The 115,343-nt window shown below is 52.0% G+C and carries 99 protein-coding genes (2 of these 99 cut by a window edge); 46 read left to right on the forward strand and 53 right to left on the reverse strand.

The features are described 5' to 3' along the window. The 5 genes from PsAD46_RS09460 to PsAD46_RS09480 all read left to right on the forward strand — a co-directional run. Positions 1-1,181: the final stretch of an efflux RND transporter permease subunit gene (locus PsAD46_RS09460; protein ID WP_063306681.1), read on the forward strand. Its footprint begins 1,999 nt before the window's first position; the window shows 1,181 of its 3,180 coding nt (coding positions 2,000-3,180); its start codon lies off the left edge, out of view; the stop codon is at positions 1,179-1,181. 120 nt (positions 1,182-1,301) lie between these two features. After that, positions 1,302-3,761, forward strand: coding sequence for a heavy metal translocating P-type ATPase (locus PsAD46_RS09465; RefSeq protein WP_208981752.1), 2,460 nt, complete (start codon positions 1,302-1,304; stop codon positions 3,759-3,761). A 16-nt stretch (positions 3,762-3,777) separates the two neighbouring features. Further along, a complete protein-coding gene (cueR, locus tag PsAD46_RS09470) occupies positions 3,778-4,179 on the forward strand; it encodes a Cu(I)-responsive transcriptional regulator (protein ID WP_063292212.1) in 402 nt (133 codons plus the stop codon). Positions 4,180-4,287: 108 nt separating this feature from the next. Then, positions 4,288-4,836, forward strand: a complete 549-nt coding sequence (locus PsAD46_RS09475) for a thioredoxin family protein (protein WP_063292211.1) — start codon at positions 4,288-4,290, stop codon at positions 4,834-4,836. Positions 4,837-5,023: 187 nt separating this feature from the next. Beyond that, the gene (locus PsAD46_RS09480) at positions 5,024-7,141 is read left to right on the forward strand and encodes a hypothetical protein (protein ID WP_063306682.1); all 2,118 of its coding nucleotides are present in this window, start codon (positions 5,024-5,026) and stop codon (positions 7,139-7,141) included. 119 nt (positions 7,142-7,260) lie between these two features. On the opposite strand, the gene PsAD46_RS09485 is transcribed toward PsAD46_RS09480, so the two are convergent. From PsAD46_RS09485 to PsAD46_RS09500, 4 genes are all read right to left on the reverse strand, one after another. Further along, positions 7,261-8,589: a TRAP transporter large permease subunit gene (locus tag PsAD46_RS09485; RefSeq protein WP_057462465.1), complete on the reverse strand. Its 1,329-nt coding sequence runs from the start codon at positions 8,587-8,589 to the stop codon at positions 7,261-7,263. After that, on the reverse strand, positions 8,586-9,125 hold the full coding sequence (locus PsAD46_RS09490) for a TRAP transporter small permease (protein WP_063287755.1): 540 nt from the start codon (positions 9,123-9,125) through the stop codon (positions 8,586-8,588). The genes PsAD46_RS09485 and PsAD46_RS09490 overlap by 4 nt, the downstream gene beginning before the upstream one ends. Positions 9,126-9,202: 77 nt before the next feature. Further along, complete coding sequence (locus PsAD46_RS09495) at positions 9,203-10,222, reverse strand: TRAP transporter substrate-binding protein (RefSeq protein ID WP_063287756.1); 1,020 nt, start codon at positions 10,220-10,222, stop codon at positions 9,203-9,205. Between the two features lie 41 nt (positions 10,223-10,263). Next, complete coding sequence (locus tag PsAD46_RS09500) at positions 10,264-10,794, reverse strand: gluconokinase (RefSeq protein ID WP_057462462.1); 531 nt, start codon at positions 10,792-10,794, stop codon at positions 10,264-10,266. Positions 10,795-10,904: 110 nt separating this feature from the next. Between PsAD46_RS09500 and PsAD46_RS09505 the strand changes: the two genes are divergently transcribed. Next, positions 10,905-11,903 (forward strand): LacI family DNA-binding transcriptional regulator, encoded by a 999-nt coding sequence (locus PsAD46_RS09505; RefSeq protein WP_063306683.1) that lies wholly within the window; start codon positions 10,905-10,907, stop codon positions 11,901-11,903. A 27-nt stretch (positions 11,904-11,930) separates the two neighbouring features. On the opposite strand, the gene dld is transcribed toward PsAD46_RS09505, so the two are convergent. The 3 genes from dld to PsAD46_RS09520 form a co-directional block, all read right to left on the reverse strand. Continuing rightward, positions 11,931-13,616 carry a D-lactate dehydrogenase gene (dld, locus tag PsAD46_RS09510; protein ID WP_063306684.1) on the reverse strand — a complete coding sequence of 562 codons (1,686 nt, stop codon included), beginning with the start codon at positions 13,614-13,616 and terminating at the stop codon, positions 11,931-11,933. Between the two features lie 9 nt (positions 13,617-13,625). After that, complete coding sequence (locus PsAD46_RS09515; RefSeq protein ID WP_063306685.1) at positions 13,626-15,692, reverse strand: TRAP transporter large permease subunit; 2,067 nt, start codon at positions 15,690-15,692, stop codon at positions 13,626-13,628. A 102-nt stretch (positions 15,693-15,794) separates the two neighbouring features. Continuing rightward, positions 15,795-16,859, reverse strand: coding sequence for a TRAP transporter substrate-binding protein (locus PsAD46_RS09520; protein WP_063306824.1), 1,065 nt, complete (start codon positions 16,857-16,859; stop codon positions 15,795-15,797). Positions 16,860-17,198: 339 nt separating this feature from the next. Between PsAD46_RS09520 and PsAD46_RS09525 the strand changes: the two genes are divergently transcribed. Next, positions 17,199-17,984 (forward strand): FadR/GntR family transcriptional regulator, encoded by a 786-nt coding sequence (locus PsAD46_RS09525; protein WP_057462458.1) that lies wholly within the window; start codon positions 17,199-17,201, stop codon positions 17,982-17,984. Between the two features lie 74 nt (positions 17,985-18,058). Here the strand turns inward: PsAD46_RS09525 and PsAD46_RS09530 are convergent, their stop codons facing one another. Both PsAD46_RS09530 and PsAD46_RS09535 read right to left on the reverse strand, forming a co-directional pair. Then, on the reverse strand, positions 18,059-18,544 hold the full coding sequence (locus PsAD46_RS09530) for a DUF2478 domain-containing protein (RefSeq protein WP_057462457.1): 486 nt from the start codon (positions 18,542-18,544) through the stop codon (positions 18,059-18,061). Between the two features lie 189 nt (positions 18,545-18,733). After that, positions 18,734-20,002, reverse strand: coding sequence for a hypothetical protein (locus PsAD46_RS09535; protein ID WP_208981753.1), 1,269 nt, complete (start codon positions 20,000-20,002; stop codon positions 18,734-18,736). Positions 20,003-20,268: 266 nt separating this feature from the next. Here PsAD46_RS09535 and PsAD46_RS09540 point away from each other — a divergent pair, with 266 nt between their 5' ends. The 6 genes from PsAD46_RS09540 (at position 20,269) to PsAD46_RS09565 (ending at position 25,530) form a co-directional block, all read left to right on the forward strand. Continuing rightward, entirely contained in the window at positions 20,269-21,174 is a 906-nt protein-coding gene (locus PsAD46_RS09540; RefSeq protein ID WP_063293074.1) for a ThiF family adenylyltransferase, read from the forward strand. Positions 21,175-21,444: 270 nt separating this feature from the next. Further along, positions 21,445-22,434: an ABC transporter substrate-binding protein gene (locus tag PsAD46_RS09545; RefSeq protein ID WP_063306686.1), complete on the forward strand. Its 990-nt coding sequence runs from the start codon at positions 21,445-21,447 to the stop codon at positions 22,432-22,434. 90 nt (positions 22,435-22,524) lie between these two features. Beyond that, the gene (locus PsAD46_RS09550) at positions 22,525-23,295 is read left to right on the forward strand and encodes an ABC transporter permease subunit (RefSeq protein WP_082830601.1); all 771 of its coding nucleotides are present in this window, start codon (positions 22,525-22,527) and stop codon (positions 23,293-23,295) included. After that, a complete protein-coding gene (locus tag PsAD46_RS09555; RefSeq protein ID WP_063306687.1) occupies positions 23,285-24,097 on the forward strand; it encodes an ATP-binding cassette domain-containing protein in 813 nt (270 codons plus the stop codon). Before PsAD46_RS09550 ends, PsAD46_RS09555 begins: the two co-directional genes overlap by 11 nt. After that, the gene (locus tag PsAD46_RS09560; RefSeq protein WP_063306688.1) at positions 24,094-25,284 is read left to right on the forward strand and encodes an NnrS family protein; all 1,191 of its coding nucleotides are present in this window, start codon (positions 24,094-24,096) and stop codon (positions 25,282-25,284) included. The genes PsAD46_RS09555 and PsAD46_RS09560 overlap by 4 nt, the downstream gene beginning before the upstream one ends. Before the next feature lie 12 nt (positions 25,285-25,296). Beyond that, positions 25,297-25,530 (forward strand): hypothetical protein, encoded by a 234-nt coding sequence (locus PsAD46_RS09565; protein WP_193776930.1) that lies wholly within the window; start codon positions 25,297-25,299, stop codon positions 25,528-25,530. A gap of 9 nt (positions 25,531-25,539) precedes the next feature. Here PsAD46_RS09565 and PsAD46_RS09570 read toward each other — a convergent pair whose 3' ends face one another. Beyond that, a complete protein-coding gene (locus PsAD46_RS09570) occupies positions 25,540-28,137 on the reverse strand; it encodes an ATP-binding protein (protein WP_063306690.1) in 2,598 nt (865 codons plus the stop codon). After that, a complete protein-coding gene (locus PsAD46_RS09575; protein WP_063306691.1) occupies positions 28,134-28,907 on the reverse strand; it encodes a response regulator in 774 nt (257 codons plus the stop codon). Before PsAD46_RS09575 ends, PsAD46_RS09570 begins: the two co-directional genes overlap by 4 nt. A 313-nt stretch (positions 28,908-29,220) precedes the next feature. Between PsAD46_RS09575 and PsAD46_RS09580 the strand changes: the two genes are divergently transcribed. The 4 genes from PsAD46_RS09580 (at position 29,221) to PsAD46_RS09595 (ending at position 34,935) form a co-directional block, all read left to right on the forward strand. Continuing rightward, a complete protein-coding gene (locus PsAD46_RS09580) occupies positions 29,221-30,243 on the forward strand; it encodes an ABC transporter substrate-binding protein (RefSeq protein WP_063287769.1) in 1,023 nt (340 codons plus the stop codon). Between the two features lie 106 nt (positions 30,244-30,349). Beyond that, complete coding sequence (locus tag PsAD46_RS09585; RefSeq protein WP_063306825.1) at positions 30,350-32,557, forward strand: iron ABC transporter permease; 2,208 nt, start codon at positions 30,350-30,352, stop codon at positions 32,555-32,557. A 23-nt stretch (positions 32,558-32,580) separates the two neighbouring features. Beyond that, entirely contained in the window at positions 32,581-33,651 is a 1,071-nt protein-coding gene (locus PsAD46_RS09590; protein ID WP_063293066.1) for an ABC transporter ATP-binding protein, read from the forward strand. A gap of 192 nt (positions 33,652-33,843) precedes the next feature. Continuing rightward, a complete protein-coding gene (locus PsAD46_RS09595) occupies positions 33,844-34,935 on the forward strand; it encodes a DUF2235 domain-containing protein (protein WP_063306692.1) in 1,092 nt (363 codons plus the stop codon). Between the two features lie 53 nt (positions 34,936-34,988). Here PsAD46_RS09595 and PsAD46_RS09600 read toward each other — a convergent pair whose 3' ends face one another. From PsAD46_RS09600 to PsAD46_RS09635, 8 genes are all read right to left on the reverse strand, one after another. Next, complete coding sequence (locus PsAD46_RS09600; protein WP_063293064.1) at positions 34,989-35,594, reverse strand: cytochrome b/b6 domain-containing protein; 606 nt, start codon at positions 35,592-35,594, stop codon at positions 34,989-34,991. Positions 35,595-35,596: 2 nt separating this feature from the next. Continuing rightward, positions 35,597-36,058 (reverse strand): cytochrome c, encoded by a 462-nt coding sequence (locus PsAD46_RS09605; RefSeq protein ID WP_063293063.1) that lies wholly within the window; start codon positions 36,056-36,058, stop codon positions 35,597-35,599. Between the two features lie 266 nt (positions 36,059-36,324). Continuing rightward, positions 36,325-37,044 carry an ATP-binding cassette domain-containing protein gene (locus tag PsAD46_RS09610; protein WP_244272098.1) on the reverse strand — a complete coding sequence of 240 codons (720 nt, stop codon included), beginning with the start codon at positions 37,042-37,044 and terminating at the stop codon, positions 36,325-36,327. 9 nt (positions 37,045-37,053) lie between these two features. Beyond that, positions 37,054-38,229 carry an FtsX-like permease family protein gene (locus PsAD46_RS09615; RefSeq protein ID WP_057462445.1) on the reverse strand — a complete coding sequence of 392 codons (1,176 nt, stop codon included), beginning with the start codon at positions 38,227-38,229 and terminating at the stop codon, positions 37,054-37,056. Then, positions 38,226-39,455, reverse strand: coding sequence for an HlyD family efflux transporter periplasmic adaptor subunit (locus tag PsAD46_RS09620; RefSeq protein WP_063293062.1), 1,230 nt, complete (start codon positions 39,453-39,455; stop codon positions 38,226-38,228). The genes PsAD46_RS09615 and PsAD46_RS09620 overlap by 4 nt, the downstream gene beginning before the upstream one ends. Positions 39,456-39,627: 172 nt before the next feature. Further along, on the reverse strand, positions 39,628-40,692 hold the full coding sequence (locus PsAD46_RS09625; RefSeq protein ID WP_063293061.1) for a cell division protein ZipA C-terminal FtsZ-binding domain-containing protein: 1,065 nt from the start codon (positions 40,690-40,692) through the stop codon (positions 39,628-39,630). 287 nt (positions 40,693-40,979) lie between these two features. Next, entirely contained in the window at positions 40,980-42,659 is a 1,680-nt protein-coding gene (locus tag PsAD46_RS09630) for a methyl-accepting chemotaxis protein (RefSeq protein ID WP_063293060.1), read from the reverse strand. 11 nt (positions 42,660-42,670) lie between these two features. Further along, complete coding sequence (locus PsAD46_RS09635) at positions 42,671-43,687, reverse strand: cytochrome c peroxidase (RefSeq protein WP_063293059.1); 1,017 nt, start codon at positions 43,685-43,687, stop codon at positions 42,671-42,673. A gap of 551 nt (positions 43,688-44,238) precedes the next feature. On the opposite strand from PsAD46_RS09635, the gene PsAD46_RS09640 reads away from it, so the two are divergent. Both PsAD46_RS09640 and PsAD46_RS09645 read left to right on the forward strand, forming a co-directional pair. Next, the gene (locus PsAD46_RS09640; protein ID WP_208981754.1) at positions 44,239-46,965 is read left to right on the forward strand and encodes an autotransporter domain-containing protein; all 2,727 of its coding nucleotides are present in this window, start codon (positions 44,239-44,241) and stop codon (positions 46,963-46,965) included. 99 nt (positions 46,966-47,064) lie between these two features. After that, positions 47,065-48,165 (forward strand): TIGR03032 family protein, encoded by a 1,101-nt coding sequence (locus PsAD46_RS09645; protein ID WP_063306693.1) that lies wholly within the window; start codon positions 47,065-47,067, stop codon positions 48,163-48,165. 55 nt (positions 48,166-48,220) lie between these two features. Here the strand turns inward: PsAD46_RS09645 and PsAD46_RS09650 are convergent, their stop codons facing one another. The 5 genes from PsAD46_RS09650 to PsAD46_RS09670 are packed head-to-tail and all read right to left on the reverse strand — an operon-like array spanning position 48,221 to position 55,065. After that, positions 48,221-49,927, reverse strand: coding sequence for a dihydroxy-acid dehydratase (locus tag PsAD46_RS09650; protein ID WP_063306694.1), 1,707 nt, complete (start codon positions 49,925-49,927; stop codon positions 48,221-48,223). Next, positions 49,924-51,375, reverse strand: coding sequence for an NAD-dependent succinate-semialdehyde dehydrogenase (locus PsAD46_RS09655; protein WP_063306695.1), 1,452 nt, complete (start codon positions 51,373-51,375; stop codon positions 49,924-49,926). Before PsAD46_RS09655 ends, PsAD46_RS09650 begins: the two co-directional genes overlap by 4 nt. 2 nt (positions 51,376-51,377) lie before the next feature. After that, positions 51,378-53,252 (reverse strand): thiamine pyrophosphate-dependent enzyme, encoded by a 1,875-nt coding sequence (locus PsAD46_RS09660; protein ID WP_063306696.1) that lies wholly within the window; start codon positions 53,250-53,252, stop codon positions 51,378-51,380. 16 nt (positions 53,253-53,268) lie between these two features. Continuing rightward, positions 53,269-54,336, reverse strand: coding sequence for a Gfo/Idh/MocA family oxidoreductase (locus tag PsAD46_RS09665; protein ID WP_063306697.1), 1,068 nt, complete (start codon positions 54,334-54,336; stop codon positions 53,269-53,271). A gap of 3 nt (positions 54,337-54,339) precedes the next feature. Continuing rightward, on the reverse strand, positions 54,340-55,065 hold the full coding sequence (locus PsAD46_RS09670; protein WP_057462437.1) for an IclR family transcriptional regulator: 726 nt from the start codon (positions 55,063-55,065) through the stop codon (positions 54,340-54,342). A 280-nt stretch (positions 55,066-55,345) separates the two neighbouring features. On the opposite strand from PsAD46_RS09670, the gene PsAD46_RS09675 reads away from it, so the two are divergent. The 4 genes from PsAD46_RS09675 to ugpC all read left to right on the forward strand — a co-directional run bounded on the left by PsAD46_RS09675 (position 55,346) and on the right by ugpC (position 59,578). Beyond that, positions 55,346-56,617, forward strand: a complete 1,272-nt coding sequence (locus tag PsAD46_RS09675) for an extracellular solute-binding protein (protein WP_063306698.1) — start codon at positions 55,346-55,348, stop codon at positions 56,615-56,617. Positions 56,618-56,758: 141 nt separating this feature from the next. Continuing rightward, positions 56,759-57,640: a sugar ABC transporter permease gene (locus tag PsAD46_RS09680; protein WP_063306699.1), complete on the forward strand. Its 882-nt coding sequence runs from the start codon at positions 56,759-56,761 to the stop codon at positions 57,638-57,640. Next, the gene (locus PsAD46_RS09685) at positions 57,633-58,511 is read left to right on the forward strand and encodes a carbohydrate ABC transporter permease (RefSeq protein ID WP_063306700.1); all 879 of its coding nucleotides are present in this window, start codon (positions 57,633-57,635) and stop codon (positions 58,509-58,511) included. The genes PsAD46_RS09680 and PsAD46_RS09685 overlap by 8 nt, the downstream gene beginning before the upstream one ends. Before the next feature lie 11 nt (positions 58,512-58,522). Beyond that, on the forward strand, positions 58,523-59,578 hold the full coding sequence (gene ugpC / locus PsAD46_RS09690) for a sn-glycerol-3-phosphate ABC transporter ATP-binding protein UgpC (protein WP_063306701.1): 1,056 nt from the start codon (positions 58,523-58,525) through the stop codon (positions 59,576-59,578). Positions 59,579-59,584: 6 nt separating this feature from the next. On the opposite strand, the gene mbfA is transcribed toward ugpC, so the two are convergent. Then, on the reverse strand, positions 59,585-60,535 hold the full coding sequence (gene mbfA, locus PsAD46_RS09695; protein ID WP_193758278.1) for an iron exporter MbfA: 951 nt from the start codon (positions 60,533-60,535) through the stop codon (positions 59,585-59,587). 369 nt (positions 60,536-60,904) lie between these two features. Between mbfA and PsAD46_RS09700 the strand changes: the two genes are divergently transcribed. Further along, on the forward strand, positions 60,905-63,208 hold the full coding sequence (locus tag PsAD46_RS09700) for a hypothetical protein (protein WP_063306703.1): 2,304 nt from the start codon (positions 60,905-60,907) through the stop codon (positions 63,206-63,208). An 84-nt stretch (positions 63,209-63,292) separates the two neighbouring features. Here the strand turns inward: PsAD46_RS09700 and PsAD46_RS09705 are convergent, their stop codons facing one another. Continuing rightward, a complete protein-coding gene (locus PsAD46_RS09705; RefSeq protein WP_063306704.1) occupies positions 63,293-64,189 on the reverse strand; it encodes an AEC family transporter in 897 nt (298 codons plus the stop codon). Between the two features lie 105 nt (positions 64,190-64,294). Here PsAD46_RS09705 and PsAD46_RS09710 point away from each other — a divergent pair, with 105 nt between their 5' ends. From PsAD46_RS09710 to PsAD46_RS09720, 3 genes are all read left to right on the forward strand, one after another. Continuing rightward, positions 64,295-65,209, forward strand: a complete 915-nt coding sequence (locus tag PsAD46_RS09710; protein ID WP_063306705.1) for a LysR family transcriptional regulator — start codon at positions 64,295-64,297, stop codon at positions 65,207-65,209. 313 nt (positions 65,210-65,522) lie between these two features. After that, positions 65,523-66,896 carry a sodium:alanine symporter family protein gene (locus PsAD46_RS09715; protein WP_063306706.1) on the forward strand — a complete coding sequence of 458 codons (1,374 nt, stop codon included), beginning with the start codon at positions 65,523-65,525 and terminating at the stop codon, positions 66,894-66,896. A 189-nt stretch (positions 66,897-67,085) separates the two neighbouring features. Next, positions 67,086-67,562 carry a GNAT family N-acetyltransferase gene (locus tag PsAD46_RS09720; protein ID WP_063306707.1) on the forward strand — a complete coding sequence of 159 codons (477 nt, stop codon included), beginning with the start codon at positions 67,086-67,088 and terminating at the stop codon, positions 67,560-67,562. Between the two features lie 45 nt (positions 67,563-67,607). Here PsAD46_RS09720 and PsAD46_RS09725 read toward each other — a convergent pair whose 3' ends face one another. The 3 genes from PsAD46_RS09725 to PsAD46_RS09735 all read right to left on the reverse strand — a co-directional run bounded on the left by PsAD46_RS09725 (position 67,608) and on the right by PsAD46_RS09735 (position 69,578). Continuing rightward, on the reverse strand, positions 67,608-68,363 hold the full coding sequence (locus tag PsAD46_RS09725) for a hypothetical protein (RefSeq protein ID WP_208981755.1): 756 nt from the start codon (positions 68,361-68,363) through the stop codon (positions 67,608-67,610). 151 nt (positions 68,364-68,514) lie between these two features. Continuing rightward, positions 68,515-69,243, reverse strand: a complete 729-nt coding sequence (locus PsAD46_RS09730; protein WP_244273191.1) for an RES family NAD+ phosphorylase — start codon at positions 69,241-69,243, stop codon at positions 68,515-68,517. After that, complete coding sequence (locus tag PsAD46_RS09735) at positions 69,240-69,578, reverse strand: MbcA/ParS/Xre antitoxin family protein (protein ID WP_082596696.1); 339 nt, start codon at positions 69,576-69,578, stop codon at positions 69,240-69,242. Before PsAD46_RS09735 ends, PsAD46_RS09730 begins: the two co-directional genes overlap by 4 nt. A 337-nt stretch (positions 69,579-69,915) precedes the next feature. Between PsAD46_RS09735 and PsAD46_RS09740 the strand changes: the two genes are divergently transcribed. Next, the gene (locus PsAD46_RS09740) at positions 69,916-73,776 is read left to right on the forward strand and encodes an autotransporter outer membrane beta-barrel domain-containing protein (RefSeq protein WP_208981756.1); all 3,861 of its coding nucleotides are present in this window, start codon (positions 69,916-69,918) and stop codon (positions 73,774-73,776) included. 140 nt (positions 73,777-73,916) lie between these two features. Here PsAD46_RS09740 and PsAD46_RS09745 read toward each other — a convergent pair whose 3' ends face one another. Continuing rightward, positions 73,917-75,236 carry a DJ-1/PfpI family protein gene (locus PsAD46_RS09745; protein WP_063306709.1) on the reverse strand — a complete coding sequence of 440 codons (1,320 nt, stop codon included), beginning with the start codon at positions 75,234-75,236 and terminating at the stop codon, positions 73,917-73,919. Positions 75,237-75,330: 94 nt separating this feature from the next. Here PsAD46_RS09745 and PsAD46_RS09750 point away from each other — a divergent pair, with 94 nt between their 5' ends. Continuing rightward, positions 75,331-75,879: a TetR/AcrR family transcriptional regulator gene (locus PsAD46_RS09750; RefSeq protein WP_208981757.1), complete on the forward strand. Its 549-nt coding sequence runs from the start codon at positions 75,331-75,333 to the stop codon at positions 75,877-75,879. Positions 75,880-76,050: 171 nt separating this feature from the next. Here the strand turns inward: PsAD46_RS09750 and PsAD46_RS09755 are convergent, their stop codons facing one another. The 6 genes from PsAD46_RS09755 to PsAD46_RS09780 all read right to left on the reverse strand — a co-directional run bounded on the left by PsAD46_RS09755 (position 76,051) and on the right by PsAD46_RS09780 (position 80,547). Then, positions 76,051-76,728, reverse strand: coding sequence for a type 1 glutamine amidotransferase domain-containing protein (locus PsAD46_RS09755; RefSeq protein WP_063306711.1), 678 nt, complete (start codon positions 76,726-76,728; stop codon positions 76,051-76,053). A 90-nt stretch (positions 76,729-76,818) separates the two neighbouring features. Beyond that, the gene (locus tag PsAD46_RS09760) at positions 76,819-77,850 is read right to left on the reverse strand and encodes an NADP-dependent oxidoreductase (protein WP_063287800.1); all 1,032 of its coding nucleotides are present in this window, start codon (positions 77,848-77,850) and stop codon (positions 76,819-76,821) included. Between the two features lie 47 nt (positions 77,851-77,897). After that, on the reverse strand, positions 77,898-78,311 hold the full coding sequence (locus PsAD46_RS09765; RefSeq protein ID WP_082596691.1) for an Ohr family peroxiredoxin: 414 nt from the start codon (positions 78,309-78,311) through the stop codon (positions 77,898-77,900). A 61-nt stretch (positions 78,312-78,372) separates the two neighbouring features. Further along, positions 78,373-78,966: a TetR/AcrR family transcriptional regulator gene (locus tag PsAD46_RS09770; RefSeq protein WP_057462421.1), complete on the reverse strand. Its 594-nt coding sequence runs from the start codon at positions 78,964-78,966 to the stop codon at positions 78,373-78,375. A 148-nt stretch (positions 78,967-79,114) separates the two neighbouring features. Next, positions 79,115-79,723, reverse strand: coding sequence for a TetR/AcrR family transcriptional regulator (locus PsAD46_RS09775; protein WP_063306712.1), 609 nt, complete (start codon positions 79,721-79,723; stop codon positions 79,115-79,117). A 197-nt stretch (positions 79,724-79,920) separates the two neighbouring features. After that, positions 79,921-80,547 (reverse strand): class I SAM-dependent methyltransferase, encoded by a 627-nt coding sequence (locus tag PsAD46_RS09780; RefSeq protein WP_063306713.1) that lies wholly within the window; start codon positions 80,545-80,547, stop codon positions 79,921-79,923. A gap of 269 nt (positions 80,548-80,816) precedes the next feature. Here PsAD46_RS09780 and PsAD46_RS09785 point away from each other — a divergent pair, with 269 nt between their 5' ends. From PsAD46_RS09785 to PsAD46_RS09795, 3 genes are all read left to right on the forward strand, one after another. Next, a complete protein-coding gene (locus PsAD46_RS09785) occupies positions 80,817-81,740 on the forward strand; it encodes an alpha/beta hydrolase (protein ID WP_063306714.1) in 924 nt (307 codons plus the stop codon). Positions 81,741-81,752: 12 nt separating this feature from the next. Beyond that, positions 81,753-82,682: a nuclear transport factor 2 family protein gene (locus tag PsAD46_RS09790; RefSeq protein ID WP_063306715.1), complete on the forward strand. Its 930-nt coding sequence runs from the start codon at positions 81,753-81,755 to the stop codon at positions 82,680-82,682. 70 nt (positions 82,683-82,752) lie between these two features. Beyond that, positions 82,753-83,412: an SDR family NAD(P)-dependent oxidoreductase gene (locus PsAD46_RS09795; protein ID WP_063306716.1), complete on the forward strand. Its 660-nt coding sequence runs from the start codon at positions 82,753-82,755 to the stop codon at positions 83,410-83,412. A 127-nt stretch (positions 83,413-83,539) separates the two neighbouring features. Here PsAD46_RS09795 and PsAD46_RS09800 read toward each other — a convergent pair whose 3' ends face one another. Then, on the reverse strand, positions 83,540-84,535 hold the full coding sequence (locus tag PsAD46_RS09800) for a UDP-glucuronic acid decarboxylase family protein (RefSeq protein WP_063306717.1): 996 nt from the start codon (positions 84,533-84,535) through the stop codon (positions 83,540-83,542). A gap of 290 nt (positions 84,536-84,825) precedes the next feature. Here PsAD46_RS09800 and PsAD46_RS09805 point away from each other — a divergent pair, with 290 nt between their 5' ends. Continuing rightward, the gene (locus PsAD46_RS09805) at positions 84,826-86,022 is read left to right on the forward strand and encodes a benzoate/H(+) symporter BenE family transporter (protein ID WP_063306718.1); all 1,197 of its coding nucleotides are present in this window, start codon (positions 84,826-84,828) and stop codon (positions 86,020-86,022) included. Positions 86,023-86,024: 2 nt separating this feature from the next. On the opposite strand, the gene PsAD46_RS09810 is transcribed toward PsAD46_RS09805, so the two are convergent. From PsAD46_RS09810 to PsAD46_RS09835, 6 genes are all read right to left on the reverse strand, one after another. After that, positions 86,025-86,432, reverse strand: a complete 408-nt coding sequence (locus PsAD46_RS09810; RefSeq protein WP_057463857.1) for a GFA family protein — start codon at positions 86,430-86,432, stop codon at positions 86,025-86,027. Positions 86,433-86,563: 131 nt separating this feature from the next. Continuing rightward, on the reverse strand, positions 86,564-87,388 hold the full coding sequence (locus tag PsAD46_RS09815; RefSeq protein ID WP_208980942.1) for an ATP-binding cassette domain-containing protein: 825 nt from the start codon (positions 87,386-87,388) through the stop codon (positions 86,564-86,566). Positions 87,389-87,426: 38 nt separating this feature from the next. Beyond that, on the reverse strand, positions 87,427-88,281 hold the full coding sequence (locus tag PsAD46_RS09820; RefSeq protein WP_063293031.1) for an ATP-binding cassette domain-containing protein: 855 nt from the start codon (positions 88,279-88,281) through the stop codon (positions 87,427-87,429). A gap of 11 nt (positions 88,282-88,292) precedes the next feature. Continuing rightward, complete coding sequence (locus tag PsAD46_RS09825) at positions 88,293-89,222, reverse strand: ABC transporter permease subunit (RefSeq protein WP_193757828.1); 930 nt, start codon at positions 89,220-89,222, stop codon at positions 88,293-88,295. Between the two features lie 11 nt (positions 89,223-89,233). Further along, positions 89,234-90,157: an oligopeptide ABC transporter permease OppB gene (oppB, locus tag PsAD46_RS09830; protein WP_057463860.1), complete on the reverse strand. Its 924-nt coding sequence runs from the start codon at positions 90,155-90,157 to the stop codon at positions 89,234-89,236. A 94-nt stretch (positions 90,158-90,251) separates the two neighbouring features. Then, positions 90,252-91,880 carry a peptide ABC transporter substrate-binding protein gene (locus tag PsAD46_RS09835; RefSeq protein WP_063287808.1) on the reverse strand — a complete coding sequence of 543 codons (1,629 nt, stop codon included), beginning with the start codon at positions 91,878-91,880 and terminating at the stop codon, positions 90,252-90,254. Between the two features lie 498 nt (positions 91,881-92,378). Here PsAD46_RS09835 and PsAD46_RS09840 point away from each other — a divergent pair, with 498 nt between their 5' ends. Next, a complete protein-coding gene (locus tag PsAD46_RS09840; protein WP_084404380.1) occupies positions 92,379-93,857 on the forward strand; it encodes a UbiA family prenyltransferase in 1,479 nt (492 codons plus the stop codon). Next, positions 93,857-94,306 carry a GtrA family protein gene (locus PsAD46_RS09845; RefSeq protein WP_063306719.1) on the forward strand — a complete coding sequence of 150 codons (450 nt, stop codon included), beginning with the start codon at positions 93,857-93,859 and terminating at the stop codon, positions 94,304-94,306. The genes PsAD46_RS09840 and PsAD46_RS09845 overlap by 1 nt, the downstream gene beginning before the upstream one ends. Before the next feature lie 8 nt (positions 94,307-94,314). Here PsAD46_RS09845 and PsAD46_RS09850 read toward each other — a convergent pair whose 3' ends face one another. Then, entirely contained in the window at positions 94,315-95,556 is a 1,242-nt protein-coding gene (locus PsAD46_RS09850; protein ID WP_063306720.1) for a glycosyltransferase family 39 protein, read from the reverse strand. Positions 95,557-95,859: 303 nt separating this feature from the next. On the opposite strand from PsAD46_RS09850, the gene PsAD46_RS09855 reads away from it, so the two are divergent. Beyond that, a complete protein-coding gene (locus PsAD46_RS09855; protein WP_063306721.1) occupies positions 95,860-97,122 on the forward strand; it encodes a multidrug effflux MFS transporter in 1,263 nt (420 codons plus the stop codon). A gap of 29 nt (positions 97,123-97,151) precedes the next feature. Here PsAD46_RS09855 and PsAD46_RS09860 read toward each other — a convergent pair whose 3' ends face one another. Both PsAD46_RS09860 and PsAD46_RS09865 read right to left on the reverse strand, forming a co-directional pair. Next, entirely contained in the window at positions 97,152-97,538 is a 387-nt protein-coding gene (locus tag PsAD46_RS09860) for a hypothetical protein (protein ID WP_063306722.1), read from the reverse strand. Positions 97,539-97,650: 112 nt separating this feature from the next. Then, complete coding sequence (locus PsAD46_RS09865) at positions 97,651-98,004, reverse strand: VOC family protein (protein ID WP_063306723.1); 354 nt, start codon at positions 98,002-98,004, stop codon at positions 97,651-97,653. A 130-nt stretch (positions 98,005-98,134) separates the two neighbouring features. On the opposite strand from PsAD46_RS09865, the gene PsAD46_RS09870 reads away from it, so the two are divergent. Beyond that, positions 98,135-98,701 carry an invasion associated locus B family protein gene (locus PsAD46_RS09870; RefSeq protein WP_063306724.1) on the forward strand — a complete coding sequence of 189 codons (567 nt, stop codon included), beginning with the start codon at positions 98,135-98,137 and terminating at the stop codon, positions 98,699-98,701. A gap of 8 nt (positions 98,702-98,709) precedes the next feature. Here PsAD46_RS09870 and PsAD46_RS09875 read toward each other — a convergent pair whose 3' ends face one another. Continuing rightward, entirely contained in the window at positions 98,710-98,943 is a 234-nt protein-coding gene (locus PsAD46_RS09875; RefSeq protein ID WP_063306725.1) for a hypothetical protein, read from the reverse strand. Between the two features lie 288 nt (positions 98,944-99,231). Between PsAD46_RS09875 and PsAD46_RS09880 the strand changes: the two genes are divergently transcribed. Next, positions 99,232-101,013: an ABC-F family ATP-binding cassette domain-containing protein gene (locus PsAD46_RS09880; RefSeq protein WP_063306726.1), complete on the forward strand. Its 1,782-nt coding sequence runs from the start codon at positions 99,232-99,234 to the stop codon at positions 101,011-101,013. Here the strand turns inward: PsAD46_RS09880 and PsAD46_RS09885 are convergent. After that, positions 101,010-101,603: a TetR/AcrR family transcriptional regulator gene (locus tag PsAD46_RS09885; RefSeq protein ID WP_063306830.1), complete on the reverse strand. Its 594-nt coding sequence runs from the start codon at positions 101,601-101,603 to the stop codon at positions 101,010-101,012. The genes PsAD46_RS09880 and PsAD46_RS09885 overlap by 4 nt on opposite strands. 91 nt (positions 101,604-101,694) lie before the next feature. On the opposite strand from PsAD46_RS09885, the gene PsAD46_RS09890 reads away from it, so the two are divergent. Then, positions 101,695-102,855, forward strand: coding sequence for an SRPBCC family protein (locus PsAD46_RS09890; RefSeq protein WP_063306727.1), 1,161 nt, complete (start codon positions 101,695-101,697; stop codon positions 102,853-102,855). Positions 102,856-102,929: 74 nt separating this feature from the next. Here PsAD46_RS09890 and PsAD46_RS09895 read toward each other — a convergent pair whose 3' ends face one another. Next, complete coding sequence (locus PsAD46_RS09895) at positions 102,930-103,766, reverse strand: ferredoxin--NADP reductase (RefSeq protein ID WP_084403631.1); 837 nt, start codon at positions 103,764-103,766, stop codon at positions 102,930-102,932. 369 nt (positions 103,767-104,135) lie between these two features. On the opposite strand from PsAD46_RS09895, the gene PsAD46_RS09900 reads away from it, so the two are divergent. Further along, on the forward strand, positions 104,136-104,987 hold the full coding sequence (locus PsAD46_RS09900) for an AraC family transcriptional regulator (RefSeq protein WP_063306728.1): 852 nt from the start codon (positions 104,136-104,138) through the stop codon (positions 104,985-104,987). 29 nt (positions 104,988-105,016) lie between these two features. On the opposite strand, the gene PsAD46_RS09905 is transcribed toward PsAD46_RS09900, so the two are convergent. Further along, the gene (locus tag PsAD46_RS09905; protein WP_063287821.1) at positions 105,017-105,370 is read right to left on the reverse strand and encodes a hypothetical protein; all 354 of its coding nucleotides are present in this window, start codon (positions 105,368-105,370) and stop codon (positions 105,017-105,019) included. Positions 105,371-105,584: 214 nt separating this feature from the next. Here PsAD46_RS09905 and PsAD46_RS09910 point away from each other — a divergent pair, with 214 nt between their 5' ends. Then, entirely contained in the window at positions 105,585-106,823 is a 1,239-nt protein-coding gene (locus tag PsAD46_RS09910) for a serine hydrolase (RefSeq protein ID WP_063306729.1), read from the forward strand. Positions 106,824-106,911: 88 nt separating this feature from the next. Here the strand turns inward: PsAD46_RS09910 and PsAD46_RS09915 are convergent, their stop codons facing one another. Continuing rightward, a complete protein-coding gene (locus PsAD46_RS09915) occupies positions 106,912-107,634 on the reverse strand; it encodes an SDR family oxidoreductase (protein ID WP_063306730.1) in 723 nt (240 codons plus the stop codon). Between the two features lie 121 nt (positions 107,635-107,755). On the opposite strand from PsAD46_RS09915, the gene PsAD46_RS09920 reads away from it, so the two are divergent. Continuing rightward, on the forward strand, positions 107,756-108,655 hold the full coding sequence (locus PsAD46_RS09920; RefSeq protein ID WP_063306731.1) for a LysR family transcriptional regulator: 900 nt from the start codon (positions 107,756-107,758) through the stop codon (positions 108,653-108,655). Here PsAD46_RS09920 and PsAD46_RS09925 read toward each other — a convergent pair. Further along, positions 108,652-109,128 carry a hypothetical protein gene (locus PsAD46_RS09925; protein WP_153040722.1) on the reverse strand — a complete coding sequence of 159 codons (477 nt, stop codon included), beginning with the start codon at positions 109,126-109,128 and terminating at the stop codon, positions 108,652-108,654. The genes PsAD46_RS09920 and PsAD46_RS09925 overlap by 4 nt on opposite strands. 786 nt (positions 109,129-109,914) lie before the next feature. Between PsAD46_RS09925 and gshA the strand changes: the two genes are divergently transcribed. After that, a complete protein-coding gene (gshA, locus tag PsAD46_RS09930; RefSeq protein ID WP_063306733.1) occupies positions 109,915-111,519 on the forward strand; it encodes a glutamate--cysteine ligase in 1,605 nt (534 codons plus the stop codon). After that, positions 111,501-112,031 (forward strand): GNAT family N-acetyltransferase, encoded by a 531-nt coding sequence (locus PsAD46_RS09935; protein WP_084404381.1) that lies wholly within the window; start codon positions 111,501-111,503, stop codon positions 112,029-112,031. Before gshA ends, PsAD46_RS09935 begins: the two co-directional genes overlap by 19 nt. Before the next feature lie 120 nt (positions 112,032-112,151). Here PsAD46_RS09935 and PsAD46_RS09940 read toward each other — a convergent pair whose 3' ends face one another. After that, positions 112,152-112,859 carry a GntR family transcriptional regulator gene (locus PsAD46_RS09940; RefSeq protein ID WP_208989126.1) on the reverse strand — a complete coding sequence of 236 codons (708 nt, stop codon included), beginning with the start codon at positions 112,857-112,859 and terminating at the stop codon, positions 112,152-112,154. A gap of 844 nt (positions 112,860-113,703) precedes the next feature. On the opposite strand from PsAD46_RS09940, the gene repA reads away from it, so the two are divergent. Both repA and repB read left to right on the forward strand, forming a co-directional pair. Further along, entirely contained in the window at positions 113,704-114,924 is a 1,221-nt protein-coding gene (gene repA / locus PsAD46_RS09945) for a plasmid partitioning protein RepA (protein ID WP_063287827.1), read from the forward strand. Then, positions 114,921-115,343 carry the 5' portion of a plasmid partitioning protein RepB gene (repB, locus tag PsAD46_RS09950; RefSeq protein ID WP_057462164.1) on the forward strand. Its footprint extends 651 nt past the window's final position, so 423 of the gene's 1,074 nt are visible here — the first part of the coding sequence; its start codon is at positions 114,921-114,923; its stop codon lies beyond the right edge, outside the window. The genes repA and repB overlap by 4 nt, the downstream gene beginning before the upstream one ends.

Genomic DNA, 115,343 nt, shown 5'->3' on the forward strand with positions numbered 1-115,343 from the left:
CAACTGGTATGAAAACACCTGTCGGCGTCAAAGTGTCGGGGCCGGACCTGCAGGTCATTCAAGACATTGCAGTGAAGATTGAAGGCCTCGTGAAAGGCGTTGAGGGGACGCTGTCCTCTTACGCAGAGCGACCAAGAGGTGCGCGCTTTATTGAAATCGACATCGATCGGAATGCAGCCGCTCGCTATATGCTGAATATCAAGGATGTTCAGGATGTGGTGCAAACCGCGATTGGCGGAATGGATATTGCTGAAAGCGTTGAGGGTTTGGAGCGATACCCCATCAATCTGCGCTATCCTCAGGATTGGAGAAGCAGCCCGGATCAACTTGAGAAACTCCCTGTTGTGACACCATCAGGTGCGCATATTCCGCTTGGAGCTGTCTCTGATATCAACATTGTTGACGGCCCCGGTATGATCCGCTCAGAGAATGCGCGACCAACAGGTTTTGTTTTCATTGATATCGAGGGACGAGACCTTGGCGGTTATGTCAGCGAAGCACAAGAACTGGTTGCTTCCGAAGTTAAAATCCCTGCTGGCTACTCGATCACATGGTCAGGACAGTATGAGTATATCGAGCGTGTTCAGGAACGCTTACAGTTGGTTGCGCCCGTGACATTGCTGATCATCACTCTGATGCTTTTCCTCGCATTCAACCGCGTGGGTGAAGTGGCAATCATTCTGACGTCTCTGCCAGTCGCGCTGACAGGCGGTGTTTGGTTTGTTTACGCTCTGGGGTTTGACTTGTCGGTTGCCGTACTGGTCGGCTTCATTGCCCTGGCAGGCGTGGCTGTCGAAACAGCCATCGTGATGTTGTTGTACCTGAACCTTTCCTGGGACAAGCGCGTGGCGTTTGCCAGGAAAGAACACAAGGTCCTCACCGCAAAAGATATCCTTGATGCCGTTGTCGAGGGTGCCCTGTTACGATTGCGGCCAAAAGTGATGACCGTGGCAACCATCTTTGCCGGGTTGATACCGATCATGCTGGGCAGTGCAACAGGCTCAGAGATCATGAAACGGATTGCAGCCCCAATGGTTGGCGGCATGATCACCGCAACACTGCTGACACTCTTCGTTATTCCGGCAATTTATGTGCTTTGGAAGAGAGCCCTACTATCTGCCTTGAATAAAATCACCGCAGAAGAAGCCAGTGAAAGTCTGGAGAAAACAAAGACTAAGTGATGTTTCGCTGTCATTTACCTGATGGCCAAAGTCTTTTCATTTTCCTGATGATTTTAGTCTTGACCTTCCAGTCGCTGGAACCCTTAGGGTGCCTTCAATAGACAATGAAATGGTGAAATTATGTCCCACAGTTCAACACTGAAAATGCAAGTCGAAGGCATGAATTGTGCGTCTTGCGTCGGTCGTGTCGAGAAAGCACTCAAGAGTATTTCGGGTGTGGCGAACGCCTCTGTCAATCTTGCAACAGAAAGCGTACAGGTCAATTACGATGAGACCCTCACGCCGCAAGATGTGGCCGATGCGCTTCAGAAAGCTGGCTATCCAGCGCTCACAGAAAGCATCACCTTTGGTGTTGAGAACCTGAGCTGCGCGTCTTGTGTGGGACGAGCTGAAAAGGCTTTGCGAGCCGGAAATGGTGTTCTGGAAGCCAATGTTAATCTGGCAACAGAAAGTGCGACAGTGCATTACGCAGTGGGGGCGATAACACCCTCCGCGATTGCTGAACTGGTCACCTCAGCAGGGTATCCTGCTACATTGGACAAGACCGAGCCTGCTGAAGCAGCTCACCGCAAAACAGATGAGATCCGTCAGCTTAAGAGCAAGGTGTTGCTCGCTGCCGTGCTGGCACTTCCAGTTTTTCTTATCGAAATGGGAAGTCACTTCATTCCCGGCGTCCATATGCTGGTTGAGAACTCACTTGGTTTGCAGAACAGTTATTATCTGCAGTTCATCCTGACGACTGTTGTGCTCTTTGGACCGGGCCGACATTTCTACACCAAGGGCTTCCCGTCGCTCTTAAAAGGCGCACCGGATATGAATTCTCTGGTCGCACTTGGGACCTCCGCCGCTTATGTATTCTCTCTCGTTTCAACTTTTGCGCCGCAATTGCTTCCGGCGGGAACCGTAAACGTCTATTACGAGGCCGCTGCTGTAATTGTCGTCCTCATCTTGCTAGGCCGCTTTCTGGAGGCACGCGCCAAAGGCAGAACTGGCGAGGCGATCCAGAAACTCGTTGGCATGCAGGCTAAAACCGCGCGTGTTGAGCGCGATGGCGTGGCGACAGAAGTCCCGATTGAAGAGATCATTGTGGGTGATGTCATTCAGGTGCGCCCAGGTGAAAAGATCGCTGTGGATGGTGCCGTTGTCTCAGGTTCTTCCTTCGTGGATGAGAGCATGATTACAGGTGAGCCAATTCCGGTTGAAAAGGCCTCTGGTGACGATGTTGTCGGCGCAACAATCAACGGCACAGGTGCCTTAAGCGTGCGTGCAAGCAAAGTTGGCAATGATACCGTTCTCTCCCAAATCATTCAGATGGTGGAACAGGCTCAGGGTGCCAAGCTGCCAATTCAGGGATTGGTCGACAAAATCACATCGTGGTTTGTGCCAGCTGTGATTACTATTGCGATCCTCACCGTTGCTGTGTGGTTCTTGTTTGGTCCTGACCCCGCGCTTAGTCTTGCTTTGGTCGCTGGTGTTGCTGTGCTTATCATCGCTTGCCCATGTGCCATGGGGCTTGCAACGCCAACATCTATTATGGTTGGTACAGGCCGTGCGGCTGAACTCGGTGTTTTATTCCGCAAAGGCGATGCGTTGCAGATGCTCCAGGAAACCAAGGTGGTTGCCTTGGATAAGACCGGCACGCTCACTGCCGGACATCCGGAACTAACAGACATTATCCTGCATGAAGGTTTTGAGGAGGAAGACGTTCTGCGATTGGTCGCAGCTGTTGAGCAAAGCTCCGAACACCCCATTGCAAAGGCGATCGTGCAGGCCGTCGAAGAACGTGGCATTGCGCTTCCAAAACCAGAGAGCTTTAACTCTCTGACTGGATTTGGTGTCAGCGCGGTTGTGCAGGGGCACGATGTTCTGGTTGGTGCAGATCGGTTGATGGACCGTGAAGGCATTGCACTGGAACAGCTTTCTGTTGATGCAACCGTACTTGCAACTAGAGGAAAAACCCCGCTTTACGTTGCTATTGATGGAAAAATTGCAGCGGTAATTGCAGTTGCTGACCCAATCAAGAAAACAACTCCAGATGCGATCAAGTCCCTTCATGAGCTTGGCTTGAAAGTTGTGATGATCACGGGTGATAACCAGAAGACAGCCAACGCCATTGCAGCCGAACTTGGCATCGACAGCGTGGTTGCCGAAGTTCTGCCTGACGGTAAAGTCCGTGCGCTGGAAGACTTGCGTAAGAACGCTTCCGGTAAACTGGCCTTCGTGGGCGATGGCATCAATGATGCGCCTGCTTTGGCAGCAGCAGACGTTGGAATTGCCATTGGAACTGGTACTGATGTGGCAATTGAAGCCGCGGATGTCGTTCTGATGGCAGGAGACCTGAACGGTGTGGTCAATGCGTTCCACATCAGCCAGCAAACCATGCGCAACATCCGCCAGAACCTGTTCTGGGCATTCAGTTACAATACACTGCTGATTCCGGTTGCTGCTGGCGTGTTATATCCATTCGGTGGCCCGCTTCTGTCTCCTGTACTGGCAGCAGGTGCTATGGCACTTTCAAGCGTGTTTGTCTTAACCAACGCTTTGCGGTTACGCTGGATCAAAGCAACAACTGCGCATTAAGAGGGATGGAACGACGATGAATATTGGCGAAGTAGCAGAACGCTCCGGCATCCCGACCAAGACCATCCGTTATTATGAGGATATTGGGTTCCTTCATCCCAAACGGAATGAAAACGGCTACCGAATCTTTGAAGAAACGGAGCTGCACAAGCTGACATTCATCGGCCGTGCCCGTTCCCTCGGGTTCAACATCGAAGAGTGCCGGGCCTTGCTGGCACTCTATGAAGACAAAGAACGCGGCAGTTCTGACGTAAAAAAGATCGCGCAACAACACGTCAAAGAGATCGAAGCCAAAATCGCCGACCTCATCGCCATGCGCGACACACTCACCCACCTCATAACCGCCTGCGCCGGCGACCACCGCCCCGACTGCCCAATCCTTGATAATTTGAGTAACGGGAAGGGGGAGCCGCGGTGATCAGGAAATCGTGACCACAGGCCTGGATATTTTCATCCAGTTCTTATGGACAGTTCAGGCTTTCTTATGACAACCTCTAGGCAGATCAATTAGTTAAAGGGTGACATTGTGCTTCTGAATACTCCTGTTTGTGACTTTGGTTGGAAGGCTCCGGATTTTACGCTTAAGGACCCTGATGGAAACAGTTTCACCATGTCGGAGTGTATTGGTGAAAAGGGGCTCCTGGTTGCGTTTATTTGCAACCATTGTCCTTATGTGCAGGCGATTGGAGATCGGTTGGCGGCAGATACCAGCTTGCTCATCTCCGAAGGCTTTGGAGTTTTAGCAGTGATGTCCAATGACTATCATTCGGTTCCTGCAGATGCTCCGCGCAAGATGAAAGACTTTTCGAAACTGTATGGCTTTGAATTTCCCTATCTGGTTGATGAAAACCAAACAGTAGGAAAGAGATATGGTGCAGTTTGTACGCCAGACTTCTTTGGTCTCAACAGTAAAGGTGAGCTACAATACCGTGGCCGCTTAGATGATGCAGGATTTAACGACCCAGCCGCACGCAAAACCGAGCTTTTGGACGCTATGCAGTTAATTACTGAAACAGGTCGAGGACCTGAAGAACAGATCCCAAGCATGGGATGTTCGATCAAGTGGTCAAATTAGTTCCATAAGGTTGGTTCTGCGAAATTGGGTGTTTGGTTGCATTGAACTGCCTGGAACATCTGCGTTTTAAGGTGTGCGGCAATTATTGAAGCGTTCGTTAGTGTGGGTTGCATGTATCGATTGATACAGCAGAGGTTGTCTCTCTGATTTATGCAAGTGGTGTGTCCATTTTTTGAAAGACAGGCCATTGCCCAGCACCAGTATTGTATCTCAGCCGATTTCTCCGATCCTTCATACACCTGTTGAGGCTGAAGCAGCCGCGCAAAATGAGTCGGTTAAGCTTTATACATCTGATAAAGGCTCCTCCCTTGGTGTTGAAACGCAAGAGCAGTTTCTGAGTTTCAAGGGAAACCGGGAGCAGCAGCTTGAGCAGCTTCGAAAAGAGCTGCCGCAAGAGACGCTGAAATCGCCCTTACTGAATGGCACTGTTGCATTAAAAGCAGTCCCAGAAACTCTCCCTAAATCATATGACTGGGTTGGGGAGCCTGTAGTGGGAGATGCGCCAGATCTTTCGACATTAAAGCCAAATATTACTGAGAAGTTTGCAGAGGGTGAGAGCCATATCTCAACCTATACGACAGCAGATGGTCACAATCTGGTCGGTAAAATTGAGAGAACTGTCGCCGCCGGGCACCTGAAGGCTGAACTGAGTGCTTATAAGACAATTTATGAAAATGCAGGCGAGCACCCAAATCTAGGAAAAGTTTATGGGATGGCCTCGGTACCTTACGGTAGTTTGGTCAAAGAAGCCTTGGTGATGGATGAAGTTGTTGGCGATCGTGGCAGTGTCACCATGCGCAAGCTGAATCAGGCATGGAAGGCCGGGGATATCTCCAGCGCGCAATATTGGGGCAGTGTTCAATACATCGGGCAGAAACTGTTGGATGTTACCGGTCATATCAGTAAGGCTGGTTTAGTTCACAATGACATCAAACCAGACAATTACGTAGTGAGCGCAGAAACTGGTGAGCCTGTAATAATTGACCTTGGTTTACACTCCAAAGCTGGAGAGACAGCTAAAGGGTTTACCGAGGACTATAAAGCCCCTGAGGTACACCCGAGACATCCCCAAACTTCTGAAAAGAGCGATGTGTTCTCGGTTGGTGCAACCTTGCTTTCTGGCGTTGAACAAGGGCTTCGTGATCAGAACCACATGCCAAATGCTGGACTATGGCATTCAACGAAAATTAGCAGGGACGATGAAGGAAACGCAGTTAAGATCCCGGGGCTCGCGGCGGTTGAAACAGATTATTCCCGCTTTATGGACGGACTGCAAAACTCTGTTAATCAGCGTCCTGATGCCGCTGAAGCAGGTTCTCTTTCTTTCATCCAGGATAGTCTGATTGAGGAAGGTGAAGCCCGGTCTGTACTGAAGGATGTGGTTTCAAATCCTAAATATGATGGCCGAGGTGCGCGCTCTGAGCGGCAAGTGACTGAAAAAGACATTCGAAACTCTTTTGGTGATGTGCGTAACGTCTTGGTGCAGCGTGCAAAAAATGAAGCGCAAGGTGATGCTGCATTTGCGATTATCGAGCTGGGTAAGCAATGTAAAACGGTCATCAGAGCTGAAAAACAGGGCAATGCAGACAGTTCTGTCCTTGGGAGGCTGCGTGAACTGGTTTCTAAGACTTATCACACACTCTCTCAGTTCTCTGCTCATCACAATACAAGTGCGCGAAAGTCTGAAGCCTATGAGGTTTCAAGGATTCTATCGCATGAAGTTTCTGAGTTTAAGCAGTTTGGTACTCAGTTGACGACTGAGCCCAAGCTAAAGAATTTGCATGAGTTGGAGCTGCTGGAGACCCGCCTATCCGCCGTTTTGGACTTAACTATTCCTGCTGGTAAGCAGTCTAAAATGCCACCAGACGATGTGTTGGTGAGCCTTTATTATTTGACTGGTAAACAGATTGAAGTGCGAGATGCTATTTCTCAGCTAAAAGAAAGCCAGGAAAAAATAGAAGCTTATCAGCAAGCTCATAGCGAGCAGGATCTCTCTTGGTTACCTGTGGCAGAAGATGCCTTGCAAACTTTTGAAGCGACGCACCCGCGAGTTGTAAGCAGCTGGGGTCATGAAGCTGAATTGCATGCCAAAGTTAATTCAGAAAACGCGCAAAAGGCTTGGGAGAAAGTTGAACATCTGCAGCCTGAGCTGGAACGTTTGTCTGAAGACTTGAAATCTGTGCTCGCTTTGCTTGGCCCGGGTCCCTACCCGACAGATCGCTTGGGCGCTTTGAGAGAGGATTATTCTCAGAAACTGGGCACTGTCGATACGTTGCTTCGTTTAGAACGAGAGTGGGTGATCTAGCATAATACTGCAGATAAAGATTATGCAGCAGTGGGTCACTGCTAGAAGCACATAGGCTTAAACAACAAAAGAGCCTGCGGCGGTCGCAGGCTCTTTCTTCAGCTTGGTTATTGTTTTTGTTAGCTGACTGCGATGCCGGGGAAGATGATCAGCAGGGCGACGGCTACGATCTGAATCATGATGAATGGCAGCAGTGCTCTGAAGATTTCGCCCAGACTTATATCGGGTGGCGCCACACTCTTCAGGTAGAAGGCCGCGGGTCCGAATGGCGGTGACAGGAAGCTCACCTGCATGTTCATGGCAAAAACAACGCCGAACCAGATTGGATCGTAACCAAGCTGTGAGACGATTGGCACGAAGATCGGCATGGTAAGCAGTGCGATGCCAACCCAATCCAGGAACATGCCAAGCACGAACAGGATGAGCATCATGAACAGGATCACGACGGTCGGATCGTCGGAGATACCTGTGATCAGCGCCTGAACAAAGCGGATACCACCCATCAAGTTGAACACGCCGACCAGTGCAGAGGCCCCTACTCCAATCCAAACGATCATACCAACAGTTGATAAGGTCTGCTTAGCTGCCCCCATGATGAGCTTGACTGAAAATTCACGGCGGATGATTGTTGAGATGGTTACGCCGAGCACACCGATGGCAGACGCCTCGGTCACACTCGCGATGCCGCCATAGATAGAGCCGAGAACGAACACCACAACGAGGATCGGGAGAAACAAGCCTTTCAGGAGACGCATTTTTTCAGCGATTGGGATCTCACCAGCTTCCGGAATTGGTGCGACTTCAGGGTTGGAATAGGCGCGGATCAGAATATAGGCGGCGTACATGCCTGCAAGCATCAGGCCTGGGAAGAACGCTGCCGTGAACAGGTCTCCGATAGAGACACTCGCTGTCAAACCGTAGATGATCAGCACGATGGATGGCGGGATCATTGTACCCAGTGCACCACCTGCACAGCAGACGCCAATGGCAAGTTTGCGGTCGTAGCCAAGACGCAGCATCTGCGGCAGGGCGATCACGCCAAGCAGAACAACTTCACCACCGATGATGCCAGACATGGCTGCCAGAACAACAGCTACGAGAAGCGTCTGGATGGCGATGCCACCGCGCAGACGCCCGCCAACGAGGCGCATGGCGTCGAACAGGTCCTTGGCTATGCCCGATCGATCCAGGATCGCGGCCATAAGCACGAACATGGGAACGGAGACGAAAACGAAGGAGTTCACAAAGCTGAAGATGCGGCTGACGATCAGCGGCACAGCGCCCGGGCCGAACCAGCCCAGTGCGAAAATGAGAGCAACAAGCAGTGTGACGAAAGCAAGAGGCATGCCCGTCAGCAGCAGCAGAAGCAATGAGCCGAACATCAGAACCGTAGCCAGCTCGATGCCCAGAGCTTTAAAATCCGGGATCAGGACGAGTAAATCGGTCATTTTTTCTTAGCGTAGTTGACGGCCAGAATTGCAAATTGCAGGCACATGAGAATAAGGATACCAAGCAGGAACAGCTTTAGCAGACCTGGTGTTGGCGGGTTCCATGCAGAGCCGGAGGTCTCCAGACGGAAATCACCGGCGGGTGTCCAGATTGCGCGTTTTACAACGAGCCAGCCTGCCCAGGAGAACAAGGCGCTGGCGAGTGCACAGGCAATGGAGATAGCAACGTTGAAGACACGCCGAAGCTCGGGAGAGAGTGCATCGTAAATCAGAACCACACGGATGTGTTTGTTCGTCGATGCGCAGTAAAGACCACCAAAAAGGAATGTTGTCGCCGTCAGGAAGATGACGGTTTCGTGGGCCCAAATGGTTGGTGAATTAAACAGATACCGCATTGCGACTTCAAAAATCAGAATTGCCGCAGACGATACGATTGCAAGTGAAAAGAGTGCGCTGAGTTTTGCAATTATGCGCCCGAACAGCCCCGCTTCAGGTATAGCTCTTTGGCCAGCGTCTTTTTCTTCGTGATCTGACATTCACCCTGCCTCCCCGCTAGGTACCGAACCGTCGGGGAACTTGACGGTCCGGTATGTTTCACGCGATTTAAATCAGCTTACTGAGCAAGCAGACCTTGCTCTTTCAGGTAAGCGGACAGTACCGCGTAAACGCGTTTTGCGTTATCAGACTTCTCAGCAACTTTCTCCCACTGAGAACGTGCAATTGCACGGAACTTAGCGCGTTCTTCTGCAGACCAGTTGTGAACGGTGATGTTTGGATCTGCAATAGCTTCTGCTACTGCAACAGCATCACGCATGGACAGCTGAGCAGTCATGTCACGTGCGAAGTCACGAACAGACATTTCCATGATAGCCTGAATGTCGGCTGGCATGCTGTCCCATGTTTCTTTGTTCATGGAAACTTCAACCAATGGCATGGAGTGGAAGCCTGGGTACACCGGATGACCTGCTACAGCATGCATGCCCTGCTGGTGGTTGGTTGAGAACACTGTGTAGTCTGCTGCGTCGATCACGCCTTTATCCAGTGCGGTGAACACTTCAGAACCTGGCAGGTTCACAGGTGCTGCGCCTGCAGCAGCGAATACGTTCTGTACCAGACCTTCTGGTGCACGCATTTTCAGCCCCTTCAGGTCATCAACGCCGTCCAGAGGAACCTTGGAGATGAATGCTTCAAGACCTGGAGTGGTCGCACCGATGAACTGAAGACCATATGGGTTCAGCAGTTCGTTCATCAGCTGCTTGCCGCCGCCGTACTCCATGAAGTTGAGCATTTCGGATGGAGAACCGTATGCACCAACCGGGTTTGCGATCAGACCGAAGGCTGCATCTTTACCGGTGAAGTAAGAGGTGTCGGTGATGTGACCGTCAATGATCCCTGCTGCAACAGCGTCCTGAGTTTCAGTGTGCTGAACGATTGTGCCAACTGGCAGCATTTCAACATTAACGCGGTCGTTGGTAAGAACGCCAACACGTGCTGCCCAAGCCTGCTGAAGTTCAAAGTTTGGGTTACCAGCTGGGTCAGAAGACTGGAAACGCAGAGAATAATCTGCTGCAAGTGCCGTTGTGGCGGTGGATGCTGCAATGACTGCTGCAGCTGCAAATTTCAAAAACTTCATACTCACAGTACCTCCCTGAAGAGTATTCGATATTGGCGGCCTTAGGCCACAGTTTCCGGCATGATCTGGCGCAAAATTTGATTGATGATGTCAGTTTTAGCGCCACTCACGTCGACGTTGATGTGCAGCTCGTCCAAAGACGGAGGCTGCAAAATTTCTAACTGGCTGTCCAGCAGCTCAAGTGGCATGAAATGATCTTGCCGATTGAGCATTCTTTCGCGAATGATATCTTTTGATCCTGAAAGGAAGATAAAACAGGCATGAGGCAAATAAGTGCGGATGATGTCACGGTAAGACCGCTTAAGGGCGGAACACGCAACAACAACAGCAGGTGTTGCTTCTTGTTTGTTTAAGTCAACGATCGCTTGCGAAAGATCATTCAGCCAAGGTCGGCGCATGTCATCCGTTAACGGATGTCCCCGACCCATTGCTTCAATATTGCCTTCAGGATGAAAATCATCGGCCTCGACATAGGTCGCCGGTAAACACGTAGCCAAAGCGCGTGCCACTGAAGTTTTGCCGACGCCACAAACACCCATGACGACAAATACTGATTTTTTATAGTCTTCCACGGCCCTAATTTTCCTCCTAAGAGAATTTGATCATAAATGATTGCGCAATCATTTTGCAAGAGGTATCTGAAATATCTACAAAGGCGCTCAGGAATAGGGAGAATTTTTTGATGCCAAAACCAACGCTTGTAGATGTTGGACGAGAAGCTGGCGTTAGCGCAATCACAGTTTCCCGCGCACTTCGCTCACCGGAAAAGGTGTCTGAGGCATTGCGTGCGAAAGTTGAAATTGCTGTGAAAAAACTTGGCTATGTGCCAAACCAGTCTGCTTCTACTCTTGCGTCAAATAAGTCCAGCTCCATCGTGGTTATGGTCCCTTCCATCTCCAACAACGTGTTCACTGATGTGCTTGGCGGAATCAGCGATGCGTTGCACGGATCGCGCTTCAATATGCAGATCGGTTACACCAATTACGACTCGCAGGAAGAAGAACGCATCCTGCGATCATTCCTGAACCCTACTCCCTCCGGCGTGATTATTTCTGGTCTTGAGCAAACTGAAGAAACCAAGCAAATGCTTGAAAATGCAGGTGTTCCTGTTGTGCAGATTATGGACATCAGCCCGAAGCCCATCGATATGATTGTTGGTTTCTCACATGATCAGGCCGCAGAAACGGCGACGCAACATCTGATCGATTCGGGTTACAAAAACATCGGCTTCATTGGTGCGCAAATGGACCCGCGTTCTCTGAAACGTCTGGCTGGCTTCAAAAAAGCAATCAAAGACAATGGCGAGTTACGTGAGCAGTGCATTGCGGTGACGAACGAGCCTTCCAACGTGCGGTTGGGTGCAACCCTGCTGGATAAGCTCACCTCGCAGTTTCCCGAGTGCGATGCAGTTTTTTGCAACAACGATGACTTGTCTGTGGGTGTGCTGTTTGAATGTCAGCGACGTGGCATCAAGGTTCCTGAAGAGCTTGGCATTTGCGGTTTTAATGATCTGGGCATCTCATCAGAGACCGTCCCAAGCATCACCTCAGTTACCACTCCGCTGCGAGAGATCGGTCGTCTTGCTGGCGTGATAGTGATTGGCGAGGAAGGTGCGCCTTCGACTCCGATTGTTGATTTGAGCTACACAATCTCCGCACGCGAGAGCACGAAAAGAACGTAAGCCAGAGTGCTTACTCTGGCTTTTTTATCAGTGGTAGTGTTTGCAGCGGGATGTTTTACCAAGACCCGGATTGAAGCTGTTTGTCGGGTCTATGGACTTATAGAACTCGACCAGATCCGGTTTCGCTTTATAGATGTGTCCGACATTGTGTTCCGCCGGATATTCAGCGCCGCGTGTGTCTAAGATCTCAAGCATCTCTTGCTTGAGGGCAGCTACATCCACGCCCTTTTTGACAATGTAATCCTGATGCAGCACATGGCACATGAAGTGGCCGTAATAGAGCCGGTGGATCAGCTTGTCTTCGATATGAGCGGGTAATTGCTCAAACCAGCTGCGATCATCCCGACGTAATGCGATGTCCAGCGCAAGAATGTCTTCCGCCGCATCTTCATGCACCGCTTTGTAACGTATTGCAGCACCTGCCGCAGCAAAGCGGTGAAGCGCAGCCATCTTGCCCTCCTTCGCATCACAGGCGAAAAAGTCACCTGAGCATGATGTAAAGAAGTCCTTCAGGAAAGTTCCCGCTTCATCGATGCCTTCATCGCTCATCTTTAGGATGAGATGGTGTTCATAATCTCTGCGGTACCGGCTCATGCGTTTTGGCAGAACATCCGGCCAGACCTTCGCAAGCACTTGCATAAAGCGGTCCGTCAAGTTCTTTGGGAGAAAGTTGACCTTGTTCAGGTAAGCATCCACCGCCCCCTTCAGAGCAAAGAAAGTCGGCAGGCGATCTGTACCGAGGTGGTTGATCATCACCACGGTGTCTTTGCCGTACTTCTCTGAGATGTCATAGGCCTCGCGGTGCATGTATTCTGCTGAAACCGGAAGACTCTCAAAGTGCGACAGGATATGGCGGCGCAGTTCAGTCAGTTCTGCCGGATCATTGGTGCCGATGTAGAAAGTCTTTTCAGCACCCGCTTTGGGGAACGTATCCAGACGAACAGCAAACACGCCAAGCTTACCTGCACAGCCGCTGGCCTCATAAAGACGGCGTTTATCCGCATTAAAACGGGCTGGTGTGGCAGCATCCACATCGCGAACACGGCTGTGGTATTCGCTGTCTGACGCTTTCTGGTTGGTGTCCTTCACATCAGCAGGGACGTAATTGCCACTTTCCAGATTGCTCAGAATCTCCTCAGCTGAGTTGCCAAGTTCAATACCAAGATGGTTGACGAGAACCAGTTCGCCATCCGCATTGAGTTGAGCGAATAAAGAAAGCTCGGTGTAGGACGGGCCGCGCTCAATGAGCGATCCGCCAGAGTTATTGCATACACCGCCAATGATGGAGGCACCAATGCAGGACGAGCCGATCACCGAGTGTGGCTGGCGGCCCAGTGGAGCCAGCATTTTCTCCAGATCAAACAAAGTAGAGCCGGGAAAGCTGATGATTTGCTTGCCGTCATTCAAAGCCTGAATCTGAGTCATCCGGTTAGTGTTGATGAGCACCACATCGCGCTCATACGTCCCCTTGGGCGTCGAGCCTTCCGTCAGTCCTGTGTTCGCGGCTTGCATGATGACGATCTTGTCTGCCGCAACACAGGCTTCCAGTATCTTCCATTGCTCCAACAGTGTGCCGGGACGTACGACTGCAATCGCCTCCCCTTCTCCAGAGCGGAACCCTTTACGGAACCGCTCTGTCTTTTTTGGGTCGCTGAGAACGTAGCGAATGCCAACGATACTCTCAAATTGCTTGATCAGGTCTGCGTTGTTCATCTCGGCATCCTAATAGGCGACGGATGGCAGCCATGTGGCCAATGGAGGCAGGAAGTACACCAGCATCAGGCCCAGCAACTGCAGCAGCACGAACGGAATGATACCGCGGTAGATGTCTGTCAGCTTGATCTCCGGTGGGCACACACCTTTGAGGTAGAACAAGGCGAAACCAACGGGCGGTGTCAGGAATGAGGTTTGCAAGGTCACTGCCACAAGGATCACGAACCAGATCAGCGCAGGCTCATCAATCACGCCGTAGCCACCAATGTCGAGACCAAGGCCATTGATGATCGGACGCATCAGAGGCAGTACAATCAGGGTGATCTCAATCCAGTCCAGCACGAAGCCGAGCAGGAACACGATGAACAGGATGAACAGAACTGTTCCGTTGGCACCAAAGCCGGTGGAAGCCACCATTTCTTCAATCAGTGCATCACCACCCATCTCACGCAGGACATAGGAGAAGATGGTTGCGCCGAGGAAGATGGCAAAGATGTAAGCGGTGGTGTTGAAGGTGGACTTCAGCACGTTGACCAACTTGCGGAATGTAAGCTTGCGGTAGCCGAGTGCCAGCAGAGTTGCGCCGAGTGCTCCGATGCCGGAAGCTTCTGTTGGCGTGGTCAGGCCTGCGAAGATAGAGCCCAGCACGGCGAGGATCAGCAACAGGGTTGGCAGTGCCGCGATCAAAACATCCTTGATCGCATGCCAGTCTGGTGCCTTCGCGCCTTCCGGTACTGGTGCTGCATCGCGTTTAACCAGAGCAACGACGAAGATATACACCAGATACAACATCCCAATGATGATGCCCGGGAAAACGGCTGCCATGAACAGGTCACCAACGGACAGAGCCATCTGGTCTGCCATGATCACCAGCATGATGGAAGGTGGAATGAGGATGCCCAATGTACCGGAGGCAGACACCACGCCAGCCGCAAGGGACTTGGAGTATTTCTGCTGCATCATGGATGGCAGAGACAGCACACCGAGCAGCACAACAGATGCCCCGATGATGCCGGTGGAAGCTGCAAGGATGATACCGATGAGCGTTACTGTGATGGCAAGACCACCGCGCACTGTGCCGAACAGCTTCTGCATGGAGGTCATCAAACGCTCAGCCACACCGCTTTCGTCCAGCATCAGTCCCATGAAGATGAACATAGGCAGAGCGACAAGAACCGCGTTGGACATGGTCGCGTAAACACGGTTCACAGTAGCGCCCAGTGTCAGATAGTCGAGACCGGTGAACGTGCTCTCAAGGCCGGTCCATGCCATGTGGTCGTTATCAAACAGATAAGCCAGACCGCAATACGCAATGCCGACACCTGCCAGAACCCATGCAACAGGGTAACCGGAAAAAAGAAGCGCGATGAAGCTCAGGAACATCGCGATGACGAGTTTCTCTTCAGTGGTCTCGACGAGGAAAGACAAGCCATACGCAACAATAGCAAAGCCAAGGAATGCGAGGAGGATCAGGCGGATGCCCTTCCCTTTCCGCTCGCTCTCACTGTCGACCCAGATTGCGTGAACATCGTGGATGAGGCGGGCGAGTGCTGCAACTCCCAGCAGAACAAAGCTTAGCGGGATGACTGCTTTGAGTGCCCAACGCGCAGGCAGGCCAGTTGGGCTGGAGGAGCGTTCGCTCACGCGGAAACTGTCGTAGAAATAGTCGTAACCCTGATCCACCATGAGGTAGATGAAAGGAACCAAAAGCGCAGAAATGCCGATGATTTCAATGAAACGCTGTGTCCGCGGGCTTAACTGCATGTGCAGCAGATCCACCCTTACGTGGCTATCTGTGACCAGCGCGTAAGAGATGCCCACCATGGTCACCAGACCGTAGATGTGCCACTGAAGTTCATCAAGCTTAGGGAAGTTGTAGTTAAACAGATAACGCATTGTTACCTGAGTGACGATTGCAAGGATCAGCAGCAGGTTGGCCCACATTACAATGTGGCCAACGCCTTTTACAAAGTGATCCAGTGCAACGGCTATGGGTTGTTTGTCAGTGTCTTCGTGCTCGAGAATTTCTTCAAAGAGCTCAATTGGATCTGAAGTGTCCTGAGGATTTTTTATCATAGCATTCACTCTTGCAGGTCAACGCCGCAACTATCTGGTCTGGAAGGCTGAGGCCAATAGTAGAAATGGGAGCGGCAAGGAAAAGCCGCTCCCAAGTTTTTATTACTTACGCGGCAGGAACGCGTTTTCTTTCCAGATTTTGTAGCTATCGCGGAACTGGTTGAGGTCAGTCAGAACCTTTGCGAAGAATGCATCGTTTGCAGCTTCTTCCTGAGCAACGTCGTTCCATGTTGAACGGAACACGTCGAGCATTTCAGGAGACCACTGCTTGATCTGAACGCCGTTGTTGTTGACGTTATCGAGCAGAGCTTCGTGCTGGATTGCTTCACCTTCAGCAAAACTGTCGGTGACAGATGCCTTACATGCGTTCTCGATGATCGCTTTGTGGGTGTCGCTTGCTTTGTTCCAAACGTCTTTGTTGATCAGCAATTCGAAGACGGTGGCCTGCTGATGCCAACCTGGGAAGTAATTATACTTTACCAGTTTGTGGAAGCCGAGGCGTGCGTCAATGGCAGGCATAGAGAATTCGGTCGCGTCAATCGCGCCTTTCTCAAGCGCCGGGAAGATTTCACCGCCTGGCAGCAGAGAAGTTGCAACGCCGAGCTTCTGCATGACTTTACCGCCAAGGCCGAAGAAGCGCATTTTTAGGCCCTTCAGGTCTTCAGGAGAGTTGATCTCCTTAGCGAACCAGCCGGATGTCTCTGGAGCGATGATCGCACATGGCATAACTTTTACGTTGTAGCCAGCCTGATCGTACATTTCCTGGTACAGGGACAGGCCGTTGCCGTAGTAAAGCCAAGCCGCATATTCACCAGCTTCCGGGCCAAAAGGAACAGCAGAGAACAGTGGAGCTGCAGGAATTTTACCAGCCCAATAGCCCGCTGTTGTGTAGCCGGAATTGATTTTGCCTGAAGAAACAGCGTCGAGAATTTCAAATGGTGGAACCAGCTTGCCCGGCTCATACACCTTCATTTTGATGGTGCCGCCAGACATCAGCTTCAGCTGGTCAGCGACACGAGGAATTGGGCTTCCCAAACCTGGCAGAGAGGTAGAGAAGGCAATTGGTGTCTTCAGCAGCAGCTTGTCGGCTGCGTTTGCGATAGGAGCTGCAAGCACAGATGCAGCTACAGAGGCGGCGAGAGCAAGGCTTAAGACAGATTTTTTCATGGTTCCTCCAATTGGCATTCGGCTGCTAAACGCGCTTTTGCGCTGTCCTCCCAAGCAGCTGACTAATGGTAAATAATATTGACCTCTAAAATAAATCAAGAAATATATTTTACAGTTTTAGCCGTTTTTCGGGCTTGACACGCGGGTAAATACTAATGGTGTGGATGCGTAGGATTATTGGGTTTGTATACCTAAGGGATAGAAAATTCGCTGTAAAACAACGTATTAGTGCGTAATACATGCTTTGATATATCAATATTGTGGCTCTCGGCGCTCTTCCCCTTGAATTGGAAAATAAAATCGACCAATATTGGAATTGTGACCGGCAGGAAGTGTAAAATGGTGTCTGTAGATTATCTTTTTGAGCCTATCGACCACGATACAGTGGTGGATTCTGTAACTGAGCAGATTGAGGGACTCATTTTGGCCGGCGTGCTGAAAGAGGGGACGAAGCTGCCCTCTGAAAGAGATATTTCTGAGCGTATGGGTGTCTCTCGTCCGAAGGTTCGTGAAGCGCTGAAGCGACTGGAGGATTCCAACCTTATTGCTATCCGTCACGGTGAAGGATCGTTCATAGCGCCTCTTATCAGTGCAGCTATGAGCCCTGCCTTGATCAATCTGATCAGCCGCAATCAGACGGCTTTTTATGACTACCTTGAATATCGACGCGTTCAGGAGGGGTTTGCAGCTCGTCTGGCCGCTGAGCGTGCAACCAAACTGGATCTTGAGCGACTTGAGGCTATTCTCGTAAACCTGCGGGAAGCGCAGGCCAATGGCGACGATATTGCTTCAAAGAAGAATGATATCGCGTTCCATTTGGCAATTGTGGATGCAGGTCACAATGCCATGCTTATTCATATGATGTCTTCCATCTATGAGCTGACGCAGAAGGGTGTCTTCTATAATCGCGAGTTCTTGCGCTCTATTGATGGGACTGGGGAGCAGCTGTTAGAGCAGCATGAGGAGATCGGCAGGGCCATCTTCACGCGAAATGGCGCAAAGGCTGAAGAGGCCGCGCACCGGCACATTGATTTCGTGGAGACATCTTTCCGCCTCGGACAAGATCAACAGCGCCGTGAGCTTATCTCCTCAAAACTCTTTGCATTGCAAAGAGGTGAAGAATAATTACCACTTTTACGTACTGGGAATAGAGAGGAGCATTCGCAAACGCCGTAGCGAATGATCCATGTTATCAGTGCCTAGCGATTTTCAACCCAAGCGGTGAGATCAGCAACGTTTGGCTCTACGAACTCTGCCATTCCGCCGGAGAATTCTTTAAAAGCATCGATGTTGATGTGGTTGGTACCAACAAGGACAGATGCTCCGCTTTCCAGGGCTTTCACGATCAAATCACGAAAACCGCTGCCATTGGCCTCCTGCTCACCAAACTTGTTCAGGATAAACACGTCAAACGGCTCGTCGATCCGCTGAGTAACTTCACCTGCAGCTTGCGCGAGGGCTGACGTGTCTAATCGGCAGCCGGAAGACTCCTTGCCAAGGGATTGTGTGATGGAGATCTGCGGTCCGTCTGGGAGGACCAAAACGTCCATGTCGCAGCGATGGCGATCTTCGTTGACCGTATCTGCCTGCACGATACCGCAAGTCCGTATGCCGTTTTCCCGAAGTTTCTCGGAAAGCTCTGTCAGCACCAGTTTCCCTTTTGGTAGGGTGTAAGCAATTCTCATCTGGGGTCTTCCTTGCGCGTCTGTTTTTCAGCTATGTGAAAACTCTCATATCAAACTGTAATAATACTGGTTTGATCTACGCAAGGTTACCCCTGCGGCGAATGCGCACAATTATTATGAGGGATGTGTTTTGCGCATTTACCGCAAGAGAGGTTAAGTTGGTTTCGTGCAGTTTGGGTATCTTCCGGCCTACCCTACATGAGCAAGCTCATCCTCTTGATAATTTTGTGCTTTTGAGGTTGTCTCTTCTTCTAGAGGCGAAATTCTTTGTTTGTTTGTCAGCAAAGCCATAATGCCAGGTGATGATGTTGGGTCATATCGTGCTGTGGCATCTAACCCTCCCGTGAGCGTGATGGATTGAACCCGAATTGGCTCTACCTGTTGGTTCTGGTGGAGAAGCTGGAGTTCTTTCCCTTCAAGTAATTCATATGGCCGCTCCGAAGTCAGGTGAATTCTATCCTCCTCTATGCGGCGGAGGATGATAGGTGTCTTATTGCCAGTGCTGGATTGGATGACACCTGTTGCGTTCGTATCAATGAGAGCTGCCGCGTTTGAAAGGCTATGACGAGCGAAAATTTTGTCGTAGTCATGGGAAGGATAGTGACGGCGAAGTAGGTCAAGATCTTCTCGTGTGAGCGAGTTAGCGCCTTGAATTGGTCCGTGCAAAAAGTGGTCAAGGTGTTCTGGGCGCCAACGATTACCGTTGTAAGCGGAGGTGACTTTGCTAAGGCTTTGGAAGTTGCTGAACTCGTATTCCATGTAATATTTGAACACGTTTTGCTCGTCCGGAGCGTCTTTGTACATCGCCGCATAGTCTTGGTGCATTTCTGTGAAATTTAGATAGGCCCCCGTCGCGGTTGTGCCGTTTACATAATCAAACGCATCGATCACCTCCTCACTCAATCTGCGAAAGAGCAGGAGGGCCTCATAGAAAACCATGTGTTTTGGAGTGGAGGCCATCACAAGATCGTGGATGCCCAGATCTTCACGGGCAACTTGAAACATGTACTTCAATAGAGCGTGGATGAGTGCGCCATCCTGTGAGCGATAATCAGGATGAATAGTTAGTGAGGACGCTTCGGCGATCCGACGGTTCCAGCGTTGAATGTGTTTGAGTGAAAAAATCTGCTCCACGGGCAGCTCTTCAAGAGACTTTATGATGATGGTGGTGGTGCCAATGACGGTATCACCCTGCTTTGCAATGAGCGTGTAGCAGGATGGGAGGACATAAAACGGGGTGAACCGATAGCCACTCCCGTCCTCCTTCATATAGCCGACTTGAGTGTAGGACTCGTAGAGTAATCTGCAAGCCTGAGAGAGTTCATCAGGTGTGTCCGCGAGCTTGAAAATAACATTCTTGGGCGGTGTGTTTTGCAGCTTCACCCTTCTTCTGTGAATGGAAAAACGACGTGCTTTTTGGGCTTCGTGGGCTGTTTCTGATTTAATTGTATTGCTCATGCTCAATAACCTTTACTTGAACAACGTTGTGCAAGTGAGAATAAAAATCGATATTACCTAAAGTTATAAATCTGATATGACTTTATTGATTTGAATAGAGCAAAAATATTATTAACGTTAATATTATAAATAATATTGACATATACTTAGTTTGTAAAAGATAAGCTTGTTTAGGTTGTGCAATAAGTTTGTGTGCAATCGATAAATATTTGTTTGTGTGCGGTTTTATTACTCGCACTGATTGGAAATTTTATTAGTGGAGGAAGATGTTGACTGTTTTAGCTGCATCTCAAGCACAAGGGTCTAAATCAGGCACATGTGCAGGCTTTTCATATGACGCTGCTTTTTCCCGCAACATTGGTTGGGTGACACCGGAAGAGCAGCAAACTCTGCGTGGTAAGCGTGTTGCGATCGCTGGTATGGGCGGTGTAGGCGGCATTCATGCTGTCACATTGGCTCGATTGGGAATCGGTGCGTTCAGCGTGGCTGATTTCGATCACTTCGACATCGTCAATTTTAATCGCCAGATTGGGGCCACTGTCAGCACCCTGCAAGAGCCTAAGGTTTCAGTGATGGCTGAACAGGTGCGTAATATTAATCCAGAGGTGGATCTGCGGGCTTTTCCGGATGGTGTAACCGATGAGAACATAGATGCCTTTTTGGAAGGCGTTGATATGTTTGTCGATGGCTTCGACTTCTTTGTGCTGGGTATGCGCAGAAAGGTTTTTGCAAAGTGTCGCGAACTCGGGATTCCAGCGGTTACGGCTGCTCCGCTTGGTATGGGCACTGCTTATCTGTGTTTTACTCCGGATGGCATGAGCTTTGAGGACTATTTCCAGTTTGAAGGGGAAGACGAGTTACATCAGTACTTCAAGTTTTTGTTGGGTTTGGCACCAAGCGCGTTGCATCGCCATTCACTGGTGGACACCTCTCAACTGAACCTGAAGGAGGAGCGTGGCCCATCGACTGCTGCGGGTTGCCAGTTGGCTGCTGGGGTGGTTGGAGCGCAAGCCATTAAGCTGCTGCTGGGTCGCGGGCCATTGAAGCCAGCGCCGTGGTATCATCACTTTGACGCCTATGAGGGTAAGTTCGTGACCAAGCGCCTCCCCTCCGGAAATGGCAACTTCTTCCAAAAGCTGAGACTCAAAAAGACCATGCAACAGTTTACCTAGTTTCTGCATAATTGCAGGAACATAGGTGCGTGGGAGGCTTTCCCCTACAAAGAGAGATTGTGCGATTTCGGGCAAGTCGCACAACGCTCCCGCGCATCTTGGAGCCTTTAGGCAGGGTTTCACATCTTAAATTGCTTTAATATGAGTTTAATCTTCAGGTTATTGACTTTTGTCAAATAAGCGAAGGAGTGATCGTGATCTACAGTAATTGCAATTCATTCGCATTTGCGAGCTGTTCGCTTTCTATCCCGTTTCGATGGAAACTCAAAAATGATCACACGTCGTTCTTTTCTTTCGCACACTGCAGGGTTTACCGCTGCAGCATCTCTGGGTAGTACGCTGCCATTTGTGGCTCAAGCGGCCAATCCGGCGCTGGCTCTGCATGGCCCGCCAGTGGGACCATCGGTGGTGTTGTCTTACATTGCTAACAAAGGTTTGCTTTCTGACTTTACAGAGAAAGTAGATTTCTCCGTTTACAAGTCACCAGATGTCCTGCGCGCTGGTTTCGTTTCCGGTGACTGGAAATTGGCGGGCACCCCGTCTTATGTTGCAGCGAACCTTGCCAACAAAGGCCTTCCCGTGAAGATGCTGAACATCATGACCTGGGGCATGCTTTATGTGCTCAGCTATGATGGTTCTGTGAAGTCCCCTGCGGATCTGGCCGGTGAGAAAATCGGCATGTTCTTCCGAAATGATATGCCGGACCTGGTGTTTGGCCGTGTCATGGAGCAAAACGGGCTGACTGAGGGCAAAGACTACTCCTTGCACTATGTCAGCACCCCGTTTGAAGCATTACAGCTTCTGCTCTCAGGTCGCATCAAGCATTGCGTTCTGCCAGAGCCGGCTGCGACAGCGGGTATGGTCAAAGGCAAAAAGATGGGCAAGTCGATCCATCGTTCCATCGATTTGGCCAGTGAATGGTCGTCTGTGACGGGTGGCGAAGGTCGCTTCCCGATGGCAGGCATGATGGTGCATGATGACTTGCTCAATGCGCAGCCAGAGCTGATTGAAGGCTTCCACAAAGCCTGTGTCACCGGCACTGAGTGGGTGAAGGCAAACCCCAAGGAAGCGGCGGCTGTTGCATCTGAAAGCATCACATTGCCAGCACCCGTGATCGCTAAGTCCATTCCGCATACGCACCTGACAGCAGAACGTGCCAAAGACATTCAGGCCGAGTTGGAGCAGTTCTACTCCATTCTGGCGGAAAAGAACCCATCCATCATTGGCGGAAAATTGCCGAACGCAGACTTTTATCTGTAGCGAAGCAGGCTTGGCAGGCCGCGCAAAGGTTACGGTCACCTGGTCTGCTGAGCCCAACACACAACGAGAACATACTTGATGATCCATCACATGCTATCGACGTTAATGAGTAAACTTTGGAGTGGGTGGGGCACACTGGCCGGGGTATTTCTCATTTTTGCGCTCTGGCAAGTCGGTTTTGAGACCTTCGGGTCTCTGGTGTTGCCTGCCCCATTGGAAGCATTGAGCCGGTTGGTGGATCTTGTCGCTTTGCCATCCGGGCTCGAATACATTCTGATCACTGCCAAGCGGGCCTTCGCTGGCTTTTTGCTTGCCAGCGCTTTTGGTATTTTCTTTGGCCTGATAGCCGGTTGGTCCAATACACTGTCGCTACTCTGTAAGCCGTTTATTACCGTGGCCCTTGGGGTGCCGCCGATTGCATGGATCGTGCTTGCGCTGCTGTGGTTTGGCGGCGATGACGGCACGCCGATCTTTACAGTGTTCATCTCAACGATCCCGCTCATTTTCGCAGGTGCTCTGCAAGGCGTGCGGATGCGGGAGAAGGAGCTGGATGAGATGGCGCAGAGTTTTCATGTGCCGCTGGTTCAGCGGTTCTGGCAGGTGCAGGCACCGCAGATCGTCTCCTACCTCTTTCCGGCATGGGCAACAGCGTTGGGGTTGAGCTGGAAAGTTGTGGTGATGGCAGAATTACTCTCCAGCACGCGTGGCATTGGCGCTGGCCTTGCTGAAGCACGCGTCAACATCGATACCGCGTCCACCATGGCGTGGATCGTTGTGGTTGTTGGTCTGCTGCTGGTCATCGAAGGTATGTTGCTCAACCCTGTCAAAGACTATGTGGAGGGTTGGAAGCATGCTGAATGATATAGCTCCTCTGCTCTCCGTCGTGCCAAGTGGCTCAGCAGAAACAAGGCCATCCGTTTTATCTGTCTCAGTGGAAGACCACCGCTACCATCCTTTGCAGCAAACATTGGCACCGAGTGCGCTGGAGCTGAAAAAAGGGGAAGTTGTTAGCATCATCGGCCCATCCGGTTGCGGGAAGTCGACCTTTCTGCGCATCGCAGCGGGATTGATTGAGGCAAGCACCGGGAAAATATCAAGCACTGCGGATCGAACGGCGATCCTGTTTCAGGAACACCGGTTGCTGCCATGGAAGAGCCTTCTGAACAACATCAGCTTTGGTCTTCAGGGTCAAAAACTCTCCAGGTTCCAGCGTATGAAAAAAGCGCGGACCGTTGCTTATGCCATGGGCTTCACTGAGGATGATCTGATCAAATATCCTTCAGAGCTCTCCGGTGGCATGCGCCAGCGCGGCGCGTTGGCCCGTGCGCTGGCGGTGGAGCCTGACCTGTTGTTTTTAGACGAACCTTTCAGCGCTCTCGATATTGGTCGCCGCCGCGACCTTTACCGGCTTGTGCTGCATGAAGTTGATGAAAAACAGTGTTCTGTTCTGATGGTCACTCATGATGTGACCGAAGCATTGGCATTGAGTGACCGTGTTTTGATTATGGCGCCAGATCCAGGGCATTTTGCCAAGGAGTACGAGGTGCCATTGACCCGCTCCGAGCGTACGCGCCGAAACCTTTTGGAACTTGAGGCAAGCTTGCTAGCGGATGACCGGATTGCGCAGCTGTTTAACATGAGCAACTGGGAGCAGCTGGTATGACGGAACTTGCACATACACCTCGCCAACAGGCCTCGTTCTGTGATGCTCCGGTGTTCTCTGAAGGGTTCCGGGTCTTCTTTCCGCTGTCAGCACTCTATGCGGTGTTCTCCATCGTCGTGTGGGGACTTGTGCTTGCAGATGTCCTGCCAGTGCCGCTGGACGCAGACCCTCTTCTCTTTCATCAATACGAGATGTTCTTTGGCTTCTTCACGGGCGCAATGGCGGGCTTTTTGACGACTGCTGTGCCCTCTTGGTCAAACACACCAAAGATTGCGGGTGCGCAATTGGCGGGTTTGGGGGCACTTTGGCTGGCAGGACGTATCGCGTTCTGGATGCTTGGTGTGCTTTCGCCGACTGTCGTGTTTGTGGTTCAGGCTTTCTTTCCCGCGGCGCTGCTGATTGTTATCTTGCCCCGACTATGGCGTGCCAAGATGCGGCATCTCATGTGGCCGGTGCTTATGCTTTGCACAGCCCAGCTTGTGTGCTTTTGGGAATACTCTGAGATTGGCGTTCTCAATCAGGGACTTGCGATTGCGGAAGGTGCGTTCGTCCTGATGGTCCTCACGGCTCTTGCTCCGGTTTCCATGGTGATTGTGAATGATGCGTTGGCCACGCGAGAGGATGGCGCCGTTTTTGTTCCTCGTCCACCAATGAGGCGTGCGGCGTTGTTCTGCATCTCCGCGTTTACCCTTGCCAAGGTGTTGGGTGTCTCTGATGCTCTGCAAGGATGGTTGGCGCTGGCCTCTGCCTGCGCAGTGCTCAATATCTTGCAGGACTGGCATGTGGCGGGCTCTTTGCGAACCACCTTCGCGAAAGCGCTCTACCTGGTCTACTGGTTCTTTGGAGTTGGCTTTGCCCTGGAGGCCGGCGGGTTGCTTGGGCTGCTTTCTGCGAGCTCATATGTTTCCGGTCAGCACATGATCTTCATCGGCGGCTTGTCTCTGGCAACCTTCATGGTTTTGACCATCGCGGGTCTGCGACATGCGGGCTATTCTTTGAAACTTCCAAAGTTACTAGGCGCCGCGATCCTATCTCTCATAAGTGCTTGTCTGGCCCGTTCTCTCGGTCCACTGCTCTTCCCTGATCTGGATGTAATGCCACTGGCCTGGCTCCTGTTTGCACTCGCTTTCACCCTATATCTGATCCACTTCGTGCCCGTGGTTCTCCGCGAAAACTTCGTAGAATAAAGGCAACTGACTATGCTTTCTTTATCGAGATTGTTTGAACCGAAGAAAACCGACCTTTCTGAAGATCTTGTTTCAAATGCCTTTGCGCTTGAGTGCGGCGACGCAGTATCAGCTGGCAAGGGCTGCAGTATGGAAGACAGAGAGTTTTGCCACGATGCGCGGTGTTATGCTCTCTCGCAAGCTTGTCATGCTGGCTGTGATCAACACCAGTTTATTGATGCGCTCTGGGCGGAAGACAGACACTGAAGCAGTGTCTTAGTCAGCAGCCTCAAACTGCTTTATCTGGCTGAGCAAAGCTTCGGCCAGTTGTTCCTTGCTGTAAGGTTTGGCCAGTCGTGTGATCCGCTCTAGGTTTTGTGTTTGTGGTTCCAGTGCTTTGGGGAAGCGACCTGAGGTGACAACCACCTTTTGGTCTGCGCAGGCTTTGATGCTGGCTTCGGCCAGATCCCAGCCGATTTTGCCATCTTCGAGCTGAACATCTGTGAAGAGAATGTCGAACTTGGTTCCGTTCTCAATGAGCACTTTAGCGGAGCCGTAGCTGTTGGCTTCGATACAAATAAGCCCCATCTCTTTCAGCATGGTTTTGGCGCGCAACAGGGTTTGTAGATCATCCTCAACCACCAGAATGCGGCGAGGCTGGTCAAACGTAATCGCGGTGTTGGGTGCCAAATCTTCCAGCGGTGCCTGCGGAATGACAAGGGTCACTGTTGTCCCCTCCTCCTTCTCGCTGGTGATGCCCATTTCCCCGCCGGATTGTTTGATAAAACCGAACACCATGCTCAACCCAAGTCCAGACCCTGCAGACGTGCGGCGGGTGGTGAAGAAAGGCTCGTAAACGCGTTCCAGCGTTTCCTGATCCATGCCGCACCCATCATCAGTAACACTTATGGAAACACTCTCGGACCCGTTGGCCACAACCCGAACAGAAATCGTACCCGCATCCGAAATGGCGTGGGAGCTGTTGATGCAAAGGTTCAGCAGTGCGCTTTCCAGCTGGCCGGGGTCGATGCGCACATAGGTTGCTTGCTCCGGCAAATCTGTCGTCAAGATGATCCGCTCATCGATGCTCAATGAAATGATCTCGGCCACACTCTCAATGAGATAGTTGATTTCAACGACTTCTGGCTCAAGGTGCTGTTTGCGGGCAAAGGCAAGCAGGCGCTGGGTCAGATTTGTGGCCATTTCTACTGCGCTATGAATGCGTTGGATGTTGCCTTTCAGATCAATGAGTTTTGAGCTTTTGCGCTCAATTATTCCGACACTGCCAGAGATGCTGGTCAAGATGTTGTTGAAGTCATGGGCCACTTCACCGGTTAGTTGCCCAAGGCTTTCGAGCTTTTGTTTTTGCTGTGCCTGTTCCTGAACAAAGCGACGGTCCGTGGCATCAGAGAATGACCAGACTGCACCGCCTTCTGGTAAAGGACTTTTGCGCACTTCGATCAGGATGCCGTCATCATCAATCAATTCTGCAAAGCGGAAGCGTGTGCCATGTGGACGGACGTTCTCATCCTTCCATCTGAACCCGGAGTTTTGGATCAGGACACGGATGTCTCTGGCCTTTTTAATCTCAGCTTCATTGATGCGAAGCGTTTCTGCCAGACGCGGGTTCCAGGCTGTCATGTCGTGGGCATCGTTGGTCAGAACCAGCCCTTCAGCGATGCAGTTAAAGGTGGTCTCAAACAGCTCTGTCTTGCGTTGCAACTGGCCATAAATGCGGCGCAACCGAATGGAATTGGCGCGAAAAATGCGGAAGGAATGCAACAGTCGGGTGATCTCATCATCCTGCCGCGCAGGTCGTGGGAGCACGGTGGTGTGATCTCCTTTGGCCAGACTGGACATGGCGTGAGAGATGCGATTGATGTTCTTGGTCACGTAACCAGCAATGTAATGCGCTGACATCAAAGCCAGAAGAATACTTGCGATGCCAGTGAGTAGCACAACGAGCTGTGCGCTGGAGATGTAGGAGGATGTTTCCTGCCGTTGCTTGGAGATTTCTTCACCTGACAGACGAACAAACTCAGCAACCAGCTGGTTGATCATCTGTGCGCTGGATTTGATTTTGAAAAGCGCGTTGCGGGCTTCCAGTTGTCCCGCCATTGCCAGATGACGGATGGCGTACAGACCTGCGTTGTCCTCTGCGATTGTCTTCAGCGCTGCAACGGCTTCCTGAACCTCAAGGGCAGATATGCCCTCCAGATCAGCCATTTGCAGATGATAGCGGCGACGCAGCTCGCCCAGACTGAGGAAATCGGTTACATGCGCGGCGGAAATCAAAAGGTTGGCAGCCTGACCAATCCCTTGCCAGGCTTCACGCTCCTCTGCATTCTGGTAAAACGTGGAGGAGTTCTTGACTGCAAGGCGCTCCATCTTGGAGAGGTCAACAAGCAGGGTACGAACCTGATCCTCAGACTCGCTGATTTGCTGGGCTGCGTTGACGAGCACGGCTACCTGAGAGCGCATGAGCGAGAGATTTTGTTGCACTTGCGGCAAAAACCGTCCGAGACTTCCTTGTTGCCGTGCAAGCGGAAAGTTGTCTCGATATTGCTGTTCTGCATTGCTCAGCTCAACCAACAAACGAGAGCCTTCATTTTCGATCTGATAGACCGAAGAAAGGTTGAGGATAAAGGGAGCTGAACTCACCAAGCCGGCGGATTTGTTGGCCAGTTGGAGGGAGCTTGCGATTGCTTCGATAGTCTTTTGATAATGCCCAACGAGCTTCACGTTGGCTTGGTCCAGCCAGTACCACGCGATCGACCCTGCAAACAAAGTTGCAAAAGTCAGCAGTGTGATGGCTGCCAGCAAACGTGTTTTGATGGAAAGCAGAGCTTTTAAGCGTTGAGGCAGAAGGGTCATAGCAGATCTACTGCGGCTTCATCCAGTGCGAAGACATAGCCTTTGCCGCGGCGGGTCTGCAAAAAGACCGGCTTGGATGGATTAGCCTCAATCTTCCGGCGCAAACGCAGGATCAAAACATCGACGGTGCGGTCCATATAGCGGGAAAGATCCCCGCCCAGATACTCCAGCAGTTCCACGCGATCAATCGGACGGTTCGGGTTCTCGATGAGAAACTCCAGCAGACGCAGCTCTGAGTTCGTCAGGCTGATTTCCCGTAGGTTCCTGTCCAGCAATCGACGCTCGTCGCAAATGAAGGAGAGCTCGCCAAGTGGAATAATCCCAGCGCTCGGTGTTTGCGGTGCAAGAGTGGTAGCAGTAGGCTCTCGTTCTGCCGGAACATTGCGCTTGTAACGACGCAGAACCGCACGAATGCGGGCGATCAGTTCTCGCGGATTGAACGGCTTCATCAAAAAGTCATCAGCACCGGTTTCCAGTCCAACGATCTTGTCTACCTCATCTCCCGTGCCCGTAAGCAGAATGATTGGAAAGTCATAGGATGTGCGCAGGCGCTGTGCGAGCATCATGCCGCTTTCACCATCCAGCTTCAGATCGATGATTGCCAGATCAAGGCTTTCCAGCTCTTTGAGCGCGATGAGTTCTTTGCTGCCATGGCACGGCAGTGCCTGGAACCCATATTCATGCAGCAGTTCCTGCAGCACCTCGCGAATAGCCGGGTCGTCATCAACGACAGCTACCTTTGAGGGTGACCTATCCCAACTCTCGGTCATTTATGTAACCTTCCTCGCAACCCGTACCATGCTCCCAGACGCATACTTGGAGGTCGTTTTTGATTTTCTTCAGATTGCGGCGACAATGCACGGGAAAGTGCCTTCCCATCAATAATTCTATTATTTCATATGTAACTCAATTCTGTAATAAATGTAACATTTAAAATATATATCTGCTAAATAAGAACATACTTAACGGTAAAGCATAAGCACTCCTGTGGTGTTTCATGTAATTTTCAAATCAAGTTACGGGAATATGTGGGTGTACTTGTAAGTTGTTACACCTACATGCGTTTAGACTTGGGAGAAGATAATGAAAAACGCTCTTTTAGGTGGTCTTGCTGCTGTTGGCCTCCTTGCTGCACTTCCAGCAACAGCTTCTGCTGAAGAACTCAACATGGTCTGTGGTGCTGAGCAGGACTGGTGTGAACTGATGGCACGCGGTTTTGAGGATGAAACCGGCAATGAAGTTCTGATGGTTCGCAAAAGCACTGGCGAAACACTCGCTCAGGTGCGTGCAGAAGCAAGCAACCCTAAGATTGACGTATGGTGGGGCGGTACTGGCGATCCACACCTGATCGCAGCCTTTGAAGGCCTGACACAGGATCCGGGTGTTGACACCAGCGACCTGTTGGGCTGGGCATCCAACATGCACAAGATCTCAAATGGCGGCACTGTTGGCATCTACGCTGGCGCACTCGGCATTGCGTATAACGCTGAAGTTCTGGAAGAACGCGGCCTGCCAGCTCCAGCTTGCTGGAAAGATCTCACAAACCCTGCGTACACCGGCGAAATTCAGGTTGCGAACCCAAACAGCTCCGGCACGGCTTACACTGAGCTGGCAACCTTCGTTCAGCTGTTTGGTGAAGATGAAGCCTACCGTCTGCTGACTGAAATCGGCAAGAACGTGAACCAGTACACAAAATCCGGTTCGGCACCAAGTAAAGCTGCTGCTCGCGGTGAAACCACCATCTCTATCGGCTTCATGCATGACATGGTTAAGCTGGCAGGTTCCGGTTTCCCGCTGAAGATCGTGGCGCCATGTGAAGGTACTGGTTACGAAGTTGGCGCTGTGAGCGTGATCAAAGGTGCAAAGCACCCTGAGCTGGCGAAGCAGTTTGTAGAATACGCTCTGCGTCCAGACGTTCAATCCCGTTCTGTTGAAGTGAAGTCCTTCCAGGTTCCTTCCAACTCCAAAGCATCCGTTGCTCCTGAGTCTCCAGATCTGGCAAGCATCAAGCTGATCGACTACGACTTTGCGACATATGGTGAGCGTTCCACTCGTGAGCGTCTGCTGAAGCGCTGGAATGAAGAAGTTAAAAACGCTTCTCATTAAGTAAATCGAGCGTTGAAGGGCGGACTTATTCTCTGTCCGCCCTTCACTCTATATGCGTTGCATCGTATTCGCGCTTGCGCCAATACAAAACTCTCGGATCAACATCATGCGAAAGACAATTGCGCTCTGGCTCGCCGCCGGAATAGTGGGATTTTGCATATTTCCCTGGTACTCAGTAGAAAGCGGCTTTTGGTCTTTTCGCTGGTTGTTCAGCGAATTCCTTAGCGAAGACGCCGCACCTGCCCTCTTCCAAGCTCTGCTTTATGGCCGCTGGTGGTTTGTTCCATTAGCATTGGCATTCGTTGGCATCGGCCTGTCGTTTGCTTTGCTGAAAGATGAACGCACCCGGGCAAAGGCCCTTGTTATTCTGTCTATGACAGGCCTTGCTCTGTTGTTTGCGCAGGGCTTTGCAATTGGCAGAGTCGGACCAGAGCTGTTCATTGATACTCTCAACTTCGGCTCAGCTGCAACAGGTCAGGTTGGCTTTGGCTCTGGGGCGATGATAACCGCCGGTGCTCTCCTCTTTATCCTCACCACCAGCATTTCAGGTCTTGGTCAGGGCCGCGGTGATGCGTTCATCGTTGGTAGCATCGGCCTCATTATTGCTCTGGTGATCACCTTTGTTTTCTATCCAGTCTCCCAGATCTTGATCCGCGCTTTTGAAGCAAGTGATGGAGGCATTGACATTGCCTTGTTCTTCACCCGCTTCTTCTCCAGTGATATCTGGAGCCTTGCCTGCCTTGCTGGCGGCAAAACCTGCGGTCCGGCCTGGAACTCTGTTTTCCTCGCAGTGCTCACCGGTGCTGGTACAACCCTCCTCGGCCTTGCCTTTGCGCTGGTCGCGACCAAAACAGCGTTTCCTGCGAAAAAGCTGCTGCGCATTCTCACCATTATTCCAATCATCACTCCTCCCTTTGTGATTGGTTTGGCGCTGATCCTCATGTTCGGCCGTGCTGGTGTAGTGACAGATATGCTGCATGATGTTTTTGACATCTCGAAAAGCCGTTGGCTCTACGGTTTCTCTGGCATTTATCTCGCGCAGCTGCTTTCCTTTACGCCGATTGCCTTCCTTGTACTCATCGGTGTGGTTGAGGGCGTCAGCCCTTCCATGGAAGAAGCCTCTCAAACCCTCAATGCTACTCAGTGGCAGACCTTCAAGAACGTCACATGGCCGTTGATGCGTCCGGGTTTGGCGAACGCCTTCCTGCTTGGCTTCATTGAAAGTATCGCCGACTTCGGCAACCCGCTGGTGCTGGGGGGCAACTTCAACGTCCTGTCTACTGAGATCTACTTCGCCATTGTTGGTGCTGTGGCTGACCCATCCAGAGCGGCTGTTCTGGCTGTCGTCTTGCTCATGCTCACCCTGTCTGCCTTCGTGGCACAGCGCTTGTGGCTTGGCAAAAAATCCTATGCGACTGTGACAGGCAAGGCTGACTCCGGCCAGCATTCGCCGCTGAACTCTGCGCTTAAATGGACATGCTACGGCTTTGCATTGCCATGGGCAGCGTTCACAGCCGTCGTCTATTCCATGATCGTATTCGGCAGCTTCGTGAAGCTTTGGGGTTACGATAACACCTTCACGCTGGATCACTACATTCGGGCATTCTCTGTCAGCTTCAATAATGGCATCCGCTGGACGGGTGTGGCGTGGGACAGCTACTTCACCACGCTGACCATCTCCACCATCGCGGCTCCACTCACCGCTGTCGTTGGTTTGCTGACTGCCTACCTGCTGGTGCGTCAGAAGTTTGCTGGCAAGAACTTGTTTGAGTTCAGCACGATGCTCAGCTTTGCTATTCCGGGCACTGTGATTGGTGTGGCTTACATCATGGCCTTCAACACACCACCAATTGAATTGACTGGTACCAGTATCATCCTGATCATCGTGTTTGTGTTCCGCAACATGCCAGTGGGTGTGCGCGGTGGTATCGCGGCGATGTCCCAGCTGGATAAGAGTCTTGATGAAGCTTCCATCACCCTTGGTGCCAACAGCTTCACCACTGTTCGCAAAGTGATTCTGCCTTTGATGGGGCCTGCAATCCTCGCAGCTCTGGCGTACAGCTTCGTTCGTGCCATCACGTCTGTGAGTGCGGTGATCTTCCTGGTGAGTGCGCGCCACAACATGGCAACCTCGTTTATCGTGGGCCGTGTTGAACATGGCGAGTACGGCATCGCGATTGCGTACTCCTCTGTGCTGATCATTACCATGCTCGTGGCAATCTTGCTGCTGCAGGTCGTCATCGGGCAGCGCAAGTTGCGTCGTCAGAACCGTCTGCAAACCTCAAACAAAAACAAAGAGCTGGCTTCAGCTTAATCCTAGAGTTTCTGGAGTAAATCATGTCTATTATGCAAAAAGCAGGCTCTGTACAGTTCCGGGATGTCGTCAAAAAATACGGTTCTGTCACCGCACTGAAGCCTCTCAACCTGGAAATCCAGCAGGGCGAGCTTGTCACTCTTTTGGGCCCAAGTGGTTGCGGCAAAACCACCACTCTGCGTCTCATCGCCGGGCTGGAAGCTGCAACTGAAGGCACTATTTACATCGGTGGCAAGGACGTCACGCATCTAACGGCGACGTACCGCAACGTGTCCATGGTGTTCCAGTCCTACGCACTCTTCCCGCATATGAGCGTGGTCGACAACGTGTCCTACGGCCTGCGTGTCAATAAGGTGCCTGCCAAGGAAGCCAAAGCCAAAGCAGAAGAAGGCTTGGCTATGGTTGGTCTGGCTGGGTATGGTGAGCGCCTGCCAAGTGAGCTTTCCGGTGGCCAGCAGCAGCGTGTGGCAGTTGCTCGTGCTGTTGTGCTGGAGCCTGAGGTTCTGCTGCTTGATGAGCCGCTCTCAAACCTTGATGCAAAGCTACGCCGTCATGTACGTGAAGAGATCCGCGAAATCCAGCAAAAGCTTGGCCTGACCGCTGTCTATGTGACGCACGATCAGGAAGAAGCGATGGCTGTTTCTGACCGCATCATCGTGATGAATAAAGCGGAGATTGCACAGTCTGGTACTCCGCGAGAGCTCTACAACCAGCCGAATTCCGCGTTTATTGCTGACTTTATTGGTGATGCAAACGTGGTGGATTGTGAGATTGCAGGTTTCAGTGAAGGCACAGTTTCACTGAAAGTTGGTGGGGCCTCTGTTGTTCTGCCTTACTCTGGTCCGGCGTGTCAGCACGGTAAGCTGGCGATCCGTCCAGAAGGCATCACCGTTACACAAGATGGGACCAATGGCATCGCTGCGGGCATTGCTTACGCAGCTTATCTCGGCAACCAGATCCAGTACTCCCTCAACACTGGATTTGGCAAGTTGTTCGCCATTGATCACAACCTGAGTGCAACGGTCATTCCAACAGGTGCAGAAGCCTTCATCCACCTCAAAGAAGAGGGGCTGGCCTTTTTGCCAGAAGCATAAGGGCTAGGACGGCCACCTCCATCCGAACCCTCTCTTCTAAAACAGAAGCCCGGAGATCCCCCTCTCCGGGTTTCTTTTTGTCTGGCTCATGAGAATGTGTGGGGTGCATGAGGTGTAGATACTCGCATAAGCTGTACTTACCTGCGTTTGCTGATTAAGTTTAAGTGACACTGCAGTTTTGAGAGGTAGGCCATGGTGAAGAACATAGTGGTGTTTTCAGACGGAACCGGTCAGGAGGGCGGCGAAGGCCCGGACACGAACGTCTATAAGCTCTTCAGGATTTGCGAAAACAGAACCAAACGGCAAGTGCTGTTTTATGATCGCGGATTGGGCACGAAAGCGCACCGCTCTCGTGTTACGCGTTTACTGGGCAATGCCACTGGGCTTGGTGTCAGCAAGAACCTGATGGAATGCTATCAGTTCATCTTCGAGAATTATCAGGCCAAGGATAAGATCTATCTGTTCGGCTTCAGCCGCGGCGCCACCACCGTGCGCAGCCTTGCAGGTTTCATCGAGATGTTCGGCATCCTACCCAAATCCCGACCAGAACTGATCGCCAAAGCCTACAAGATTTACCAGATCAGTGATTGTCATGCGCGAAAAGCCAAAGCACAGGAATTTCGCGAAAGGCACCACAATATGTGGGCAGACATTGAGTTTATCGGCGTGTGGGATACGGTCGCAGCGCTTGGGCTGCCTTGGAAACCCCTTTCCGCTGCCGTCAACAAGCTCCCCGGCTTCAAACATGAGTTCCATGACCTGACATTGCCTGCAGCCGTGAAGAATGCTTACCATGCCTTATCCATTGATGATGAGCGTGAGGTGTTCCATCCTGTCCTGTGGAATGAGAGTACCGCGCCAAACCAGATCATGCAGCAAACCTGGTTTGCAGGTGTGCACACCGATGTTGGCGGTGGTTATGAGGATTCCCGACTTTCAGACATCACATTTAATTGGATGCTGGAGCACGTAGAACGAAACGGCTTGCGCATTCATGAAAGCAGTCGCAAAGCGCTGGTTGCCAAGTTGAATCCGGATGAGACAGGCACGATCCATAATCCGCGTGAAGGCATCTTTGAGTACATCTACAAAGTGAAGCAAAGAATGTGGCCGCGGTTGGATCTGAACGCACGAGAACGCGGGCAGCCGCACGTTCATCCGAGTGTTCTTAAGCGGGCGAACAATCCGGAGATCAGCTACAAACCCTGGATGATAGAAAATAACCCGATTGAGGAGCCGCCGATCAAACGGACGGCTAAAGCGCGGGAAACTGAAACCTCTTAGGCAAAGAAAAGCCGGAGCAGATGTTGCTGGCCCGGCCTGATTTATTGCGAAGATCACTTGGCTTTTTGATAGCCTGTGATCATTGGGGTGACAAGATCTTCCCGCTTCCACAAACGGTAGAAGAAGATCGCTGCCACGTGCAGAACCACTAGGATAAGCGTTGCACGGGCTAATATGCCATGCCACGCCAATGCCGTACGGGCGCTGTCGATGCCTGCCCACGAGGCCAATGGCCCAACATTGATGTAGTCCTCCGGATCTGCGAACAGTCCCAGTGCCGCCTGCGCTCCAAACACTCCAAGCAAAAGGAAGACAAACAGGCTGCCAAGCGGGTTATGTCCCTTCCAGTTGCTTGCCTGCCGTTTTGGCAGTTTTACGATGTAGGAGAACAACGTTTTGGGGCTGTAAACAAAGCTTGAGAAACGAGCTGTCTCTGAGCCAATGAACCCCCAGACCAGACGGAACGCAATGAGGGCGAGCACTGCATAGCCAAACCAGAAGTGCAGCGTCATCACGTCTGGTCCAAACTTGCCCAAACCCCACGCGGCGGCAACACTGCCCGCGAAAAGCCAATGGAACAGGCGCAGTGGCAGGTCCCAAACAGAGGCTCCTGTTTTCTTCTGCGTTTCCAAGGAATGATCAGTGCTCGCAACCGTCATTTTTAGAAGTCCTTCGCGCGGAATTCTTTGTGGCAGCCTTTGCAGGTGCCGCCAAGTTTGCCGAGTGCTTTACCCAATGCAGGACGACCTTCGCCAGCGACATCATTCAATGCAACAAGTGCCTGATAGAATTCTTTTCCCTTGGCCTGATAGCCAGCCATGTCTTCCCAGATCACCGGAAGGGCGCGGGTTTTGCCTGGTAGGTCGGCGTTGGATGTGCCTGGAACATAAAGGCCTGCTGCGTTGTAGCTGGCAACTGTCATCATGTTGCCTGCAGCTGCTTTGGCTTTTTCTGGGCTGTATTCAATTTCGCCTTTTGCCATGGTTGCCAGAGCGCCCATATCATGCCCAAGTAGGGTGAAGTAAGCGCGGCGGGCTTCTACGACGTCGTCTTTGGTTGTGTCTGCCGCAAAAGCTGAAGTTGCAGTCATAGCGACCAGCGCAGTGATCAATAGTTTACGCATGGATTTCTCCGTGTTTGGTGGTTGCCTAGTATTTGATGGGGGTGTTTTTGTTTTGATTGTTCTATTTGAAATAAATCTTCTGGCATCGCATTGGCTGCCATTGTCTATTTCTTGTCTTTGCTTGTTCTAGTTATGTATATACCCGTATAAGAATGATTTGAGCTTGCTTGAGGTTAGAATAGTTGAGCCAACTATCGCTTCAACGGGAATGTTGTAATAGTTTGTCGCAAGGTGTAACGGGCGCTTGCATGTATTCGTTTGAGAGATCATGCAGTCACAGCTTCCTCAACCAGATGCCCCTCATCCATGGTCAGAATACGATCTGCCAATTGCAGGATACGGTTGTCATGAGTGACCATCACCGTGGTGATGCCACGCTTCTCTCCCAGCTCTTTGAGCAGCTTGACCACTGTTAGCCCGGTGTCCTTGTCCAGAGCAGCCGTCGGCTCATCTGCAAAGATGATATCTGGTGAGGAAACCAGTGCGCGCGCGATAGCAACGCGTTGTTTTTGTCCGCCGGAAAGGTGGGCGGGCAGATAATCACTGCGATCTTCCAGGCCCAGAATGCTGAGCATATGCCGTGCAGCCTTCTCCTGCTGTGCCGCATCAACGGTTGCCTTCACGCCGTTTTGGTGAACCTGCAACCCCATCAGTACGTTCTGGGTCGCCGTCAGGCTTTCGTGCAAATTATGCGCCTGAAAGATAAAGCCAAGGCGTCGCCGCAACATGATCTTCATCGTCTCGTCTGCACTGTGCAGTTCATGTCCCAGTAAGGCGAGTTGGCCTTTCTGTACATCACGTAGGCAACCCATGAGCGTCAATAGCGTGGTTTTGCCGGACCCGGACGGACCCATCAGCACGGTCAGGCTACCTTTTTCGATCTCGAAGTTAACGTCGAATATGGCTTGTTTGCGGGCTTCTCCTTCGCCAAACCAATGGTTGAGACCGGAGACGCTGATTGGAGCATGTGGTGTGTATGTCATCATCAGAACCTCCTAGAACAGGTCAGCTGGATCAGCATGAGCCAATCGACGCGTTGCAATGGTTCCAGAAAGCGCACAGGCGGCCAACGTGCCGAGGAAGACAATGAGCGCCCGCGCCAGGGTGAGCCCCACTGGCAGACCGGATTTCAATGCCAGCATCTTGTAAATGCCCATGGCAGCAAACACCCCGGGGAAGAACCCAAGCACTGCAAGGACCATGGCTTCCTCAAAGATGATGCTGAGGAAGAACCCTTCACTAAACCCCATCGCTTTGAAGGTTGCATACTCCTTCAGGTGATCGGCCACATCCGTGCTGAGAACCTGATATACGATGACGATGCCCACCAGCACGCCGATGATGGTGCCAAACCCGAAGATGATGCCCACTGGCTTTTCTGAGGTTTGGTAGGCTTGTTCGTCGGATGCTGCTTTGGCGAAACTGCGGATTTTCAAGGTGTCTGTAGGCAATACCTGCTTCAGCAGTTCAACCGCACGCTCAACAGAAGCACCTTCTTGCACCTTCAGCAATATGTGGTCTGGTGCTCCGGAACTGCGGGAGGGTGAGAGCCGCAAGACGCTCTGGTCAGACATCACCAAATTGCCATCTGCACTAAAACCAGCGCCAATCTGCAAGGTGCCGATCAGCTTGATCTGACGGTTGTTCATTTCAAAGACAGCGGGTGTTTCAGGTGAAAGTGAGTTGAAGAATTCCTCTGTTCCACCACGTGTTTTGCGGTCCACCAGTGCAGTATCGGGCAAAGCCAACTGCAAAAACTGAGGGCGAAGGACCGGAGCCATGAAATCAATGGCTTCGATGGGTAACCCAACCAGTTGCAAACCAGCGATCTGGTCTTTCTGCACGCGCCAGTCCACCTTGGCAATGTAAACAGGAGCTGCTGCTGCGACCTCCGGCAGAGTTAGCGCTTGCAGCATGTGCACACGAGCAACATTGCCGCCTTCGGTAAGAGACTTGGCATCAGATGCGGAAATGAGAATATCTGCCTCAAACAGCTCATAAGGCTGCAAAGTGGAGCCAGTCAGAGCTCCCATCATACCGAGCTGCACGAACACCAGCACGTTGGCAAAAGCCACCCCAGCCAGCGCGGCGGCAAAGCGGCCTTTGTTGTGCGTCAGCTGCAACCAACCAATGGGCAATCGGCCCAGCACCCATGTGAGAAAACGGGTCACTTGGTTACCTCATCATTTGCTGGCTGAAAATATCCGAGGATTTCCAGGTTGGTGAGATTCGCCGCCAGTTCAGATGATGTCTCGTCCAACGTCACAACAACTGTGACCACTCGGGCGTCCGTGTTTGCGGCGGGGTCAACACTAATGATGTTCTGTCGTCCGACGATCAGCCCAATCTCTGTCAGCGTTCCGCGCAGTTCCTGCGTCAAAGCTTCTGCGCGTAAGATGACGGCATCGCCGATGTTCAGACGGCCAATCTGGTTCTGGTAAATCTCCATTTCAGCTGTCATTTCGCGGGTATTACCAAACTCAATGAGGCCTGCAGAAGATGGACGCTCGCCGGGTTGCACCAGCAGATCCAGCACGGTGCCATCAAACGGTGCGCGGACAACAGATTTCTCGAGGTTTACTTCAGCGGTGCGCAAAGCGATTGCAGCAGATTGTAACTTGCGTTTGGCGAGTTCTACATCCGCCTGAGAGAGATCGGCTGAACCACTGTAACGCTGCAGGGTTGCCACCTTGCGAGCTACATCCAGTAAAGCGCTTTCGGCTTCAGCTTCTGCGCGGTCCAGTTGAGCTTGTGTAACCACCTTGCGGGCAAACAGAGACTTGGTGCGCTCCAGTTCCGCCTGTGACAGATCCGCGTTGGTTTTGGAACGGTTAAGATCGGCTTCGTTCTCCACCTGACTGGCTGTGATAGAGAGCTGCACCTGCCGGAGGGAAGCTTCAGAAACCGCGATTTCCGCCTTGGCTGCCTCAACACTGGCTTCCAGTGAAGGGCGATTGTCCAACAAGGCGAGCACAGTGCCTGTCTCAACCCAATCACCGACTGAGATTGGCAACTCCACAATGCGGGCATCCCCTGCTCCGAATGGCAAGGCTATGGTAGAAACGCCGTCCCGCGGGATCAGCTTACCAAGCGCCACCACAGCGCCTGCTTCCAGCGCTTTGATGTCTTCCTTGGTCACTGTCGTGTTGATTGGAACGGCAATTTTCTGATTGCTTCCACCGCCCGGCTCTAGCCCTGTCATCTCATAAAACAGGCGTAGGCCAGCGGGTTGGAAGTACATGCCCATGACACCACCGGTGAACATGATAGCAATGAAGACAGGGACAAGCAGAATAATCCGCTTGAATGGCAAGCCCTTGCGAGCATTACCCGAAATAGACGAAATGCCCGTATCTTCCAAAGGCAAATCTTCGTTTGGCGCATTGTGATGGGTCACAGGACCACCTCTGCTGTGACTTGTTAATTATTACCTTCTAATATTCTAATATGAAAATCACGCAACCCAAAAATTGTACGGATTTGTAACTCAGGTGGAATTTGAGTTTTGGGTGTGTTTGGTGATGCTCGAGTAACACCGGAGCTATCTGATTATTCCAACGAAAGCGAGTTTATCGAACGGTGCTAATTTCGTCGCATCCCGTCTTCAAGTTCAATTCTTCCAGTTCCGCGCAAAGTTCAACGACTGCTTCTCTTAGTTCGTCAGGGCTATCAGCGAACTCATCATCAATTTGTGCAGATAAGTTACAGCCCGTTTTCTCTTGGAACATTGTGACCGCTCGCATCAGTTGATCAAAAACATGTACAGCTGATGGGGTCAGAGGAGGCGTGATGCTAAAGGTTACTTCAATAAAGTTTTGCTCACCTGATGCGACCAACTCCGGTAGGACATATCCTATCTTACCGTCATTCGGTTCGATCCAGATTAGATAGTCAGTTTGTCCTGTCGGGTCTTCCCACTGGAAGCAATCCATATCTCCCCATTTGAACCCCATTGTGTGCAATAGGTTCCATACCTCTTTGCCATCAAAAGTCTGGTTTGCATCAAGGTAGGCGGTAATGCTTACACAATCTGGTGCCAGATTGTTGATCGTCTCAACGCGTTCGAATTTTTCAAGGATATAATCTTCGCTGAGACTTGAGGACGAAAAGCCAAAGGGTAACGATGTAAGAAATGAGCTCAGTGCCTCTTGCGCTTTTAGAACGATCTCAGGGCTTGTCTCGGAGAACTCATGTGGGGACCAGCTGGCAATCAACTCTTGCCCCTCAGTTGGTGCATCTGAAGAACTTAAGTATGTTGTTATGCCCTTCGGTGTCACGACATAAAACTCCGGTGTCAGCTCTAAGCTGGGAGGGATTTCTTCGAGAGCACTTCGTAGAGCTTTACAGAGAAAAACTTCGCGGGCCTTGAAGCGAGAGATAATGTCGATATTCCAGTTTGGTTCGACATTTTGGTCTTCGAGAGGTTGACCGCTTAACTCCTGAGGCAGAGTAATTGGTGGTGGGATCAGATCTATTATACGTGGAAGTTTGGCGGTTCCAGGTATAGCTTTTTCGACTCTCTCACCAGATAAACTGGAGGGAACCTCTTCTAAATCACCTATGTTCAAATCTGAGGGTGTTTGCTGGATGTTCTTGTTCTTTGATGAAAAAAGTTTCCTTAGCAACTTCATCATTTTGGTCCAGCTTCCTTCAAAGACTGCCCAACACAAGATCAAGAAAATCTCGTTGAAAGATAGTTGGGGAGAGACTTCACAAAGTAGCTTTCTTTAGTTCAAGCTACTCTAGGCAGTATTTGCGGCATCTAATTGCGCAGTCAATATAAGATTGTAGCCAGTCAGATATCTCGGTGGCACTCAATAATCGAAACTTCGTATTGATTTTTCTGTCTTCGCTTTCTCTGAGAAGAGCGCGACTTCACCTGAACTGCCTGTTACTGCAGTTCAGGTTTTATTCGTTTCACTTAAGCTATTTCTGCCTGCGGGGTGTCCTCTTCTGCGATGCGGGTGAGGAAGGTGTCTACTTCGGCGGAGAGGTCGTTGGTGACTTGTTCCAGCAGGGCTGAGGACTGGTTGGCGGCTCCGGCTTCTGTGGTTGTCTCGTTGATTGCACCGCTGACGGAGACAACGTTGCTGGCGGCTAATGCTGTTCCGTCGGAGGCTGCCTGAACAGCTTCAGCAATTTCTGCGGTTGCCATTTGTTGTTGTTCAACGGCGTCAGAGATGGAGGATGTCAGCTCGCTGATCTCTTTTACCGCCGCCGTGATGGAGCCAATGGCTTCCACAGTGCTGCGGGTTGAACTCTGAATGTCGTTGATCTGCGCTGAGATCTCCTCGGTGGCGTGCGCTGTCTGGCTTGCCAGGGTTTTCACCTCTGTTGCCACCACAGCAAAGCCTTTGCCCGCGTCCCCTGCCCGTGCAGCCTCAATGGTTGCGTTGAGCGCCAGCAAGTTGGTTTGCTCGGCGATGTCGCGGATTAGGTTGAGAACGGTGCCAATTTGCTCAGCGGACTTGGCAAGGGCAATGACTTCATTGTCCGTGGTCTGGGCGATTTCAGAGGTAGACGTCACCAGTGTATTGGCGCGTGTGGATTGGCTGGAGATCTTTTGGATAGAAACAGACAGCTCCTCCGCTGCCGCTGCAACGGTCTCCACGTTTTGTGACGCGCTGGCAGAGGCTTCGCCTGCGCTGTTGGCCTGCTGGGTTGCCTGATTGGCCACATCGAACAAGCGCTCAGAGGAACTGCGCATTTCCATAGACTGGTTAGAAAGCATGGATACATTGCGTTCCAAAACCACGCGGAACTGCTCGACAACCTCTTCTTTTTGCTGTTGGCGAGATTGCTCACGGGAGCGTTCGGTCTTTGCACGTTCTTCCAACTCGCGGCGGGCGATGGCGTTTTCGCGGAACACCATGACCGCATCCTGCATCTTGCCGATTTCGTCTTTGCGGGCAGCCAGATTGAGGTTCACATCAACAGCACCAGAGGCAAGCTCATCCATTTTAGAAGTGAGCGAAACGATTGGTTTGCTGAGGCTGTTAGCCAGCCAGAGAGCAAAACCAAGTCCGCCAAGACCTGCGATCAATGCAAGGCTGAAAGAAATGATGTTCAGCCGCCGTGCATCCGCATTGGCCTGTGCAAGTGCTGACTGACTGGCGGTAACGGTGGATGATACAATCGCGTTGATGGAAGCCCGAAGAGCCTGATTGTGGCGCTCGATCTTCTCTTTGGTTGGGATCATGCGGGATGGTGTAATACCCAGCAGGATAGCCGCATCTTTACTCCAGTTTTTAAAGCTGGTCTGTGCTGAGAGAACGGCCTGCCGCATTTCGTCATTGAGCGCGACCTCTAGCGTCTCCTCAATATCCATGCCCAGAGATGCGTTGATGTCTTTAAACTCACGGCGAAACTCTTCGGGCTCAATGAACGTGGTCATGGCGAGTGCTGTATCGACGACCTCTTTGGCGTGCTCAAAATCGTTGACAATGGTGAAGGAAAGGCGCTGTGCTTCCAGCGCTTTTAGCGTCACACGGCCAAGGTTTTCACGGCCTTCAGCTGCCTGCCAGACAAGGAATGCCATCAGTGCCATAGCGACGACAATGAGGCTAAGGATCGGAATGAAGATTTTACTGCGAATAGTCATGGATCCGGCCCTTAGTTTGGCAGTGTTGGCATTGGCGTTTCAGTACGCTCGGCGGTCAGCGAAACAAGGAATGCCTTGAGGTCCTGAACTTCCCGTTCAGACAGATCAAGCGGGCGCACATGCTCGGACCTGGATGGACGCTCGATGCCGCCAGCATTGTAATGGGCGATCATGGTTTCCAGATCAGGAATACTGCCATTGTGGGTGAATGGGGCGCGGTACGTCAGGTTGCGTAGGCCTGGGGTTTTGAAAGCGAATTGGGCTTTGGGGTTGTCTTCCTCATAAAGCCCGCGGCCAATGTCTTCTGTCGGCGTGCCAATGTCGTGGAACTTGTTGTCCGTAAAGTTCCAACCCGTATGGCAGACCGCACAGTCGCCTTTGCCGTTAAACAGCTCAAACCCGCGTTTGGCGGAGGAAGAAATAGCATTTTCCTCACCTTCAACCCAACGGTCAAACGGAGACCAGCCGGAAACAACCGTGCGTTCATAGGTGGCGATTGCGGTCAGCACAGTGTCACGTGTGATGCCGTCCTGTGGGAAGACGAGACCAAACCACTTGTTGTAACCGGGAATCTCGTCAAGAATCTCAACGATGGTGTCAAACTTGCCGTCCATCTCTTCCGGATTGGTGATTGGTCCGGCAGCTTGCTCTTCCAACGTTTCGGCGCGGCCATCCCAAAACATCGGAGCAACCCAGGCGGCGTTGAGGACTGTTGGAGCCTGACGGCCAAGATGAGTGTTGGCGGAACCAACGGCGGTCGGAACAGGCACTTCGTAACCGAAGGACGGGTTGTGGCAGCTGACGCAGTTGATGTTTTTATTACCAGACAAGCGAGGATCGAAGAACAGCATCTTCCCAAGCGTTGCCATCTGCGGAGAATACGGGGCGTTCTCTGGAAATGGAATTTCCAACGGTCGGCGATATTGCTCTTTCAGCGAATTGATGTCTGCAGCACTCAAGGGAGATGAGGTCAGCCCCAACACAACGGCAGCAGACACATAGCCTGCAACTCTTCCTAGAAATGACATGATGCTCTCCCCTAAGCAAATACAAGGGAGATCCCCTAGCTGAGCAAGAGTTAATGAATGCCTTATCGATTGTTTTGATTAGGCACCTTCACTGATATGTGATGTGAGTTTAGATAGCTTTCCACTGATGACTCTAAAAACTGCGGTTCTACAGTGAGTTACGAAGCATTGATTGCCTGCAAAACATGTATTGAACTGACGCGATAGTGTCTCAGGAGCGTTCTCAATATGCTCAGCGCATGCATGAAGGGGTAAGTTCTACAGCTTGACTCCGCTAAGAATCTCTTATGTCCCTCGTCAGTTGAATCCAGCTGAACCAGTGCCCCCACTTTTCAAAGCTTGTGACAAGAGTGTGCCTCGCTACTGTCCCCTCTTAACTCTTTGTTAACGAAATCGCTTGTCTGCGCTTATAAGGCATCCACTCGCAGTTCAGGTGAACCTGTTGACGTGTATCTGTTTGGCATAGTTGCACACTGCCAGACGAAAGAGACCAGTACTCGGCGTATCTCGAGAGATTTAAGTGCCTTAGTTTTTGTAGTCTGAGGGTTTAAATGAGCGGCGTCGTCACATCTTTCAGACCTGCACGGATGTTGAACACCGGCGGTCTCTATCAGTCTCTTCTTCTATCTACGGCCATCATTGTGCTGCCGAGCGTGGCAATCATGCCAGTGCGCGCGCAATCTGTGTCACCCCAACCCCAATGTTCCATCAGCGGATCAACAGTAACCTGTTCGGGCGACTTGTCGGTTGGGGTTGATATCGATGGGGGAGCGGGCGGAACTTACACTAATCTGATCATCGAAAACGTAACGACAAACATCACACCCTCCTTTTTTCTTCCAGGTATTCTGTTTGAATCCAACGGCGATATCACGATCAACAGTGATACAGGTGATTTTGTCATCTCGACAGATGGCCGGAACGCGATTGAGGTAGAGCCTGTGGCTGGTGATGTCTCCATCACGCACAATGGTGGTATTCAGACAATAAGCCAATACGCCTCTGGTGTTGATGTGAGGAACGCTGATGTAGTAACAATCACACATACCGGTGATATTACGACGGATGGCTATTACAGCCGAGGCATTGAAGTCGTTTTGTCTGAAGAGATCACGATCACCCATACCGGTGATATCACCAATACTGGCAATTACTATGCTCAAGGGATCTATGCGACCACGCAAGGTGGCAGTACAGGTGCCATAACCATCACGCAAACCGGTAATGTCGACACAACGGACGGATCAAGTACAGCCTTGTTTGCACGATCTGATGGGACGGGAGATGTTGGCATCACGCATGTTGGAACGTTGACCACATCCGGTATCGGCTCGCATGGTATTTTTGCTCGTGCTCGTGGCGTTGGAGCTGTTGCGATCGACCAAAATGGTACCATCACCACAGGTGGTAACGCCGCGCATGGTATCATAGTGTACTCCGAGAACACCGCGACTGTAACACACAGCGGAACGATCAATGCCAATGGTACAAACTCGGATGGGATATTGGTTGCCGACGGAAATAATCCAGCGAATAGTTTTCAGGTCAATCTGACAGATAGCACCATCAATGCACAATCGTTTGGCATTAACATTCAAACAGTCGGTGACACGACGTTTACCCTGACTGGTACCAACGCAATTTCAGGTGTTGTTGACGACATTAAAGGCGGGACTGGGGATGACACGATCAACAACTCAGGCACGCTCACGTCAACCAATGGCATCGACTTAGATGCGGGCACCAACGCGTTCAACAACCTGAGTGGAGCAAGGTTTAACTCAGGGGATGAGGTCATTCTGGGTGCAGGTAATTTACTCACCAACGCCGGTATTCTCTCTCCAGGGGGAGATGATGTTGTTCAGGAAACAGATATCACAGGTGACTTCCAAAATGATGCCAATGGGACCTATATCGTCACGTTCAATGCGGGAATGACTGCAAGCGATACATTGGATGTTTCCGGTGATGGCACGTTGAATGGCGGTGTAGTGCGAACCAGCGGAGCAACGTTTGCACCTGTTGGTACCTTTACCATTGTTGATGCGGCTGGCGGTATCACCGGAACGTTTGACAGTGTGGAAGATACCTTGTTCATTGACTGGACGTTGAACTACGGTGCAACCACGGTCACACTCAGCGCGGCAGAACTTGCCAGCAACTTCTGCGGTTTGGCAGATACGGAAAACCAACGCTCGGCAGCGTGTGTTGGCTTGGACAGCTTGCCACTTTCTGCGCCCTTGCCTCAAGCAGTGCTTGCTCTTTCCAATGGAGCTGAAGCGCGGGCGGCTTATGATGATCTTTCCGGTGAAATCTATGCCTCCATTCAGGGAGCATTGGTTGAGAACAATTATCGCCGGATGGCCTTGATCAACAACCGTATCCGCAATGCAGACGCCTCACTTGGTTCCGTGACAGCGGCGCTTGCTCCGGAAGATCCCACAGAGCCGGAAAAAGATCGCCGAAACGACTTCTGGGGCATTGGTTACGGGGCATGGTCCAACACGTTTGGAACCAGTGATACCGCGTCATTGGATAACAGTCTGGGCGGTTTGCTCTTTGGGTATGACCGGGAATTTGCCGAGGAAACGCTTGCGGGTGTTCTGGGTGGTTATGGCCGCACCAATGTGAAACAGGATGCTCGCTCCTCCAGCGGCTCCGCGACAACATGGTCCATCGGCATCTATGGAGAGACGGTGGCCAAAGATATCGGCTTTGTTCTGGCGGGTATTTACAACTGGCACTTCCTTGAAGGGTCGCGAACGGTGGACTTCTCGACCATCAACGAGCGTGAGCACAGCAGTTATAAAGGCCGCGGCTGGCAGTTTTATGCCGAAGCCAACTATGAGTTTCCTGTTATGGAGGCGTTCGCGTTTGAGCCTTTCCTTGGTGTTTCCTATATCGACGTACACACAGATGGCTTTGCGGAGAATGGCGGAACAGCGGCCTTGACGAAACAAGGTGGCAGTTTTGATAGCACCTTCACCAATCTGGGTGTGCGGGGTGCTTATAACGTCTATGACTTGTTCAACGTCAATGCAGCCCTTAGCTGGCGTCACGCCTATGGAGATGTTGATCCTTCGGCCTTGCTGGCCTTTGCGGGCAGCACTGCCTTTGGGGTGGATGGGGCGCCGATTTCTCAAGATGCATTTGAGCTGGAAGTTGGGCTTGATGCCCGCGCTGCAGACAACCTTTTTGTAAACGCAGAATACAATGGCCAATTTGGTGACAACGCGACCATTCATGTCATCGAGTTAGATTTTACGATCAAATTCTAAGCCTCGTAGATATCGAGCCCTCATAACTCGCTGAGGCCCCTCCTGCGGGATGGGCCTATAGTCCCAGATTGTTACAAGCGTAATCTAAAAGGGGACGAGATGGCTGGTTCAACACACAACCCCGCGCAAAATGCGGAGCCAGTGGCACGGTTGGAGCCTAACGATATCTCGTGCTCTCGTAGCATGGCGATCTGGCTCAGCACCAATCAGGTCTCGCTTGCCATTTCCTCCTATCAAACAGGGCAGTTATTTCTGGTGGGTGTCAAACCCAGTGGTGGTATTCATTTTCATGCCATCGGCACGGGGCGTGCGATGGGCCTTTGGGCAGAACCGCAACGGTTGATCCTCGGTACAGCCAACCAGGTGATCCGGTTTGAGAATATTCTGGAACAAGACCAGCGTGTGGGAGACGCGGATAAGTATTATGTGCCTCGTGTAGCGCACACGACGGGTGATCTGGACATTCATGACATCGTGACCCTGGACGATGGCAGTATCGTCTTTGCAAACACCATGTACTCCTGTCTCTCAACCTTACATCCCATCCACTCGTTTGCCCCTTGGTGGACCCCTGATTTCATCTCCAAACACGCTGCTGAGGATCGATGCCATCTGAATGGTATTGCACTCAGGGATGGCAAACCAGCTTATGTGACCATGGTCAGTAGGGCGGACGTGATCAACGGGTGGCGGGATCGTCGGGAGGAAGGCGGCTGCCTGATCGATATTGACAGCAATGAGGTCATTACCGAAAAACTCTCCATGCCGCACTCACCGCGTTGGCATAAGGGTGAGCTGTGGGTGGTTAACTCAGGCACGGGCTATCTTGGTACTATTGATCTTGCCAGCGGCACGTTTCAGCCGCGCTGTTTCCTGCCGGGGTTTGCACGTGGACTGGCGTTTCACAACAATCACGCCATCCTTGGCCTCTCCCTGCCGCGTGACGGTTCATTCAAAGGCCTGCCGTTGGATGAGGAATTGAAGAAGCGCGATGCAGACCCATGGTGCGGAGTGCAGGTCATCAATCTTGCCACAGGGGATGTGGTGGAGTGGATCCGGTTCAGAGGTGTGGTGAAAGAGATGCTGGACGTGTGCACTTTGCCGGGAGTTCGCCTGCCTTCTGGTGCGTCTCCAACCTCCTCAGAAATGAGTAATCTGCGCACAATCGCCAGCGCTTCAAAACAAGCTGAAATTGCGTGACTCAACGCTGAGGAGTGAGCAGAGAAACCCTGCCCACTCGCGTGTATAAATGTGCTCAGACCTTCTGTAAAAAGTCGAAATCGCATCCCTTGGTCGCTGGCAAAACCGTGTTGTGGTAAAGCTGCTTATAGCCGCGGGCTGGTTCCGGGTTTGGTGAGGTGAAAGCCGCACGGCGACGATCTAACTCTTCCTCTGAAACCAGCAGGTCGATGCTTTTGGCCTTGGCAGAGAGGCGAATGCGGTCGCCGTTTTGTACCAGTGCCAGCGGTCCGCCCAGATCAGCTTCCGGTGTTACATGCAGCACGATGGTGCCGAAGGCTGTGCCGCTCATGCGGGCATCGGAAATACGCACCATATCCTTCACACCAGCACGGGCCAGTTTCTTCGGGATTGGCAAATAGCCTGCTTCTGGCATGCCAGATGGACTGCGCGGGCCTGCGTTTTGCAACACCATGACGTCATCTGCGTAGATGTCCAGATCAGAGTCATCGATGCGATTGGCAAGATCTTCCAGAGACGTAAACACAACTGCCCTGCCCTCATGCTCAAGAAGCTCAGGCGTTGCGGCAGCACGTTTCAGGATTGCGCCTTCTGGTGCCAGTGAACCACTCAGTGCGATCAGGCCTCCTTGCGGGTCAACGGGATTGTCAGCTTTGCGGATCACGTTGTGGTCGAATGGATCAGCCTTTGGTGCATCCAGACGATCCCCTAGGCTTACGCCCTCAATGTTGATCGGGCTGCGATGCACTTTGTCTTTGATCGCGTCCAGAACACCATCCAGACCGCCAGCGGAATGGAAATCTTCCATATACCCCTGACCAACCGGCTTCAGGTCCACTACCACGGGTGTCTCATCAGAAAGCTGGTTCATGCGGTCCAGTGAAATGTCGATGCCAAGACGTCCGGCAACTGCCGTCAGGTGGATGATTGCGTTGGTGGAACCAGAAACGGCGAGTAATACGCGCAGAGCGTTCTCGACCGCTTCACGCGTCATGATTTTGTCTGGTGTCAGAGCGTTTTCTGAAAGAGCCATTTTGGCGGCGACAACACCAGTTTCCTCTGAATTACGCAGACGGTCAGCGTGCACTGCCGGGATGCCAGCTGAACCCGGCAGGATCATGCCAAGAGTTTCGGCAATCACGGCCATGGAGCTGGCGGTACCCATCACAGCGCAGGTGCCGGCGGTGGTCGCCAATCGGCCTTCAATCTGGTTGATCTCGGGCTCATCCACCGTGCCTGCGCGGTATTGCGCCCAAAAACGGCGGCAGTCGGTGCAAGCGCCGAGGCGCTCGCCTTTGTGGCGCCCTGTCATCATCGGGCCAGCCACAACCATGGTGGCTGGTTTGCCAGCGGAAGCTGCCCCCATCAACAGTGCCGGAACGGTTTTGTCACAGCCCCCCATCAACACAACGGAGTCCATCGGCTGTGCGGTAATCATCTCTTCCACGGCCATGGCCATCAGGTTGCGATAGACCATGGAGGTTGGACTCAGGAACACCTCACCCAGAGACATGATCGGGAACGGCACCGGCAGTGCACCAGAGGCGAGTACACCGCGTTTGATGGCTTCCAGCATCTCGGGGAAATGTCTATGGCAGTTGTTGAACCCGCTCTCGGTGTAACAGATGCCGACGATTGGCTTGTCCAGACTTGCATCCGTGTAGCCCATGGATTTGGCGAAGGAACGGCGTAAGTAGCGGGCAAAGCCCTTGTCGCCATAGTTTGTCAGGCCGTTTTCCAGCCCCTGTACTTTTTTGCTCATCGGATCTCTCGGGAGATTAACAGGTGGCGGGTATATTTCGGAACGAGGTAATCCATGATGCCGAGCGAGCCACCCTCACGACCAAAGCCACTTTCCTTGTTGCCGCCAAACGGTGCTTCTGCGGTTGCAAGGAGCGTCTCGTTGATGCCAACCATGCCTGCTTCCAGTCGTTCAGCGGTTTTGAGTGCCAATGCGCTGTCGTAAGAAAACACGTAGGCTGCCAGACCAAACGGCGTGTTGTTGGCTCGTTCAATCACGTCTTCCACATCATCAAAGGTGGAGATCGGGGCGACCGGAGCGAAAGGCTCCTCAATCATGATCGCGGCATCGTCCGGCACGTTCATCAGAACCGTCGGCTCAAGAAAGCTACCATCGGGCAGGTTTTCCGGCTGCTTCCCACCTGCCAGCAGGTCCGCACCTTTCGCGATGGCATTCTCTGTCAGGCGCAATGCATGGTCTACCGCGCGCTGGCGGATAAGTGGACCGGTGTTGACACCGTCTTCCAATCCGTCACCAACCACGAGAGACTTTGCATAGCGGGCGAACTCTTCGGCGAACTCCTTCGCGATGGAAGAGTGCACGTAAAAGCGGCTTGGAGATATGCAAACCTGACCGCAATTGCGGAACTTGGTGGCTGCCAGTTTCTGGGCTGCTGCAATCGGGTCAAAATCCTTATGGATGACCACAGGGGCATGACCACCCAGCTCCATGGTGACTTTCTTCATGCCATCCGCGCACTGCCGCATGACGTCTTTGCCTACGGGTACTGAGCCGGTCAGCGACACCTTGCGGATTTCAGGCGCATTGATCAGCGCTGGAGCCAGCGTCCGACTGTCGCCAGTCAGAATAGCCAGAGCCCCCGGCATCAGGCCAGCGTCCATCAGGGCCTGCCCAATGGCAAAGCATGGTCCAGCCGCTTCAGAAGCAGGACGAGCAATGACAGAACATCCAGCTGCCAATGCTGCCGCGATTTTGCGAGCGGGCAGCAAGGCTGGGAAGTTCCAGGCGGACAGTGCCAGAGATGGGCCGACTGGCTGGTAATTTACAGTCAGGCGTTCATCAGCATTGCGGCCCGGAATAGTCTGACCGTAGATGCGCTTGGCTTCTTCTGCCTGCCATTCAAACTGGTCAGCTGCTGCTCCGGTCTCTCCAATGGCCTCGGCCAGTGGTTTGCCGGTTTCAAGGGACATTACATGGGCAATGTCCTGCGTCCGTTCGCGGATCAGATCAGCGGCCTTGCGCAGCACCTTGGCGCGCTCCCATGCCGGAACCGCAGCCCATTTCGGGAAGGTGTCCTTTGCCAGTTTCAAAGCGCTGGCAATGTCGTCTGCACTTGCAGCGGCAATGGTGCCGATCACTTTGCCAGTGACCGGGCTATGTACATCGCGGGTTTCGCCGTTGCTGGCTGGCGCCCACTCTCCGCCGATAAGAAGTTTCGCATCTGTCATGATTAAATGCTCATTTCCAAATATTTGTCCTGAACGTCATCGCACCAGTTGCCAACGTTCCAATTGCCATAAGCGCCCATGCCACCCGCCGGATCTTCTCCGTAATAAACCGGCACATGCACCACGCTGAGACCTGTGTGTGCTCTGGCTTTTTCCAGTGCGTCACTCAAATCTTCCGCGCTGTTTCCGCCAGAAAGCGCAAGCACGCCATCCACCGCATTCGCCATGGCAATGTAATCGACAGCCACACCGTCATTGGTGCGGTAATCCTTGCCGTACTGAGCAAGTTGAAGGTGGCTAATGGCAGCCATGCGGCGGTTGTCGAAGATTAAAACCGTGCCGTGAACACCATGCTCCACACCGTCGATCAGCACTTGAGGGTTCATCATGAAGGAGCCGTCTCCGGTAAATGCGACAGAGTATTTTCCCTCGTCCGCCACGCCGCCTGCGATGAGAGCGGAGACTGCAAAGCCCATGTAGGAAGCGCCGGTCTCGGTGATGGTTTCGCCGACACGGTCATCTTCCACCACCTGAAAGCCATTGGCCTGCACGTCGCCCGCGTCAAAAAGCTTGAGGGCGCCGTGTTTTTTGCAAAAATCAGAAGCGGCTTTGATGGCTTGAGGCTGGGTGAGGACCCCTTGCCCCCACATGAGGTCACTCACCCGCCCTGCTGCATAGCGATCTGCCTTGAAGGCAGTCCATTCGCTTTTCTTTGCAGCACAGTCTTTCAGCCAGTCAGCTTTATTGGCGACACCACCTTTTGCGAGCTCAGCAAGCAGCAGTTTCACCACCTCACCAATGTCTCCGTTCAATGCCGTGGTTTGGGCGTAGTGCTGCACATCCATCGGATCGGCGTTGATGTTGATGACGTGTTTCGCCTTTGGCCAGCCCATACCGGAGCAGTCACTCTGGCACACAGCGCGCGAGCCTATGGCAACAAGAAGCTCTGCTTCCTGCATGGCGTGATTGCCGCTGATGGACCCTTTCGAGCCACCCACATGCATGTTCTGCGGATGTGCATCCGGCAGGATGCCCAGAGAGCCCGGAGATTCCACCACCACTGCACCAGAGGCTTCGGCAAGGGCGCGAAGTTCCTCAGCGAACGGACGGGAGCCGCCGCCCGCTTTGATGGCGATCTTGCTCGTGGACTTTAGAAGCTCCACCGTTTCCAGCAAGTTGTGGTCTACGGCTGGAATGGTTGGCTCGTAGGTTGGAACAGTCGGCAGACTGTCCAACCGGATATCCAGTTTCTGTGGTTGGGTGTTGAGTGGCAGGTTCAGGTAGAACGGGGCTGCCTTGAACGGATGATAGACGCAGCTGGCACCCATGCGCAGAGCATTGCGCAGCGCTTCTGGCGTGTGCAGTGTGTAGGCCTGAGACATGGCCGAGGTGATTTGCTGGAAGAGGCCCTGCTGCGGTTTTGGCACCTGCTGCATGTTGTAGCCTTCGCCATAGGTCGTCTCATCACCATAGATGTGATAGAGGCCAATGCCGTTGGAGGCTGCTGCTAAAGAGCCTGCCATGGCTTGCAATGCACCAGGACCGATGGAGGTCACCACAGCACACACTTCGCCATACACCCAGCGCAGGGCTGTGCCTGCATGGGCCATTTCCACCTCATTGCGGAACTGCCAGGTGCGCACAAGGCCAGCATCTTCATAGACGCGCAGCACTTCGCCCAGTTCGGTAGAACCGTGGCCGAAGATTGCCAGATACTTGGTGACGCCCTGACGCATCAGGCCCAGAACCAGAGCCTCAGACAGTGTCATGGTCACTTGCTCAGCGAAATGGCCCTCAGCGATGGCAGCTTCAAGTCCGCCCTGGGCTTGAAGCCAGTGGGCGCGCTCTTGCATGCTGCCTGGAACAGATAAAGACATCTCTGTACCTCGCCGCTTAGAAGCTGATCGTCTGGCCAGTACGTGCAGAGTCTTCTGCCGCCAGCGCAAACTTGAGAACATCACGGCCTTGCCGTGCTGTCAGGATCGGGTCACCACCTTCTGTGATTGCATCAAGGTAGTGGCGTGTGGAGTTGACGAAGCTTTGCTCCCAGCCCGCATAGATATCGCGGTACTCGGTGACTTTGCCTTCGCGGTAATGAATCAGTGGTGCAGGGTTGCCAATGGAGCCGTGGCCGCAGTTGATCCAGAGGACGCCTTGCGTTCCGGTAATTTCGACCCGATCATCCTGCGCGTAGTGTTTGGTCGCGATTTCCAGCTCCGGAGAGTAAACCACCTCCAGATTGCCGATCTTGTTGCCGGGGAAACGGAAGGACACCATGGACGGGGCATCCAGATAGATGCCTTTGAACACTTCGGTCTGACCGATAAAGGCGTGCACGTCAGACGGCATACCCATAAAGTGCCAGGCGAGCGCGAATTTGTGGTGCCCGTCGTCAAACACCAGCGGGCCACCGCCTGCCATGTCTTTCATTTGCCGCCATGCGTTGGCCGCGGCAGGCACTTTCCAGGCGGTTTTACTCTTGCCCGGGTTGGATTTGATGCGGATGGAAATCGGGTCTCCAATCGCGCCTGCATCCACCAGCTCTTTGGCTTTCAGCACAGGGGAATGGAAGATGAAGTTTTCGAAGATCTTGAAAGGGCGGTCATAGCTTTCTGCAGCTTCAACAAGGATGTCAGCCTCTTCCATGTTCATACACATGGGCTTTTGAAGCGAAACCATCTTGCCAGCTGTGATGGCATCCAGTGCGGCTTGCAGGTGCAAGTGGTGCGGCAGCAGAATTTCTACCAGATCGATATCCGGACGGGCCAGAATCTCTCTGTAATCATCGCTGATGATCGGGTCATCAACGCCCCATGCCTCTGCCTGAGACTGGGCCTGCTTTACGTTTTGATCACACAAGGCAACAATCTTGCCCTTCGGGTTCTGCTTATACTCAATGGCATGCAAATCCGAAATACGACCTGTGCCCAGAATGGCAACGCGAACCGGCTGGTTCCCCATCCTTTACTCCCTCATAAAACACATTTTCTGAACAAGCGCGCCAAGCTCCTCAAAGCGCTTGTCATCAATTCGAACTGTCGGTCCTGAAACGCCGATTGCGGCGATCATCACCCCATGCTCATCAAAAACCGGTCCCGCCACGCAGCGGATGCCGGAGGTAAATTCTTCGTCGTCAATCGCGTAGCCGCGATCTCTGCTTTTGGAGATTTCTGCTGCAAGGGCGGTGTGGTCCGTCAGGGTCACAGGGGTGAATTGCTTCAGCTCCTGCTCTGCCTGTGCATCACCAAACGCCAGAAAGGCCTTGCCAAGAGCGGTGCAGTGCAACGGCCCTAGCGACCCGATGGGATGATCGACCTTGAGCGGAAGCTCAGAATCGATTTTATCCACATACCAGACCTGTGAACTCGCCAGCACAGCCATGTGAGAGCATTCGCCCGTCTCGCGGGTGAGCTGCTTCAGGATAGGCTGCCACTGCTGGCGAACGGCAACAATGGCTTCAGCCGTCGGCCCAGATCCTTGAGAACCTGTCATTTTCTCGCTTGCCGCGTAACGCCTGTCAGTCCCTTGCGTGGCGTAACCGCATGCAACCAAAGTACGCAGAATATGCGTCGCATTGGACTTGTCGACACCAAGGTAACTCGCGATATCCGTAAGCCGCAGCGGTTTGGCCTGCTGGGCAAGATAATCGAGCGTCTGAAGTCCACGGGATAGCGATTGTAAAAGGCGCAACGTCAATCTCCATTCACACACTGGAAAAAGTTGAAATATGGACAACTAATTACACGAAGTTAAACATAGGGCAACAAAAATCCAGCGTCTGGACTCAGAATTGACACAGGTTTTACAGGAGTGCAAGAGGCGGTATACGTATTTTTGTACAAAATAGGCTTGACATTTACCGAAATGCACGGCGAAATGGGGCGTATATTCAGTTTTGTTGCACATAAGGCAACTTATTGACGAAATGAATTTGTAAAACATATGCAAACTCTTGGGAGGGGATTGAAATATGAATAAGCGCAGAAGGCAACTTTTGCTTGCTGCGGTGCTTGCGCCCGTCATGGCGACAGCATCCATGGTTCCATCATTTGCAGCGGACGAAGTCACCATTTCTCACTACTTTACCGGTGAGCTGGGCCAGAAAGGCCTGAAGGACATTCTGAAAGGCTTTAAAGCCAAATCCGGTATCACTGTTAAAGACAGCCCAATCGGTCATGAAGATTTCAAGACCGGTATTTTAGTGCGTGCAGCGGGCAACGCCCTGCCAGACGTGTTCTCTTACTGGGCCGGTGCACGGACACAGTTCGTCATTGATGCAGGCGACCTGCGTCCAATCGACGGCATGTGGGACAAGGCTGGTCTGGACAACGTTGTCGCCAAATCGGTTGCGGACGGTGCAACCAAGTATGACGGCGAGCGTTATCTGGTGCCATTCGGTTACCACTACTCCGGCCTGTTCTTTAACAAAGCTGTTATGGAAAAGGCTGGCATCACGGAAGCCCCAAAGACATGGGACGAGTTCCTCGCAGCCTGTGAAAAGCTGAAGGCAAACGGCGTGACCCCTATCGCGCTTGGTTCCAAGAACCGCTGGCCTGCCCAGTTCTGGTTTGACTATCTGATCCTTCGCACCGCGGGCCCTGACTACCGCGCAAAACTGATGAACGGCACAGCCTCTTATGCCGATCCTGAAGTGAAAAAGGCGATGGGTCTCTGGAAGAGCATGGTCGACAAAGGCTACTTTGTTGAAAATGCAAATGCAGACAGCTGGACTGATGCTTCTGACAAGGTTGCCCGTGGTGATGCGGCCATGACCCTGATGGGCACATGGATCACCGGATACTGGAACTCCATCGGCCTGAAACCGGGTGAAGACTATGACTTCTACCCATTCCCGGAAGTGACAGCTGGTGTTCCAAACGCGGTTGTTGGTCCGGTTGATGGTCTGGTAATCTCTGCAAATGCGAAGAACCCGGAAGGGGCTGAGCAGCTGCTTGAGTATCTGGTGTCAGATCCGGAAGCACAGGCCAAGTGGGCCAACATTCAGGGCGCTCTGTCTGCCAACGTGAATGTTGCAAAGTCCAACTACAACGCCGTGATGCTCAAAGCGCTCGACACCATCGACGCTGCGCAGACCTTCGCGTTCAACTACGACCTGTCCACGCCTCCGCCAGTGGCGGAAGTTGGCCTGTCCATGTTCGCTCGCTTCATGGATGATCCATCCAAAGTGGATGTCATTCTGGATGAAACACAGGCCAGCGCAGCAAGCGCGTTTGCCGAATAATCATCACACTTAAAACAGAGCCGGTCGCAACATGTTTGCGGTCGGCTTGCCTCTATAGCTTCACGTATTTCCCGCCAAGTCATGCAGGTTTGGGGGAGATAGATATGCACCACTGCGAGGCAGGCTTTTTCTGAGACGGGTATGAATCAAAGCAACACATTCTGGCGCGTTGCCCTTTTGGCGCTCCCCCTCAGCGTATTCGCGCTGATCATCATCTGGCCGCTCCTAAGCTCGTTTTATTACGGCTTTACCAACTGGAACGGTTTCAGTGACAATTATGACTTCGTTGGCTTTGAGAATTTCGGAAAGCTGTTTTCCGATCGGCTCTTCATGTCTGCGGCAATAAACACGATTATCTGGATGGCCATTGCGGTGGTACTTCCAACAATTCTTGGTCTCTCGCTGGCGCTTCTGATCGACAGCCATGTGCCCGGCGGCCCGATCTTCAAAACCATCTTTTATCTGCCAATCTGTCTTTCTGCTGTTGTGGTTGGGCAGGTCTGGGTGTGGATCTACCAACCCGACTGGGGCTTGCTGAATTCCATAATTGAGTACGTCACCAACGACCGCTTCAACTACGCATGGCTGGCAAAACCGGACAGCGCGCTTTACTCCGTGATTGTTGCATGGTCCTGGCAGGCAACCGGTCTGTCCATGGTGATCTATCTTGCAGGCCTGACGGCTATTCCCGGTGATCTGCTGGAAGTGTGCGAGCTGGAAGGTGCCACCGCGTGGCAACGCATCCGCCACGTCATCCTGCCACTGCTGACACCGGCGACCGTGGTTGTTGTGGCACTGAGCGTGATCAACTCGCTGAAGGGCTTTGATATCCTGTACATCATGACCGGCGGCGGGCCGTTCAACAGCTCCGATACGCTGGCCATGCACATGTACAACGAGAGTTTCAAAAAGTACCTGATGGGTTATGGCAGCGCCATCTCTGTGGTGCTGTTCCTCGTCGCGTTGACCATCATTCGCCTCTATTTCAAACAGCTTAAAAAGGTGGACGAAATCTATGGCTGATACGGCTAGCCTGGGCAGTGCCAGCGGTGAATATGTTGCGCCGAAGCGGTTCAATCCGTGGCCTGTTGTCATCTTCATCTGCCTGTTTACGTTGGCAATCCTGTTTCTTGCGCCAACCTTTGGCGTGCTGCTGTCCTCCGTTAAAACCACGCGGGATATTGCGCTTGGTGACCTTTGGGCCATTCCAAGCAGCATGTACTGGGGCAACTATGTTGAGGTGCTGAGCAATCCGGCGGTGCATGGCTACATGCTCAACACGTTCCTCGTGGCCGCACCTGCCACGGCGTTTTCCATCGGGCTTGGCACGCTGGCGGGTTATGTGTTCTCCAAGCTGCCGTTCAAAGGCAGTGATCTGGTGTTTCTGCTGGTGGTGTCCGGCATGTTCTTCCCGCCGCAGGTCATCCTGATCCCGTTGTTCCGTCTGTTCAACCTGATGGGGCTGATTGATACGCTGTGGCCGATGATCATCGTGCACACTGCGCTGGGTATTCCGATCTGTACTCTGCTGATGCGCAATTTCTTCGCCACCGTGCCAAACCCACTGCGTGAGGCGGCGATTTTGGAAGGGGCCAATGAATGGCAGGTGCTGACCAGGATCGCGCTGCCCATCAGCCTGCCAGCCATTGCAGTGTTGGCGACGCTTCAATTCACCTGGATCTGGAACGATTTCCTCTGGCCGCTGATCTTCACCCAGTCAGACGAGAAACGCACCATCATGCTGGGGCTCGTGTTCATGAAGGGCCAATACTCCGTTGCCTGGGGCATTCAGGGCGCCATGTCGCTGATCGCCAGCCTGCCAACGCTGATCGTATTCCTGTTCTTCCAGCGCTACTTCATCAAAGGCATGACCATGGGTGCCGTGAAAGGATAATCGGGGACATTATGAGTAGTTTGTCACTGAAAAACATAAGGAAGTCATTCGGAGATCTGGAGATCATCCATGGGGTGGATCTTGAGGTCGAAAAGGGTGAGTTCATTGTCTTTGTCGGGCCATCCGGGTGCGGCAAGTCCACCATGCTGCGGATGATTTCAGGTCTCGAGGATGTGACCTCCGGCCAGATCAACATCGCTGATAAAGACGTCACCCGCGCCCATCCGTCTAAGCGTGAAATTGCGATGGTGTTCCAATCCTACGCGCTGTTCCCGCACATGACGGTGTCTGAGAACATCAGCTTTGGCTTGCGTCTTGGCAAAATGGCGAAGGATGAGGTGGCTCGCCGTGTGAGCACTGTGGCGGAGACTTTACAGATCAGTCATCTGCTGGAGCGCTATCCGCGTCAGCTTTCCGGTGGTCAGCGTCAGCGTGTGGCGATTGGCCGTGCGATCATCCGCAATCCGCAGGTGTTCCTGTTTGATGAGCCGCTGTCCAATCTGGATGCTGCCCTGCGCGTACAGATGCGTCTGGAGATCGCTCGTTTGCACAAGCGTTTGGGTGCGACGATCATCTACGTGACCCACGACCAGACCGAGGCGATGACCCTTGCGGACCGGATTGTGGTGTTCAACCATGGTGTGATTGAGCAGGTCGGGCGTCCGATTGATCTATATGAGCGTCCGGCGAATAAGTTCGTGGCCGGGTTCCTCGGAGCTCCTTCCATGAACTTCATCGGGGCGACTGCGCAACAAGGTGCAATTCAGCTGGATGGCTTCAACATCAATGATGCACAAAGGGCTGAAGCAAATGGAGCGATCATGCTTGGCATCCGTCCGGAGCACATGAGCATCACCAACACAGAGGCCTGTGATTTCTCTGCGAAGGTAGAACTGGTTGAGGAACTTGGGTCAGAGTCTCTCGCCTACCTGCAAACCAGCTTCTCCTCCGACCCACTCACCATGCGGGTGGATCATTCCATCACTGTGCGAGAAGGAGATATGTTGCCGGTTTCCGTCAATCGTGAATTCCTGCATGTGTTCGCAGAAGGTGGCGCGTCCCTGTAGGGGCGTCTAACCACCGCCGATAATGACACCGGCGGCAAACACCAGTGAGCCGCCGAGAACAACCTGAAACGTCGCCCGCAAGAGCGGCGTTTCCATGTATTTGCTCTGGATCCACGCAATCGCACAGAGCTCAACCGCCACAACGAAAAACGCGATGAACGTGGCCACCCAGAAATCACTGAGTAGATACGGGATGGTATGACCCAGCCCACCAAGAGCTGTCATCACGCCAGAGGCTACACCGCGCAAGGCAGGTGAACCTCGTCCGGAAATCTGCCCGTCATCCGAGACCGCCTCCGTAAAGCCCATGGAAATACCCGCGCCGATGGAGGCTGCAAGGCCAACAAGAAACGTGGTCCATGTGTTGCCTGTTGCAAAGGCTGTGGCGAAAACAGGGGCCAGAGTGGAGACGGAGCCATCCATTAACCCGGCAAGACCGGGCTGGATCAGGGTCAGGATCAGTTTGCGGTGTGCGGTTTCTTCCTCCTGCTCTCCCGTTGAGGCCAGATGGGTTTGTGACAAGTTGCGGGCTTTGTTCTGGTGATCCGCTTCCACCGCTGCCAGGTCGCCCAGCAAGCGGCGGGTATCTGCATCTGTGCTCTTCTTCTCTGCATTCTCGTAGAATGTGCGCGAGGCCGTCTCCATGTTCTCGGAGATATGGCGGATCTGATCGAGCGTCAGCTGGGTGGAGAGCCAGAGTGGGCTTCGGGCATAAAACCCGGAAACATGTTCGCGGCGGATCAGAGGAATGGTGTCGCCGAAGCGTTTTTGATGCAGTTCGATCAACGCAATCCGGTGCTGGTCTTCTTCATTGGCCATATCGGCAAAGACGGCGGCGGTTCCCGGATAGTCATCCTGCAGTCGTTTTGCAAAGCCCCGATAGATGCGGGCGTCATCTTCTTCTGACGAGATGGCAAGCGCCAGCACCTGCTGCTCGCTCAGGTCAGAAAATCGCATGCGTGACGCCAGATACAACATCCATGAACTTTCTATTTTGCAATTTCGCGCAGATCCTAAGCAGATTTCATTGCAAACAGGCGGTTTCAGTCTCTCAAATAAACCGCAAATTTGAACAGGCTGGCGTGGCAAACCGGGAGAATTGAGCACCCGCTCACTGATTGCGCTATCAGCAGATGTGATTGATGTTTTTGAGAAAACGTGATCGGTATTGTCGGTTTAAATGCTTAGACCGCTTGCATTTGAGCAGACCGGTTTAATCAGTCTTAACTTATTATACTAAAGTCTATTCCGTGCCTTAAAATAAACGGATAGGAGGAGCACAACTTTATTAGCCAATAACAAAACTTAGTTAGCAGGAGACGTGTCATGCCTGTAAATAAGTTGAATGCTGAACAGCACGATTGGGCCAAGGCAGTCTACCAGAACATGCATTGGAACTTCCCCGAGGAAGATGGGGACGAAACCAACCGTACAGCAAGAACCTCAAACGAGCAGGTCAATGGCGTTCATGGTAATCATGACCAACGCAATGGAACTGCCGACCCGGATTTGAGCGACTATGTCGTCGTCGACACCCCACCTCCAGAACGGCCCGCTGGCGCAAAGCCAATGCCGGTCCATGCTGTCTTTGAGGAAATTGGCCTGCCGGAATCCGAAACGCTTCGTGAGCGGTTAGACCGCTTGCGCACCTTCCAGCAGAAGAAAGAGGATTTCTTAAAAGACCCTCTCGCAACAGCTTATGCTGACCCTTCAGCCGCCAAATGGGAACATCATGTGAAAGATGTTCTTGGCATGCCTCAGGAAAAAGCTGATGAGATGGTCAAGCAGCAGTTCACCCGTGATCTGAAGAAGGAACTGAGGGAAGAGTCCCGGAGTGTCACCAAGGAAATTTTTGACAGCCAGGCAGATGATCCCCGCTTCAATGAATTCCTGCAGAATGCTGCCAACTCCAACCCTAAGCAGCTGACCCCGGCCCACCGCGAAATGCTGGTGTTTATGAGCCAGAATATGGTCAAGCTTGGGAATGCACTCGTCAAAGATGTCAATGAGCTGTACCGCCAGCATGCCTTCGGCAAAGCTATGAGCGACACCATCGACAATGCGAAGGAAAACGCGGTTTCTGACAGTGAACGACAAAAGCTGGAAGAAATTGAACAGGAAGTTGTTGAATACCGCATGGCTGTTGCCCGGCAGCTGGGTATGGCGCTGAACACCACAAACGACGTTCAGTCTGCCATCAGTTTTGGCCAGACCGTGGATTCTGCCGTTGATGAGTTGGCAGAGCAGAACGACCGCGCCCTGAATGCAGCCTCCGGCCTTGCGAAGATGGCCAAGAACATGGTCAACGACCATCTTGCCCAAACCAACAGCCCTCGTAAGACCATGAACTGGGTTGCCACCCAGCCATGGGCAAAGCTCGTTGATATCGACATCACCACCAAGGGTGAGTTCTTCAACATTGAAGCGCAGCTGCGTGACAGCGCTGCGGGAAATGAAGACACTGACGGTCTGGGTATCGACAGCAGCACTGATCTGGCACAGCGAAATCTGTCCAAAGAAAAGCTCATGGCCAATCCTGAGCTGATCTTCAACGGCTTGCGCTCACCAAAAATGATGGAGGCCCTGACCACCAAGGTTACGGGTGAAGCCAGCAATGATGATGTGCCATTTGTCGAAAAGCCAAGTGATCTGGCAATGAACTGGGGTGAAACCCTCGCCCGCGCACAGGCAAGTGGCCGGGATATCAGTGATCAGCTGCCTGATTACATGACTTTGAAGCAAATCCGCTATCACGACATCAAGAAGGGTTTCTTCTCCAACACGGACACCGTGAAGACGGCCTGGGTTGTGGAACAAAAACCAACCTCTGACACTGTTGCCGAGGTTAACCTAATCAACAATCTGCCACGAGCTATTGCAGGTGATCTGGGCGATCTGGCTCTCAATATGTCTGATCTGCGAGAAGATCAGTCACAAAAGAGCAGCGACATTCAGGACAAGAGAGGGCATCTGGACGAGTTCCTTACCTCCAAGGGTGACGGTCTGTTGCAAAGCTATGGGAATGCACATGATGCGATCAGCAGCTTGCAGGACCATGCCATGAAGGAAGTCATGGCCAAGATGAGCAACGGCACAATTATCCGCAAGATCCTGAAATGGGCGAAGGAACAACCTTGGTCAGCCATGTTCCAGGTTGAAATCACACCGATGGAAGGTGGCAAGAAGGATCAGTACAATGTCGTGATCAAGGAAGTTGAACACGGCACCACAGAAGCCAGCAGTGTTGTGCTGAATGAGCCAACAGATCAAGACAAGGAAAATGCCGGTAACATCGCTGACGAAGATGATCAGGCCTTTGGTGAAGATCTGCATGGTTTGAGTGGTGCCTTGAAGGCTCTGTTGAACCCATCCGTTTACAAGCAGCTGATCTCCAAAACCACCGGAGAAAAGAGCGACGGAATGCAAATCGTCGAAGAACCAACCAAGCTGGCACGGGATTGGGCAGATCTAATTCAGAAATCTGCTGGCCCCGGTGCAAGCTTGCCGGACTATCTGGAACTTCGTCAGGTGAAGTACCGCATCCGCTCCTTCCTGCCATGGAAGAGAAACAAGCTGGAAGCCTGTTGGGTTCTGGAATTTAAGCCTACGGCTTTCAAACAAGCCGCATAAATGAGCATCATGTGCTCATAGATGACGAATGACCTTCCTTATCTAATGGCTTGGGCTCTGCGGTTCACCGCAGGGCCCGTTTTCTTATCCGGTTTGCAAGGCAATCCAAAGCGGCAGGCTGATGCACGAGAGCAACGTGGATTGGGCGATCAGCGTGGCCGGTTGCCGGCAGTCCGCACCAAAGGCAGCGGCCAGTACATGGGCGGCTGATGCGGTGGGCAAAGCTGCGAACAGCACCAACACGGATGCCTGTTCTTTTGGAATGGCAAAGCTGTGCACCATAAACCAGGCGATGCAGGGCAAGGCCAACAGTTTTATGGAGTTCAACCCACCCGTATAGATATCCAGCTTCATCAGTCCCTGCCAATCAAGTGTCGCTCCAATCGCCAACAATGCCAGGGGGATGGCGGCCAGAGCCAGTTGATTGAGACCTTCCGAAAGGACTGAGGGAAGCGGATATCCGCTCAAACCCACCGCAACACCGCTAAGGGCTGCCAGAAAGAATGGATTGAGCACCACCTTTCCCGCAGCCTTGCGAAAGCCAAGACCTTTGCCCATGGAAAGAGCTGTCACCGCCATCAGGTTTGCCATTGGCACCGCAAAGCCAATGGCAATGGCCATAAGCGAGGCACTGTCCGCATCCAGCGCACTGATCGCCACAAACCCGATGGCCGTGTTAAACCGCCAGGCGGTTTGCCAGCCAGCGGCAAAGTCCAGAAAACGCGCTGGCCCAAACGGGCGCAGCATCCACCCCAACAGCAGCCCAACCCCTAAAATACCCCAGGTGCCCAATCCGATGATGGCTGCATCATCCAGATTGATGGGGCGAGCTGCTGCAGCAGAGAACATCAGAGCTGGAAACAGCAACTGAAAGTTCAGCGTATCAATGCCGCGCCATGTGGCCTGATCCAGACGTTTGCCAAACACGCCGCCCAAAGCCAGCAAGCCCAGACTTGGCAGCAATGCCATCGCGATCCCCATGTGTGCTCTCCCTGACGGTTTGGCTGGTCTTTCCTGCTGCTATGTCTTAGGCTAATGAGAGACTATAAGATAATAAGCTGAGCTTATAATGTGCGGTGATACCTGATGACCAAGCCTGATGGCCTCAATTCTTTTGCAATGCGCTTGCCAGAACTTGCCGTGCGCGCTCTGCCTTTGCTGCAGGTGGTTGGCTCCGTCACCAAAACCGCGCATCAACTGGGGGTGAGCCAGTCTGCCGTCAGCCAGTCCATCGCAGAGCTTGAAAAGCGGCTTGGCGTAAAGGTGCTTCGCCGCGGTGCACAGCCAGTGCAGCTGACGGATGAGGGCAAGTTGATCGCTCAATATGCCCTGAGCGTGCAGGCGGCGGAAGAAAATGCACTGGCTAGCATCAATGACCTGCGCCAGAACAAAGGCGGGCGCGTGCGCATCGGGTCTTCAGGCCCTTCCGCCTCCACACGGCTCCTGCCTCATGTCATGAAGCGCTTCTCACGCCACTACCCCGGGATCGCGCTGGAATTGCGTGAGGCGCAGGATCAGGAGATCATCGCAGCTTTGCGACGCGGTGAGGTGGATGTGGCCGTTGTACCGGGACTGGATGGTGATGAGGAGTTCGAGAGTCTGCCCATTGCCTGTGACCGACTTGTCGCGATCACTGCAGATTATATGGATCTGCCGCAGCACATGAACGCCGAAGATTTTCAAAAGCAGCCCTTCATTATGACAAAGGGGGGCAGTGAGCCGCTTGTGCGTAAATGGTTTGGCCGGTCAGATATTGAGCCGCGTGTGGATCACTCCATTCAGCAGATCACATCCATTCTGGCGGTCGTCCGCTCTGGCCTTGCCTGCTCTATTATTGCAGAACTGGCACTGCCCGAGGATCTGGAGGGTGTGAAAGTCTTGCCGCTTGATCCCCCTGCCCCGCGTAGCCTGTTCCTCACCCGCCTGCCAACAACACCCAGCAACAGCGCGGTGACCAGATTTTGGGAATTTGCCGAGCAGGAGATCTATCGGGAGGAGTAATTTTCCCCTGCCCCTGGGGCAGTGCCGCAACTCTCTTATCTTAGTTAATCAGAATATGCTCATAAGTTACGATTCCGGGGATGAATTTTCCAAAACTGTACCGGGTGGTCGGTTGAAAACGATAATTTTCGCCCGTCAGACGCGAAATTTTCACCAAAATTTTTCGTGATGACCGTAGGTAAACTACGTAATTTGAAATTAACTAATTGAAAAACAACAGAAAAGTTTGAAATAGGTCTATTGTAGATGTGTTCCCTATGCATGCCGAGGATGTAAACTAAATCATAATAAAAATCATGGTGGGAGGCTAACCATGGAAACAATGACGAATATCCTAGGCGAAATCAATTCTATCGTTTGGGGCCCTGTGATGCTTATAGCCATTCTCGGGGTAGGACTTTTTCTCCAGATCGGACTCAAACTAATGCCCATCTTTAAGTTGGGCACGGGCTTTAGCCTGCTCTGGAAAGGTCGCCAAGGCGAAGGTGGTGGTGAAATCAGCCCCTTCAATGCGTTGATGACGTCTCTTTCAGCTACAATTGGAACAGGTAACATTGCAGGCGTTGCGACGGCTGTGTTCCTGGGCGGACCTGGCGCTCTCTTCTGGATGTGGATGACTGCTCTTGTGGGCATGGCAACCAAGTATGCCGAAGCTGTCCTTGCGGTGAAATACCGTGAGCGTGACAACGCTGGCAACTTTGTTGGTGGCCCGATGTACTACATCAAAAACGGTCTTGGCCGTAAGTGGTACTGGCTTGCGCCAACCTTTGCTGCATTCGGCGCTGTTGCCGCGTTCGGCATCGGTAACGGCGTGCAGGCCAACAGTGTTGCGAACGTTCTGAATGAAAACTTCAGCATTCCGGCACAGGCAACCGCTGTTGTCCTGATGGCACTCACCGCTGCTGTTATTCTGGGAGGAGTAACGCGCATTGGTAACGTTGCCGGCAAGCTGGTTCCGTTCATGGCTATTGCGTACATCGCAGCTGGCCTTGTTGTTCTGATCATCAACATCGATTCCATTGGTGCTGCTGTGCAGACAGTGTTTGCTCAGGCATTCACCTCTACAGCTGCTGAAGGTGGTTTTGCTGGTGCTGCTGTTTGGGCTGCGATCCGCTTTGGTGTTGCTCGTGGCGTCTTCTCTAACGAAGCTGGTCTGGGTTCTGCGCCAATCGCTCACGCGGTTGCTGAAACCAAGAGCCCTGTTAATCAGGGCCTGATCGCAATGCTCGGCACGTTCATCGACACCATCATCGTTTGTACCATCACTGGTCTTGCGATTGTGGCATCCGGTGTGTGGACCTCTGGCTCCTCCGGTGCAGCGCTCACCTCTCTGGCATTTGAAACATCTCTGCCAGGTGTTGGTGGCTACCTGATTGCGATCTCGCTCTCAGTGTTTGCATTCACCACCATTTTGGGGTGGAGCTTTTACGGCGAGAAATGCGTTGGCTTCTTCTTTGGGCCTCGTGCGCTCAAGCCATACCGCATCCTCTGGGTGGTTGCGATCTACTTCGGTGCGACTGCAGAGCTGAGCTTCATCTGGCTGCTGGCTGACACGCTGAATGCGATGATGGCTATTCCAAACCTGATCGCGCTGGCACTTCTCAGCCCGATCGTCTTCAAGCTCACCAAGGAGTTCTTCTCCGAAGATGGTGAGACTGAGGACACGGAAAAAGCCCCGGCTGAATAAGAGAAAACACAGTTTTCAAAAGAATGGCCCGGTTTGTTCACCGGGCCATTTTTGTATGTGCCGCGATCTATGAGACTGCCAGAGAAGTTTCAGGCTCAAACTGCATGTTTGCAGACGTGCAGTTTGACAGAAGCGCAGCCACTGCCGCACAGTTGGATCATTCTTTTTTAAGTGAGTGTCATCTGCACTATGTCTGAGAATTTCCAGCTAACAGAACTTCCCTGCAAAATCGAATGCACTGCGCTTTGCGATGCAATCCTCTCAGATCTACCTGGGTGGTTCGGCCCGTATGATGTCTACAAGGATTACTTGGAGGATGTTAAAACGAGGCCCGTCTTCATAGCGCAGGCAGGTGGTGAAAAGCTTGGTCTTATGGCGCTGACGCAAACCAGTCACGCGTCCGTTGATATTCACCTGCTGGCGATCAGATCAGAGCATCATGGGAAGGGGATTGGGCGAGCATTTGTAGAGCTGGCCAAACGCTATGCAAGATACTGTGGCGCGACGTATCTGACCGTCAAAACACTCGGCCCCTCATGCGAAAATGCAGAGTATGCGGAAACGCGGAAGTTCTACGCGTCCGTTGGCTTTGACCCTCTGGAAGAGTTTATCGACTTCTGGGGCAAGGACGTCCCCATGCTTCTTCAGTGCCAGCACATTGGTTGATCCCTGCCACAGTCTGCGGCAGGGGGCGTCAGGTTTTGCTGAAAGCTACTTCCACCAGGCATCCGGTGAGGTGTAAGCGTCGTAGCTGTTGTTATTCCGTTCCCATTGGTACTGAGCGGAATCGTAGGCGGACATGGACTCCAGTTTTGCGTCAGGATTGGTTTTCTGCACGTCGAACAGGTCTTCATGGGCTTTGGTGAGCAAGTTGACGACCGGATCATTTGAAAAGAGGTCGCTCTCCTTACCACCGGATAGTCGTTTATAAGCGGCCTGAGCGCTGGCTTTGCTTTCTGCCCACTCGAAGGACTTTTGCTCTTCTGCGGAGGTTTCTTCCTCCAGATACTTCAAAAGAGACAGATAATTGTCGGCAGTTGGTCCATCCTCGGGAGCGTCTTTCTTCAGGATCTCGTCAAGCTGCTCTTGCATCACTTGCTTTGCGGCCTCTATCTCTTCATCAGAGAAATAGCCGTTTTCATTGCTGGCGATCAGGTGGAGGGTTTCGCGGTCAAACTCCAGATCATCAAAGATGTCATTACGAAACGCTTCGATGTCATCCTTGTACTTGCTGGAGGTCGTATCAAGGTCGCCATAAAGATCGGTCAGCTTAGCACGTGCATCAACGGCAGTATCCGGGGTCGGCTTTAAGTCAGGCGTCTTTGTCTTGTCTTTCGACTCATCATCCGGTGACAAAACACTCTGGTTGACACGAGTGCTGATCGACGACGACGCATTGCCTATATACTTTGCAACACTGTAGTTGGAGAAGCTGTAGGTTCCGCCGCTACTGCTGAAAAAGCTCACAATTATTGTCCTTATAAAATCAATAGTGCGATGCTAGTGGCCCAAACCTGCGTGGCGCTGTTCTTTCTGGAAATAAAAGTCGCAAAACTGCAATTTTTGACGCTAGGGAATCTGCGTGGAAAATCTAGCTTATTTTGTAGGGTGTTGGCGGCTAATCAGCGATCTCGAAGACTTCGCCTGAGTTCAGGTCCTTGATCATATCAATCGCCTCACCGCTCCAGTGATAGCTGAAATGCCGGGCCTGAAGTGGAGCTTCCACCACATCGGGATAAAACGCAGCAATACACAACCCGCTCTCGTCCCGCACACTTGGGTAGAGAATGCCATCGCCGCCCTCTTCCAGCAGCTTGCGTGCATAAACCTGAGAAGCGCTGTAATCATCCGGGTGGAGGAGAACTTCAAAACGAGGATCTGTTACGTCAGCAAGTTTTGCCTCAACACTGCCGATCAACTCGCGCATCTGCGCAATCCAGCCGGGTGCCTCTTGCGTGGCGGCATAAAAATTTCCGGTGTGATGCACAGTCTCGAACAGCGCGGTTTCAAAAGACTTGGCAGCATAAAAAGCACCGAAGTACCCATCATGGAAACGGCCAGCCCGGTCAGGAGAAGCATGGGTGAACGGCGCCATCAGATAGGAAGAGCCCATTCCATTGACCCGCCGCTCAACGGGTACAAGATCCAGATTGCCAATGGTTTCTGCAAGGCGCGGATTGGTGCGGCTCTCTGCAGCGGCCAAAAGTTCCCAATCTGCGGGATCGGCAATGTCTTCAAACAAATCTATGGGTGGGTAAGCCGAGTTGACCAACCGATAATACTTGGGCCAGCTGACATGTGTTTCAGGAGCTTTCAGGTCCGTCTCCACCAAAGTTAATGTGGTCACCAGTTGCCTCGCTGCGCATCAAGATATCTGCGCACGCGCATTAAGTCCGTGAGTTGCCCGCCCATCATAATTTCAAGGGCAGATCTGCCGCCGAAGTCTGTATTAGCGCGTTTCACCCAACCATACCCGCGGTTGGTATCGCTGAACAGCAAGCGAAGTGCCTTGTGAATGCCAAGCAGATTGGACAGGCGCGCCGCAAGGTCCACGCTGACACGGCCATAGTGTCTGGTCTTCCAGCGTTGATAGGTGCGCTTGGCAATGTCTCCCAGCAGCAAAGTGGCCTGCTCATCCGTCAACTGCCAGCGCTCAAACAAGTTGATCACCGCCCGCTGCATGGCATGCACTTCTTCCTCGGTAAACTTTGGTCCACCGGGAGCCAGAGGTTGTTCAATCTTACGAAGGCTAGGCATCTTCCCTCTCATCAAACCAGCTGAATAGCACAATGACATATGGCACTATATTATGATTTTGGCGTCAAATGTCAAGAATTTGAACCCGGGCATACGCGAAATCAGAGATATAAAAAACCTAAAGTAGCAGTTTAATGGAGTACATCCTAAAATACGCAATAACTAATATAGGCGTGGATGACCAAGCGTCCGCCTTGATGTGTGAGAGGAGCATCTGTAACTATCGTTAAAAATACGAATATAAAATAGTTGGGGTGGGGCCGTGACTTATAAATCTCGCAGTTTGAGCAGTGTTTCCATATTTGCGCTTGTTTCAAACATCGTCATCGCAGCACCGCTTATGGCGCAGACGGTTCATATCACTGCACCTCAGACCGCGCCCAACGATGCTGCGCTGGACATGCAAGTGATCACTGGCCCAATCGCAGAATACTCCGGGCAATTGCAGGTGAGTGTGACCGGCGGCGAGGCTATCGGGAATGATGCGAGTGCAGAAATAACCATCCGTGGCATTAAAGGCGATATTGCCCAGAACAATTCTGGTGAGATTGCTGTTGAAGTCAGCGGCGGTCTTGCGGATAGCAGTGCAAACCCGAACAGCGGTGCGAATGCAGCGATCACCATTGATGGTGTTGAAGGTACGCTGGAAATAGACAATATCGGGACAATCTCGGTCAAAGGCACCAGTCAAAGTGCAACCACATCGGGCACTGGCAAAGCCAGTGTAAAAGTGAATGTGAAGGCCATTGATGGCCGATTGATGGGCGACAACCTGGGAACGCTTTCCAGTTATGCGCAGGCAGGTTCGGCCACAGCCAACGGAAGCGGTAAGGCAGATGCGAGCGTTGAGGGCTTTGGCACCTATCTGGATGTTGAGGGAGACAACATCGGCACCATCAAGGTTGAGGGCCATGCTGGAATAGCTGTATCCGCCTCAGGAGCCGCGGATGCTGATGCTGATATCACTGGCATCGACAACGATCTTGAAGGGGCCAACAAAGGTTTGATCAGCATTCTCGCTAAAGGAGGTCAGGCTACCTCTGAAGGTGCAGGAGATGTTGATGCATATGCTCTTGCTATCGGCGTAAAAGGGGATGCGGAAGCGAATAGCGGGACTATCCTTGTTGATGCTGATAACAGAAATGCCACAGCGATCTCAGCAGGTGGAACAGCCAAAGCTGCTGCTGACGCCTATGGCATCCATGGAGATCTTCGAGGGAGTAACACGGGTCAGATTGATGTGACCTCACGTGCTGGTCGGTCAGAGACGACCGGTAGTGCTACTTCAAATTCCCAATCACTTGCGGTTGGCGTGAAGGGTCATGTTGAAGGCAACAGTGGCTTCATTCTTGTCGATGCTGATAACAGATACACCAAAGCGACCGCAGCGGATGGCGAAGCCATAACCGCTGCTGATGCCTATGGCATCCAGGGAGATCTTCAGGTTGGTAACACGGGCCGGATAAGCGTGATTTCGAGTGCTGGTCAGTCAGAAACGACCGGCAGTGCTGCTGCGAACTCCAAAACGCTGGCGGTGGGTGTGAGTGGAAATATCAAAGCGAACAGCGGTCTCATTCTCGTGAATGCTGCCGGGGGGGATGCTAAGGCGACCTCTGAAAACGGAAATGCGGATGCATCTGCTCAAGCCTCTGGTACAAAATTCAACCTGAATGATGATAATTCGGGTGAGATTAATATTCGTGCTCGTGCCGGAACCGCTTCTGGCCTCATAGCCAACGCCAATGCGTTTGCTTTTGGTCTCGAAAACAGGCTCGAAGGCGACAACTCTGGTGTAATTCGCGTTGAAGCTTTTGCCGGAACCGCGATTAGCGATGGGACCACGGGGGATGGTGCTGATGCAATTGCCATTGCTGTTGGTGTCAACGATTACATAAACGGCAGCAACAGCGGCGATGTTATTGCATTTGGTCAGGGCGGGACAGCGACAGCCAATGGCGCTACTTCCGCCGAAGCGGGTGCAAATGTTTATGCCAACAACAATGGGCTGACTAAAGATAACTCTGGTTTGATTCGAGCTGAAGGTAATGGTGGAATCGCCGAGGCTGTCGGAACCGGCCATGCTTCAGTAACGACGCGTGTTATGGGGATTTTTGGGGCACTTGGTGGGACCAACAAAGGTCGCATCTTTGCGTTGGCGGAGGGCGGCTCTGCGACAACTACCAGCATCGGGAATGCGAGTGCGTCTGCTGAAGCGATTGGTGTCTACAACGGCATTCGTAACACGGACCCGAATGTGACTACCGATAATTTGGGTGTCGTTGTTGCGAGGGCAACCGGCGGAACTGCAAGTTCAGTGGGTGGTAACGCTTATGGCTATGCCGACGTGTCAGGTCTTGATGGCTCACTTGGCGGTGAGAACAAAGGCTGGATCGAAGCACGAGCCGAAGGCAAAACTGCCACCACGGGAGGCGACAAAACCGCAAATGCCGAAGGTCTCGCGATCGGGATCAAGGGGGATGCGGAAGCCAACAGTGGGACGATTTTCGTACGGGCCTTTGGTGGAACAGCACAAAGCCTGAATGCGGCGAAAGCCAACGGCGCGGCACGTGCCTTCGGTATCGGATATATAGAAGGCACAACGCGCTCCGGTGTTAAAGGTGAGTTCACCAATACAAACCTGATTGAAGTTTCTGCCACGGCTGGTACGGCCAACGGAACGCAGGATAAAGCCCTCGCCTATGGTGTTGTGCTCAACGGCACAACGGCCCTCAACAACAGCGGTTTGATTGTAGCAACCGCAACTGGCGGAGCGGGGTCCGAGGCCCATCAGGTGCATGCCGGATCAAATGCGTTGACCGTAAACTCCTATGGCATCCTCTTCCGGGATGATTTGGATGAGAACTTCAGCGGGACCATCCAGGCGGATGATCCCAACAATGTGACGTTCAACAATGCCACGCTGCATGTGCACTTTTCCAACTCGACGAAGATAGATGTGGCCTATGAGATCCCGGATCTCGTTGCTGGTCAGGATGTTCAGCAGTTTACTCAACTGGATGCAAGCGGTGTTGTTGGCCATGGCTGGAGTGCTGAGGCTGTTGAAAGCAGTTGGGGTACCACCAATCAAGAGGTGATCTTCAGATATGCGCCGAAAGTCTCCAGTCCGCAGCTGGTCGCGCAGCAGCAGCGTGGGGTGATTGATGCCACGCAGCGCATTGGTGAAGGGTTGCTGACAGACCTGATGCTAAAGGGAGACAGCGCCAGCGGAGAAGGTTTGCTGCTGGCCTATGACGGTAAGCCGGCATCAGATGCAGAAAAAGCTGTTGCTGATATGGTAAGCCAGCCACACCTTGCTGAGCAGTATGGTGTGTTTTATGCAGCCCCTCTTCATCTTTATCAGCAAAATCTGGATGGTGATCTGGGCTACTCCGCCAGCACCACAGGTGTGGTGACAGGTTACAACCGTGTCGTTTCGCCGGATTTGATTGTTGGAGCGAACGTTTTTTACGGTCACAGTGCACTGGATTTCAACGGTATCTATGATCAGGCCAAAGAAACGGTCGATACCTATGGCTTTGGTGTACAGGGCGCATATCGCAAAGATGCGGTGCTGCTTAGCGGGCAAAGCACGTTCTATCATACCAGCAACACCTATAAGGATGGTTCAGCACAGGCGAGTGAAACCTATGACAGCCAGAACCTGCTGACCCGTGTCGCGGCCAAGTACATCTGGGAGTATGGCAACAACATCTTCACGCCGGAAGTTGGACTGAGCCATCTTTGGCACTCTCGCGGCGCATTCGGCGTCGACAATCAGGGTGTGCCGGATATGAGCTATGACGCTATCAACAATCACCAGTTCTCAGTTGATGCCTCCCTCGGTTGGGCAGGCACATATCAGGTGCAGGAGGGTGAGCTGAAAGCCAATCTGCGGGCTGGCCTGCGTCAGATTTTGGGTGATGGCGGACTTAGGGATGTATTGCGTTCAGGTGCAAACGGTAAGGCGTCTGTGACCAGCGATAGTGACCAGACACTGGCGCGTGCCTCTGCCTCACTGGAATACTCCAAAGGCAACTTTGGGGCTTCTGTTGGTGTGCTGGGAGAGTACGGCGAAAACACCCGAAATACAGCCTTCTTCGGGCGCGTATCCTATAAATTCTGATTAAACGGGAGTGCATACTGGAGCGGCTTGAGTGCTCCAGTATGCTTGCTGGCCAAGGGAAGCGTAGGGTGTGGAGTGTACACTCGGCCAACTCACTCAGTGTTCCGTTGTCTTTGAAAAGCGATAGGGTCAAAGGCTGATCAAGTGCTTGTTGGTTTCAAAAGCCGCGTTGATGCCTGAGATTTGACATATCTGGCGCCTTTGCGGCCTGCGCTCAGGTAAAAGGGTAAGCTTGCTGCGATGAGGTATTTGCTGATACGGGCTAGCCACTTACCTGCCTTTTCCGGCGAGCCGACGCCAAAGACTGGCTTGGGTGCGTATTCCAGCACGTTTTGCTCTATGTGGTGCGCGGCATCTATTCCATACATGTCACGGACTGCTTTCAGCGCGACTTCATAGGAGCCGATGGCAGGGCCCGCGCTGTAAAACTTGCCATCAATCGCCACCTCTGTTCCGCTGGATTTTGCGCCGAGTTTGTCCAGCAGCGGGGTGTGATGGAAGTTGGAGGTGGCTGTTTTGCCATCCAGAATACCAGCTGCTGCATACACCAATGTTCCTGCACAGACGGAAATCATGCCTTTTGCAGCAGGTTCCTGTCGCCGGATGAAATCCAGCAGTTCCTTGTCTTTCAGCAACATTGGCTGTGTTGCACCCATGATGACGAAGTCAACCTGCGGGCACGTGGCAAAGGTGGTTGTTGGCACGACCTTGGGGCCAAGCAAGCATTGCACTGGAGTTTTGTCGTGAGAGACCACATGAAGCTTAGAGTTGGGGAACGCACTCAAAACTTCCACTGCCCCCAGGAAGTCTGGCAAATAGCATCCTGAGGGCAGTGCCATAGCGATGGTTGGGGCATCGCCAGCTGTCAGCTCCACTGGCTTTTTTGGAGTGTGAGCGGTGAACTGAGGATGCGGGTCGTATTCCAGTGTCAGCTCTGCAAACTTGGCAAACCTGGTGCCGCGTAGCTTTTCCAGCACCATGAAGGCAGCTTCGATCATGCCTGTGGAATGACCTGCGGTGTAAAATTTGCCATCCACCACCGGCCTGCGCTCAAACACTGGTTTGACGCCGTAGTCTGCCAGTAATTTTGCTCCCTGATCATCTGCAGTTGCGGCTTTGCCTTCCAACACATCGGCCTTGGCAAGCGCAAGAACGCCGCCGCTTGAAGCGACCACGTAGGCAACCCGTGAGCACTGATCAGTCAGAAATGCATGGAAGGCGGGATCATCCTGTGCCGCTGTCGGAATGTCTGGAATGACCAGCACATCGAGTGGTGTGCGGTCTTGAAAGATGCGATCCGGCACAAGGGTCAGACCATGCTGACCAGTTACTGGTTTTGTGGTCGCGCCAATAATGCTGGAGCGATTGAGTGGATTGATACCCAGAACGGCCTGCATTTCACCAAGTTCGGATTCATTGAATCCGGGCAAAGCAACATAACCGATACGATAGCGTTTCATGGGGACACTCCATTTCCTTCAGTGGGGCGAGCCCAACCAAAGATTTTCGTCATTCAATTTTGACAAGTTATATAAAAAATGTAAAAAGAGTCAAATGACATCGATGATCAACTACAAGCCCGTGGTCGAGCTGCTCAGCCACTACGGCCTTCACAAGACAACCATGAGTGATTTGGCAGAGGCTGTCGGGGTCACACGGCAGACGCTGTACAATCGCTTCAAGACGAAAGATCATGTGCGTGACTGGGCACTGTTGGAGTTTATGTCCGAGGTGAATGACACGGCCATCGCCGTGTTGGACAACGCACCACCCGATGCTGCGCTGGATGCTATTCTGGAGGCGTTCGAGCGGTGGGGCGGGGATCATGTATCGATGGTCTGCCAGTCGCCTCATGGGGCTGACATATTGGAGGGCGGGTTACAGCTGGTCGCATCCAGAGCAGAAACACCCATCGACCGTTTTGAAAACTGCTTAGAAAAATTCATCGAAAACAGACAGCTCTCGCCTTTTCCTGCCGAGACGACCATGGTCCTCGTGCTGGCTGCCAAAGGGGTCTTTGTTACCTCAGCAGATGCGAAGGACTATTCGGAAAAGATGGAGGCGGTGGTCAAAGCTCTGCTGCGTGTCAGGCAGGCTGCGTAAGAGCGGCTTATTTTACTTTGCAACGCACGCAAAACGTAAAGAACGCAAACGAACGCGCAAAGGAACGCAATCTGAGCTAGTGGGACTTATGCCCGTCATGGAGCGGACAATAAAAAACCGGCACAGAGCATAACTCCGCACCGGTTCTCATGTTCGAGGTACGCTGGAGGGTTAGCCCAAACGTGCCAGAATTGCTTTTGCTGCAGCTTCAGAGGAAGCCGGGTTCTGGCCGGAGATCAGATTGCCATCTTCCAGAATGAAAGAGCCCCAATCAGCACCCTTCTCATAGATTGCACCTTTTTCCTGCAAGGCATCTTCCACCAGCAACGGCACAACGTCGGTCAGCTGCACAGCGTCTTCTTCTGTGTTGGAGAAGCCGGTGACCTTCTTGCCGTTGACCAGCGCAGAGCCATCTGCAGCCTTAGCGTTGACCAATGCGGCAGAGGCATGACAGACAACACCGACTGGTTTGCCAGCGGAATACAGCTGCTCGATCAGAGAGATAGAGGCTGTGTTGTCTACCAGATCCCACAGCGGACCATGGCCACCCGGGTAAAACACAGCGTCAAATGCATCAGCAGAAACGCTGTCTAGTTTCACGGTGTTGGCCAAAGCATCATTTGCGGCTGCATCGGCCTTAAAGCGGTCTGTTGCGGCAGTCTGGAAATCCGGCAGGTCGCTCTTCGGGTCCAGCGGAGGCTGGCCGCCAGCAGGAGAGGCCAGAGTGATTGTCGCGCCAGCGTCTTTGAAGACGTAGTAAGGGGCAGCGAACTCTTCCAGCCAGAAGCCGGTCTTTTCGCCTGTGTTGCCCAGCTTGTCGTGGGATGTGAGGACCATAAGCACGTTCATTGTGATCTACCTTTCAGCAGGCATAGGGGGCGTAGCCACCAGTGCCGGGGCACTGGTGTTCGTGTTGTTTTTGTTGTTCTCGTTTAGAGATTAGTCGCCGATTTTTACGACGAGTTTGCCGAAGTTCTTGCCTTCGAGGAGGCCCATGAAAGCTTCCGGCGCATTTTCCAAACCGTCTACCATTTGCTCGCGGTATTTTACTTTACCCTCTGCAATCCACTGCTGCATATCCGCTGCGAATTTAGGGTAAAGATTTGGGAAACTGTCAAAGATGATGAAGCCCTGCATGCGGATCTTCTTCACCAGCAATGTACCCATCAGCATGCCCATGCGGTCCGGACCATCCGGTAGGCTTGTTGCGTTGTATTGAGAGATCAATCCACACAGCGGAATACGGGCATTTGCGTTGAGAAGCGGCAAAACCGCATCAAACACAGCACCGCCAACGTTCTCAAAATAAACGTCAATTCCGTCCGGACAAGCGGCTTTCAGATCCTGCGCGAAGGTTGGAGAGTTGCGGTCAAGGCAAACGTCAAAACCTAGGTTATCAACGGCGTGCTTGCACTTTTCCGCACCGCCTGCGATGCCAACAACGCGGCAGCCTTTGATCTTGCCGATCTGGCCAACGGTTGCGCCAACTGGGCCGGAAGCTGCTGCAACAGCAATGGTTTCACCCGGTTTCGGCTCGCCAATTTCCAACAGGCCAGCGTAGGCGGTGAAGCCCGGCATACCCATAATGCCCAGTGCCCAGGATGGCATTGCTGGCTCTTTGCCAAGGTTGAAAACCATCTCGCCGTTGGAAATTGAGTAGTCTTGCCAACCACCCAGGCTCACCACCCAGTCGCCTTCGCTGAAGTTCTTCAGGTTGGATTTCACCACCACAGAAACAGTTCCGCCGACCATAGCATCGCCAATTTCAACCGGATCTGCATAGGATTTGGCATCGCTCATACGACCGCGCATATACGGGTCCAGAGACAGATAAACCGTACGCAGCAGCATCTCGCCTTCACCCGGTGTCGGGATAGCGGCTTCTTCAAGACGGAAGTTTTTGGATGTTGGAGCCCCGACAGGGCGTTCCGCCAGCACAATCTGGCGGTTCACTTCGGTATTCTGCGGCATTTCAGGTTCCTCAATTAATGTCAGTAATGCTTTGTTATTATTAGATTTTATGAATTCAGCTTGGTGTAAACGCGCAGGTCCACATTGCCACAAATCGCGTTGGAGTACGGGCAAAGCGTGTGTGCTGTCTGGATCACGTCATCGGCTTGCTCACGGGTCAAACCAGAGAATTCCAGGTGCAGGTCAATATCCAGCACATATCCACCCTCTGCTTTTTCGATAACGTTGCCTTCGGCACGCACCTCAATGGAGTTCAACGGGTATTCCTTGTGTCCGGAAACCATTTTTAGCGAATGCTCAAAGCAAGAGGCATAACCTACTGCGAAGAGTTCTTCCGGTGTAATGCCAGGGCCTTCAACTCCTGGAGGGGTCACTCGAATTTTAGCAGCTTCGTCGCTCAACGTCGGTTTGGCGGAGCGTCCGTTTTCTGCTGTAGTGTCAGTGTCATAGAAGACTTTCATATCTTCACCTTAGATTTTGGACTGGCGTCTGATGGACTAGGGTTCATACGGGTTGATGGCGTTATGCAGCAGGCAGCATTATTTCTGTGACCTCCAGTGCTTTCTGGAGTGGTTTCTTATCTCGTGTAACTTTTCCGATGAGGCTGGCGCCGAGCCACATCTGGTAGAGCACCTGAGCGGCCATTCTGGCTTCTAACTTGGGTGCCATAGAACCGTCTTTGATGCCGGCTTCTATGATGTCGCCTAAACGTTTCTCTACTCTGGTGGTCATCTGGGCCAACAGCTCTCTCATATCTTCAGAAATGTCTGCTATTTCCGCGCTTAGCTTTACGATCAGACAGTGCTTTGATGCATCCTCGGAGTGCTGATAGTTCTCCCAAAGGTGCCAGTACTGGAACAGCTTTTCACGCATGCTTAGAGCCTCTGTCGCAAGCAGGGCATCCAAGCTTCTCATATATTCATCTAGGTATTGTTGGACGAGTACGCAACCAAAGTGCTCTTTGGACTCGAAGTAATGATAGAATGAGCCTTTCGGAACGCCGGCGGTTTTTAACAGTACGCTCAGGCCCATGCTGGAAAAACCCTGCTCTGCTATCAACTTACGTCCGGTTTCCAAGATGTGTAGTCTTGTGGCTTCGCTTTTCTTCATCTTCATATGGTGTGTTTTAATTAAAAATAGACCGGTCGTCTAGCCCACTTCGGAATATCCCTTATGACGTCTATTCACAAGGACTTCAATGCGGGTAATTCCCTGAGTGGACCAGCGGGGATTGTTGATGATTGGGGTGAAGGCCGGGGCTGAGTTATGCCCGCAGCCCCTCTTCCATGATCGACCATGAATTGTCGAAGCGCTGTTCGAAGTCTGTCGACTCTTCAAGACGGGAAATGATCAAAGTCCCTTCGACGAGAGCGATTATAGCTTCCACCACGTCGTGCTCGTCTTTCTCTTTGATGTTACCCTGCTCTATGCCTTCCTTAACCAGATCGGAAAGCCGGGCTTTGATCTGCCCGAAGAAACGGCGCAGAACCACCTTGGCCACGTTGTGGCGATAGAACTCAAACCAGATCGCGGTGATCACCCTGTGGGTCCGCAGGAAAATCAGCGCTGTTTTGCAGATGAAGTAAATCTGCTGCAGCTGTGTTTCCTCGTTCTTGTCATGGTCATCCAGCTGAATGCGCAGGGCATCTTCATAGGTGGTGATGTATTCAGCAAGTACCTGATCTTTCGTAGGAAAGACCTGCGTTACATCCTTTACCTTCAGGCCAGCGTTTGCGGCGATATCAGCGTAAGTGGTCTCAAAGTAACCGAACTTCTCAAAGCAGGTTATAGCGGCTTCGAGAATGGAAGATTTGGAAGCAGGTACAAGGAAGTCCTCTGAATACTCGGAGTGGGACCTGTTCGTATCACTCATAATTCGCCTCTTTCCCAAATCGTCGCCTGCTACATACTCAACTCTGCAAGCAGTCTGATTAGAAACACATGATGGGACAACATTTTGCCAAGATGATGGTAAATCGCCATCTATGATTTCTGATAAATATAGATCGCTTGCTGAATTCCGCCGTTCTAATAGGGGCTTACAGGGTTCTCAAGTCGGTCTTTTACATATTACGCAACGCGCTCGAACACGCTTGTCTGGAAATTCTGCTGGTTTTTCTTTGGCGTAATGTGAGTATGCGTTTGGGCATCCGTCAGCGCAAAGACACCCGGCGCAAGCGCCTGGAGTTTCGCGGCAAGTGTGCGCGAAGAGTACCGCTGCACAGGAAGGCCGGAACATTTCTCAGGACCATCCTCAGCAAAGCTGGAGATGATTGCAGTGCCGCCAACGGGAACAGCCTTAACCAGCGCGTTTATATAGGCTTTCTGGTCTTCAATCTCCGTGAGGAAATGAAAGACAGCGCGGTCATGCCAGACCTGATAGGTCTTGTCTGGTGTCCAGGTGGTGATGTCTGCGTTGATCCACTCTACATCATCCGCAACGCCGCCAAGACGCTCTTTGCCAGCGTCCAGCACGACAGATGAGATATCGAGAACGGCAAGCGGTCCATAACCTGCAGCGTGCAGTATGCTTATCAGTTTGGAAGCGCCACCGCCCACATCAATGAAGGTTTCGCCCAGTTTGAGATGCTGGGTGACGAGTTGATAAGACAGTGTTGGCTGGGTCTCATACCAGGTCAGATACTCTTCTTCGCGAGCATCATAAACCGCATTCCAGTGCGCGACTTTCTCGTTCATCTCAGGCCTCGTTTCTGCAACACGGCTTATATGGGAGTAGCCGGCTAAGAAAGCAATATATAATTTAGCTAATTCTAAAATACAATCAATGGATTGTGCGAATGACCCAGCGTCTGGCTCTGGTCTGCTAGGAGTTTAAGCGATTTTGCAGTGTTCGTGCAGTTACGTTTTTACGATGCGGACAAGCCCATGTTGCCTGTTAAAGGCCTGTTTTGGTCTTTGGCTGATCCTAGTCTTTAACAATTGCGCAAAGAACCAAGGATCAGCCAATGCCTGAGAGGAAGAAGCTCGGTAATAATCTGGACAAGGTTGAAGTACGGCCCGTGGAGTTTGAGTGTCACGGTGAAGTCTTGCATGGGGATCTCTACCTTCCAAAAAAAAGACCTCCCAACGGCAAGCTTCCCGGGGTTGTGGTCGCCGGAGCCTGGACTTCAGTGAAAGAGCAGATGGCTGGTCTTTACGCCTCTGAGCTTGCCATGCGTGGCTTTGTAGCGCTGGCATTCGATTTTCGTGGCTGGGGTCTTTCTGCGCATGATGGCAAAACGAAGTATCTGGAAGACCCTGCCCGCAAGACGGATGATATCCGCGCGGCTATTGATTTTATGGGACGATGCCCGGATGTGAATCCGGACAGGATCTGCGGATTGGGAATTTGCGCTTCAGCAGGGTACATGAGCGCTGCAACAGGTGGAAACCGGCACGTCCACTCACTGGCACTTGTCGCTCCCTGGCTTCATAATTCGGAAATTATCTCAGAGGTTTACGGCGGTGTGGAAGGTGTCAGTAACTTGATGAAGGTGGGCCGCGATGCGCTGACCCATGAAGAGCCGCGGTATATCGTGGCCGCGAGTAAAGTTGATGACACCGCACTGATGTTTGACGTCGAGTACTACACCGAGGAAGACCGCGGTCTGATCCCGGAGTTTGACAACAAGTTCAATCTGGCCTCGTGGGAAGCATGGCTGACGTTTGACGGAGTGCACACGGCGGACAAGCAAAATCAACCAACCCTGATTGTGCACAGTGAGGCTGCCGCGATCCCCAAAGGCGCAAAGGAGTTTGCGCGACGTATGGGTGACCGGGCGACCACGTTGTGGTTTGAGGATGTCAGCCAGTTTGACTTTTATGACAAGACCCAACCCATTGACCGGGCTTTGGAAGCTGTCGCTGAGCACTTCCTTTCCACGCTTTGAACAGGATCTTTGATGAGCGACCCGTCTGACCTTGAAACAGCAAAAGACACCGCCGCCATAACCACGGTGCTGGAAGGCGTTGTGAACTGTTTTGATCGGGGGGATTATGAGAGCCTTGGCCTGCTTTATAGCGACCACGTGGAGATGGATTACAGCTCGCTGCTTGGTGGCACAGCGCATAAGAAGACACGGGAACAACAGTTGATGGACTGGGCAGAGCTGCTGCCGGGGTTTGATCTGATGCGCCATTCTCTCAATGATTTCAATATCCGCATCGAGGAAGGTATTGCCAACGCCTCGTGCTCGGTTGCGGGGCAGCTGTATGTTGGTGACAAGGTTTGGGAGGTCGAGGGCCTCTATCAGTTCCGCCTGCATAAGCGCAGCAATCACTGGCGTATCTTCAAGCATAGTTTTGTGCTGAAGAGTGAGAATGGCAATGGTGATATACTGGAGACAGCCAAGAGCAGAGCCAAGGCCCATCCACCTGCTTTCCTGAAACGACGCAAGGCGCAAGCTGCTGTCGTTAAGTTCCTCAAGGCTTTGGAAAATAAGGATATGGAGGCGCTTGCCGATGTCTGGTCGGAAAAGGCAGTGCAAGATATGCCCTACTCGCCTGATGGCTTTCCGGATGTGGTGGAAGGCAAGGCGAACCTGATCAAGCACTACAGCGCGTGGCCGGAAAATGCCGGAGAAGCGGATTTCACCTCCAACCTGAAATTCTACCCGATGATATCGCCTGAATGGGTCTTTGCGGAGTTTACGGGTGAGGTCGAGATACTGACCACAGGACGGGAATACAACCAGATCTATGGCGGTTTGTTCCACGTGCCTCATGGTAAAATTCAGTATTATCGCGAGTACTTTAACCCAGAACCCTTCCGTTTTGCCTACAACTTGGATGAGGGAAAAGACCCTGATCACTTTCTCATTGGCGAGCCTTGATGATCATATAAAAATGAATTACTTATTTAATTGCAGATGAATGTTGGTGTGAACTGATCAGAGGTGCCAGATGGCCAGACGTGCGTTGATTACCGGTGGTAACAGGGGCATTGGGTATGCCATCGCAAAAGGACTGAAAAAAGAAGGTCTTGACGTCATTATCGGCTCGCGCAATGCGGAAGCAGGCGCAGAAGCTGCCAAGCAGCTTGACTGCGGGCATGTGCATCTGGATGTTGCGGACTTGCGCTCCATCGATCAGGCCTTTGATGACATTGGGATTATTGATGTTCTGGTGAACAATGCAGGTGTTCTCTATGAAGAACCGATGCTGGAAAACCCTGCACAGTTTGAACAAAGCATGCAAGTGATGGTGCATGGTCCGTATCACCTGATCCGACGTGCAGCTCCTGCTATGATCGACAGGCAATACGGGCGCATTGTGAACATGAGCTCCAACTGGGGGTCTTTCACTGAAGGGCTGGCTGGCCCCGGCGCTTATGGCGTGGCGAAAGCAGCGCTCAATGCCCTAACCCTTGCGCTTTCCCGCGAACTGCCGTCTTGCGTGAAGATCAACTCCATGTGCCCAGGATGGGTCGCTACCCGAATGGGCGGTGAAACTGCACCACGAACACCAGAGCAAGGTGCCGAAACCGGAATATGGCTCGCCACTCTGCCAGAAGCCGGGCCAAACGGCGGTTTCTTCAGCGACCATCACCCGATGGGGTGGTAGAAAACTGCATTTGCTACAGCGTATCTCCGAAAAGTGGAAGCCGGTTTTCGGATAAAGATACGCAAAAACAAAGACTAAAGCAGTTCAGGTGTTTCAACTTAAATGCGAACTGCTTTAAAGAGCTACCCTACTCCGCAGGCATAAGCTTCTTTGCCTCTGTCTCTCCTTGCTTGGACATAAGCTTTTCAAAGTATTGGATTGTTTTGACCAGACCCTCGCGTAGTTCTGTGGTTGGGCGCCAGCCCAGATAATCCCGGGCGCGGGTGATGTCAGGTTTGCGCTGGAGCGGATCATCCTGAGGTAGAGGCTCCCTGATGATCCGGGACTTGGACCCGGTTAGCTCCAGCACAAGCTCTGCAAGTTGCTTGATGGTGAATTCCTTGGGATTGCCGATGTTGACCGGCATGGAAATGTGGTCCGGCGCATTCATCAGTTTGATCATCCCGTCCACCAGATCATCCCGGTAACAGAAAGACCGCGTTTGCATGCCATCGCCATACAGAGTGATCGGCTTGTTCGTCAGCGCTTGCATGATGAAGTTGGAAACCACACGCCCATCGTTAGGGTGCATACGAGGGCCATAGGTGTTGAAAATCCGCATGACCCTGATGTTGATGTTGTTCTGGCGGTAGTAGTCGTAAAACAGTGTCTCTGCGCAGCGTTTCCCCTCATCATAACAAGAGCGTACGCCAATGGGATTGACGTTGCCCCAATACTCCTCTGGCTGCGGATGAACCTGCGGATCACCGTAGATCTCAGAGGTGGAGGCCTGCAGGATTTTGGCTTTAACCCGCTTTGCCAGCCCCAGCATATTGATGGCACCGAGCACGCTGGTCTTGGTGGTCTGCACAGGGTCAAACTGATAGTGAACGGGGGAAGCCGGACAGGCGAGATTGTAGATTTCATCCACCTCAACAAACAGCGGCTGGCACACATCGTGTCGTAACAGCTCAAACCGTTTGTGATCCAGCAAATGTTCCACATTCATGCGGGTGCCGGTGAAGAAGTTATCGAGGCACAGCACTTCATGCCCTGCCTCCAAAAGAGTCTCACTGAGATAGGAACCCAGAAAGCCTGAACCTCCTGTCACAAGAATTCTGCGTCGATCATCAAGTGAAAACATGAGGCCAATCCGCAATACCGCCAAAGATTGGAAAAGCCTATCAGGCTGCCTTCGGACGTAAATATTGAAAAACCTCTCCCGATAATTGGGTCCTGATAAATTATAGTGTTTTCAATGAGATGAAGCCCTACACGTGTTTGTTGAGCAAAATTCAAATAAATGTACTGGTTGAAGGCTTGCTCACAGCACCATGGCTGTTAGCATTACCAGTAGATCTCCTCACGCCTCGCGCGACTTCTCTGTTCCCCAAATTTGAGAGGTTCACGCCAACAGCTTGTTGCAGGGCCCTAATGTCTTCCTCCCTTTCAGCTAGTGCGACCAGCGCTGGTATTCTTTCTGCTTTTGTTGGGTTCGCCAGTTCATTTGCCATTGTGTTGCATGGATTGAGCGGGGTTGGCGCAACTGCAGAACAAGCAACCTCTGGCCTTATGGCACTTGCCATCGCCATGGGGATTTGCGGTATTGGCTTCAGCTTGTGGAAGCGTGTTCCCATTTCCGTCGCCTGGTCCACACCCAGTGCCGCGTTGTTGGCGACCTCCGGTCTTCCAGAGGGCGGATTTGCAGCCGCTGTCGGTGCCTTCGTGTTTGCCGGGGTGCTTGTGGTCATTACAGGGCTTTGGAGGCCCCTGGGCCGCATTGTTGGCCTGATCCCGGTTACTCTGGCCCAGGCCATGCTGGCAGGCGTCATTCTGCCGCTGTGTCTTGTACCCTTTGAAGCGGTGGCCGAGATCCCTGCCCTCGCTTTGCCTGTTGTGCTGGCATGGTTTGTTGCGGGACAGATCAACAAGTTACTGGCCGTTCCCGCTGCTTTGTTAGCCTTTCTTGTCGTGCTTTATTTCCATGCAGATACCTCAAGCCTCAACTCGCTGAAACTGGTGCAAGCTCCCGTGTTTGTCATGCCGGAGTTCTCACTCTCAGCTTTGATTGGGATTGGCATACCGATTTACATCGTCACAATGGCGTCTCAGAATATTCCGGGTGTCTCGATCCTGCGTTCCTTTGGGTATCAGCCCGTTCCCGGGCCGCTTTTCAGCTGGACAGGTGTTGGTTCCGTCCTCAGTGCACCATTTGGCGGGCACGGGATCAGCCTTGCTGCCATCACTGCTGCCATATGTGCCAATGAGGATGCTCACAAAGACCCTGCAAAGCGGTATTGGGCCGCAGTGATTGCGGGAGTTGTCTATATCATCTTCGGCATCTTCTCTGCCGGGTTTGTCGGTGTGGTTGAACTGGCACCGCGCATTTTGATTGGCGGTGTTGCCGGACTGGCGTTGATTGGAACACTCACCGTCTCGGTTCAGAGCATGCTGAAAGACGCGCCAAGTCGTGAGCCTGCCATTCTGACCTTCCTGATCACTGCGTCCGGTCTGTCCTTCTTTGGCATTGGGGCAGCATTCTGGGGGCTTCTGGTCGGTATGGGGCTTAAGTTCTGGATGGACTGGAAGCAGAAGGGCTCGCCGAGTGAACAGGTTACAGACAAAGCCTAGGACTACTCAGGGAACTTATCAAACTTCGTGACGTCTTCCAGATGATCATCCCAATTTGCCTTGCTGGCCATGAAGATGTGCGCGGTCGGCTGGGTATCGACAGGTGTGTCCAGTGACCCGGCAGGCACAACGAGGAAGTTGTTTTCGCGATCATGTGTGGGCACTGGAGAGCCGCATTCTTCGCAAAAGCTTCTGCGGTGCTGGGTGGACGGCACATTGTAGGACTTTATGGAATCCTCTCCACTGGTACAGGCGAAATCTGCATCAAAGGAAAAGAGATTGGAGCCGTGAACGGAGCCGGTTCCTTTGCGGCAATAGCTGCAGTGGCAGAAATAGAACTTCTTAAAGGTGGCCTGAATCTGAAATTGAACGGTCCCGCACAGGCAGGAGCCTTTATGAGTTTCGCGCATAATGATGGCCTTGAAGGGCAGATATAACTGGTTGGAGCGGCAATGTGGCAGCGTCGGTCTTCAAATGCAAAACATAAAAAAACGGCGGAGCATTTGCCCCGCCGTCTGTTGTATCCAGGATACAAATTCTTTTAGGCTTTTGCCTCCAACGCACGCCGTTCCGCGATGCGCTTGCGTTCCGCAATAGGATCAGGGATCGGCACCGCATTGATCAGCTCTTTGGTGTAAGGGCTCTGCGGATTGTGGATCACGTCATGTGCTTCGCCGATCTCAGCGATGTCACCAAACTCAAGAACCATAATGCGGTTACTGATGTGCTTCACCACACTCAGATCGTGTGCAATGAACAGCAGAGACAGGCCGAGCTCTTTCTGCAGGTCCATCAGCAAGTTCACCACCTGTGCCTGAACAGATACGTCAAGCGCGGAAACAGGCTCGTCGCAGATGATCAGCTTAGGATTGGTGATCAGCGCACGCGCGATTCCGATACGCTGACACTGCCCGCCAGAGAACTCGTGCGGATAGCGGTTGATCATCCGTGCGGACAGACCAACTTTCTCCATGAGCTCACGCACTTGCTTCTTCACTTCATCCTTGGATGTGTTCGGATAGTGCGTTTTCAGCGGTTCCGCGATGATCTGGCCAGCAGTCAGACGTGGGTTAAGTGATGCGAGAGGATCCTGAAAGATCATCTGGATTTCCTTGCGGGTCGCCAGAAGGTCTTTCTCGTTCATCTTCATCAGGTCGCGGCCTTGCCAGAACACTTCGCCGCCCTGAGATGGGATCATACGAATGATCGCACGGGCAAGAGTGGACTTCCCACAGCCGGATTCACCAACGATGCCGAGGGTTTCCCCTTCTGCCAGATCAAAGGAAACACCTTTAACCGCACGCAGAATGTCTGGCTGATGCCAAGGCAAAGCATTTTGCTTTTTGATTTTGAATTCCACCCGCATGTCGCGAACGGATAAGATTGGCTCTTTCGTGCTCAAAATCAGCCCTCCGCCATTTGGGTTTCAAAGCTGCGATCCAGCGTAACCAGACGTTCTTCGTCCTGGTCCAGACGTGGAACAGCGCTCAGCAGACCTTGCGTGTATGGATGACTTGGCTTGCCGAAGATATCTACGGTAGAGCCCTGCTCCATCACCTCACCCTTGTACATCACCATGGTGCGCTCACAGGAGCCTGCCACTATGCCGAGGTTATGGGTGATGAGAACAATCGCCATGTGGAACTCTTCCTGAAGTTCCACCAGCAGATCCATGATGCGTGCCTGAACGGTCACATCCAGTGCGGTTGTCGGCTCATCTGCGATCAGCAGTTTTGGACGACACAGCAAAGACATTGCAATCATCACACGCTGACGCATGCCGCCGGAGAACTCATGCGGGTAAAGATGAATGCGGTTTTTTGCATTCGGGATCTTCACTGCTTCGAGCATCCGCACACATTCAGCAATCGCATCTTTCTTCTTCATGCGCTTGCCGTCTGGCGAGTTGTAAATGAGCGTCTCAGCCATTTGGTCCGAGATGCGCAAATACGGGTTTAGGGAGGTCATTGGGTCCTGAAAGATCATTGCGATCTCATTGGAGCGAAGCTTGTTCATTCCCTCATGAGAAAGCCCGATGATCTCCTGACCCTGATACTTAATCGATCCGGAAACCTGCGCATTATGAGGCAGAAGCCCCATGGTCGCGAAGGCCGTCTGGCTTTTACCAGAGCCGGATTCACCCACGATCGCGAGGGTCTCGCCCTTGTCGATTTGCAGGTTTACGTTTCTTACGGCTTCTACCACTCCGTCCGGAGTGTTGTAGGTGATCCGTAGATTTTGGATATCCAAGAGTGCCACGATTTCACCTCCTACCGGTCTTTAGGGTCAAGCGCATCGCGCAGACCGTCGCCGATAAAGAAAAAGCTGAACAGAGTGATGATGAAGAAGAACATTGGGAATGCCAGCTGCCACAACGTGCCATACTGCATTGTTCCAGCGCCTTCAGCAATCAACGCACCCCAGCTGGTGTTAGGCTCCTGAACACCCAGACCAAGGAATGAAATAAAGCTCTCGGTCAGGATCATCTGCGGGACCAGAAGGGTTGAGTACACGACCACAACACCCAGAAGGTTCGGCACGATGTGACGAAGGATGATCGTAATCGGCTTTACGCCAGTCGCGATTGCAGCCTCAACAAACTCTTTGTTCTTCAGCGTCAGCGTCTGTCCACGTGCGATACGAGACATATCGAGCCAGGAGATCAAACCGATACCCACGAAGAGCATGAAGATTGAACGCCCGAACACCACCAGCAGCAGGATCAGAACAAACATGTAAGGAATGGACTGCAGAATATCGACGATACGCATCATCACGTTGTCGACTTTGCCGCCAGAGTAACCAGCGATCGCGCCGTACAATGTGCCAACGATAACAGCGATCAAGGCGCCGACGATGCCGACCATTAGCGAGATCTGAGTTCCCTGAATGACACGAGCGAACAGATCCCGGCCAAGTTCATCGGCCCCAAAATAGTGACCGTTCTCGAGGTTTGGTGCACCGAGCTCTGCGATCTGACCCAGAATACCCCAATCGATCTCTTCGTTAGACCAAACTGCGATCATGTGACCGAGGGTTGAGAACAGGAATACACCGCACAAAAGGATCAGGCTGACCACTGCAGCCTTGTTTTTGAAAAAGCGGCGACGGGCATCTGCGAACAGAGAACGCCCTACGACTTCTTCTTGAGCAGCCAGATTGTCTGCCAACTGCTCCATTTTTTGAACATCTACCATCATGTGCTCAGCCCTCAGTATCTAATCTTCGGGTCGACCCATGCGTACAGGATGTCGACAATGAGATTGAAGAGAATGGTGAGACCACCGATGAGGATCGTGATGCCCATCATCACAGCGTAATCTCGGTTGAGTGCTGAGTTCACATAGAACTGGCCGATACCACCGGTTGAGAAGTACATGTCAATGATAACGGAACCTGTGATCATGGAGACGAACGCAGGGCCGAGATAAGACATGACTGGCAGCAAAGCAGGTTTAAGGGCGTGCTTGAAGATGATAACTCTATACGGCAGGCCTTTAGCCATTGCTGTGCGGATAAAGTTGGTATGCAGCACTTCCAGCATGGAGGACCGCGTTAAACGCGCGACGGATGCCATGTAGCTGGTAGAAAGTGCGATCACCGGCAAAATCAGGTGGTTCCATTGTCCGTCGTTCCAGCCGCCACCAGGCAACCAGCCCAGCCACAAAGTGAACACCAGAACAAGGATTGGTGCCATAACAAAGTTAGGCAGCACCTGCGCACCGATAGAAACACCAACGGCAAAGTAATCAAGCCAGCTGTTCTGTTTGAGCGCTGCTGCGATACCTAGCGCGCCTCCAACAATGACTGCGACTGCAAACGACAGGAAGCCGTAGGTCAGTGTGACTGGAAAACCGTGTGCGATGATGTCATTTACGCTTCGGTCCTTGTACTTAAAGGATGGCCCGAAGTCGAATTCTGTAATGATTCCACCAATATAGTTGACGATTTGAACATATATTGGATTATTCAGGCCATACTTGGCCTCAATGTTGGCAAGAACCGCAGGAGGGAGCGGACGCTCGGATGTGAATGGGCCACCGGGTGCCGCATGCATGAGCAAGAATGAGATTATTATGAGCAGCAGCAATGTAGGAATTGCGATAGCCACTCTTCGTAGGATGTAGCTGAGCATTGTTATTAGTGTCTCGTATGAAGAACGGGTGATTCAGCAACAAAAAGATGCAAAAACACCGGCGTCTGGGACACCGGTGCTCTTGATTGCTGGATTACTTCGCAACCTTGTAGAGGTTTTTAGCGTACCAGTTCTGCTCAGCGTTTTTGATCGGCCAGTTTTTCAACTGTGCGTTCATCATGTAAACGTTGGTGTAGTGGTAGATCGGAATGACTGGCATTTCTGCAGACATGATCTCTTCAATACGAGTGTAGTTTGGCTGTGGGTTTGCAGTTGATTTTGCGCCTGACAGCAGCTCATCAACTTCAGCGTTCACAAACTTACCGTCATTGTAACCGGATTCTGAATCCATCAGATCAAGGAAGGTAGATGCTTCGTTGTAATCGCCACACCATGCACCACGAGCAAGCTCAAAGTTCTGGTTACCACGCTCGTTCAGGAATGTCTTCCATTCCATGTTGTTCATGTTGACTTTAACGCCAAGCTTCTGCTTCCACATCTGGGTCATCGCAATAGCGATTTTCTTGTGGCCTTCAGAAGTGTTGTAAACGAGGTCAAACTCAAGCGGGTTGTCTTTGGTGAAACCAGCAGCTTCAAGCAGTTCTTTCGCTTTTGCATCACGCTCTTGTTGTGACCAGCCAGCGAAGTCCACTTTTGGAACTTCAAAGCCAGCTGTTACAGCAGGAGTGAAGGTGTAAGCTGGGAACTGGCCGCCCTGAAGAACAGCGTCGGTGATGACGCGGCGGTCAAGAGCGTATGCCAGTGCCTTGCGAACACGAACATCTTTAAACTCTTCCGGACCGGAATCAGACAGGTTGAAGGTGTAGTAGTAAGAGCAGAGACGTGGGAAAACCACAGCCTGATCTGGATACTCTTTCTTCAAACGTGGGAACTGACCTGCAGGAACTTCGGTGCGGTCGGTTTCGCCAGCAAGGTAGCGGGTCAGAGCGATGTTTTCATCGTTGATTACAAGGGTTTCAACCTTGTCGATGATTGTGCTCTCGTTGTCCCAGTAGTTGGTGTTACGCTCCATAATAGCAGTTTCCTGCGGAACGTGCTTTACCAGCTTATAAGCACCGTTAGAAACGATATTTTCCGGCTTAGTCCAGGCAGCGCCATGTGCTTCAATCGCCCATTTAGGAGATGGGAAGGTACTGGAGTGTGTGGTCATTGCAGTGAAGTAAGGCAGTGGCTTTGTCAGCTTTACTTCAAGAGTGTGATCGTCAATAGCTTTGATGCCGAGTTCTTCAGGCTTCATGTCGCCTTTAACGATGGCGTCTGCATTCTCAACGGACATCAGCTCAGCATACCACTGGTATGGAGATGCGAGTTCCGGGCTCGCCAAACGGCGCCATGCATATACGAAATCACCTGCAGTTACAGGCTTGCCATCGGACCACTTAGCATTGTCGCGAAGTTTGAACGTGTAAGTCAGGTTGTCGTCAGAAACAGTGTGGCTCAGAGCAACACCTGGTACCAGGTTGCCAAGGTTGTCCTGGCTGTAAAGACCTTCAAACAAGTTACGTGAGATCTCGGAGCCAGATACGTCTTCGTTGACCTGTGGGTCAAATGAAGAGTGCTCGTCGAGAATACGGTATGTGAAAGTCTGGTCGTCAGCGAGTTTCTCGCCTGTTTCTGGATGAACACCCGCAGCAAATGCAGAGGTAGATAGCAATGCGGTGCCGACCACGCTCGCCAAAAGAGAGCTTTTGCTGAATTTCATCTAGGAATCTCCTCACTACATCGGTCGCCTGTTCCCCAACAGCGCCGACTTGGATACATTTCTCAATAGGATCTAGAGTTCACCTCAATTGAAGGGCAAACTCAAAAAATTGCATATTTTCCTGAGAGCAACGCAAAATAGAAATTATTTCGCCTGTTAGCAGCTCCCCACGAGTGGCTTTATGCTCAGTTCCCCTCGCTGCTGGCAGATACGCATATCCCGGTACGCACTCTAACGTAGTTTTTCTCTTATTCAATTGTATTCTTCGCAAGAAATGCCCGCTGCATCATATCCTGGGGGAAATGTAGCTAGATCGTTTGGCTAGGAACCTTGCACAATCCTAGGCTTTGTAAGCTTTTTAAGTAGTTTTGCGTCCAATAAAATTTCCAAGAAAAAACATCTGAATCATTCGCAGACACTATTAACCAAAATTGAGAGTAATTAGTTAGGTATTCATAACCCATACTCTTTGCAGGGCAGAGTCTTCGGGTGGGGCATATGGAAGATATTCAGAGACTTCAGAGGTCGGCGGAACCTGAATTACAACTGCCGCTTATATTAGATCTTGATCACACGCTGATACGGACGGATTGTTTTTTTGAAGCACTCATTCTGTTCCTCAAATTAAACCCTTTGAACTTATTCGTTGTTTTTTATTGGCTCTTTCGCGGGCGCGCCTATGTAAAACAGCAACTGGCCATTCGCGTAGATTTAAAAATCGATGATTTGCCACTGAACGAAGATGTTGTTGCCTATGCTCGTGCAGAAGCTGGTAAAGGACGTGACGTTCATATGGCGACTGCCGCTGATGAAGTTCTGGCTATCGCAGTTGCCAGTCGGCTCGGTTTTGTTAATGAAGTTCACGCCAGCAACGGCAAGATCAATCTGAAATCAGGCAACAAAGCGAGCTATCTGGAACAAAGGTTTCCGGATGGTTTTGCGTATGCTGGTGATAGTATTTCCGATCTGCCTGTCTTTAAGAGCGCTGTCCGCTCCTTAATCGTCCACCCTTCCGATAGTTTATCTCAAAAAGCGATGCGATGTGGTGAGATAGAAAAGACCTTTGCAAGACCTGATGGTTTTTTTCGGCCTCTCCTGAAGAGTTTGCGCCTCCACCAGTGGGCAAAGAACACACTGCTCTTTGTGCCTCTTATTCTGGGTGGTCAGGCTTTGAACCCTGAAGCATGGGCGAGTGCGGTACTGGGCTTTGTGGCTCTCGGCATTCTTGCAAGCTCCACTTATTTGTTGAACGACCTTTGGGATCTTGAAGCAGATCGCCAGCATTGGAGCAAGAAGGCAAGGCCTCTGGCATCGGGCAAGCTGAAGATTGCCCATGCAATGCTGGCTATCCCTTTGGGGTTTGCTCTGAGCTTTGCTATCGCGGCGGCATTGGGCCCCTTTGTCGTGTTGGGTCTTTTCGCCTACTTAGTAACAACGGTTGCCTACTCCTTCTATCTGAAGAGGGTACCTTTACTCGACACGGCTGTGCTGGCGGTGCTGTTCACAATGCGTCTTGGGGTTGGTGTGACGCTGGTTGACGTGCCGCCCTCCCCCTGGCTCTTTGTCTTCTCTATGTATTTGTTCCTCTCGCTGTCTTTGGCAAAACGCCATACGGAGCTTGGTCGCCATGTGGAGGCTGGCACAAATGGGGAGATGTCTGGGCGTGGGTATCGAAACAGAGATTTGCCGGTGCTCCTTGCCCTCGGCTCGGCAAGTGGATTGGCAGCAACGCTGGTTATGGTGCTTTACCTGACCAATGAAGCGTTCAACGCAAACTTTTATTCTGCATCTGTGCTTTTGTGGGGCATGCCACCCATTCTGTTTCTTTGGCTTGGTCGTGTCTGGCTGAAATGCCAGAGACTGGAACTGAACGATGACCCCGTGGTCTTCGCATTGAAGGACAAACAGAGTCTCGCGCTCGGTGGTATTCTGGCCATTCTGTTCTTGTTTGCCTGGTTCGGAGGCTATTTGATCTGATGGTTGCCGCTCGCCTTGCTGCGCTGAAATCTTCTTATGACACCAGCCCAGAGTTCAGGCAGATCATCCGCTTTTTGTTAGCTGGTGGTCTTGCTGCTTTTGTAAACTGGCTGTTGCGGATTGCACTGTCTGTGTTCATGCCGTTCTGGCTGGCGGTGTTGCTGGCTTATTTCATTGGAATGAGTGTTGGATACACGCTCTATAAGCATTTTGTGTTTGTAGGGGCGCAGAAACCCGAGAGCATCAAACGACAGGTACTGATCTTTCTTGGGGTGAACCTGTTCTCTGCTCTCATCGTGCTTGGGCTGTCTGTTGGTTTAAATGCAATTTTCATGACAACTCTGCCGCTCTTTATCGCGCAAGCACTCGCGCATGGTTTCGCCATCGCGGTTGGAGCGGTGACGAACTATATGGGTCATAAGGTGATCACTTTCCGCAAATCCCGATAGAACCTGGCTCAACCGTTTGCCGCAAAAGCAAGCGCTTGCATGGCGACGTTGAGAAACAAGGCTTGCACCACAAGCATCGCGAAGACCCCCATGTTGTCTTGTCGCACGGTGCGTACAACGAAGAGCATCATGAGCGGGAGCCAGTCCAGCACGTAGCGCTGCACGGAATACTGTGAGAAGCCGTTAGAGTGGTAGAAGAGTGTCACTCCTGCGACGAGAGCGATTGTCAGCCCTGCAAAAAGGTATTCCCGGTTCCATTTGGCGAGGAAGAAGTAAAGCAGGAACGGAGCGCCGAAGAAGAGCGCTATGCCCTTGTCGCCAAAGCCGCTGATCTGCGTCAGATACTTGCCTGAAAACTCTACATCCGGCCCTTGCACGAAGAAGTGGATCAGGTTGAAAAGCAGATAATCCCGATGGAACAAGCCCAGCTCTTGAACACGATCTTCAATCCATGACGCAGATGGATCACCCAGAGCGTCCCATTCTGGCGGGAAGATGTACGCATACCCAGTTTGCACAGGATCGCCGAAGCGGGCGTAATTGTAAGCAAAGTAGATGCCTATTGCGATTGCAGGAAAGACTGCGAGTTTGAGTAGGCGTCCAATACTCTCAGCATTGATTGCAAAGATGGACCTGTCCGGTGGCGTCATCAGAACAAAAAAGAACGGCATGTAAAGAATGCTCATTTGCCGGGTGAGGAATGCGAGACCGATAAACAGTCCCACAAGCCAAGCATTTCTCTTGATGAGCGCTGACCAGAGTGCCAGTGACGTCAACATTGCAGCAACGGCTTGTGCAAAGAACCAGACACCATCAGCGCGGAGCACGGTGTATTGCAGCGGTGTTGCAAAAAGAAAAGCTGCGACAAGCAATAGAGCCAGTCGGTAGTCCGTCTGGTAGTTGCGCGTAATTTGCCACCACACCAAGCCGGTAATGAAAAAGCAAATCAGTCCCAGAGCAATAAAGTGATGAAACTCTACACCAAACAGCGCTACAAATGGCAGAGCGATCAAGGCTGGTACGGGGGGGAATATGACAAAGATCTTGTCTTCAAAAAGCGCGCAGTCCAGATCAAAGCAGCGCGAAGCCTCAAAGCGGCCTTGCAAAAAAGCCTCTGCAAGCAAGGCGTAAGAATTGCTTTCTGGCTGCTCCCCAATCATGCGAAAAACAATGACTGCCAGAAGAATGGAAACCAAACCAGCAAGAATCGTTGTGAGGAGTGCGCCTCTAAAACGGTCAATCGAAATCATAATACCCCCAAATATGGGAGAGTAATAACATCAAGAATCCTAGTGTCTTCTTAAAGGCGCATAAGAGGACCAAAATCGGCGCGAAGTTCTCGCAAAAGGAACCGCACTAAAGACAGTCTCAGTGCTAACTCCTCAAGGAACGTCATTGATTACAATTCATCTCATTTCTTGATTTCACGTTTGTTGCCTGATAGGTGAAAGGTGTTGCTCCCACAGACTATGCCGTAATCGCGGTAGATCCATGGTGTTGGGTTTTTAAAAATAAACCCGCAGTTTTGCCAGGATTGAAACAGGAATATCCAGATGTCGGACTCTCCGAAAACCGCAGGTGCGAGCCTGGGAACGGTTGAATTTGTTGCCCTCATGGCTACGCTGACCAGCTTGACTGCGCTTTCGATTGACGCCGTGCTGCCAGCGTTTTCAGTCATCGGCAAAGATTTGAATGTCGGAAATTCCAACAACGTCCAGCTCATCATTTCTGCGCTGTTTCTTGGGCTAAGCCTGGGCCAGTTTGTTTTTGGCCCCGTCTCTGATCGCTTTGGCAGAAAGACGGCGGTTTATGCAGGGTCTGTTGTTTTCGCAATTGGTGCTGTGCTCGCAGCCACGGCGACATCACTGCCTATGATGATATTCGGGCGTCTGCTTCAAGGTGTCGGAGCCAGTGCTCACCGTACGGTCGTTATGGCGATTGTTCGCGACAAGTATGTCGGCGCGGAAATGGCGCGCATCCTGTCGTTTGTAACAGCGGTGTTTATTATTGTGCCCACATTAGCGCCATTGATTGGTCAAGGCATCCTGTTTGCTGCGGGATGGCGAGCGATCTTTGTCATCATGCTGATTATGGCGTCTGTTGGCTGCATCTGGCTGGCAATGCGTCAGCCGGAAACACTGAAACCGGAAAACCGCCGGGTAATCACACCCAGGGTGCTTTGGGAAGGTCTTGAAGAAGTCGTAAGCCATAAGGCGACGCTGTATTATACCGCGGCTTCAGGCTTTGTTTTTGGTACGATGATGACATATCTGAGTACTGCTCAGCCGATGTTTGCAGACATTTTCAACGTCCACGAAACATTCCCGCTCTATTTCTCCGGAATTGCCGTCGTGTTCGGCATGGCATCCATCGTCAATGGCCGTATTGTCAGACGTATCGGCTTGCAGAATATGTGCCGTGCTGCGCTGACAATTCAGATTGTCACCAGCCTCAGCTTTGCGATGTATCTGCTCCTCATTGATACCACGCCTGATCTGTGGTTGTTCATGACTTATCTTTCGCTAGCATTCTTTTGTCAGCCGATGTTGAACGGAAATCTGAACGCCATGTCCATGGAACCACTCGGGCATATCGCTGGCTTGGCTGCAACATTGGTTGGCGCGACCACCACGTTTATTGCGCTCATCCTCTCTGTGATTGTTGGCCGTTTCTACGATCAGACCTTGCTGCCATTGTCCTTTGCGTTCTGTGTTTTTGGCGGAATCGCACTTGTGCTGGTGGTTATTGGCGCAAGGGTGCAGAAAGCAGAAAAGATCGCGTTGTCAAACACGACCTCAGCTGAAGCCAGCGCCTAAGCGCTGCTAAGATGTTCGGAAGATAGGGACTACTGCTTCTTCGGAAGGGTCCTGACCCAGGAGACAGACGGCATTTCTACGCCCGCACCGGGGTACCAGTCATCGCGAACGTCCTCGTGGCCTTCCTTCGTGCACACGATTTGCGCGTCTTTGTATTCCTTTGGAATGACGAGTTGGCCCGGGCTTTTCACGTGCAAGTTTTCAGCAAACCCATCCAAGATGCATTGCGCGCCAGATGGCTTGGTTTCAATAGAAACAACATAAGCATCAGAAGGAGGGTTTGACGGATCGGGTCCAAAAACATTGGATTGGCATCCGGTGAGGAGCACTGCAGATGCAATGATAGCTCCGAGGGAAGCCCCTTTAAAACTGAGGGGGCTGAACTGACCGGCGTCTGATGCTTTGGCGAACCGCACGCGAATCTCCTGAGAAACTGGATTTCGCTTGGAAGCTACGCCTATTCATAGAGAAGGGTGAATCCCTCAATTCACCCCCACTAATATTGCAGGTCAGCGATGCCTTCGCCTGTTATTTGTCTGACCAGACAGCAAGTTCGTTGTTGTTGGGGTCAAGAAAATGGAACCGGCGCCCACCCGGGAAGGTGAAGATCTCGCGGCAAATTTTGGCTCCGTTCTTCACCAGTGTGTCCTGCAGTGCTTCCAAATCTTCGGCATAAAGCACAACAAGCGCCGCACCGCTTGCGGTGGAGGACGACAGGCCTGCCTTGAAGAAACCGCCATTGAAGTCACCATCATTGAAGGCAGCGTAGTCAGGGCCGTAGTCCTCGAAAGTCCAACCGAGTGCATTGCTGTAAAATGTCTTTACGGCTTCCAGATCAGCAGCTGGCAATTCGATGTAATTGATTTTTCCAGATTTCATAATTTCAAATCCCTAAGGAAAACAGGGGGCTCTTTCCAAAAGGCCTCCCGCAAATCTCCAATATTGCAACAAAACTAGTTTGGTGAGATAGATAACTCAGTCCTATCGTTATGGTTGTAAGCAAGATATTCAAATGAAGATTTTTGGTTTTCCCCTTCGTACAATTGCAGCTCTTGCTCTGGGAGTTGTTGCTTTTCTTGGTGCTACGTCGGGCTTTGCTCAATCAGCGCCCAAAGGCGATGCGGCTGTTGCCAGCAGTCCCAAGGTCACCACGCAGCAACACGGAGACTGGATGCTGGAGTGCTATGACCCCGCCGTGAATGGCATGAGCTGCCAGATTAAGCAGCGTGTGGTTCATAATGAAAGTGGCCAGAATATTCTGCTGATGACACTCACCTACAGTCCCAAAGAAAAGAGCGATATGGTGCAATATGTATTGCCGCTCGATTTTCTGTTGGCTCCGGGTGTTGGCGTGAACATCGGTGATTTTCAGGCGGTCGCACGGGTCAATCGCTGTATGGCGCAAGGCTGTGTGATTGAAGGCAAAACCGAAGAGGCCTTCATCAACGCGATGAAAGCTGCAAAAGATCAAGGACGATTTGTGATGATGTCCAGAGCAGGCAAAAAGGTTGGCATCAACTTTTCAGCCACCGGTTTTACAAAAGCCTACAACGAGATGCGAGCGCAGAACTCAAAGTAAGCTCGTGGTCACTGCGCTGCAATGCAGTTCCATTCACCGCGAAGACCCAAAACAGCTGTAGCGCCGGCAACGGTGCAATGTGAGACTTCAGTATTGGCAAAATGCAGCTTCGAAGCCGGGTTTGGATTTGCAAGGTAGGCAAGGCCAATTGCAGCTGTAAGAGCAAGCGCGGATGCGGCAACGGAGAATACCACTCCAATGCTCTGCTTGGGGTTTGATGAGGGTTGCATAGAGGTCGTCATGTGAGGTTTCTGTTCTTTCAAATCCAGGATTTTATGGCAGTGACACGCCGTCTGTCTTTTCTGCAATGTAGAACAGCTCTGCAAACCACATGTGAGCAAGATCCCCTAGTTTACAGCGGTTATTCAAGGGATTCACACTGTTTTCTGCGATTATGTGTGACGTGAAATCCTCTGTTCTCCCTTAAGTTGAAGTGCCTTTGCTGTATTACACCTCTCGCCCTCTTGGAAGCTGCGTAATTTTTCTCTAATCCGTTTCCTGGTGTTTTATGTGTTGGGAGGCACGGTCCCGTGGCAAAGTCCAGTAGCAATCCATTGATAACCGGCAGTGGTCTGTGGCAGCAGTCGCCAGAGCGTGTGTTGTTTGAAAACCTGTCCTTCGGGCTTAATGCAGGCGACCGGATTGGGCTGGTAGGCCACAACGGATGCGGTAAGTCGACGTTTCTCAACATCCTTGCTGGGCGTGGTGAGCCTAGCGAGGGCAGCATCTCGGTCTCCCGTGCTGCTGTCGTTTCCTGTGTTGAGCAGCATCTTCCCAAACAACTGATGGAACTGACGCTGGCTGAGGCTGTTCGTGAGGCGTTGCCAAAGGATAAGCGCGCCTGGATGGACTGGAAGGTGGATGTGATGCTGCCGGAAATGGGGTTCGAGCCTCACCAGTCCACTGTGCTTTGTAAGGACCTCAGCGGTGGTCAGATGACACGCCTCATGCTGGCACGTGCTTTGATGATTGAGCCGAATTTGTTGTTGCTGGATGAGCCAAGCAACCACTTGGACCTGCCAACAATCATGTGGCTCGAAAGCTTCCTGAAATCGTGGAAGGGCAGCTTTCTAATGATCTCTCATGATGCAACATTGCTCGATTCCGTCACCAATCGCACATGGATTCTTCAGGATCGCAAACTAAATGCCTTTGACCTGCCCTGCACGAAGGCCCTGGCAGAACATGAAGTTTTGACCCAAGCACGTATCGCCCGGCGTGACTCTGAGGAAAAAGAGATCAAGCGCGTTGAGGCCAGTGCCAAACGCCTCGCGGATTGGGGGCGAACGTTCGACAATGAGGACCTGTCACGCAAAGCCAAGTCCATGGAAAAGATGGTTGACCGCATGAAGGACGACCAGACTGATGCCGTCGAGGCTTATCCGTGGAACCTTTCCATTGCCGGAGAGCAAATTCAGGCTGACCGGCTGGTTCAGTTGAACGACCTGAACGTGACACCGCCTGTGGCGGATGTGTTCCTATACAATGTCGATGACATTGCTGTGCGGCCCGGTGACCGGATTGCGGTTATGGGAGCGAACGGGACGGGTAAATCCAGCCTGTTGCGCTGCTGCTGGGAGAAGCGGACGAGTGAGGCAGGCGACGTCCGGGTTCATCCACGATGCCGGATTGCGTTTTATGATCAGACACTTCAACAGCTTCCGGGGGAAGCTAATCTGGTTGAGGGGATGGTGTCTGTCGGAGAAGCCCTCGGGGTTGATCTGCGAGTTCCTGATTGCGAGAAGACCATTATTGCGGCTGGTTTCAAATACAATCAGTTGTCACAGAAAGTCTCGCAATTGAGCGGCGGTGAGCGTGCGCGTTTGTTGCTTGTCTCTCTGTCTCAGGTGCAAGCCAACCTAATGATGCTTGATGAGCCGACCAACCATCTGGATCTTTACGGACGTAATGAGCTTTCAAACCAACTTCAGTCGTTTAACGGTTCTTTCTTGTTGGTTTCGCACGACAGGCATCTGGTGGAGGCGACGTGTAACCGGTTCTGGGTCGTGCAAAATGGGCGTCTGCAGGAAGTCAATGATGTGGATGCCGCGTATGCGTTGATCGCAGAAGTTCAGGTGAAAGCCATCAAAGCTGCTGTCATTGAGCAACCTGCTGTTGAGAGTAGGATTGAGGATACGGCGCCTGAAACAGATCATTCTGGGGAAGATGAACTGCTAGAGCGGTTGATTGAGTTGGAAACGCTGATGGAAGCGGATCTGTCGCGGCGGCCTAACCGGCAGTCACCTCACCTGCAAGTGCAATGGAAAAATGAGATTGCTCAAATTCACGAGCGGCTTGAGTTGAACGGCTAAACCGGGTCTTCCTCCAGATCAGCAAGAGCCACACGGAGTTGTGCCTGATGCGTCTCCTTCAGCACGTCGAAAGCTTCTTTTCCATACATGCCCTTGAGTGTGGTCTGTGAGATAGCAAAATGTTGGATTGAACCTATGTGCTGGTAAATCCAACAAAAGAGCTCAGCATCTGAGGCTTTTGACCATCGCTTCGTCTTGTGAGCCAGCGCGCCCAGAGCATCCAGAAATGGTTTCATTGGCCAGCTTTCGGAGGTGGTCTGGGCATCCAGCAGAGCTCTTGTGACCAGCTGTGTGTCCTCCACATTGCAAAGCGCATCCTCTGAGAGCTGGAGGAAGAATGTGCGCAGCTTGGTTTCTGGCGTAGTCCCCTCGACGTTCTCGATTGAGCGCAGTAGCCGATCAGAAAGCGCGCTCAGCACCTCCTCATAAAGTGTGGCCTTTGAGCCGAAGAAATGAAGCAGTGCCTGTTTGGTCACGCCAAGCCTGTCTGCAATGCCTGCGAGGCTTGCAGCGTGATAGCCCTTCTGTGCGAAGACCGCGCTTGCCGTTGTGATGTAACGTGTTCTGGGGCTTTCTGCGTGCTGATCCAAATCCTGCTCCCTTTCCATCTGTATAGGATAAACTTGACAACTTACCAAGTGGTAAGTTTATACTTACCGATCGGTAAGTGGAGGATTTGCCATGACACGGGATGAAGAAATTAGGTTGATTGCGGAGTTGCTTGGTTTGGATGCCAGAAATGAAAAGTTTTTGGATGAGAAAGTCACGCACTCCCCAGTGATGCGTTACAACTGTTCTGATCGCTTTGCTCAGGAAATGACCGCTTTGTTTCGCAGCAAGCCTGTCGCCGCTGCGCAATCAGCAGAACTGTCAGAAGCAAACGCTTTCCTTAGTCGATCCGTTTCCGGATTGCCTGTTCTGCTGACCAGAGATGCCAAGGGCAAAGCTCACGCGTTCCTCAACGTGTGCCGCCACCGTGGTGCTAAGCTGGTGAGAGAAGAAACTGGCTGTAAACAAAGGTTTTCCTGTCCGTACCATGCATGGACATGGTCCAACCAAGGCGACTTGGTAGCGGTGCCGCAGGAGCAACAAGGCTTTCCGGATCTAGATCGCTCTCAATATGACCTAAAGGAACTTCCAGTTCTGGAAGCCCATGGTTTTATCTGGATTATCGCCGATCCGAACGCCACAAATGTGCAGGAAATCCAGCAAAGCCTCGCTCCGCTCTCTGATGACCTGTCTTGGCTGGGGCTTGCAGATCACCGGATTGCGGTTGAAGAAACCTTTGAAATTGCTGCCAATTGGAAGACGCTGATTGAAGGTGGGATCGAAGCCTATCATTTCCGCGTAGCCCACCGCAAAACGATTGGCCCGTACTTTCCGGAGAACCTGTCCAGCTATCAGATGTTGGGAGGGAACATGCGGTCAGTGTTGCCGCGCATCACTCTGTTTGAGTTGAGAGATAAACCTCAGGAGGAGTGGAGACTTCGTGAGCACGCCAACATCATCTATTCTGTCTTGCCGGGAACGCAGCTGCTTGTTCAGCAAGATCATATCGTTTGGGTGCATTGTGAACCGCTGACCGTTGACCGCACGAGGGTTCGATTGGCGACACTGGTCCCGAATTCCATGCCGCAAACTGATGAAATGCAGAAGTATTGGGTCCGCAATCATGCAATCACCTCAACGACCCTCATTGAAGATTTTGAGTTAGGCGAAGAGATTCAGCAAGGGTTTGCCTCCGGCGCCAACATGCATCTGACTTTCGGTCGTTTTGAAGGTGCGCTTGATCGGTTTAACCAGGTCCTTGAAGATGCAATGAAAATGACGGAAGAGGCATAGGCTGCAAAGTGCAGACAAAAGAAAAGCCCGCTGAATGAACAGCGGGCTTCTCGCAAAAATTCAAAGCATTTAGCTTAGCCAACGAACGCGCGCTCAACCACGAATGTGGATGGGGCTGCGTTGGAACCTTCTTCAAGGCCATGCTTTTCAAGGATCGCCTTGGTGTCGTTGATCATTTCCATAGAACCACAGATCATGCCGCGGTCAATCGCAGGATCAAGCTTCGGCACGCCAAGGTCTTCAAAAAGCTTGCCGTTTTCGATCAGATTGGTGATGCGTTCCTGACAAGGATATGGCTCGCGGGTCGCTGCTGTGTGCAGGCGCAGTTTGCCAGCTGCGAACTCACCAACCAGTGGATCGTTCTTCACTTCCTCAACCAGTTCCTTCGCGTAGGTGAGTTCATTCACTTCGCGGCAAGTCTGGGTCAGAATGACTTCCTCAAACTTCTCATAGGTTTCTGGGTCGCGGATCAATGATGCGAACGGAGCAACACCAGTACCGGTAGAGAACATATAAAGACGTCGACCTGGGATCAGGGCGTCGTTTACGAGTGTACCGGTCGGCTTCTTACGCATAAGAACGGTATCGCCTGGCTGGATCTTCTGCAGGTGCTCGGTGAGCGGACCGTCCTGAACTTTAATGGAGAAGAACTCCAGCTCTTCGTCCCAGGATGGGCTTGCGATGGAGTAAGCACGGAAAACCGGCTTCTCAGCATTTGGCAGGCCGATCATGACAAACTCGCCAGAGCGGAAACGGAAAGAGCTTGGGCGCGTAATGCGGAATTTAAACAGGCGGTCAGTGTAGTGCTTTACGGACACTACTTTTTCGGCAAATACGTTTGCCGGAATAGGAAATTCGGTCTTGGCTTCCTGATCAAGCACAGGAGCTGGGGCCAACGCTGCGTCGGTCATTTGCAATCCTTAGATTGTTTTGATTAGGCCATAGCCCGATACTTGGCCAATTGTTGCCTCCGCTTTATCCGAGCCAAGGGCCGAAAAGCAACCGTTTTATAAGTAAAATTTCAGAAATTTACTCGTGAAAGTGACTAAGTCACCGTCGGAGCTCAAAGAACTGTCAGTTTCTGAAAGAAAGCGTGTAAGATAAGCTGACATGAGAATTCAGCAATAGGTGGAACTACTCAAAGCAAGTTGCTAGTAAAGATGACTTCAGTTCGCTCATGAATCAGCTTTGCATGCCTGCTCTAAGGTCAAGACAGCAAGATATGTTCAGTCCCTCTGTGTTGTAAGGGTGGAAATGATGGCAGGCAGAGGATACGGGACGTGAAAGCGGAGCAGAACAAGGCAGCCTATGAGAAACGAATGCTGCGTGTTCTTGAGTACATCTATGAGAATCTGGATGGAGATCTAAGCCTTGATGCTTTGGCTGATGTCGCCTGCATGTCGCGCTTTCACTGGCATCGGGTTTTCCAGAGCATGCGCGGTGAAACGCTGGCGAGCTCAATCCGTCGCATCCGGTTGAATAGGGCTGCGTTAGATCTTGTTCAAACAAAACAAGCTGTTACCGAGATTGCGGAGAGATATGGCTACCCGAGTGCACAGAGTTTTTCTCGTGCGTTTAAGGGAGAATATGGCGTTGCGCCCGGTCAGTTCCGTGAGGATAAAAGCGTTGCTCCTGCGGTTGCCTCGGAAAAAAGCGGTATCTTCTCAATGCATCCGGTGGAAATCAGAGATGTTCCTGAAAAGACATTGCAGGTCCTTTATCATCGCGGTCCCTACTCTGATATGGGTATAGTTTTCAGTAAGTTAGCTGCGATGCTGTCTTCTCGTGGTGTGATCCGTAAATGTGGGCCGTTTGTTGGCATTTATTATGACGATCCTTCAATCGTCCCGCCAAATGAATTACGCTCTCGTGTGGGGGCTGTTGTTCCACCGCAGTTTGAAAATACTGAGGGACTTGAAGCACATAGCATTCCGGCTGGTCGCTGTGCTGTGCTGCGCCATCAGGGGCCGTATGCAGGTTTACAGGCGGCTTTCTGTTACCTTTATGGTGTGTGGCTGCCGAACTCGGGTGAAGAGGCCGCGGACCATCCGTGTTATGAGGTGTTTTGGAACAGCCCGACCAACACAGCTCCTGAAGATCTCGTTGTCGAGATCTATTTACCACTGCAATAACAATATCTTAGAGAAGCATAAGTTTGCCCTCAATTCTGCAGGATGTTGTTCTCTTCCTGGGTTTCCTGCTTCTCATTGATGTTGCCATCCTTGTTGATTTCCTTGATGCAGGCCTCCTGATCAGCGGCGGACATGTTGGTGAAACCAAAATTCGGAGGATACCCCAGTGGATCAGCGCCAGCGCCGCCGGTGCGGTATTTTTCTGCGATGTCGGGACAATCAGAAACTGGGCTTACAATATCGGGGTATTCTGACTTTAAGGGATTGGCGTTTTCGTTTGCGACAGGATCATCCGCAAAGTTGTTGATTTGCGCGAGGCCGTAACCTGCTGAAAAAACGAAGAAACTCAGTGCAAGAAGGGTTGTTTTTGCTTTTGTCTGCATACCAGTTGCTCCCACCACTTGGAGAAAAGAAGGTCGCAGCCATTAAACAGGAAACCCGCAAAGGTTGTGTGAGCGCTTATGTTTTAATTGCGTTTAATTGGGTAATACACCGCTCTTAAGTTGCCAGCGGCTCGCTTTACAAGCGATTAACCTATGCGTAAGGTTTGGGTTCGCTCTGGAGGTTTTGACCTTTCACCGCGAATGGGGGGACGTCATGTTGAAGAAGATTGGCTGGGGTGTTCTGGCCGTTGTGCTGTTGCTTGCTGTGGGTGCTTTTTACTTCCGGCAAGATATTGCCGAGATCCGTGCCGTGATGGCTTATGCGGATGCATTCAAACCTGAGAACATCGATCAGAAATTCAGGTCGCTTTACAAAGAGTATTCCAGCACCTCGGTGAAAGCGCCAGATGAGACCTATGAGTTGCCGCGGGCGCATCAGGCATCACCGATGCCAGCGACCTTTGTGTATAAGGGCGAGGCAGCCTCTACAGCAGATTACATTCTGGATTCTCACACCACCGGCCTTGCCATCATGCACAATGGTAAGCTGATTCATGAGTATTATGATCGCGGGAACACCGCTGAGACTCATGCCATTCAGATGTCCGTCTCCAAATCCATGGCCTCCATCCTTGTTGGGGTGGCGTTGGATGAAGGGCATATCGAGAGTGTGGAAGATCAGGTCGTCAAGTATGTGCCGGAGCTCAAGGGAACGGCTTATGACGGTGTGCGCCTGAAAGACGTGCTGGAAATGTCGTCGGGTGTCCGCTGGAATGAGAACTACGCTGATCTGAATTCAGACATCGTCCAGTCTGTTGTCGCAATCCTGCTGGGCTCTCAGGATGAGTTCACCAAGGATGTACCGCGTGAGTTGGAGCCGGGAACTTACAATCGCTATTCTTCCATTGATACGCATGTTGTGGGCTGGGTGCTGCGTGGAGCGACCGGCAGACCTTACAAAGAGTGGTTCAACGAGAAGCTCTGGTCCAAGATCGGTGCTGAATCCTCTGCAGAAATCATGGTGGATCAGGAAGGTGAACCGGTTGTCTTTGGCGGGGTGAACATCCGCCTGCGTGATATGCTGCGTGTGGGAATGGTGCTGGAGCGTGGTGGTTTGAACCACAAAGGCGAGCGCATCGTGTCGGAAGAGTGGATCAACACATCGGTCACGCCGGACGAGCCGCGCTTGATGCCCGGCTACAACAATCCGCAGAGCCCCTCACCGCTTGGCTACAAATACCAGTGGTGGCTGCCGCTGGAATCCGATCAAGGTGACTTCACCGCAATCGGCATTCACGGCCAGTTCCTCTACATCAACCCGGCTCGGAATGTGGTGATCGCCAAGACTTCGACCTACCCCTCTTATCAACGCGATAAGGAGATGGTGAAGATGAAGTCGATCGCGCTGTTTCAGGCCATCGCCCGCCATTTGAGCGACGTGCCGAATTCTTAAAACGCGTTCTGATTGATAAGAACTTGCTTTATAGAAAAAGCCGGCTCTAGGAGAGAGCCGGCTTTTATAAAATCTTAGTTGCTCTGCGTTATGCAGGCTGGCCTGTTGCTGCAAGCAGAACTTCGCGGATGTTGACGTTCTGTGGCTGCTGGTAAACGAACATCACAGTGTCAGCTACGTTCTGTGGGTCAAGCACGCCGCCCATCTCTTTCTTCCACTGCTCGTAACCATCAATGATGTCTTGAGAGGTGGTGTGAGACAGCAATTCAGTTTGTACTGCACCCGGAGCAATGGTCATGACGCGCACGTTGTCTGCTGCCACTTCTTCACGCAGGTTTTCGCTGATGGCGTGAACGGCAAACTTGGTGCCGCAGTAAGCTGCGTGTGCCGGGAATGTTTTGCGGCCTGCAATGGAGCTGACGTTGATGATGGAGCCGCTCTTGCGCGCTTTCATGCCTGGCAGAACTGCGTGGATACCATTGAGAACACCCTTCACATTCAGGTCGATCATGCGGTCCCATTCAGTTGGATCCTGAACGGACAGATCACCCAGCAGCATGCAGCCAGCGTTGTTGACGAGTGCGTCTGCAGGGCCGAATTTCTCTTCCGCTTCCTTTAAAGCTGCAATCAGCTGCTCACGGCTGGTGACGTCAACGCCGCGGCACAGTGTGTTTGGAAGACCCAGAGCTTCCATCTGCTCAACCCGGCGAGCAAGCAGAAGAAGTGGATGGCCAGCTGCGCTGAATGACTTCGCAATCGCTGCACCAATGCCGGAACTTGCGCCAGTGATAATGATAAGTGGCTTTGTCATTTTGTTTTCCTGCCTAGTTAGCTTTTTCTTGAGCAAGATGAACTTGCGTTGTGTTGAGGCGATTGTACAAAAATGATCACGCTGATAAATATGGGTAATCCGAAATGATTGTTAGGCTGAGATGAACAATATCTACTGGAATGGCCTTCGCTCGTTTCTGGCTGTGGCAGAACATGGCAGTTTTACCTTAGCCTCTGATGAAACGGGTCTTTCAAAAGCAAGCTTAAGCCAACAGGTGAGCCAGTTGGAGGAGCAGCTGGATGTGCAGCTGCTGTTTAGAACCACCCGCAAACTGCGCCTGACTGAAATTGGTGAGCGTTACTATGAGATGTGCCGCACTAGCGTGAAGCAGATTGAAGATGCATCTGATTTGGCATCGCAGGCGACGGACAGCCTGACGGGCCCCATTCGTATGAACGCTGTGGGCGGATTGATTGGGGAGGAGCTGATTGCACCGCTGGTGATTGAGTATCAGCACGCCAATCCGGGGATTGAGGTGAAACTGGATTTTTCCAGCATCCGGGAAGACTTGCTGGAGACGGACTACGATCTTGTGTTGCGGATGGGAGATTTGGAAGACAGCACCCTGATTGCCCGCAAGCTGTATACCATCACAACACGCTATGTGGCGTCCCCGTCCTTTGTGTCAGCTCATTCCAAAATCCGCCATCCTTCTGATCTGAAAGGTCTTCCTTTCATTTCCGGCAGTGTGCAGGAATGGATTTTCACGCGCGGACAAGAGCGCATTGTGGTGCAGGCGGAAAAAGGATTCCAGATCTCCAATGGCCGCGTCATGTGTCAGGCAGCAGCTGCGGGCTTGGGTGTTGCGCGCCTTGCCGATGTTTACACCGATGCACTCATCAAACGCGGCGAGTTGACGGAAATGCTGTCCGGATGGAAGCAGACAACACCGCTTTGGCTGGTGAGCCCGCCAACACGGCACCAACTGCACCGGGTGCGGGAATTGATGAATTACCTCACAGCCAACTTCAAAACACGCTATGAGGCGGTGCTGGGTTAGCGGCGGTAGGTGCCAACAAAGCCATCTGGCACAACAGCGCCTGCGGGGCTGGAGTTGGGAACGTTCACGCCAACCGGAATGAAAACACGCTGAATGATGATCTTGTCACCATCCGGCGGCGGCGGGCCGGGAAGCACGGCGCCTTGTGTGGTTTTGTAGCCTTTCAACTCGCAAATGAGGTTTCTGCTCTCAAATCCGGTGGGCACAACCATTGGACCCGGCGTGTGCTTTACAAAGATGGATGAGCGATACCCTTCTAGAAAACAGAAGGCACCATCAGGCGTGGTGTTGACTGTAATCAGCGTTGCCCCCGGTGGGATCTCGATGGAGGGCGAATAGGCCTGTGGCAGGCGTTCTTCATCAGAAACGCACCCTGCCAAAAGGGGAAGAGTGATTGCGAGAGTGCTTAAAGGGAGCTTGATTTGCAAGTCGTGGGCCTCTTCAGGACGATCTGCAAAAGGTAACGGGCACATGAAAAGGATGACACCCATAAGAATTGCTGAGGTTGTTTTGCTGATAGCCTCAAAAATGGTGAGGAGTGGTGGGGGCCACACCGAAAGACAAGGAGTTATCCAACACTGGATCCACTGAGGATTTTGCAAGCAGACCCGCCGTAACTCTCGATAATACTCGCAAGGACCAGACTGTTTTATGCGGGATGAGCGACTGTGGCTTTCCTGAGAAAGCTTCAGCTTAAAGCAAGCAAAGTTTAGATGCCGAGTAAGGTTTGAATGGAAGTTTCTGGCTATGCAGCGTGATGCACGGCGTTCGAAATATCAGATAGAGTGTTCAAAATGCACACGAACTTTGTAAGGCGGATTAGGAATGCTCGGTTTTTTTATGAGCGAGGGGATTGTATTTCGGTGCATGCAAGTGTGCTGTTTCCTGTCCTATGTCTTTGCGGGTGAAGATAATCTGGAGCTTTCATGGTGAAATCAGCAGTTTAGGTCGTGGATAGGTGGTGCTTTGCCGAAGTATATTTTTTTTGATTATTGAAGCGGGTTAAGGAATACATCTTGTTGGCATGTTGATAGTCAGACAGGTAATTTCTTCATTTTCTCAGTTTAATTTTATTCTCGAATTGAACTTGGTTCACGCATTAATGATGGAAGTTGCGCATAAAACACTAAGGAAAACTCGACAGGTTTTGTACTCTTGCATCCACGAAATTAGGAAGTATCTATGAGAGAGTGAACCGAAAGGTGCACAAGGATACTTTGAGCCCATATAGCCGTTTTGCGCAGATTAACGGAACGAGAATGACAAAATTAGGTGAAGCCACGCTGAAGCTGTTGGAAAATAGCACAGTACGAAAAGGTCTTGCTGAACTCCGCGTGGGGATCGAAAAGGAAGCTCTGCGTGTTGGCAGAGATGGCTTTATGTCATTGCGTGATCACCCGGAATCTCTGGGTAAAACGCTAACGCACAAATTTATCACGACAGATTTCTCTGAGGCTCAGGTGGAGTTCATCACACCTGCTGTGCATTCTGTTGCAGAGAGCCTGGATTTTCTGAAAGAACTGCAGGCTTTTGCAGCGCGTAAGACGGATGATGGCGAGTATTTGTGGAATGCGTCCATGCCGCCTGAAATTGCCGGTGATGAGACGATCCGCATCGCGGAGTATGGAAACTCGAATGCGGCGCAGATCAAAACGCTGTACCGCAAGGGACTGGCGCATCGCTATGGCAAGCGTATGCAGACGATCTCCGGAATCCACTACAACTTCTCCATCTCCGATGGCCTTTGGCACGAGTTCCATGAGCAGTGTACCTCCGGCGGAAGCCTTCAGGACTTCCGCAGTGCAGGGTATCTCGGCCTGATCCGTAACCTGCAGCGTCATGGCTGGCTGGTGCTTTACCTGTTTGGGGCTTCTCCTGCCGTCGACAAAAGCTATCTGGCATCCCCGCACCCAACCCTGTCCATGCTGGGTGATGACACTTATTTTGGCGAATATGCAACGTCTCTGCGCATGAGTGATCTGGGTTACACCAGCGTCGTGCAGAGTGAGCTGGACATTCACTACAACTCTCTTTGCGATTACATTGAAGGCCTGCGCGGCGCTCTTGCAACGTCTGTGCGCCAGTACGAGCAAATTGGTGTGGCGGAAGAAGGCGACTACAAGCAGATCAACACGCACCAGCTGCAGCTTGAAAACGAGCTGTACGGCTCTGCACGGCCTAAGCGAAACACCAAGGAAGGCGAGCGCCCGATTGCTGCGCTGTGTCGCCGTGGTGTTGAATACATCGAATTGCGCTCTCTCGACATCAATCCGCTCAACCCGATCGGGATTTGTGAGCAGCAGGCTCACTTCCTCAATGCCTTCCTGACCCATATGACCCTTGCTCCGTCTCCATGTATCTCCTCTGGAGAGCAGCAGGCGCTCAACGATCAGCAGCGCATGGTTGCCTGGCAGGGTCGTCTGCCAAACCTGATGCTACCAGCCTATGGCGATGGTGGTATGGAACTGCGTGAAGCAGGCCATCAGGTGCTAGATGATATGCGTCTGACAGCTCAGATCATGGATGAAGTGTACGGCGGTACAGGCCATACAGATGCTGTGAACGCGCAAGCGGCCAAGCTGGACAATCCTGAGCTCACACCATCCGCTCAAATTTTGAAAGGCGTGAAGCAGAAGGGCTCTTACACCGGCTTTATCGCTGATCTTTCCAGGAACCAGTCTGATCACCTGAAAGCGATGCCGCTGTCTGGTGAACGTCTGAAGTTCCAGGACGCGATGGTGTCTCAGTCTCGCGCCGCTTATGAGCAGGTTGAAACGCAGGCGAGTAACCACAGCTTCGATCATTTCCTGGATTCGCAAAACAAAACGGAAGTTTTGCCGCCAGAATGTCTGGATGGCCAGTAAAGCCTGACCTTGAACACGGAAGGCAAGGCTTGCTCCAAATCCAGCCCTACACATCGGAAGACCACGACGTGCTCGCTGCGCTCTATGAGAGCGTGGCGAGCCGTACGTTTGCCTATGACTACACCAGCCTCGTAGATGCCAGCCAGTTTCAAAGCCTTGTTGAGGGGGAGGATGTCTGGGTCTTGAAGTATGCAGGAGAGCGTATCGGCTTCATCGGCTACTTCACGCCAGAGCACTTCCTGCATTCGCTGTACATAGACTACGCCCACCACAAACGCGGATTCGGGCGACAGGCACTGCAGTTTTTGTTGGAAAATTATGGCTGCAGGCACGAGTTGAAAGTGCACCGCATCAATCAGCCTGCGTTGAAGTTTTACAGCGCGCTTGGATACGAGGATATCACTGCACAGGCCGATGCTCATCAAACCTGGCAGCGTTTGCGCTCACCAGAGGCAATTCTGGATCACTCACCGGCTATTGCGGTGGGAGAACAAGTCTCTTACCGACAATAAGTTCAATATATCAAGCCATTAGAGCACGTCGCGATCATTAACATTCACGCATCGCGCTCTAATATCTTTGGTGGAGCGAATTCTAGCCGTTTGATTGAAACCAATCAAACGGAACACGCTCTAAGATGGCATGCAAAGAGCAGGTAGACGATCAACATGTGCTTTGATCGTTTGCTCGGCCAGTTCACCGTCCCCAGTGCGCACAGCATTGATCAGCTGAGTGTGATCATCCTGAACGCCTTCTGAAATAAACCCGGCACGGCGCATCGCAGCGCGGTAGCGGGTGCACTGGTCATGAAGCATATGCAGGAACCGGCTTGCCCAACTGGAGCCTGCTCCCTCAACCAACGTCATATGAAACACGCGGTTGGCTTCTTCCCATTCATTCCAGAAATCACGCCGTGAAGCTTGCCATGTCCGCTCAATTTCCTGCAGTGCATGGTAGGCATCCAATACGCTTTCACGCCACTGAGCGTCGCCCTTTTCAACGGCGGTTCTCACCGTTGCGCTTTCAAGAAGGCGGCGCTGATCAATAATATCCTGAAACTCTTTTTGCGAAAGTTCTGGAATATAAAATCCCTTATGAGATTGCGTGGCAACCAGTCCTTGAGACACCAGACGGGAAAGTGCTTCGCGTACAGGTGTAGGCCCAACATCAAATGTGCTGCACATCTCGCGAATGCGCAATTTACTGCCCGGCTCAAGCTGGCCAGACAAAATTGCCGCCCGCAGGTGCGCGTAGGCCCTGTCAATGAGAGAGGCGGATGACGGGACGTTTTGTGCAGTGACCGATGTTACGGCTCTTTCTAAGGTATCCTCTATTTTCAAAGTTATCTGCCTTACAATTATTATCTATGCAATTTGGCGTTTCTTTTCGTCGGTATGGAAACTAGGTCATTTGTTTTGTTATCCGGCCAAGTTAAATTGCAAATATGAATTGGCCTTCTTATTACATCAATTGTAAAACAATATCTGAACTATAAAAGCAATGAAATTGCGTAGGAATGACATAACTTTCCAATAAAACGAGAGTGTTTTATGGAAAATATCGTCGAATTATCGATTATTTTTAAAAAAATGTGTAAGTACGGTCTTATTCATTGAGCATATGAATCAGACTTACTTAGAGTTCGATGAACAGAAATAGAGTTTATTCGCTATTTTAATAAAATAATCTCAACTATACTCTGCCGGCTCACTTCTTCGCGTATAAACGGCAGAAACTATTAGCAACGCTCTAAGTGGAAATCACTTATAGATCGCAAAATATCTCCCCCCAATACGCGATGAATTGCTCAGCTTATCTCTGGTGTTTCAGAAAACTTATCCTCCCTACTCCACGCAGTGTTATTGCTCTGTGAGGAGGCGTGAGAATCAGAAGCTGGATGATTGAGTCGGAGCGAGCTGACGCATGAATATGTTTCTGGAGAAATGGATCGGTTGTTTTGTCGATTTTATGCACGCCTCGTTTTTGAGTTTTGAAACAGCATAACTGATTGAAAATAATAGATATTATGCCTCTCAGAGAGGCGATGATCATAAGTGTTAATGAGGATTAACCAAAAAGGGATTGAACTGAACTACAGGTTGGTTACCCTTTCGACGCAAACACGGGCCATATGGGCGCACTTTCCGTTTGTAGATGACTAGAACCGTTTGAGGGCTAAGCGAAGTGGAATACGGCAACAACACTCTTTTGCGTGAGGAAACTCCGTCTGAGAAGATCTCCCGTTATTCGCAGCTCCTTTCTGGCCAGCTGCACCGGTTAAGACAAGAACTTTATCCGCCTGAAGCGCATAAATTGCTGCGCTCGTTCTCTTCTGTCGATGTTGCCCGTCTTATCGGTGTTTCTGAAAGCACCATTCGCCAGCTGGATCTGGACGGAGAAGGCCCGACGCCAACCCGTCTTGCCAATGGCCGCCGCAGTTACACGTTGCAGCAGATCAACGCGATCCGTGAAGTGCTTGCCGCCCGTAAAAAGGGCGATGAAGCCGTTAATATCCTGCCGCGCCGTCGCGACGGTGAAAAGCTGCAGGTGATTGCGTGCGCCAACTTTAAAGGCGGCTCCGCAAAGACCACCACCAGCACGCATCTTGCCCATTATCTGGCCCTGCGCGGCTACCGTGTGCTCGCGATTGATCTTGATCCGCAAGCCTCGCTTTCTGCGATGTTTGGTGTGCAGCCTGAGTTTGATGTTGAGCCAAACTGCACCTTGTTTGGTGCTCTGCGTTATGATGAAGGCCGCCGGACACTGGGTGACGTGATCCGCCCGACCTATTTTGACAATCTGGATCTGGTTCCGGCCAACCTTGAGTTGGCTGAGTTCGAACACATCGTTCCAACAGCGATCGCTTCTGGTGCGTCTACTGGCGAAAACATCTTCTTCCGCCGCATCCGCAACGTTCTGAACGAAGTTGATGATCGCTACGATGTTGTTGTGATCGATTGTCCGCCACAGCTTGGCTTCCTCACTCTGGGCGCGCTGTTTGCATCCACCGGATTGCTTATTACGCTGCACCCGCAGATGCTGGATCTTGCAAGCTGTAACCAGTTCCTCGGCATGAGTTCTGACCTGATGGCCGTGATTGAGAACAATGGTGGCGAAATGAATCTGGATTGGATGCGGTTCCTCGTGACCCGTCACAATCCAAATGACAGCCCGCAAACCCGTGTGGTTGGCTTGTTGCGTGCCCTCTTTGGCGAGGATGTGCTGACATCGCCAGCTTTGGAATCCACTGCGGTTGCCAATGCGGGCCTTGAAAAGAAATCGCTTTACGAACTGGAACCGGGCGCCATTGGCCGCGAAACGCTTAAGCGTGCGCTTGAATCCATGGATTCGGTAAACCGTGAAATTGAAGATCTTCTCCGCAGCTCTTGGGGTCGAACACTATGAACAAAGCTAAGGACCGGAAAAACGCATTAGACACGCTGTTTTCAGGCGGCGGTATGGCGGGCATGGTTGCGGATGCAACAGCGCCGCGCCCCCGCTTGTCGTCCGGTGCTATTGGCGCAGCCGAGATCAACCTGATCAAGGACGAACGCGACAAACTGCGTGAAGAGTTGAAAACACTGAACACGCAAATGGCGACTTCCGACAATGTGGTGGAGCTGAACCCGGAACAGGTTCAACCCTCCTTTGTTGCGGACCGTATGGAAGTTGCGTTTGATCCGGCATTTGAGGCGCTCAAAGAGTCTATTGCGGAGACTGGACAGCAAGTGCCAATTCTGGTGCGTCCTGCGCCAGATGAAGACGGCATCTACCAGATTGCTTATGGTCACCGTCGTTGGAAAGCCTGCCGCGCTTTGGGCAAG

Source organism: Pseudovibrio sp. Ad46, from assembly GCF_001623065.1.
Classification (GTDB): Bacteria; Pseudomonadota; Alphaproteobacteria; order Rhizobiales; family Stappiaceae; genus Pseudovibrio.

Coding starts and splice junctions, on each gene's coding strand:
- PsAD46_RS09665 (WP_063306697.1), bottom strand. CDS start 54,336: ATGGGGAACCAGCCGGTTCGCGTTGCCATTCTGGGCACAGGTCGTATT.
- PsAD46_RS09505 (WP_063306683.1), top strand. CDS start 10,905: ATGCCAAAACCAACGCTTGTAGATGTTGGACGAGAAGCTGGCGTTAGC.
- PsAD46_RS09850 (WP_063306720.1), bottom strand. CDS start 95,556: ATGATTTCGATTGACCGTTTTAGAGGCGCACTCCTCACAACGATTCTT.
- PsAD46_RS09925 (WP_153040722.1), bottom strand. CDS start 109,128: ATGTGCCCGTTACCTTTTGCAGATCGTCCTGAAGAGGCCCACGACTTG.
- PsAD46_RS09765 (WP_082596691.1), bottom strand. CDS start 78,311: ATGAAAGTCTTCTATGACACTGACACTACAGCAGAAAACGGACGCTCC.
- PsAD46_RS09905 (WP_063287821.1), bottom strand. CDS start 105,370: ATGCAGACAAAAGCAAAAACAACCCTTCTTGCACTGAGTTTCTTCGTT.
- PsAD46_RS09890 (WP_063306727.1), top strand. CDS start 101,695: ATGACACGGGATGAAGAAATTAGGTTGATTGCGGAGTTGCTTGGTTTG.
- PsAD46_RS09640 (WP_208981754.1), top strand. CDS start 44,239: ATGAGCGGCGTCGTCACATCTTTCAGACCTGCACGGATGTTGAACACC.
- PsAD46_RS09795 (WP_063306716.1), top strand. CDS start 82,753: ATGGCCAGACGTGCGTTGATTACCGGTGGTAACAGGGGCATTGGGTAT.
- PsAD46_RS09825 (WP_193757828.1), bottom strand. CDS start 89,222: ATGATGGTAGATGTTCAAAAAATGGAGCAGTTGGCAGACAATCTGGCT.
- PsAD46_RS09720 (WP_063306707.1), top strand. CDS start 67,086: ATGTCTGAGAATTTCCAGCTAACAGAACTTCCCTGCAAAATCGAATGC.
- PsAD46_RS09530 (WP_057462457.1), bottom strand. CDS start 18,544: ATGAGAATTGCTTACACCCTACCAAAAGGGAAACTGGTGCTGACAGAG.
- PsAD46_RS09685 (WP_063306700.1), top strand. CDS start 57,633: ATGGCTGATACGGCTAGCCTGGGCAGTGCCAGCGGTGAATATGTTGCG.
- PsAD46_RS09495 (WP_063287756.1), bottom strand. CDS start 10,222: ATGAAGTTTTTGAAATTTGCAGCTGCAGCAGTCATTGCAGCATCCACC.
- PsAD46_RS09745 (WP_063306709.1), bottom strand. CDS start 75,236: ATGAAACGCTATCGTATCGGTTATGTTGCTTTGCCCGGATTCAATGAA.
- PsAD46_RS09870 (WP_063306724.1), top strand. CDS start 98,135: ATGAAGATTTTTGGTTTTCCCCTTCGTACAATTGCAGCTCTTGCTCTG.
- PsAD46_RS09575 (WP_063306691.1), bottom strand. CDS start 28,907: ATGACCGAGAGTTGGGATAGGTCACCCTCAAAGGTAGCTGTCGTTGAT.
- PsAD46_RS09655 (WP_063306695.1), bottom strand. CDS start 51,375: ATGACAGATGCGAAACTTCTTATCGGCGGAGAGTGGGCGCCAGCCAGC.
- PsAD46_RS09520 (WP_063306824.1), bottom strand. CDS start 16,859: ATGAAAAAATCTGTCTTAAGCCTTGCTCTCGCCGCCTCTGTAGCTGCA.
- PsAD46_RS09590 (WP_063293066.1), top strand. CDS start 32,581: ATGTCTATTATGCAAAAAGCAGGCTCTGTACAGTTCCGGGATGTCGTC.
- PsAD46_RS09935 (WP_084404381.1), top strand. CDS start 111,501: ATGTCTGGATGGCCAGTAAAGCCTGACCTTGAACACGGAAGGCAAGGC.
- PsAD46_RS09560 (WP_063306688.1), top strand. CDS start 24,094: ATGACGGAACTTGCACATACACCTCGCCAACAGGCCTCGTTCTGTGAT.
- PsAD46_RS09550 (WP_082830601.1), top strand. CDS start 22,525: ATGCTATCGACGTTAATGAGTAAACTTTGGAGTGGGTGGGGCACACTG.
- PsAD46_RS09630 (WP_063293060.1), bottom strand. CDS start 42,659: ATGACTATTCGCAGTAAAATCTTCATTCCGATCCTTAGCCTCATTGTC.
- PsAD46_RS09815 (WP_208980942.1), bottom strand. CDS start 87,388: ATGCGGGTGGAATTCAAAATCAAAAAGCAAAATGCTTTGCCTTGGCAT.
- PsAD46_RS09785 (WP_063306714.1), top strand. CDS start 80,817: ATGCCTGAGAGGAAGAAGCTCGGTAATAATCTGGACAAGGTTGAAGTA.
- PsAD46_RS09660 (WP_063306696.1), bottom strand. CDS start 53,252: ATGTCTTTATCTGTTCCAGGCAGCATGCAAGAGCGCGCCCACTGGCTT.
- PsAD46_RS09625 (WP_063293061.1), bottom strand. CDS start 40,692: ATGATGAAGTTGCTAAGGAAACTTTTTTCATCAAAGAACAAGAACATC.
- PsAD46_RS09840 (WP_084404380.1), top strand. CDS start 92,379: ATGGAAGATATTCAGAGACTTCAGAGGTCGGCGGAACCTGAATTACAA.
- PsAD46_RS09760 (WP_063287800.1), bottom strand. CDS start 77,850: ATGCCGCAGAATACCGAAGTGAACCGCCAGATTGTGCTGGCGGAACGC.
- PsAD46_RS09715 (WP_063306706.1), top strand. CDS start 65,523: ATGGAAACAATGACGAATATCCTAGGCGAAATCAATTCTATCGTTTGG.
- PsAD46_RS09875 (WP_063306725.1), bottom strand. CDS start 98,943: ATGACGACCTCTATGCAACCCTCATCAAACCCCAAGCAGAGCATTGGA.
- PsAD46_RS09910 (WP_063306729.1), top strand. CDS start 105,585: ATGTTGAAGAAGATTGGCTGGGGTGTTCTGGCCGTTGTGCTGTTGCTT.
- PsAD46_RS09920 (WP_063306731.1), top strand. CDS start 107,756: ATGAACAATATCTACTGGAATGGCCTTCGCTCGTTTCTGGCTGTGGCA.
- PsAD46_RS09855 (WP_063306721.1), top strand. CDS start 95,860: ATGTCGGACTCTCCGAAAACCGCAGGTGCGAGCCTGGGAACGGTTGAA.
- PsAD46_RS09845 (WP_063306719.1), top strand. CDS start 93,857: ATGGTTGCCGCTCGCCTTGCTGCGCTGAAATCTTCTTATGACACCAGC.
- PsAD46_RS09635 (WP_063293059.1), bottom strand. CDS start 43,687: ATGTCATTTCTAGGAAGAGTTGCAGGCTATGTGTCTGCTGCCGTTGTG.
- PsAD46_RS09780 (WP_063306713.1), bottom strand. CDS start 80,547: ATGAACGAGAAAGTCGCGCACTGGAATGCGGTTTATGATGCTCGCGAA.
- gshA (WP_063306733.1), top strand. CDS start 109,915: ATGACAAAATTAGGTGAAGCCACGCTGAAGCTGTTGGAAAATAGCACA.
- PsAD46_RS09585 (WP_063306825.1), top strand. CDS start 30,350: ATGCGAAAGACAATTGCGCTCTGGCTCGCCGCCGGAATAGTGGGATTT.
- PsAD46_RS09895 (WP_084403631.1), bottom strand. CDS start 103,766: ATGACCGACGCAGCGTTGGCCCCAGCTCCTGTGCTTGATCAGGAAGCC.
- PsAD46_RS09915 (WP_063306730.1), bottom strand. CDS start 107,634: ATGACAAAGCCACTTATCATTATCACTGGCGCAAGTTCCGGCATTGGT.
- mbfA (WP_193758278.1), bottom strand. CDS start 60,535: ATGCGATTTTCTGACCTGAGCGAGCAGCAGGTGCTGGCGCTTGCCATC.
- PsAD46_RS09580 (WP_063287769.1), top strand. CDS start 29,221: ATGAAAAACGCTCTTTTAGGTGGTCTTGCTGCTGTTGGCCTCCTTGCT.
- PsAD46_RS09540 (WP_063293074.1), top strand. CDS start 20,269: ATGTTGACTGTTTTAGCTGCATCTCAAGCACAAGGGTCTAAATCAGGC.
- PsAD46_RS09700 (WP_063306703.1), top strand. CDS start 60,905: ATGCCTGTAAATAAGTTGAATGCTGAACAGCACGATTGGGCCAAGGCA.
- PsAD46_RS09595 (WP_063306692.1), top strand. CDS start 33,844: ATGGTGAAGAACATAGTGGTGTTTTCAGACGGAACCGGTCAGGAGGGC.
- PsAD46_RS09775 (WP_063306712.1), bottom strand. CDS start 79,723: ATGAGTGATACGAACAGGTCCCACTCCGAGTATTCAGAGGACTTCCTT.
- PsAD46_RS09570 (WP_063306690.1), bottom strand. CDS start 28,137: ATGACCCTTCTGCCTCAACGCTTAAAAGCTCTGCTTTCCATCAAAACA.
- PsAD46_RS09465 (WP_208981752.1), top strand. CDS start 1,302: ATGTCCCACAGTTCAACACTGAAAATGCAAGTCGAAGGCATGAATTGT.
- PsAD46_RS09790 (WP_063306715.1), top strand. CDS start 81,753: ATGAGCGACCCGTCTGACCTTGAAACAGCAAAAGACACCGCCGCCATA.
- PsAD46_RS09645 (WP_063306693.1), top strand. CDS start 47,065: ATGGCTGGTTCAACACACAACCCCGCGCAAAATGCGGAGCCAGTGGCA.
- PsAD46_RS09800 (WP_063306717.1), bottom strand. CDS start 84,535: ATGTTTTCACTTGATGATCGACGCAGAATTCTTGTGACAGGAGGTTCA.
- cueR (WP_063292212.1), top strand. CDS start 3,778: ATGAATATTGGCGAAGTAGCAGAACGCTCCGGCATCCCGACCAAGACC.
- PsAD46_RS09755 (WP_063306711.1), bottom strand. CDS start 76,728: ATGAACGTGCTTATGGTCCTCACATCCCACGACAAGCTGGGCAACACA.
- PsAD46_RS09555 (WP_063306687.1), top strand. CDS start 23,285: ATGCTGAATGATATAGCTCCTCTGCTCTCCGTCGTGCCAAGTGGCTCA.
- PsAD46_RS09600 (WP_063293064.1), bottom strand. CDS start 35,594: ATGACGGTTGCGAGCACTGATCATTCCTTGGAAACGCAGAAGAAAACA.
- PsAD46_RS09535 (WP_208981753.1), bottom strand. CDS start 20,002: ATGAGCAATACAATTAAATCAGAAACAGCCCACGAAGCCCAAAAAGCA.
- PsAD46_RS09705 (WP_063306704.1), bottom strand. CDS start 64,189: ATGGGGATCGCGATGGCATTGCTGCCAAGTCTGGGCTTGCTGGCTTTG.
- ugpC (WP_063306701.1), top strand. CDS start 58,523: ATGAGTAGTTTGTCACTGAAAAACATAAGGAAGTCATTCGGAGATCTG.
- PsAD46_RS09810 (WP_057463857.1), bottom strand. CDS start 86,432: ATGCGCGAAACTCATAAAGGCTCCTGCCTGTGCGGGACCGTTCAATTT.
- PsAD46_RS09545 (WP_063306686.1), top strand. CDS start 21,445: ATGATCACACGTCGTTCTTTTCTTTCGCACACTGCAGGGTTTACCGCT.
- PsAD46_RS09680 (WP_063306699.1), top strand. CDS start 56,759: ATGAATCAAAGCAACACATTCTGGCGCGTTGCCCTTTTGGCGCTCCCC.
- PsAD46_RS09675 (WP_063306698.1), top strand. CDS start 55,346: ATGAATAAGCGCAGAAGGCAACTTTTGCTTGCTGCGGTGCTTGCGCCC.
- PsAD46_RS09485 (WP_057462465.1), bottom strand. CDS start 8,589: ATGACCGATTTACTCGTCCTGATCCCGGATTTTAAAGCTCTGGGCATC.
- PsAD46_RS09710 (WP_063306705.1), top strand. CDS start 64,295: ATGACCAAGCCTGATGGCCTCAATTCTTTTGCAATGCGCTTGCCAGAA.
- PsAD46_RS09805 (WP_063306718.1), top strand. CDS start 84,826: ATGTCTTCCTCCCTTTCAGCTAGTGCGACCAGCGCTGGTATTCTTTCT.
- PsAD46_RS09565 (WP_193776930.1), top strand. CDS start 25,297: ATGCTTTCTTTATCGAGATTGTTTGAACCGAAGAAAACCGACCTTTCT.
- PsAD46_RS09525 (WP_057462458.1), top strand. CDS start 17,199: ATGGTGTCTGTAGATTATCTTTTTGAGCCTATCGACCACGATACAGTG.
- PsAD46_RS09610 (WP_244272098.1), bottom strand. CDS start 37,044: ATGATGACATACACACCACATGCTCCAATCAGCGTCTCCGGTCTCAAC.
- PsAD46_RS09735 (WP_082596696.1), bottom strand. CDS start 69,578: ATGCAGCGGGCGGTGATCAACTTGTTTGAGCGCTGGCAGTTGACGGAT.
- PsAD46_RS09770 (WP_057462421.1), bottom strand. CDS start 78,966: ATGAAGATGAAGAAAAGCGAAGCCACAAGACTACACATCTTGGAAACC.
- PsAD46_RS09515 (WP_063306685.1), bottom strand. CDS start 15,692: ATGATAAAAAATCCTCAGGACACTTCAGATCCAATTGAGCTCTTTGAA.
- PsAD46_RS09490 (WP_063287755.1), bottom strand. CDS start 9,125: ATGTCAGATCACGAAGAAAAAGACGCTGGCCAAAGAGCTATACCTGAA.
- dld (WP_063306684.1), bottom strand. CDS start 13,616: ATGAACAACGCAGACCTGATCAAGCAATTTGAGAGTATCGTTGGCATT.
- PsAD46_RS09750 (WP_208981757.1), top strand. CDS start 75,331: ATGACATCGATGATCAACTACAAGCCCGTGGTCGAGCTGCTCAGCCAC.
- PsAD46_RS09605 (WP_063293063.1), bottom strand. CDS start 36,058: ATGCGTAAACTATTGATCACTGCGCTGGTCGCTATGACTGCAACTTCA.
- oppB (WP_057463860.1), bottom strand. CDS start 90,157: ATGCTCAGCTACATCCTACGAAGAGTGGCTATCGCAATTCCTACATTG.
- PsAD46_RS09650 (WP_063306694.1), bottom strand. CDS start 49,927: ATGAGCAAAAAAGTACAGGGGCTGGAAAACGGCCTGACAAACTATGGC.
- PsAD46_RS09835 (WP_063287808.1), bottom strand. CDS start 91,880: ATGAAATTCAGCAAAAGCTCTCTTTTGGCGAGCGTGGTCGGCACCGCA.